At 34.8% G+C, this 115,343-nt stretch carries 102 protein-coding genes, 12 pseudogenes and 4 other annotated features (2 of these 118 running past the window's edge); of the genes and pseudogenes, 20 read left to right on the top strand and 94 right to left on the bottom strand.

The features are described from left to right. The 4 genes from MKY70_RS11460 to MKY70_RS11445 all read right to left on the bottom strand — a co-directional run. A protein-coding gene (locus tag MKY70_RS11460) for a DegV family protein (protein ID WP_060750483.1) crosses the window boundary here: on the bottom strand, positions 1-659 show its 5' portion. It extends 184 nt beyond the left edge of the window; 659 of the gene's 843 nt are visible here — the first part of the coding sequence; its start codon is at positions 657-659; its stop codon lies beyond the left edge, outside the window. Positions 660-812: 153 nt separating this feature from the next. Continuing rightward, positions 813-1,064, bottom strand: a complete 252-nt coding sequence (locus MKY70_RS11455) for a DUF2535 family protein (protein WP_002158010.1) — start codon at positions 1,062-1,064, stop codon at positions 813-815. 328 nt (positions 1,065-1,392) lie between these two features. Beyond that, entirely contained in the window at positions 1,393-2,136 is a 744-nt protein-coding gene (tatC, locus tag MKY70_RS11450; protein ID WP_088032835.1) for a twin-arginine translocase subunit TatC, read from the bottom strand. Between the two features lie 53 nt (positions 2,137-2,189). Continuing rightward, a complete protein-coding gene (locus MKY70_RS11445; RefSeq protein ID WP_002012719.1) occupies positions 2,190-2,369 on the bottom strand; it encodes a twin-arginine translocase TatA/TatE family subunit in 180 nt (59 codons plus the stop codon). A 213-nt stretch (positions 2,370-2,582) separates the two neighbouring features. On the opposite strand from MKY70_RS11445, the gene trhA reads away from it, so the two are divergent. Continuing rightward, the gene (trhA, locus tag MKY70_RS11440; RefSeq protein WP_002118985.1) at positions 2,583-3,239 is read left to right on the top strand and encodes a PAQR family membrane homeostasis protein TrhA; all 657 of its coding nucleotides are present in this window, start codon (positions 2,583-2,585) and stop codon (positions 3,237-3,239) included. Positions 3,240-3,286: 47 nt separating this feature from the next. On the opposite strand, the gene MKY70_RS11435 is transcribed toward trhA, so the two are convergent. From MKY70_RS11435 to MKY70_RS11415, 5 genes are all read right to left on the bottom strand, one after another. After that, a complete protein-coding gene (locus MKY70_RS11435) occupies positions 3,287-4,006 on the bottom strand; it encodes a lysophospholipid acyltransferase family protein (RefSeq protein ID WP_002065190.1) in 720 nt (239 codons plus the stop codon). A gap of 111 nt (positions 4,007-4,117) precedes the next feature. Further along, positions 4,118-4,753 (bottom strand): FMN-dependent NADH-azoreductase, encoded by a 636-nt coding sequence (locus MKY70_RS11430; RefSeq protein ID WP_002012622.1) that lies wholly within the window; start codon positions 4,751-4,753, stop codon positions 4,118-4,120. Positions 4,754-4,994: 241 nt separating this feature from the next. Further along, on the bottom strand, positions 4,995-6,980 hold the full coding sequence (gene pbpC, locus MKY70_RS11425) for a penicillin-binding protein 3 (protein WP_088032833.1): 1,986 nt from the start codon (positions 6,978-6,980) through the stop codon (positions 4,995-4,997). A gap of 154 nt (positions 6,981-7,134) precedes the next feature. Next, on the bottom strand, positions 7,135-7,623 hold the full coding sequence (locus MKY70_RS11420; RefSeq protein ID WP_002031690.1) for a dihydrofolate reductase: 489 nt from the start codon (positions 7,621-7,623) through the stop codon (positions 7,135-7,137). 19 nt (positions 7,624-7,642) lie between these two features. Beyond that, complete coding sequence (locus MKY70_RS11415) at positions 7,643-8,599, bottom strand: thymidylate synthase (RefSeq protein WP_002085878.1); 957 nt, start codon at positions 8,597-8,599, stop codon at positions 7,643-7,645. A 198-nt stretch (positions 8,600-8,797) separates the two neighbouring features. Here MKY70_RS11415 and MKY70_RS11410 point away from each other — a divergent pair, with 198 nt between their 5' ends. Further along, positions 8,798-10,255, top strand: coding sequence for a serine hydrolase (locus MKY70_RS11410; RefSeq protein ID WP_002031694.1), 1,458 nt, complete (start codon positions 8,798-8,800; stop codon positions 10,253-10,255). A gap of 266 nt (positions 10,256-10,521) precedes the next feature. Next, a complete protein-coding gene (gene tnpB / locus MKY70_RS11405) occupies positions 10,522-11,649 on the top strand; it encodes an IS200/IS605 family element RNA-guided endonuclease TnpB (protein WP_088032830.1) in 1,128 nt (375 codons plus the stop codon). Between the two features lie 150 nt (positions 11,650-11,799). Here the strand turns inward: tnpB and MKY70_RS11400 are convergent. The 9 genes and pseudogenes from MKY70_RS11400 to MKY70_RS11365 form a co-directional block, all read right to left on the bottom strand. Further along, positions 11,800-12,662, bottom strand: a pseudogene (locus tag MKY70_RS11400) (phosphatase PAP2 family protein). A gap of 8 nt (positions 12,663-12,670) precedes the next feature. Next, on the bottom strand, positions 12,671-13,780 hold the full coding sequence (locus tag MKY70_RS11395; protein ID WP_088032825.1) for an alpha/beta hydrolase: 1,110 nt from the start codon (positions 13,778-13,780) through the stop codon (positions 12,671-12,673). A gap of 132 nt (positions 13,781-13,912) precedes the next feature. Continuing rightward, positions 13,913-14,794: an AraC family transcriptional regulator gene (locus tag MKY70_RS11390; protein WP_341024280.1), complete on the bottom strand. Its 882-nt coding sequence runs from the start codon at positions 14,792-14,794 to the stop codon at positions 13,913-13,915. A gap of 294 nt (positions 14,795-15,088) precedes the next feature. Further along, positions 15,089-16,021, bottom strand: coding sequence for an aminoglycoside phosphotransferase family protein (locus MKY70_RS11385; RefSeq protein ID WP_088032821.1), 933 nt, complete (start codon positions 16,019-16,021; stop codon positions 15,089-15,091). Between the two features lie 11 nt (positions 16,022-16,032). Then, positions 16,033-16,181, bottom strand: a pseudogene (locus MKY70_RS30820) (VOC family protein); the annotation flags it as partial. A 43-nt stretch (positions 16,182-16,224) separates the two neighbouring features. Beyond that, positions 16,225-16,860, bottom strand: coding sequence for an HAD family hydrolase (locus MKY70_RS11380; RefSeq protein WP_176280932.1), 636 nt, complete (start codon positions 16,858-16,860; stop codon positions 16,225-16,227). A gap of 105 nt (positions 16,861-16,965) precedes the next feature. After that, positions 16,966-17,553 carry a YpjP family protein gene (locus MKY70_RS11375; protein WP_088032817.1) on the bottom strand — a complete coding sequence of 196 codons (588 nt, stop codon included), beginning with the start codon at positions 17,551-17,553 and terminating at the stop codon, positions 16,966-16,968. 283 nt (positions 17,554-17,836) lie between these two features. Next, positions 17,837-19,036, bottom strand: coding sequence for an ABC transporter permease (locus MKY70_RS11370; RefSeq protein ID WP_063219622.1), 1,200 nt, complete (start codon positions 19,034-19,036; stop codon positions 17,837-17,839). Next, complete coding sequence (locus tag MKY70_RS11365; protein WP_088032815.1) at positions 19,029-19,739, bottom strand: ABC transporter ATP-binding protein; 711 nt, start codon at positions 19,737-19,739, stop codon at positions 19,029-19,031. Before MKY70_RS11365 ends, MKY70_RS11370 begins: the two co-directional genes overlap by 8 nt. Before the next feature lie 171 nt (positions 19,740-19,910). Here MKY70_RS11365 and MKY70_RS11360 point away from each other — a divergent pair, with 171 nt between their 5' ends. Continuing rightward, positions 19,911-20,438: an HAD-IIIA family hydrolase gene (locus tag MKY70_RS11360; RefSeq protein ID WP_088032813.1), complete on the top strand. Its 528-nt coding sequence runs from the start codon at positions 19,911-19,913 to the stop codon at positions 20,436-20,438. Between the two features lie 55 nt (positions 20,439-20,493). Here the strand turns inward: MKY70_RS11360 and MKY70_RS11355 are convergent, their stop codons facing one another. The 6 genes from MKY70_RS11355 to MKY70_RS11330 all read right to left on the bottom strand — a co-directional run bounded on the left by MKY70_RS11355 (position 20,494) and on the right by MKY70_RS11330 (position 26,155). Beyond that, positions 20,494-20,934 carry a GNAT family N-acetyltransferase gene (locus tag MKY70_RS11355; protein WP_002085894.1) on the bottom strand — a complete coding sequence of 147 codons (441 nt, stop codon included), beginning with the start codon at positions 20,932-20,934 and terminating at the stop codon, positions 20,494-20,496. Beyond that, positions 20,931-21,404, bottom strand: coding sequence for an SAM-dependent methyltransferase (locus MKY70_RS11350; RefSeq protein WP_002085895.1), 474 nt, complete (start codon positions 21,402-21,404; stop codon positions 20,931-20,933). Before MKY70_RS11350 ends, MKY70_RS11355 begins: the two co-directional genes overlap by 4 nt. Positions 21,405-21,492: 88 nt before the next feature. Then, a complete protein-coding gene (locus tag MKY70_RS11345; RefSeq protein WP_002012596.1) occupies positions 21,493-22,191 on the bottom strand; it encodes an aspartate/glutamate racemase family protein in 699 nt (232 codons plus the stop codon). Between the two features lie 147 nt (positions 22,192-22,338). Continuing rightward, positions 22,339-23,541 carry an iron-containing alcohol dehydrogenase gene (locus MKY70_RS11340; protein WP_002141613.1) on the bottom strand — a complete coding sequence of 401 codons (1,203 nt, stop codon included), beginning with the start codon at positions 23,539-23,541 and terminating at the stop codon, positions 22,339-22,341. A gap of 304 nt (positions 23,542-23,845) precedes the next feature. Continuing rightward, the gene (locus MKY70_RS11335; protein ID WP_002085897.1) at positions 23,846-25,285 is read right to left on the bottom strand and encodes a GntP family permease; all 1,440 of its coding nucleotides are present in this window, start codon (positions 25,283-25,285) and stop codon (positions 23,846-23,848) included. A gap of 204 nt (positions 25,286-25,489) precedes the next feature. Next, positions 25,490-26,155, bottom strand: coding sequence for an HAD family hydrolase (locus MKY70_RS11330; protein ID WP_088032809.1), 666 nt, complete (start codon positions 26,153-26,155; stop codon positions 25,490-25,492). 191 nt (positions 26,156-26,346) lie between these two features. On the opposite strand from MKY70_RS11330, the gene MKY70_RS11325 reads away from it, so the two are divergent. Beyond that, on the top strand, positions 26,347-27,144 hold the full coding sequence (locus MKY70_RS11325; protein ID WP_033733932.1) for a lipid II flippase family protein: 798 nt from the start codon (positions 26,347-26,349) through the stop codon (positions 27,142-27,144). Positions 27,145-27,168: 24 nt separating this feature from the next. Next, complete coding sequence (locus MKY70_RS11320; RefSeq protein WP_002141609.1) at positions 27,169-27,744, top strand: nucleotidyltransferase family protein; 576 nt, start codon at positions 27,169-27,171, stop codon at positions 27,742-27,744. Between the two features lie 39 nt (positions 27,745-27,783). Here MKY70_RS11320 and MKY70_RS11315 read toward each other — a convergent pair whose 3' ends face one another. The 24 genes and pseudogenes from MKY70_RS11315 to aspS form a co-directional block, all read right to left on the bottom strand. Next, the gene (locus tag MKY70_RS11315) at positions 27,784-28,698 is read right to left on the bottom strand and encodes an alpha/beta fold hydrolase (RefSeq protein ID WP_341024273.1); all 915 of its coding nucleotides are present in this window, start codon (positions 28,696-28,698) and stop codon (positions 27,784-27,786) included. A 36-nt stretch (positions 28,699-28,734) separates the two neighbouring features. Next, positions 28,735-30,075, bottom strand: a complete 1,341-nt coding sequence (locus MKY70_RS11310) for a sodium-dependent transporter (RefSeq protein WP_341024270.1) — start codon at positions 30,073-30,075, stop codon at positions 28,735-28,737. Between the two features lie 117 nt (positions 30,076-30,192). Beyond that, positions 30,193-30,441 (bottom strand) — a binding site (T-box leader). 388 nt (positions 30,442-30,829) lie between these two features. Next, a pseudogene (locus tag MKY70_RS11305) lies at positions 30,830-31,129 on the bottom strand (WXG100 family type VII secretion target); the annotation flags it as partial. Positions 31,130-31,705: 576 nt separating this feature from the next. Then, entirely contained in the window at positions 31,706-32,155 is a 450-nt protein-coding gene (locus MKY70_RS11300; RefSeq protein WP_341024266.1) for an SMI1/KNR4 family protein, read from the bottom strand. A gap of 15 nt (positions 32,156-32,170) precedes the next feature. After that, positions 32,171-32,464: an HNH/ENDO VII family nuclease gene (locus MKY70_RS11295; protein WP_341024264.1), complete on the bottom strand. Its 294-nt coding sequence runs from the start codon at positions 32,462-32,464 to the stop codon at positions 32,171-32,173. A 168-nt stretch (positions 32,465-32,632) separates the two neighbouring features. Next, positions 32,633-32,815: pseudogene (locus tag MKY70_RS11290) on the bottom strand (IS110 family transposase); the annotation flags it as partial. Between the two features lie 552 nt (positions 32,816-33,367). Continuing rightward, on the bottom strand, positions 33,368-33,835 hold the full coding sequence (locus tag MKY70_RS11285; protein WP_193653015.1) for a DUF2004 domain-containing protein: 468 nt from the start codon (positions 33,833-33,835) through the stop codon (positions 33,368-33,370). 14 nt (positions 33,836-33,849) lie between these two features. Continuing rightward, on the bottom strand, positions 33,850-34,464 hold the full coding sequence (locus MKY70_RS11280) for an HNH endonuclease (RefSeq protein WP_341026380.1): 615 nt from the start codon (positions 34,462-34,464) through the stop codon (positions 33,850-33,852). Positions 34,465-35,332: 868 nt separating this feature from the next. Beyond that, complete coding sequence (locus MKY70_RS11275) at positions 35,333-35,770, bottom strand: SMI1/KNR4 family protein (RefSeq protein ID WP_341024260.1); 438 nt, start codon at positions 35,768-35,770, stop codon at positions 35,333-35,335. A gap of 5 nt (positions 35,771-35,775) precedes the next feature. Next, positions 35,776-36,210 (bottom strand): annotated as a pseudogene (locus MKY70_RS11270) (WXG100 family type VII secretion target); the annotation flags it as partial. A 53-nt stretch (positions 36,211-36,263) separates the two neighbouring features. Beyond that, positions 36,264-37,499 carry an IS110 family transposase gene (locus tag MKY70_RS11265; RefSeq protein ID WP_341024257.1) on the bottom strand — a complete coding sequence of 412 codons (1,236 nt, stop codon included), beginning with the start codon at positions 37,497-37,499 and terminating at the stop codon, positions 36,264-36,266. 156 nt (positions 37,500-37,655) lie between these two features. Next, positions 37,656-38,441, bottom strand: a pseudogene (locus tag MKY70_RS11260) (recombinase family protein). Between the two features lie 202 nt (positions 38,442-38,643). Beyond that, positions 38,644-38,850, bottom strand: a complete 207-nt coding sequence (locus tag MKY70_RS11255; protein WP_341026378.1) for a hypothetical protein — start codon at positions 38,848-38,850, stop codon at positions 38,644-38,646. A 289-nt stretch (positions 38,851-39,139) separates the two neighbouring features. Further along, positions 39,140-39,469, bottom strand: coding sequence for a hypothetical protein (locus MKY70_RS11250; protein WP_002171737.1), 330 nt, complete (start codon positions 39,467-39,469; stop codon positions 39,140-39,142). Between the two features lie 14 nt (positions 39,470-39,483). After that, on the bottom strand, positions 39,484-40,929 hold the full coding sequence (locus tag MKY70_RS11245; RefSeq protein WP_341024252.1) for a WXG100 family type VII secretion target: 1,446 nt from the start codon (positions 40,927-40,929) through the stop codon (positions 39,484-39,486). A gap of 56 nt (positions 40,930-40,985) precedes the next feature. Further along, positions 40,986-41,423, bottom strand: coding sequence for an SseB family protein (locus MKY70_RS11240; protein WP_012260838.1), 438 nt, complete (start codon positions 41,421-41,423; stop codon positions 40,986-40,988). 69 nt (positions 41,424-41,492) lie between these two features. Further along, positions 41,493-44,387, bottom strand: a complete 2,895-nt coding sequence (locus tag MKY70_RS11235) for a hypothetical protein (RefSeq protein ID WP_341074510.1) — start codon at positions 44,385-44,387, stop codon at positions 41,493-41,495. A 22-nt stretch (positions 44,388-44,409) separates the two neighbouring features. Beyond that, complete coding sequence (locus tag MKY70_RS11230; RefSeq protein ID WP_088032786.1) at positions 44,410-47,085, bottom strand: tetratricopeptide repeat protein; 2,676 nt, start codon at positions 47,083-47,085, stop codon at positions 44,410-44,412. 82 nt (positions 47,086-47,167) lie between these two features. Then, the gene (locus tag MKY70_RS11225) at positions 47,168-47,440 is read right to left on the bottom strand and encodes a WXG100 family type VII secretion target (RefSeq protein ID WP_002158043.1); all 273 of its coding nucleotides are present in this window, start codon (positions 47,438-47,440) and stop codon (positions 47,168-47,170) included. A 118-nt stretch (positions 47,441-47,558) separates the two neighbouring features. Beyond that, entirely contained in the window at positions 47,559-51,569 is a 4,011-nt protein-coding gene (gene essC, locus MKY70_RS11220; protein ID WP_341024243.1) for a type VII secretion protein EssC, read from the bottom strand. Between the two features lie 31 nt (positions 51,570-51,600). Next, entirely contained in the window at positions 51,601-51,963 is a 363-nt protein-coding gene (locus MKY70_RS11215) for a hypothetical protein (protein ID WP_063219638.1), read from the bottom strand. A gap of 28 nt (positions 51,964-51,991) precedes the next feature. After that, complete coding sequence (locus MKY70_RS11210; RefSeq protein ID WP_341024241.1) at positions 51,992-52,771, bottom strand: hypothetical protein; 780 nt, start codon at positions 52,769-52,771, stop codon at positions 51,992-51,994. Between the two features lie 5 nt (positions 52,772-52,776). Beyond that, entirely contained in the window at positions 52,777-53,541 is a 765-nt protein-coding gene (locus MKY70_RS11205; RefSeq protein WP_341024239.1) for a vWA domain-containing protein, read from the bottom strand. 201 nt (positions 53,542-53,742) lie between these two features. Next, positions 53,743-55,041, bottom strand: coding sequence for an aspartate--tRNA(Asn) ligase (gene aspS, locus MKY70_RS11200; protein ID WP_341024237.1), 1,299 nt, complete (start codon positions 55,039-55,041; stop codon positions 53,743-53,745). A gap of 114 nt (positions 55,042-55,155) precedes the next feature. Then, positions 55,156-55,367 (bottom strand) — a binding site (T-box leader). Between the two features lie 251 nt (positions 55,368-55,618). Between aspS and MKY70_RS11195 the strand changes: the two genes are divergently transcribed. Further along, a complete protein-coding gene (locus MKY70_RS11195; protein WP_002141587.1) occupies positions 55,619-56,098 on the top strand; it encodes a hypothetical protein in 480 nt (159 codons plus the stop codon). Between the two features lie 107 nt (positions 56,099-56,205). Here the strand turns inward: MKY70_RS11195 and MKY70_RS11190 are convergent, their stop codons facing one another. Continuing rightward, a complete protein-coding gene (locus MKY70_RS11190; protein WP_341024234.1) occupies positions 56,206-57,717 on the bottom strand; it encodes a M36 family metallopeptidase in 1,512 nt (503 codons plus the stop codon). A 218-nt stretch (positions 57,718-57,935) separates the two neighbouring features. On the opposite strand from MKY70_RS11190, the pseudogene MKY70_RS11185 reads away from it, so the two are divergent. After that, positions 57,936-58,025 (top strand): annotated as a pseudogene (locus MKY70_RS11185) (DUF418 domain-containing protein); the annotation flags it as partial. Between the two features lie 51 nt (positions 58,026-58,076). Here the strand turns inward: MKY70_RS11185 and ileS are convergent. From ileS to MKY70_RS11110, 15 genes are all read right to left on the bottom strand, one after another. Beyond that, positions 58,077-61,178 (bottom strand): isoleucine--tRNA ligase, encoded by a 3,102-nt coding sequence (ileS, locus tag MKY70_RS11180; RefSeq protein ID WP_341024231.1) that lies wholly within the window; start codon positions 61,176-61,178, stop codon positions 58,077-58,079. A 54-nt stretch (positions 61,179-61,232) separates the two neighbouring features. Further along, positions 61,233-61,471, bottom strand: a binding site (T-box leader). Positions 61,472-61,569: 98 nt separating this feature from the next. Next, complete coding sequence (locus MKY70_RS11175; RefSeq protein ID WP_341024229.1) at positions 61,570-65,772, bottom strand: tetratricopeptide repeat protein; 4,203 nt, start codon at positions 65,770-65,772, stop codon at positions 61,570-61,572. Between the two features lie 379 nt (positions 65,773-66,151). Continuing rightward, on the bottom strand, positions 66,152-67,030 hold the full coding sequence (locus MKY70_RS11170) for a class I SAM-dependent methyltransferase (protein WP_341026377.1): 879 nt from the start codon (positions 67,028-67,030) through the stop codon (positions 66,152-66,154). 121 nt (positions 67,031-67,151) lie between these two features. Beyond that, positions 67,152-67,364, bottom strand: a complete 213-nt coding sequence (locus tag MKY70_RS11165) for a hypothetical protein (RefSeq protein ID WP_256486261.1) — start codon at positions 67,362-67,364, stop codon at positions 67,152-67,154. A gap of 17 nt (positions 67,365-67,381) precedes the next feature. Further along, the gene (locus tag MKY70_RS11160; RefSeq protein WP_341024225.1) at positions 67,382-67,723 is read right to left on the bottom strand and encodes a DUF2085 domain-containing protein; all 342 of its coding nucleotides are present in this window, start codon (positions 67,721-67,723) and stop codon (positions 67,382-67,384) included. Between the two features lie 245 nt (positions 67,724-67,968). Continuing rightward, positions 67,969-69,657, bottom strand: coding sequence for an arginine--tRNA ligase (argS, locus tag MKY70_RS11155; RefSeq protein ID WP_341024223.1), 1,689 nt, complete (start codon positions 69,655-69,657; stop codon positions 67,969-67,971). A gap of 45 nt (positions 69,658-69,702) precedes the next feature. Then, positions 69,703-69,917 (bottom strand) — a binding site (T-box leader). 40 nt (positions 69,918-69,957) lie between these two features. Then, on the bottom strand, positions 69,958-70,734 hold the full coding sequence (locus tag MKY70_RS11150) for a class I SAM-dependent methyltransferase (RefSeq protein ID WP_002031642.1): 777 nt from the start codon (positions 70,732-70,734) through the stop codon (positions 69,958-69,960). Positions 70,735-70,783: 49 nt separating this feature from the next. Beyond that, positions 70,784-71,218 carry a BrxA/BrxB family bacilliredoxin gene (locus tag MKY70_RS11145; protein ID WP_002012568.1) on the bottom strand — a complete coding sequence of 145 codons (435 nt, stop codon included), beginning with the start codon at positions 71,216-71,218 and terminating at the stop codon, positions 70,784-70,786. Positions 71,219-71,300: 82 nt separating this feature from the next. Further along, a complete protein-coding gene (locus MKY70_RS11140; protein ID WP_341024220.1) occupies positions 71,301-71,684 on the bottom strand; it encodes a thiol-disulfide oxidoreductase DCC family protein in 384 nt (127 codons plus the stop codon). 3 nt (positions 71,685-71,687) lie between these two features. Next, positions 71,688-72,815, bottom strand: coding sequence for a conserved virulence factor C family protein (locus MKY70_RS11135; RefSeq protein ID WP_016094150.1), 1,128 nt, complete (start codon positions 72,813-72,815; stop codon positions 71,688-71,690). Between the two features lie 156 nt (positions 72,816-72,971). Next, positions 72,972-73,310 carry a single-stranded DNA-binding protein gene (locus tag MKY70_RS11130; protein WP_341024217.1) on the bottom strand — a complete coding sequence of 113 codons (339 nt, stop codon included), beginning with the start codon at positions 73,308-73,310 and terminating at the stop codon, positions 72,972-72,974. 161 nt (positions 73,311-73,471) lie between these two features. Further along, positions 73,472-73,726, bottom strand: coding sequence for a DUF4318 domain-containing protein (locus MKY70_RS11125; RefSeq protein WP_341024215.1), 255 nt, complete (start codon positions 73,724-73,726; stop codon positions 73,472-73,474). Between the two features lie 105 nt (positions 73,727-73,831). After that, positions 73,832-74,563 carry a Bax inhibitor-1/YccA family protein gene (locus MKY70_RS11120; RefSeq protein WP_113734561.1) on the bottom strand — a complete coding sequence of 244 codons (732 nt, stop codon included), beginning with the start codon at positions 74,561-74,563 and terminating at the stop codon, positions 73,832-73,834. Between the two features lie 75 nt (positions 74,564-74,638). Further along, a complete protein-coding gene (locus tag MKY70_RS11115; protein ID WP_341024212.1) occupies positions 74,639-76,534 on the bottom strand; it encodes an ABC-F family ATP-binding cassette domain-containing protein in 1,896 nt (631 codons plus the stop codon). Then, complete coding sequence (locus tag MKY70_RS11110) at positions 76,531-77,178, bottom strand: HD domain-containing protein (RefSeq protein WP_002065130.1); 648 nt, start codon at positions 77,176-77,178, stop codon at positions 76,531-76,533. The genes MKY70_RS11115 and MKY70_RS11110 overlap by 4 nt, the downstream gene beginning before the upstream one ends. Positions 77,179-77,287: 109 nt before the next feature. Between MKY70_RS11110 and MKY70_RS11105 the strand changes: the two genes are divergently transcribed. Next, the gene (locus MKY70_RS11105) at positions 77,288-77,965 is read left to right on the top strand and encodes a hypothetical protein (RefSeq protein WP_341024211.1); all 678 of its coding nucleotides are present in this window, start codon (positions 77,288-77,290) and stop codon (positions 77,963-77,965) included. Positions 77,966-78,533: 568 nt separating this feature from the next. On the opposite strand, the pseudogene MKY70_RS11100 reads toward MKY70_RS11105, so the two are convergent. The 4 genes and pseudogenes from MKY70_RS11100 to MKY70_RS11085 form a co-directional block, all read right to left on the bottom strand. Continuing rightward, positions 78,534-78,798 (bottom strand): annotated as a pseudogene (locus MKY70_RS11100) (hydrolase). Positions 78,799-78,860: 62 nt separating this feature from the next. Continuing rightward, on the bottom strand, positions 78,861-79,028 hold the full coding sequence (locus tag MKY70_RS11095) for a hypothetical protein (protein ID WP_084667385.1): 168 nt from the start codon (positions 79,026-79,028) through the stop codon (positions 78,861-78,863). Positions 79,029-79,119: 91 nt separating this feature from the next. Then, positions 79,120-79,254 carry a hypothetical protein gene (locus MKY70_RS11090; protein ID WP_341074509.1) on the bottom strand — a complete coding sequence of 45 codons (135 nt, stop codon included), beginning with the start codon at positions 79,252-79,254 and terminating at the stop codon, positions 79,120-79,122. Positions 79,255-79,592: 338 nt separating this feature from the next. Then, positions 79,593-80,108, bottom strand: coding sequence for a DUF3231 family protein (locus tag MKY70_RS11085; protein WP_088032745.1), 516 nt, complete (start codon positions 80,106-80,108; stop codon positions 79,593-79,595). Positions 80,109-80,454: 346 nt separating this feature from the next. Between MKY70_RS11085 and MKY70_RS11080 the strand changes: the two genes are divergently transcribed. Next, a complete protein-coding gene (locus MKY70_RS11080; RefSeq protein WP_002165182.1) occupies positions 80,455-80,784 on the top strand; it encodes a WGxxGxxG family protein in 330 nt (109 codons plus the stop codon). 365 nt (positions 80,785-81,149) lie between these two features. Here the strand turns inward: MKY70_RS11080 and MKY70_RS11075 are convergent, their stop codons facing one another. The 3 genes and pseudogenes from MKY70_RS11075 to MKY70_RS11065 form a co-directional block, all read right to left on the bottom strand. Further along, positions 81,150-81,383 (bottom strand): hemolysin XhlA family protein, encoded by a 234-nt coding sequence (locus MKY70_RS11075; RefSeq protein WP_002165181.1) that lies wholly within the window; start codon positions 81,381-81,383, stop codon positions 81,150-81,152. 500 nt (positions 81,384-81,883) lie between these two features. Further along, positions 81,884-82,426: a site-specific integrase gene (locus MKY70_RS11070; protein ID WP_088032743.1), complete on the bottom strand. Its 543-nt coding sequence runs from the start codon at positions 82,424-82,426 to the stop codon at positions 81,884-81,886. Beyond that, positions 82,423-82,893, bottom strand: a pseudogene (locus MKY70_RS11065) (ArpU family phage packaging/lysis transcriptional regulator). The gene MKY70_RS11070 and the pseudogene MKY70_RS11065 overlap by 4 nt, the downstream one beginning before the upstream one ends. Before the next feature lie 1,774 nt (positions 82,894-84,667). On the opposite strand from MKY70_RS11065, the gene MKY70_RS11060 reads away from it, so the two are divergent. Next, the gene (locus MKY70_RS11060; protein WP_328035304.1) at positions 84,668-85,201 is read left to right on the top strand and encodes a hypothetical protein; all 534 of its coding nucleotides are present in this window, start codon (positions 84,668-84,670) and stop codon (positions 85,199-85,201) included. Between the two features lie 437 nt (positions 85,202-85,638). Here MKY70_RS11060 and MKY70_RS11055 read toward each other — a convergent pair whose 3' ends face one another. The 6 genes and pseudogenes from MKY70_RS11055 to MKY70_RS11030 all read right to left on the bottom strand — a co-directional run bounded on the left by MKY70_RS11055 (position 85,639) and on the right by MKY70_RS11030 (position 87,467). Further along, positions 85,639-86,049 (bottom strand): hypothetical protein, encoded by a 411-nt coding sequence (locus tag MKY70_RS11055; RefSeq protein ID WP_088032739.1) that lies wholly within the window; start codon positions 86,047-86,049, stop codon positions 85,639-85,641. Positions 86,050-86,080: 31 nt separating this feature from the next. After that, positions 86,081-86,376: pseudogene (locus tag MKY70_RS11050) on the bottom strand (hypothetical protein). Between the two features lie 172 nt (positions 86,377-86,548). Beyond that, positions 86,549-86,674, bottom strand: coding sequence for a hypothetical protein (locus tag MKY70_RS11045; protein WP_254904960.1), 126 nt, complete (start codon positions 86,672-86,674; stop codon positions 86,549-86,551). A gap of 35 nt (positions 86,675-86,709) precedes the next feature. Then, positions 86,710-86,901, bottom strand: a complete 192-nt coding sequence (locus tag MKY70_RS11040; protein WP_044442009.1) for a DUF3954 domain-containing protein — start codon at positions 86,899-86,901, stop codon at positions 86,710-86,712. Between the two features lie 63 nt (positions 86,902-86,964). Beyond that, complete coding sequence (locus MKY70_RS11035) at positions 86,965-87,327, bottom strand: cell division protein SepF (protein ID WP_341024208.1); 363 nt, start codon at positions 87,325-87,327, stop codon at positions 86,965-86,967. Further along, positions 87,312-87,467 (bottom strand): hypothetical protein, encoded by a 156-nt coding sequence (locus tag MKY70_RS11030; RefSeq protein WP_176280928.1) that lies wholly within the window; start codon positions 87,465-87,467, stop codon positions 87,312-87,314. The genes MKY70_RS11035 and MKY70_RS11030 overlap by 16 nt, the downstream gene beginning before the upstream one ends. 1 nt (position 87,468) lies before the next feature. On the opposite strand from MKY70_RS11030, the pseudogene MKY70_RS11025 reads away from it, so the two are divergent. After that, a pseudogene (locus MKY70_RS11025) lies at positions 87,469-88,310 on the top strand (tyrosine-type recombinase/integrase); the annotation flags it as partial. A gap of 360 nt (positions 88,311-88,670) precedes the next feature. On the opposite strand, the gene MKY70_RS11020 reads toward MKY70_RS11025, so the two are convergent. The 4 genes from MKY70_RS11020 to exsG all read right to left on the bottom strand — a co-directional run bounded on the left by MKY70_RS11020 (position 88,671) and on the right by exsG (position 91,935). Continuing rightward, a complete protein-coding gene (locus tag MKY70_RS11020) occupies positions 88,671-88,946 on the bottom strand; it encodes a stage V sporulation protein S (RefSeq protein WP_002035358.1) in 276 nt (91 codons plus the stop codon). A 504-nt stretch (positions 88,947-89,450) separates the two neighbouring features. Continuing rightward, complete coding sequence (locus MKY70_RS11015; protein ID WP_370671436.1) at positions 89,451-91,061, bottom strand: lipase family alpha/beta hydrolase; 1,611 nt, start codon at positions 91,059-91,061, stop codon at positions 89,451-89,453. 262 nt (positions 91,062-91,323) lie between these two features. After that, positions 91,324-91,533 carry a hypothetical protein gene (locus MKY70_RS11010; RefSeq protein WP_002085943.1) on the bottom strand — a complete coding sequence of 70 codons (210 nt, stop codon included), beginning with the start codon at positions 91,531-91,533 and terminating at the stop codon, positions 91,324-91,326. Positions 91,534-91,782: 249 nt separating this feature from the next. Next, positions 91,783-91,935, bottom strand: a complete 153-nt coding sequence (exsG, locus tag MKY70_RS11005; protein ID WP_000395676.1) for an exosporium protein ExsG — start codon at positions 91,933-91,935, stop codon at positions 91,783-91,785. A 208-nt stretch (positions 91,936-92,143) separates the two neighbouring features. Between exsG and MKY70_RS11000 the strand changes: the two genes are divergently transcribed. The 7 genes from MKY70_RS11000 (at position 92,144) to MKY70_RS10970 (ending at position 99,599) form a co-directional block, all read left to right on the top strand. Further along, the gene (locus MKY70_RS11000; protein ID WP_341024205.1) at positions 92,144-93,058 is read left to right on the top strand and encodes an excalibur calcium-binding domain-containing protein; all 915 of its coding nucleotides are present in this window, start codon (positions 92,144-92,146) and stop codon (positions 93,056-93,058) included. Positions 93,059-93,260: 202 nt separating this feature from the next. Next, positions 93,261-93,968 (top strand): iron-sulfur cluster repair di-iron protein, encoded by a 708-nt coding sequence (gene ric / locus MKY70_RS10995; protein WP_088032731.1) that lies wholly within the window; start codon positions 93,261-93,263, stop codon positions 93,966-93,968. Between the two features lie 251 nt (positions 93,969-94,219). Then, positions 94,220-96,625 carry an NADPH-nitrite reductase large subunit gene (gene nirB, locus MKY70_RS10990; protein ID WP_341024202.1) on the top strand — a complete coding sequence of 802 codons (2,406 nt, stop codon included), beginning with the start codon at positions 94,220-94,222 and terminating at the stop codon, positions 96,623-96,625. A gap of 15 nt (positions 96,626-96,640) precedes the next feature. After that, the gene (gene nirD, locus MKY70_RS10985) at positions 96,641-96,958 is read left to right on the top strand and encodes a nitrite reductase small subunit NirD (protein ID WP_061689857.1); all 318 of its coding nucleotides are present in this window, start codon (positions 96,641-96,643) and stop codon (positions 96,956-96,958) included. A 58-nt stretch (positions 96,959-97,016) separates the two neighbouring features. Next, the gene (locus MKY70_RS10980; protein WP_088032727.1) at positions 97,017-98,441 is read left to right on the top strand and encodes a uroporphyrin-III C-methyltransferase; all 1,425 of its coding nucleotides are present in this window, start codon (positions 97,017-97,019) and stop codon (positions 98,439-98,441) included. Then, a complete protein-coding gene (locus MKY70_RS10975; protein WP_088032725.1) occupies positions 98,438-99,148 on the top strand; it encodes a sirohydrochlorin chelatase in 711 nt (236 codons plus the stop codon). Before MKY70_RS10980 ends, MKY70_RS10975 begins: the two co-directional genes overlap by 4 nt. Then, positions 99,141-99,599 carry a precorrin-2 dehydrogenase gene (locus MKY70_RS10970; protein WP_088032723.1) on the top strand — a complete coding sequence of 153 codons (459 nt, stop codon included), beginning with the start codon at positions 99,141-99,143 and terminating at the stop codon, positions 99,597-99,599. The genes MKY70_RS10975 and MKY70_RS10970 overlap by 8 nt, the downstream gene beginning before the upstream one ends. Positions 99,600-99,869: 270 nt before the next feature. On the opposite strand, the gene MKY70_RS10965 is transcribed toward MKY70_RS10970, so the two are convergent. From MKY70_RS10965 to moaA, 9 genes and pseudogenes are all read right to left on the bottom strand, one after another. After that, entirely contained in the window at positions 99,870-101,225 is a 1,356-nt protein-coding gene (locus MKY70_RS10965) for an RNA-guided endonuclease TnpB family protein (RefSeq protein ID WP_088032721.1), read from the bottom strand. Between the two features lie 587 nt (positions 101,226-101,812). Further along, positions 101,813-102,236: pseudogene (locus MKY70_RS10960) on the bottom strand (SpoIIAA family protein). A gap of 302 nt (positions 102,237-102,538) precedes the next feature. After that, positions 102,539-103,456, bottom strand: a complete 918-nt coding sequence (locus tag MKY70_RS10955) for an AEC family transporter (protein ID WP_088032716.1) — start codon at positions 103,454-103,456, stop codon at positions 102,539-102,541. Between the two features lie 378 nt (positions 103,457-103,834). Continuing rightward, on the bottom strand, positions 103,835-105,004 hold the full coding sequence (narK, locus tag MKY70_RS10950; RefSeq protein WP_002031603.1) for a nitrate transporter NarK: 1,170 nt from the start codon (positions 105,002-105,004) through the stop codon (positions 103,835-103,837). An 80-nt stretch (positions 105,005-105,084) separates the two neighbouring features. Then, a complete protein-coding gene (gene moaD / locus MKY70_RS10945; RefSeq protein WP_088032714.1) occupies positions 105,085-105,318 on the bottom strand; it encodes a molybdopterin converting factor subunit 1 in 234 nt (77 codons plus the stop codon). Continuing rightward, the gene (locus tag MKY70_RS10940) at positions 105,315-105,785 is read right to left on the bottom strand and encodes a molybdenum cofactor biosynthesis protein MoaE (protein ID WP_088032713.1); all 471 of its coding nucleotides are present in this window, start codon (positions 105,783-105,785) and stop codon (positions 105,315-105,317) included. The genes moaD and MKY70_RS10940 overlap by 4 nt, the downstream gene beginning before the upstream one ends. Positions 105,786-105,829: 44 nt before the next feature. Continuing rightward, positions 105,830-107,119: a molybdopterin molybdotransferase MoeA gene (locus MKY70_RS10935; RefSeq protein WP_341024198.1), complete on the bottom strand. Its 1,290-nt coding sequence runs from the start codon at positions 107,117-107,119 to the stop codon at positions 105,830-105,832. 42 nt (positions 107,120-107,161) lie between these two features. Continuing rightward, positions 107,162-108,175: a molybdopterin-synthase adenylyltransferase MoeB gene (locus MKY70_RS10930; RefSeq protein ID WP_341024197.1), complete on the bottom strand. Its 1,014-nt coding sequence runs from the start codon at positions 108,173-108,175 to the stop codon at positions 107,162-107,164. Between the two features lie 17 nt (positions 108,176-108,192). After that, on the bottom strand, positions 108,193-109,206 hold the full coding sequence (gene moaA, locus MKY70_RS10925; RefSeq protein ID WP_193653521.1) for a GTP 3',8-cyclase MoaA: 1,014 nt from the start codon (positions 109,204-109,206) through the stop codon (positions 108,193-108,195). Between the two features lie 395 nt (positions 109,207-109,601). Between moaA and MKY70_RS10920 the strand changes: the two genes are divergently transcribed. Next, a complete protein-coding gene (locus MKY70_RS10920; protein WP_088032707.1) occupies positions 109,602-110,294 on the top strand; it encodes a Crp/Fnr family transcriptional regulator in 693 nt (230 codons plus the stop codon). Between the two features lie 150 nt (positions 110,295-110,444). Here MKY70_RS10920 and narI read toward each other — a convergent pair whose 3' ends face one another. The 4 genes in view from narI to MKY70_RS10900 are tightly spaced (at most 19 nt apart) and all read right to left on the bottom strand, a layout consistent with a single transcriptional unit that may run on beyond the window. Then, positions 110,445-111,134, bottom strand: coding sequence for a respiratory nitrate reductase subunit gamma (gene narI, locus MKY70_RS10915; RefSeq protein WP_341024194.1), 690 nt, complete (start codon positions 111,132-111,134; stop codon positions 110,445-110,447). Between the two features lie 17 nt (positions 111,135-111,151). After that, the gene (gene narJ / locus MKY70_RS10910; RefSeq protein WP_088032703.1) at positions 111,152-111,682 is read right to left on the bottom strand and encodes a nitrate reductase molybdenum cofactor assembly chaperone; all 531 of its coding nucleotides are present in this window, start codon (positions 111,680-111,682) and stop codon (positions 111,152-111,154) included. Positions 111,683-111,701: 19 nt separating this feature from the next. Continuing rightward, positions 111,702-113,177, bottom strand: coding sequence for a nitrate reductase subunit beta (narH, locus tag MKY70_RS10905; protein WP_341024191.1), 1,476 nt, complete (start codon positions 113,175-113,177; stop codon positions 111,702-111,704). Then, a protein-coding gene (locus MKY70_RS10900; protein ID WP_341024189.1) for a nitrate reductase subunit alpha crosses the window boundary here: on the bottom strand, positions 113,167-115,343 show its 3' portion. The gene runs 1,507 nt beyond the window's last position; the window shows 2,177 of its 3,684 coding nt (coding positions 1,508-3,684); its start codon lies beyond the right edge, outside the window; it ends in the stop codon at positions 113,167-113,169. Before MKY70_RS10900 ends, narH begins: the two co-directional genes overlap by 11 nt.

Raw genomic sequence — 115,343 nt, 5'->3', positions numbered from 1 at the left:
GTATCTTCCTCGAATATTTTAGCCAATGTTTTTACAATCTGCCCTTGGCTACGTACTTTCGTTACCGGATTATATACGCCGCCTTCTAAACTTGCGATTGGTTTAATATTAAGTAAAGAACCAATAAGTGCTTTACCTTTACCAATGCGTCCACCTTTTACTAAGTTTTCTAATGTATCTACGACAACATATAAACGAGTATTCTTTCTTACTTCATCAATACGTTTTAAAATATCTTCTAGTGAGCATTCTTCTTTTGCCATTTTTGCAGCTTCAATTACTTGATATGCTAAAGCATGTGTAATGAATTGAGAATCAACAACTGTTACTTTTGTATCTGTCATTGATGCAGCGCTATTCGCTGTTGCGACAGTACCGCTCATTCCACCTGTCATATGAATGGAAAGTACTTCACTTCCATCTTCGCCTAGCTTGTCATACATTTCTACAAATGTACCCATAGCCGGTTGTGATGTTTTTGGTAATTCTTCTGATTTAATCATTTCTTCAATAAATTCATCCGGTTGCAAATCTACACGATCTAAGTATGTTTGTCCATTTACAGAAATAGATAATGGTAGAACATGAACATCATACTTCTCAATCACTTCTGGAGATAAATCTGCCGTTGAATCTGTTACAATTTTAATTTTTTGCATATTATATTCTTCCCTTTCCAATACGCTCTCCCTGTTATTATACTAGTATTCCCGATGCTTTCAACAATTTCGAATAAATTTCACCAAATTAATTATATTTTTATACCTAAAATGAAAAAGACAGAGCCTACCTAACTCTGTCCCTGCTGTGTATTATGCATTCTTTTCAAGAGTATTTGTTTTATATACATTTGAATAATCATTCCACTTCAAACAACTTTGTAAATATTCACGGAAAGAGTACGAGACTCTTGGGTTTTTATGTTTTTGAATCTTTGCAATAAACAATTGAAGACGAGACTGAATTAGAAACGCTAATGGATGCTGTGTTTGTAGGACAGGGATTTCAAATATTTTAATACAATTCCCTGTTGCATGAGTAAAATAAAAACTTTTCGTAATCACAATATCAATCCTCTTTTTCGTTGGATTTTTGAACTTCCTCCACTTTATTCTTTAACACGTTTTTTAGTGTAGGTTTCCTATGAATACTAAAATATCCTTAAGCTGCCCCGTTTAGAAGTTAATACTTCATTTATATCCACCTAATTCGAACCCTGTCCTATATATCCTTTGAGACGGGAGTCTTATTACCCATATATAGCTTGATAACTTCAGTATAAACTTATAAAAATGAAAAGTTTGTCTAAATTTTGGAGATTCTATAATTTTTTTCTTCTATATATTGTATACAATTATAGCTAGAGTATAACAAATAAATTAAAAAGTGCCTTTATAACGAGGCACTTTTCGACTGTGTATCTTCTTCTCTTTTCTGTTTTCGTTTACTAACTATCTTTGATAAAGCGATACTAATTTCATAAATACAAATAAGCGGTACCGCTACTAAACTATGTGATAAAAAATCTGGCGGCGATATACATGATGCAATTATAATCAACACGACATAAGCATATCTTCTTATTTTCTGAAGAAATTCTGCCGTCAGAAGACCTATACTCGTTAAAAACATAACAACTACAGGTAATTCAAATATAACAGCAAACGGAACTGTTAAATTTAATACGAAATGAAAATATTTTTCCGTTGTAAACATTGTATTAAACATCTCATTACCAATTGTAGTTAGGAAATGAAATAAAAATGGCATGACGATAAAATAACCGAAAGATAGGCCTGCTATAAATAATATAGACAATACCGGTATATACATTAATGTCATTTTTTGTTCATTGGGCTGTAAACCTGGTTTTACAAATAACCAAATTTGTATCGCAGCAAAAGGAATTGTACAAACGATAGCAAATACTGTAGCAATCGAGAAAAAAATCCACAACACATCACTTGGACCGAGAACAGTTAATTTCATTGGTAAATCTTTTACAAGCCAAAAATAAATATCCTTCGTAAAAGTAAATCCAATAATTAAAAATAATACAAAGGATAATACTGTATATATTACTCGTTTGCGAAGCTCAACAATATGTTCTACTACGCTCATTTCCCGATCTTCCATCTCGTTCACCACACTTTATTTATCCATTCCGAGAAAAAATTCATCAGATTCTTTTATTTATTTTTTTCCTTCTCTTGAAATGCCTCATCAGTCAATTCTTTTGTTGATTTTTTAAATTCTTTTAACGTTTCCCCTAAAGCTTTCCCAATTTCCGGTAACTTTTTTGGGCCGAATAAAATTAACACTGCTACTAAAATTAAAATTAACCCTGGAAAGCCAATATTTGAAAACATTTCCCCATCCCCTTCATAAGTAGATTCCTTGTCCTACTATTCCATAAGTTCATTTTGTCAAAAAATTTTGTAAACGTCAATGTATCCGTTGTCTTTTGTCAAAAAAATTCAAAAATAAAATCAATTATACAAATATCATTTTCTATTCCTTTTGTATATGATATGGTTAAGGAAAATATAACTTATCTCAATACAGTGAAAGGAATTAACATTATGACGCAAAAAATTACAAGAATGACCCAATTTGTAAAAGAAGAAATTGCGAATGCAATTACCCATGGTATCGGTGCCATTTTAAGCATCCCTGCCTTAATCATATTAATTATTCATGCTTCCAAACATGGTACAGCATCTGCTGTTGTTGGTTTTACCGTTTATGGCGTAAGCATGTTCCTTCTATACTTATTTTCTACACTGCTACATAGTATCCATCATCCAAAAGTAGAAAAGTTATTTACCATTTTAGATCACTCCGCCATATATTTATTAATTGCCGGCACGTATACACCATTTCTACTCATTACACTGCGTGGCCCGCTCGGTTGGACTTTACTCGCAATTATTTGGACCCTTGCGATTGGTGGAATTATTTTCAAAATCTTCTTTGTTCGTCGCTTTATTAAAACATCAACATTATGTTATATCATTATGGGTTGGCTCATCATCGTTGCCATTAAACCCCTTTATGAAAATTTAACCGGTCACGGCTTCTCACTACTATTAATAGGCGGCATTTTGTATTCTGTCGGAGCTATATTCTTCCTTTGGGAAAAGCTTCCGTTCAATCATGCCATTTGGCATCTCTTCGTACTAGGCGGTAGTACAATGATGTTTTTCTGCGTACTGTTTTATGTCTTACCCGCAGCATAAAAAAACATAAAAAAAGTTTCAGCTTGTTTAAGCTGAAACTTTTTTTATTACTTATGTAATTGAGATGCAATAATATCTTTTGTATGCTGTGTTAACTCTTTAGCATCCATACTTGCATATTCTTCAGGTGTAATTGGCTTAGAAATCGTTACTGTTGCATGAGCTGGTTTCATACGATTTCCATTCGCTTCAAACATTTTATATGTACCATCTAACGTTACAGGTAAGATTGCTACACCAGATTTTACTGCTAAGTGAAAACTACCCGCTTTAAACTCTCCAATTTCGCCACCCTTACTTCTCGTTCCTTCAGGGAAAATTACGATAGAATGTCCATTCTTTAATAGTTCAATTCCATCTTTAATTGCCTTAAGAGATTGACGGCGATCGCTGCGGTCCATGAACACACAATTCATTAGTTCCATCCATGTTGGTACAACCGGAAACTTTTTAATTTCCGCTTTTGAAACGAATCCAATTGGCTTATTTAAGTAACCTAGTAAAACAGGAATATCCATATTACTTTGATGATTACTTACAACTAGCACCGGCTTGTCTTTTGGAACATTTTCAAGTCCCTTTACTTCTACAGTCGATCCAGTTACACCCACCATTTTCTTACCAAACCAGTTTGTTGTTTTATACACAACACTATCTTTTTCTTGCGGTGACATCGCATTTGCTTTTCTTTTTATACGCCACAACCTTGGTGTAATCGCAATTACGATTAAAATTAAATAAAAGATTTTAAAAAACGTTTGAATCATACAGAACCCCCACCTATTATCATTCCGACCTTCATTATACTAGACAAACGAAGGAAAAAGAAGAAAAAATGTCCAAACAACAAGTGTTTGGACATTTTGAAGTTTTCTATATTAGAAACGTTTTGCTAATTCGCGTGCATTTACAATTGCTGCTTCTTTAATGTCTTGTGCTTTTTCAGGATTTGCATTCATTCCTTCAACTGCAATATATTCAGTGTCTGATACACCCATGAATCCTAATACCGCATTTAAGTGATTGCGACCGAAGTCCATAGATGCGTATGCTCCTTCAGAGTAAACGCCGCCTGTAGCTTGAATATGAAGTGCTTTTTTGCCTTCTAGTAAGCCAACTGGACCATTTTCAGTATATTTGAATGTTTTACCTGCGATTGATAAGTTATCTAAGTATGCTTTCACTACTGCTGGGTAGCTGAAGTTCCACATTGGAGTCACGAATACATAACGATCTGCATGCATAAATGTTTCTAAGTTATTGTTCATTGCTGCAACTTTTTGTTGCTGATTTTCACTTAAAGTTTCGAATCCTTCGCCTGCTGCAAATTTACCCCAAGCAGCGAATACGTCTGCATCGATTGCTGGTACAGTTGTATTGAATAAATCAATTGTTACAACTTCGTCTTGTGGATGTTCGTTTTTATATGCTTCGATGAAAGCTTCTCCTACTGCCATACCGAAAGAACCTTCTGCTGAATTTGGATTTGCTGTAATAAATAGTACTTTTGTCATTGTATTAGCTCCCTTTTACACATTTTATCTTTAATTTGAGATTTATAATTCAAAAGTAAATAACTTACCTTATGTAAGTATAATACAAAAAGTTATGTTTGATGTCAATAAAAAATAGCTACTTTTTTTTCGTAAGTTAATGATTTATTTTGTTTCTTTAAAATTTAGTATATAGATATTTAGAATTCCTCATGCAAAAAGGCTATCTCTATACATTATAGAGATAGCCTTTTATTACATATTATTTTTGAAAAACATGTTTCACTTTTTCAGCTGGAATGTTACTTCCGCCTCTACCTTTTACATCTTCAATCATCATTGTAATGACCATATCTGGTGAATTTAAATCAAATGCAGCGAACCAGCCTAGTTCTTTTCCTTCGGCCTCTTTGGATACTTTTAATTCCGCTGTACCTGTTTTGCCAGCAAGAGTCATACCATCAATTTTAGCAATTTTTCCAGTACCATCTGGATCGTTAATTACTTTCGTTAAAGCCGTTTTCAATATATCTTGATTTTCTTTAGAAATCACGTTCTCTTTCCAAACTTTTGGTTGTTTATCTGTTTTAATAAGATACGGTGACGGAATCTTTCCATCATTTACAATCGGTGCATACGTTAAAGCTAAATGAAGAGGAGTCATTAAGACTTGTCCTTGTCCATATCCTGTATCTGCCATTTGAATATCATTTTTTATGCCATCATTTGCGATTTTAGAAGCTGGGAATCCGTATTCAATTGGTAATTTCTCATCAAATCCGAATTTTTTCGCCTCAGCCATAAATTTATCTTTTCCAATTTTCAAAGCTTCTTGTGCGAAATAAATATTATCCGAGTATTTCATTGCCTTATCAAAATCAATCGGATTCGCATCTTTTACACGTGTTACGTAATAATTGCCCCAAGAAGAATCTTTCGTCCATTTCAGTCCTTCAATTTTCAATTCTTCTTTTGGATCGATTGTTTTTGTTTCAAGACCAATTGCACCTGTAATTGGCTTAAATACAGAACCTGGTACCGATAATTGTGTAAATCGATTCGTCATCGGTTTTTTCGGGTCATTATTCCAAGCCTCGCGTTGTGCTTTTGATGTTCCTCGTGCAATTAAATTAGGATTATAAGCTGGACTACTTACAAGAGCAATTGTTTCTCCACTTTTCGGATTAATTGCCGCACTTGAACCAGCTTCTCCCTTCATTTCATTATACGTTTTTTCTTGAACAACACTATCGATAGTTAAAGTTACATTTTCTCCATCAACAGCATCTGTTTTCGCTAAATTTTTAATTTCTTTTCCTTGTGCATCTTCCATGAAGACACGGCCACCTTTTTTCCCGCGTAGCTGTTCTTCCAATACTTGCTCTAATCCAGCTTTACCAACTGGATCATCTGCTTGATAACCTTTCTTTTGAAGCGTCTTTAAATCTTCAGCATTTACCTTTCCGATATAACCAGTTAAATGCGCTGCCGCTTCTCCTAATGGATATGTACGAACATTTACTGGTTTTGTTGAAACACCTGGTAAATCGATGTACGTATTTTGCGTTGCCCCATCAGGTAAAATTCCAATTGGTACGAGATACCCTGGTTTTACCCATTTAGCAGCTAGTTTTTGATCAATTTCTTCTACAGACATATTTAACAACTTCGCTACTGTTTCTTTCGTTTGCGGAGCAGTAGCGTCTAATTTTTCTGGAACGATTCCGATCTCAGAAGCTTTCCCATTCGTCGCAAGACCTTTTCCATTACGATCGTAAACTTCACCACGTTTTGGTTGTGTTGCCTGCATACGCACTTTACTATCTTTCGTCATGCCAGGGAAAATGAAATCAGGAGTCCAATCTATTTTCCAAGATTCTTTATCTCCATCTTTTTCTTTCACCATTTTTGCTTCATGGCCAAAAGAGATATTACCACCAACTGTATCCATACTTACTTTAAAAGGAACAGGACCTTCATCTTTTTTATCTTCTTTTACTTCTCCTGCTTCTACTTTTAAGTTTTTCACTTCAATGCCAGAATAAATTTTTTCATATTTCTCAGTGAACTCTTTCTTTGAAATATCTTTTTTTGCCTTTTCTGATAATTGATCATACATTTCTGCAAATTTTTGTTTATTCCATGCTTTTGTATATGTATCAAACGCTTCTTGTGGTTTTTCTTCTTTACCGCATCCAACTAACATGAACGTTAAGCAAAGAAAAAGAATCCCCCATATCTTTTTCAATCGATTCTCCTCCTCTTTCTATATGAATACTTTTGAAAATTTTAGCATTTTTACATGCTAGATTTCATTATAGCACTATTGAATATCATCTATAAACTTATATTAATGAATACAAATAAAAAGATTGATGTGAATTTCACATCAATCCTTCTTATTATTGTTGCTTCTCATATACATGATAATAGTACGTATAAGGATTCTTTTCATCCGTTAAACCTTTTTCAACAAAAACTTCTTTCCAATTTGTCATATCCATTTCTGGGAAGAATGTATCTCCTTCAAATGCATGATGGATTTTTGTTATATATAACTTGTCTACGTAAGGTAAAAAGAGATCATAAATTTGTGCTCCGCCGAAAATAAAGATTTCCTCTTCATTTTTGCATAGTTCAAACACTTCTTCTACAGAATGTGCTACTTCACAACCTTCAACACGATACCCTTCATTACGTGTTACAATAATATTACGTCTTCCAGGCAGTGGTCTACCAATCGCTTCGTAGTTCTTTCTGCCCATAATAAGTGAATGGCCCATCGTTGTTTTCTTTACATACTGCAATTCACTTGGTAAACGCCAAGGTAAATTATTATCTTTACCAATTACTCTATTCTCGTCCATTGCGACCATAAATGAAACAATCATTTTTTCATCTCCTCTACAATTATACTGCAACCGGTGCTTTAATTGCTGGGTGTGGATCATATCCTTCAATCGTTAAATCTTCCATTTCAAAATCAAACACAGATTTCACATCTGGATTTAATGTAAGTTTCGGGAATGGACGTGGTTCACGTGCCAATTGCTTTTCTACTTGTTCAAAATGATTCGTATAAATGTGTGCATCTCCAATTGTATGAACAAATTCTCCCACTTCAAGACCACATTCATGTGCGATTAAATGTGTTAGTAATGAGTAACTTGCAATGTTAAATGGAATTCCAAGGAATATGTCACCACTTCTTTGATATAACTGACAAGAAAGTTTGCCATCCGCTACATAAAACTGGAATAGCGTATGACAAGGTGGTAATGCCATACTTGGTACATCTTCAGGATTCCAGGCAGAAACAATTAAGCGACGGGAGTCTGGCGTTTTTTTAATCATTTCAATTACATCTTTTAATTGATCAAGCGTCTCACCAGCTGTCGTTTTCCAGGCACGCCACTGCTTTCCGTATACATCTCCTAAATAACCATATTTATTCGAGAAATCATCATCTTCTAAAACGTTCTTTTTAAACAATTCCATTTGCTCATCGTACTGCACTTTAAATTCCTCATCTTGTTGTGAGCGAAGACCGAAATCAGTCATATCAGGACCAGTATACTCATCGCTTTCTACCCAGCTCTTAAACGCCCATTCATTCCAAATATTATTATTATGTTGCAATAAATAGCGAATGTTTGTATCACCTTTCATAAACCAAAGCAGTTCACTTGCTACTAGGCGAAATGGCACTCTCTTTGTCGTTAATAAAGGAAATCCTTTACTTAGATCGAAACGCATTTGATATCCAAATACAGATACAGTACCTGTCCCTGTACGATCTTCTTTCTTCGTACCGTGCTCCATTACATGACGGCATAAATTTAAGTATTCATATTCAGCATGTTTCATATGTAAGAAAACCTTCTTTCAATCTTATATGAGATTTATCATAACATGAAAAACAGCGAATTTAATAATCCAAATTAATAAAAATTCTTTCAATATTTCTTACAAAATTATTAACTTTCAATATTAAAAAAGGTTTTCACTTTTCTATTACAGAAAGTATAGTGCGGAACATAAAAATTATATTTGGAGGTTGGAAGCATGTCTAAAATCAAAACTCCTGTTTTAAGTACGTTACAACATAAGGTTGAGAAGATGATGAAGGATTTACACGTTCCTGGAGCGGCTGTAGCTGTTATAAAAGATGGTGAGGTCATTATTTCAGAAGGTTTCGGCTATCGTAACATAGAGAAAAAAGAGGCTGTTACTCCGCAGACACGATTCGCAATCGGTTCTGCGACGAAAGCATTCGGTACGCTTTCATTAAGCTTATTAGCACAGCAAAAAAAGTTTAATTGGGATACTCCTGTCCAAACTTACGTACCTAACTTCTCTCTATCCGATATGCTCGCTAACTCGCAAGTTACAGGACGAGATTTAGCTTCTCATCGTACTGGGGTAAGTCGTCACGATGCTCTTTGGTACAGTTCTTCCTTAACTCGAAAAGATCTTGTTGAAAAAATAAAACATTTATCACTTGATGCACCGTTCCGCACAGCATTTCTTTATAACAACTTAATGTATGCGACAATTAGTTATATTGTAGAAAACATTACGAATCAAACGTGGGAGCAATACGTTGCAGAACATATTTTAGAACCTTTAAATATGAGGCATACAAACTTATCTGTTACAGACTCACAAAATACAGATGATTACGCATTACCTTACACTGAAGATAATGGTGAAATGAAAGAAATTCCATTCCGAAATATTGATACAGTTGGAGCGGCTGGATGTATTAATTCTACCATTGAAGATATGGCAAAATGGGTTTTGCTTCATTTAAACGAAGGAAAAACAGAAAATCATGATTTGATTTCTACTGAACTACTCCAAGAAATGTATACACCACACACTCCAATCCCGGATCAGCCAATGTTATCAACAAGTGAATCACCATTAAATAGCTATGGACTAGGTTGGTTTATTAGTGCTTACCGCGGTTATAAACTTATTCATCATGGTGGTAATATTGATGGATTTTCTGCACTTGCGTCATTTATGCCCAACGAAAATATCGGTATTATCGTATTAACAAATTCAGGGCAAACTGTACTCCCTACTTATATTACAAAACATATTTACGACGAACTTCTCGGACTAGAATATATCGACTGGCATGAACGCGCTGTAGAAGATAGTGAAAAAATGAAAGAAATGATGAAAGAGGCAACTACATCACTTCCCGAACCAATAAAAGGGACTACCCCTTCTCATGCATTAGATGACTACACTGGAACTTTTGAGCATCCCGCTTATGGAACACTGAAAGTATACAAACAAGATGATTTCCTACATGTACAATTTATGGATATGGAATTTCAGCTAAAACATCATCATTACAACATCTTCTCAGCATCAATTAGTTTGTTCCAAATGAAAATGGGGCTTTTATTCGCTTATGATATGAATGTAAATGGTGAATTCCCGACTCTTCAATTACACGTACCTGCAACTTTAAGTACTCAGCCTCTTACATTTACGAAAATTAAATAACAAATTAAATAGAGGGAAGATTACTCTTCCCTCTATTATTTCGGAATTAGAAATTCACCTTGCAACCAATCCTATTATTGAATTTAATAAATAAAATGAGGATAACCCAAATGCTAAATTATTTATCGTTTTCTGACAGAAGACTCCTTCCTCAAAAATGTGAAGGTGTGAAACACCAATTTTAGGTGGGAGATGAATGTCAGTAGGCGTAAGCCTACGTTTTTTTGTATACTGTAGATATACGATGAAAAAGTGAGGTGCAACCTATGTTAGTAAATAAAGCATATAAATTTCGTATCTACCCGAATAAGAAACAAGAAATATTAATTGCTAAAACAATCGGTTGCAGTCGCTTTGTATTTAACTATTTCCTTGCTCTTTGGAATGATACGTATAAAGAAGCTAGAAAAGGGTTAACCTACTTTTCTTGCTCTGCCAAGCTTACTCAATTAAAGAAGCAACAGGATACGATTTGGTTAAAAGAAGTAGATAGTATCGCTCTTCAATCCACATTAAAAAACCTCGCAGATGCTTTTTCACGTTTTTTCAAGAAACAGAATGATATGCCTCGATTCAAGTCTAAAAAGAATACAGTTCAATCCTACACAACTAAGCAAACAAACGGAAACATTGGAATTGTAGGCAACACAATAAAATTACCGAAACTTGGCCTTGTTCGCTTTGCTAAAAGTCGTGAAGTAGAAGGGCGTATCTTGCATGCAACGATTCGTCGTAACCCAAGTGGTAAATACTTTGTATCTATCTTTGTTCAAACAAGCGTACAAGAAATGCCTAAAACTGATTCCACTTATGGAATTGATGTTGGATTAAAAGATTTTGCCATTCTTTCTGATGGCACAACATACAAGAACCCTAAATTCTTCCGTACATTAGAAGAGAAGTTAGCGAAAGCACAACGTATCCTTTCTAGAAGAACAAAAGGTTCTTCGAACTGGAATAAACAACGTGTGAACGTTGCACGAATCCATGAACATATTGCAAATGCAAGAGCTGATTACTTACATAAACTTTCTACTGAAATCATCAAAAACCACGATGTTATCGGTATGGAAGACTTACAAGTCAGTAACATGCTCAAAAATAGAAAGCTTGCAAAAGCGATTAGTGAAGTATCTTGGTCACAATTTCGGACTATGTTGGAATATAAAGCAAAATGGTATGGCAAACAAGTTGTTATAGTATCTAAAACATTTGCTTCTAGTCAATTATGCTCCAATTGTGAATACAAAAACAAAGACGTTAAAAATCTAACCATTCGTGAGTGGGATTGCCCTTCTTGTGGCGCACATCACGATAGAGATCGAAATGCAGCACTCAATCTTAGAAATGAAGCAATTCGTCTCTTAACCGTAGGAACTACGGGGATAGCCTAATGAATTAGAAACCGTTAGGTTTCTGTACTTAGGAATCTCCCACTTCAAACAGTCCGTGAGAATGTTAAGTGGTGAGTAGTTCAACAAAACAGCTTAATGAACAAGCCATGCATTAATTATTATATTCCCTCAAAGGAAAAGACTTTCTTATTACCGATTCAATGAATGTGGAAGAACATCATTATTATTGGTGCGTTTATTTTTCTTATCTTTCCATATAAATTTTTTCAAACACATAAAAACAGTAACTGAAATAGCGACTCCAACTGTAACATCTGAAGCAAAATGGGCTCCTACCACAATACGACTCATTGGTACTATTATCATCCATAAAAGAATGAGAATCCAAACACCTATTTTTTTCTTTTTAACGAAGCAAAGTATTCTGGTAATAAACTAAACCAAATGACTAACGCTGCATTAGCACTATGGCCTGAAGGGAATGACATAAACTCATCACTTTTAGCAATTCCTTGAGGTATAAACCATTTTGAAAATCCTTCAAATGATCCAATAGAAATCATATGCCGATATCGTTCTCTACCCCAACCTAGTTTTATTAGATTAAATGTAATTAACACAATAACTACACTTAATAATCCAATTAATGCAATGTCTCTCAATCTTGCATCATCGTATCTACTCCATGATTTAGAAATCATATAACAAGCTACTATAAAGCAAAGCATAAAAATTGGAATTAAATATTTTGAAATGGTTAAATAATTTACTAGCATAAATGAAGCTATAAAAGCGAACAAAAGAATGATTACTCCATAGCCAATTCCAGATAGATAATACCCTCTTGAACCTTTATTCTTTCTAGTTTTAAATAAATACATACTAGAAAATAAGGCAATAAGCATAGCTGGAATTTCTCCTATAGCTTGTAAAAAAAGAGCAATCTTATTAGTTGGTTCATATAAACTATTGGATATTTGTAAGTCTGTAAATGCAAAGATACATAGTAAAATAGCGAAGCTGGAAATTAATATCACTTTTCTATTTCCCATCATTTCTCCTACTTTCCACTATGCTTTAATATAAAATTCCCCATCTCAATTGCTAAATCTTCACTTTGAGGATAAACCCCTACATTATCTCCATAAGCGTGCCCTAAACCACGATAAAGGACCGTTTCAGTATCCACTCCTTTTTTAGTCAATTTAGCTGCATACGCTAAACATTCTATCATTAAAAAATCATGCTCTCCTACCGTAATAAATGTACTTGGATAGTCTGGGGATACATCAACATATGGACTTAAATACTTCGAATGAATTTCTTTCGTACCAAGTACTTCTGACATACCTCCAACCATTGAATGCATTATATTAAGCATTTTTTCTAATCCTTTTTTATACTTAGGAGCAATTTCATATTTATCTATACTCCAAGAATAAAATTCATCTTCATAATCACACATATTAATTGTAGGATACAGAAGCAACTGTCCCTTCACGTACTTCCTACCATCTTCCATATCTTTAGTTGTACAATACTGTGTTAAGTTCCCTCCTGCACTATCACCAGCAACAAAGATATTATTCTTATCACCGCCTAGTATTTCAGCATTTTCATAAATCCACTTTAAAGTAGTGTAGCAATCTGTATGCCCAGTTGGAAAAGGATTTTCCGGAGCTAATCGATAATCCACAGAAACGGCTAGTATATCTGTTTTTTCTACTATCAATTTCACAAGTTCTTCTACTACATCTGGTGATCCTGCCATAAATCCACCACCATGAATAAAGTATAAAACTGGCGCATTCTCTTGTTTAGAAACACTGTTATAAATTCTTATCGGAATATCATATCCATCTTCCGCTTTCACTGTTTTATGCGTAATATTAACGTCTTTAGTGACAATTGGAACACTCTTAATTCCATTAAATTGTTTTCGCATATTCCTTACCGATTTTTCAGAAGCGTCCATTTTCATCATATTTTTAGGCATAAACCTCATTACATTCATTTGAACCTTCGTGTCCTTATAAAGACGTGGATCCATCGCTCCTTTTTCATCACAATCTGGTATGTTTTTTACTAAAACTTTCGCCCCCTGTACATTAATGATTTCTTGTTTTTCTTGAATTTTTTCTAATAGGTTTAAGTCATATTTTCTAGTCATCTAGTATTCATCCTCCCTTGTTTTAAACGCTTTCATTTCTTCAGATTAGATAAATCTCTATTGAATCTCACTTCATTTACTATTACTAAATAAAAAACGTTCCATGTACAAAATGTAACATGAAACGTTTTTTTATTGTTGTTCATATTTGATTCGATTATTGTCATTTTTTGATATGATATTTTTCCTATACTGTAATGGTGTATATCCGTATTTTTCTTTAAACTGTGAAATAAATGATTTTACATTTGGAAATCCGTGTTTCACTGCTATATCTTGTATAGAATTTGTACTATTAATAATATCTTCATACGCTTTATAGAGCCTGTATCTCGTTAAAAAAGTGGTGAAATTTGATCCGAACGATTTTTTGAACATACGGGAAAAATGTTCTTCACTTACAAAAAAATGTTTAGCTACATCTTTCAGTTTAAGTTCTTCATCATAATGTTTATAAATATACGTAATCATTTCTTTCTGTTTATTTCCAAGTTGATAATTATTGTCTATACTCTCTCCTTCTTTGCAATATCGCAATAGAATATAAACAATTTCATAAATTAAACTATTAATTTTTATGTAACTTAAATCATCAGAATTTGTGACTAACTCCTTTAATTCATAAAATATTTGCTGGAGGTTAGTTTTCTGAACAACTGATTCTTTTATATTAAATCTATATTTATCAAAATCTCCATTTACCTCTTTAAGAAATTCATAAGAAATAATTAACATCATTACTGCACAACTTGTATTTTCAACTTTTTCGAATTCATGAACATCGCCACTATTCACAAAAATAAATTCGCCAGCGGATACTTTCTTTTTTTGCCCATTCACATACAAGAAAACCTCTCCATATACGACTAGGCTAATTTCAATACTTCTATGCCAGTGAGGAGGAATATAATAGTGAAAACCAGTAGGTAACATCGTATCATCTATATATTCAACCATCCCTGGAATTCTACCGCGTACTTTTATTTCTTCATATTTACCTTGCCTGATTTTCAATAGTCCACCCCCTTTTTATATTATAAAGTGAAACTTTAATCAGTGGGGATTTTGTTCATCCCCACTGATTATTAGCCTTCACCAATCGAGCGTTTACGGGCAGCAGGGCTTCCACCTAACTTCTTTGCTCAAGCCGAATTTTGAGGTGGGAGTTTTACTGCCCGGCAAATAGCGGGATAAAGTAGACGTCAAGGTTTTCATTCCTTCATAAAAAAACTACATACATAGTATGTAAAGAGACCGTCTCATGAGTTATTTACAAATAGCAGGTGTGAGATTTCCCACCTGCTATCCTTATTTTTTATTCATCATTTCACTATCAAACCAGATTGGCTTTGATAATTCAAAGTTTTTATGATCCTCTAAAACTATAGTAAGACGTTCTAACGTATCATCTAACATATGCGGTGCTGCTCGTAAACTCCAGACAACTGAAGAAAAAACCGTCATGCCAACGTAAACCGCATATAATTTCCAAAACTCCTCTGGTATTCTCCCATTAAAGTATCCTTCTATTTGTCCGATTGAATACGGGATACTAATGTCTCTTGCAAATAATGCTATTTTTACGAAATCATGAAGTGGGTCGCCCCAGTCGTAGCCATTAAAATCAACAACACCTACATATTTCGCATCACGTACAATTATATTTTCTAAATGAAAATCATCGTGTTGAAATCGATTTGGGCGGTTCTTTAAATATTTTTCATTTTCATCTATAAACTTTATGATTTTATCATCATTTTTAATTTGTATTCCGCATGTTTTATATGCCTCTACATATTTTCGATGTTTTTTCATTGCTCTTTCATACCATGGGAGTATATCCTTAGGAACTTCATGTGTATGCATTTTTGCTAAGTCTTTTCCTGCTGCTATACCAATATCATATTGTTCTCTTGGCGTATATGTAGGCAATAGCTTCTTAGCATCTTCTCCTTCTAAATATGAAAAAATACTATAACATAAATCTTCTTCCTCCAATATACCGAGTTCAATTGGTCTTTGAGCCTGCACGTTACGTTTTACCATTTCATTTAAAATTTGAAACTCTATTTTTTTCCTATCATACTCTTTTATATCACCTGTCCGTAATAAATATTTTTCATCATCAGTAGTCGTAATAATATATTTTTTATCAGGAGAGAAACCTTTAGAGATTTCTTCAATATTTGCAGCATCTTTTACTATTTGTATATTGTTTTTCCACGTTGTAATTATCTTCATGTCTATTCTCCTTACATTTCTGTATTCGCTGTATACGCAACCTCTACAATAAAGCCCTTCGGGTCATAAAAGTCTATTGTATAGTAACATCCGAATAATGATTCATTTCAATTGGACCACGTATAACCTTCACCTTATTGCCAGTAAGAAACTTTGCTACCTAAAATTCAATATGATGAATACCTGCTCAAAGTTTATTTATATTAAGAATGTGCCGCCTGTACTACTTGCACAATTTCCCCTGGCGTATTAACCATATAATCTGGCGCGTCTCCTTTTACTGTCTCAATTACGTCATACCCCCAAGAAACCCAAATGACATTCACACCAGCTTTTTTACAAGCTGCAATATCACGTTGTTCATCACCGACATACAACATATCTTGTTCTGTTAGCTTTTTCGACTTTAAAAATCTTTTAATCATTTTATCTTTACCAAACAAATTTTTAGAACAATACACTTCTTGAATATTTCCTATGCCATTACTATGTAAAAATGCCCTAATATGCTCTTCTGAGTTCGAAGATATAATCGCAATCCCGTAGCCTTTTTTATGTAGTTCATCTAATACATCTTTCATCCCATCGAATAAAACGAGATCTTTTATGGTAGGTTGATATAATTTATAAAACTCTAACGCCAATATAGGAAGTTTATAAAGTGGTACATCGAGTTTTTTACATCTTTCAGAAATAGTCAATTTTCGTAAAGGCTCAATTTCTTCCTCACTCACTGTCTTATATCCATGCTTTTCAGCAAGTTGATTATAAATCGGTACAAATATATTTTGTGAATCTACTAATGTGCCATCAAAGTCAAAAACGATATATTTTTGCATCCCCATACTCCCTTTTCTTTTTTCCTAAACCTATGTTATTCAACAACATAAATGTCTTACCCTTTCATACACATAAAAAAAGAACAAGATTTTCTCTCGTTCTTTTTAAGACAACCATTTCGGCGGTACATTCGTATTCCAATAAATATTTCCTAACTCATGGTGTCCTGAATATCCATCATCAAAACGATGATAGTGGAAATTAAAATAATATCCATCTTGCGGTGGATGATCTCTCCTCACATGAAATCGCAGTAAGTCATTTCCTGATTTCGTGTCATAAACATGAAAAATCTTTTCATTATTTCCACCAGCTGGTTTTTGAGAAATCGCTAATGATTGTAACGATTCTTCTGGCACATCATTTGCAAGTTCCGCAATTGCCTCTTCAATTTTAGGTAATACAATATCTTTAAATTCATCTTCAATTACAGGCCCAATTTTAGAGCCGAATTTTTGCATAGATTGCTTCTCTGCTTCTTGCATCGCATAGTTAACAAAAGTATCGGTGGTTAACCTATCATTTGTTTCTTCATATGTATAGGACGTACTCTCCAAATTTTGTTGCCCAGCTGTGCTCGTAGGCTTGTCCGCAGCTTTGGCATTATCAAGTAATATGGAAGGAGGCGTCACTAAACCAAACGTAAATACGGTAATTAATGCGACTAAGGTTTTTCTAAACCAATTTGGCATTTATGTTCCCTCCCCTTTCACTCATTATATTTTATATAACGGTTGTTTCTTCTATTATACAAAATGATTGTAATTTTTGCACTTTACAATTTTGTTAACGTTCACATATTTTTCACTTGAATATGAAATTGTAAGATTTCATACACTATAAATACAACAACAATGAGGGGGACAATCAGATGACTTTAGATGTCGTGTACTCAGCCGCAAGCATACTCCTTTTAGTATATTTTATTTACCAGTGTGTTACAGACTAGAAAAAGAGCCGCTTCCGGCTCTTTTTCTATGGTAAAAATACAATCCAACCAATGAATACTATAAAAATAACTCCAATAATTACTGCTGGTAATAAATAAAACTGAGAAAGGATGACCGTCCCGTATATGAATACGACTGGAAGTAGCAAATAACGATCCGCCTTCCACCTTAATAATAGTAATTCTCCTTCATCACAATATAAATGTAGAAACATTTTCTTCGTAAATTCATTCCAATAATCACGCGCATAGCGAGAAATAGCAACTATAGCAAATACAAGAATAATAGCTGTTATCCACTGCGGAGTCACGATAATACCTACAGTACTTATACATACAATTTGAACATAAAACATTAAAGCACTACTTGTACGCAAAAATTCTTTTAAAAAAGCTTCTACAATACGCGAATCAGAATTTTTTCCTAATATCTTTTTAGACCGAGGGAACATCCACGGTTTTTTATTCGAACTACTTGGCTTAGCTGCATGACCACCAACTTGCATAATCCCTACAGTCCAGCGCATACTTTCTTCTTTTTCTTTCTCAACTTCTTTAAAAAAGAACTTTTTATAATTCATCTTTTCTTTTACTAAGACTACAGTAAGTACAGCTACTAGGCCGGTAAATAATATGAAATACAATGGATTTTTAAAAATAAAAAATACACTGATTCCAAAATAGACTAAACTTAAAGAAAATATAACATCTTTTATAATCAATAAAACCCATCGTTTCCCCACACGTACATTTATGAATCTCGTCAACAACGATAGCATAAATCGAAAAACAGTAAAGAACATCCAGAACAGTACGATTTGTATAATTGTCGCTCCCATACTTTTCATCAATATAGGCAGCATAATGAACACTACAATTGCGTTCGTTATTGCAATCCGAATTAACGTATATATAATGCCAAGCTTCATTAATTTTCGCATATGATTTGGGTATGAAATTAAAAATAAACTATCTGCTTGTTCAAAAAATGAGCGAACTCCTCTTGAAAATGTGACAAAATAAAACGCAAGTAAACCTAACCCAAAATAAATGGTCTCTTCCATCGATAATTCTTTCATCCATAGTGAACGATAATAGATCCCCGCAAATATAAGTGCTGGAATAATAATATATAATGCTACTGTCCAATCTGTTACAGAACGAATCGCTTTCCATTTTCTTTGCAATTCATGACGTAACCTTTTATTAAACTGTTGTTTAATCATTTTGTTCCCGCCTTACAATTGCATCGAAACAATCTAACAGTGTACTTCCTGGCATTTCTGCTAACGATTGGATCGCCTCTAAATGCCCATCTGCTACTAATGTACCTTGCGAAATGAGTAAAAATCTTTCACAAATTCTTTCAGCTGTATCCAGCACGTGCGTACAAAGTAATATACCTGCTCCTCGCTCTTTTTCTTTATATAAATAATTCAAAAAGTCTTTCGTGGCTACTGGATCTAAACCGATAAAAGGCTCATCAATAATATAAAAATCTGGCTCTGTTAAAAATGCTAATATTAGCATCGATTTTTGTTTCATACCTTTTGAAAATTTTGATATGTATTCGTGTATATGTTTTTCCATTCGAAACGTATGTAATAATTCCCTTGCTTTGTCCTCCCAATGTCCCTCTTCATTTCCACGGGCAGCCATTAACAATTCAATATGCTCCCATAAAGTTAAATAATCATAATAAGTGGGATGCTCCGGTACATATGCATATGGATTTTTCTTTTCACCAAACGAGATTTCACCATCCATATTGACAAGCAAACCGAGTATCGACTTAATTGTCGTACTCTTTCCTGCGCCATTTGCACCAATAAGAGCCACTAACTCGCCTTTTTCAATTGCAAATGCAATATCATGAACTGTCTTTTCACCAATTTCATATCCGGCTGAGCGGATATTCACCTCTAACATAATACTTACCTTCTTTCCATTTACATTACAATCAAGGAAAATGATAACATATCCCTCTTAATATAGTATTATATCACTTCTGATATATTTATTTCTGTAGCAGGAAAAAGCATATTTCAAGAGAATACTTAATGTTTGTAGATTTTAATTTAAATTGAAAGGACTATAACTATGACAAACATTGAAGCAATATTCATTGATCGTGACGGAACAATTGGCGGTGATACTACAATACATTATCCAGGTTCTTTCACATTATTTCCTTTTACAAAGGAATCTTTACAAAAGTTAAAAGCCCAAAATATTAAACTATTCTCTTTTACGAATCAACCAGGTATCGCGGATGGAAAAGCAACTGCGAATGATTTTACGAAAGAATTAAAAGAGTTTGGTTTTGATGATATTTATCTATGTCCTCATAAACATGGTGATGGATGTGAATGCCGCAAACCGAGCGCAGGTATGCTCCTGCAAGCAGTGGAAAAACATGGGCTTGATTTAACAAAATGCGCTGTAATCGGTGATCGCTGGACGGATATTGTTGCTGGGGCAAAAGTAAATGCAACGACTATATTGGTTCAAACTGGCGCTGGATATGATGCTTTACATACATTCCGAGATAAATGGGCACATATTGAACCAAACTACATCGCAGAAAACTTTGAAGATGCTACAAATTGGATTTTAAATCATCAATAAAAAAATTAAATGAGACGTCTTCACATTGAAAACGTCTCATTTAACTATATATATTTCAAAAAGTTAATTCATAATGGAAATAACGATTATCTCTCAAGTATCCATTTTCAGCGTATAATCGCTGAGCTGATAAATTATCAATCTCTGTTTGTAATTTCACACCTTTTGCGCCATTTTCTAAGGCAAATTCTTTTGCAGCTTCTAACAATTTTTTACCTGTTCCGGCTCCGCGCTTCGCCTTTTGTACAAACAGATCATTTAAAATCCATAACTCTTTCATCGAAATAGAAGAAAATGATGGATATAGTTGCGTGAATCCGATATATTCTCCATCTTCAACTGCCACGAAAATAATGGATTCTTTTCTCTCGATTCGATTTCGTAAAAACACTTTTGCTCCTTCAATATCGGAATCTTGTCGATAAAATACGCGATAGTTATTAAAAACAGATGCTAGTCCATCTAAATCTGCAATTGTTGCCTCATATATTCTCATTTTGTTTTATTCCCCTTCCAATATTGTTTCATAATATCCGTTACCCATTTAGGCTGTAGAATTTCTTCTTTCGGCATAAACTCTTTCATTATCGGCTTTATATCCAATATAGGGGTGCCATCAATAGCATCTAACCCCTCAACAATAATTGATTTACCTTCTCTTTTGATCACCTTTACAATTGTAGCTCCTATGCGATTCGGACGATTTTTCCCGCGCTGTGCAAAAATGCCTACTTTAGGATAATCATTATTATTTCTAGGATGTCTAGCAAAATATTGAATTTGTTCATCAGTTACTTTATGAAAATAAAAGACAACTTCAATATGAGAAAAATCTTCAATCCCTTGTATACTTTCCTCTGTATACATATCAGTTAAAGTAATATAGGATCTTACTTCTCCCCACTCATCATCTTTTATTTCCTTTCTTTCATTATGTACAAATGCGATTGGCTGAACTGAAAACATCCGCATTCCTCCTTAAATGTAACCACTTACATTATAAAATATTTTCTGAATGTTTTCCAGACAAATGAGTTGAGTTTACATAATATAATTACAATCTATTATCTAAAGCGAAATTGACTGCTTCAATCGCATGTATATGCGTTGTATCAAATATCGGAACTGATATGTCTTCCTGCTTTATTAATAACCCTATTTCTGTACACCCTAATATTATTCCTTGCGCCCCTTTTTGCACTAACTCTTCTATAACTCTTTTATAATACTCTCTAGATTGAGATGTTATCTTTCCTAAACATAATTCTTTGTATATTACTTCATTTATTTTTTCTCTATCTTTTCCTAATGGTACTATTACTTTTATATCATTCTCTTCTATACGTGATTTATAGAAATCTTGCTCCATCGTATATTTCGTTCCAAGCAGACCAACCGATTGAATACCTTTTCTATTTATTTCTTTTGCAGTTGCATCCGCAATATGTAATACTGGAATGTTAATATTCTCCTTTATTTTCTCAACTACTTTATGCATTGTATTTGTGCAAATGATTATAAAGTCTGCTCCTCCTTTCTGCAATGAATACGCCGTATTCCCTAATACTTCTCCTGCTCCCTCCCAATCTCCGCTAGACTGGAATCGTTCAATCTCTTCAAAATTCACACTATTAATCAGACATTTTGCTGAATGTAATCCACCTAATCTACTTTTTATTTCTTCATTTAAAATTCGATAGTATTCAGAAGTTGATTCCCAACTCATACCACCTATAAGACCTATCGTTTTCATAGTAAAACACCTACCTAAACTATTTTTATAAAACCAATAACAATATTTTATTATGTATATTATACACAATAAAACAAGACTTTAAATTTATAATATAAAGTCTTGTTTTAACTATTTCCAAGGAAATTTTATTATAATATTCTGAAATTAAAGCCCTGATGTTTTTATAGCATCTTCATATTGATAATTAAAACACTCTCGATACAACTGTTTGATTTCATCATAAGAAGGAACTCGTGGATTATTTCCTGGGCTACCACTTGCAATTGCATCTTTCGCCATTTTAGAAATAGCATTTTCAAATTCAACTTCGTCAATTCCGTATTCTCTTAAATTAGGAATACGAAGATCAAAACAAAGTTTCTTAATTTCAGCAATCGTGTAGTTCGCTACTTCTTCATCAGAATGAGAATACAAATCTTTGTTTAAGCTACGTCCTACTTCTGCTAACCTTTTTATTGCACTCATTTTTGTAAACTCTAAAACTGTAGGTAATAGTATTGCATTCGATATTCCATGTGGTACATGGAATAATGCTCCCACTGGACGGGACATACCATGCACTAATGTAACAGATGCATTTGAAAAAGCAATCCCAGCTTGTAATGAAGCAATCATCATTGCTTCCCTTGCTTCCATATTATCTCCATCTTCATATGCGATACGTAAATATTTCATAATGCTTTCAATAGCTGAAAGAGCAAGAACATCTGTAAGAGGTTGTGAAACTTTAGAAATATAAGCTTCAATTGCATGGCATAATGCATCTACTCCCGTTGCTGCAGTAATATGAGGTGGTACCGAACTTGTAAAAATCGGGTCTATTATAGCAACATGAGGGATAAAGCTTGGATGTTTTATCATCATTTTCACATCTGTTTTTTTATTTGTAATTACTGCTACACTTGTTACTTCCGATCCAGTACCAGAAGTCGTAGGGATTGCGATTAGCGGTAGTGGATTGTATTCTATTTCTATATCCTTTTGGACGTAATCTTCAATTTCTCCACCATTTGTATATAACACTGCTACTGCTTTCGCAGCATCAATACAGCTTCCTCCTCCAATACCTATGATAAAATCGCATTTTCCTTCTTTACAAATAGATAACGCTTCCAATACGTGTAAATTTGTAGGCTCAGTGTTTACTTCATTGTACGTAATAACAGTAATCCCTTTCGCATTTAAGTGATCCACACATCTTTCAACATAACCGAAACTCTCCATAATTGTATCACTGACAATAAAAGCCCTTTTCCCTAACTTTCTTGATTGATCCCCTAGTTTTTCAAACGAATTTCTTCCATATAATACAGACTTCGGCATACGAAACTCAGCAACTTCTTGCAAGTACTCCACCCCTTCTATCTATAATAAATATTTGCAACTACTCAGCCATGCATTTCATTCAGAAGTTTGATAAAGTCTATTATTCCAGTTAAAATAAGCCCCCTTATTAACTATACTTTGTTTTAAAACTTTGTGCGTGGCAGGAAAGGCCCTGACCGCTCCTATAAATAGCCAGGTCCTCTCTCGACCAACTTAAAAAACTTTTCTGCCGATTTTTCATAGAGTGACTGAGTAGTTACAATAAATATTTTATTATGTAAAATATCAATCTAATAAATATTTTCTTTTCGTATATTAACTAGTATTAATAGATCCCTGTTAAAGTATAGAATGCGATGACTGCAAATACAGCAATCGTTTTCAAAATTGTAATAGCAAATATATCTTTATATGACTGTTTATGTGTTAATCCTGTTACCGTTAGAATAGTAATAATTGCACCATTATGTGGTAATGTATCCATTCCACCTGATGCCATTGATACAATGCGGTGCATAACTTCTAATGGAATATCATATTGATTGGCCGCTGCAATAAATTTATCCCCCATCGCACTTAAAACAATCCCCATTCCTCCTGATGCTGATCCAGTAATACCAGCCAAAATATTCGTTGTTACTGCCCCATTTACTAATGGATTCGTAAAAGTTGCAGAGATGCTATCTCTCATAATTGCAAAGCCTGGAAGTGCTGCAATAACACCACCAAATCCAAACTCCGCGCCTGTATTCATTGTTGCAAGTAGCGCTCCACCAATACTTGTATTCAATCCAGCTTGAAATCCAGTTACTACTCGTTTCCAATATAATAAAAGCGTTGATAAAATCCCTATAATAAGTGCCAATTCTACAGACCAAATCCCAACTACCGCACTTAATTCAACTTTTCCAAATGCTTTCATACCAATAGCTGAGAAATCAAAACCATCTGGATACCACTTTGGTATCATGATTGTGAAAACTTTATTCATTACACCTACTAAAATAAGTGGTACAAACGCAATTACTTGCTGTACTCTTGTAATTTCAATACTGCTTAATATCGGCATATCTTTTTGTTCTAATTGCAAAGATGCTGCCATTTCAGAATTCCCATCGTTAAAACCAAAATACCCTTCTCCTGCTGCTTTTGCCTTCTTACGCTTACTCTCTAAATAAAGTAAACCTAACGTTAAAACAAAAATTGCTCCTAAAATACCAAGTATCGGTGCTGCATAAATATCAGTTTTAAAAAAAGTTGTAGGTATTACATTTTGAATTTGTGGTGATCCAGGAAGCGCATCCATTGTAAATGTCGCTGCTCCAAGAACGATTGTGCCAGGGATTAAACGTTTTGGAATATCCGCTTGTCGAAACAACTTAGCCGCAAACGGAAATATAGCGAACACTACTACATATACGCTAACACCGCTATACGTTAAAATAGCTCCCATTAGAACGATCGCTAAAATTGTACGTTTTTCTCCAACTAACTCTACAATCGTCTTTGCGATAGAATCAGCGATCCCTGACATTTCTACTACTTTCCCAAATATCGCTCCAAGTAAAAACACAGGGAAATATAATTTAATAAATCCTACCATTTTCTCCATGAAAATATTTGAAAAGAAAGGTAATACAAAACTAGGCTCTGTCAAAAATACCGCAAATAATGCAAAAATCGGTGCGAATAATATTACAGAAAATCCTTTATATGCTACAAACATGAGTAAGCTAAGTGCTAATAATATAATAACTAGCTCCAATTATACCCCTCCTTTAGACTGAAAATTCAATCTTTTATTGATAAACTTCTACTAATCTTTCGTTTCTGACATCCCTCCTCTAATTCATACAAATTTTTCATACTAAAATGTCTAATTATACATATTCGATTACATATGAAAAATCCCTTTAAACAAAAACGATTTCATCGTCATATGTTATAAAGGGATTTCTATGTTCTATTTCTATAATTTTATCGTACTATTCTCTATACAAAAGCTTTGTAACTCTTCGACATCTTTCACTATATGAATCGCCCTAGCATCACTTAATTCATTCTCATTACCATATCCATACAATACACCTATTGAAGCAATTCCGTTACTGCTCGCACCGATTACGTCATGCTTTCTATCACCAATCATCACCATTTCTTCTTTTTGAAGTTCTTCATTTGTTTGTAAAATATGAGCAATTATTTCTTCCTTCTTTATTCTTGTCCCATCTAAATTACTCCCAACAATCTCTTCAAAAAAAGATGTTAACTGAAAGTGCTCTATTACTTGTTTCGCAAATATAGTAGGCTTTGAAGTTGCTACAAACAAACGATTGCCAGCATCCTTTAATTCTTGCAATAGGGCTCCAATTCCATCGTATACTTTATTCTCTAATAAACCACTTTGCTTTAAATATTCCCGAAAATAAAACACTGCTCGTTCTACTTCTATTTCATTCATATTATATCTATCTACAAAAGATTGTTGGATTGGTGGACCGATAAATGAATCTAACTCACTTATATTCACTTCTTCAATCCCCATTTTTTCTAACGCGTATAGAACAGAATTTATTATCCCTTCTTTCGGATCAGTTAATGTTCCATCCAAATCAAATAGAAATGTTGTATACATATTTCATTCCCCCACTGATTTTATATGTACCCCATTAAGGCCATTATCCTACTTACACCTTTACTATACTATCACCATTTAACTTTTCGGAAAATTGTTCTTTCTAACCCTTATACTTTCAGTTACAAAATCACAAAAGATATGATAAAGTGAAAAAGTTATAATTAATTTAATAGAAACTGGTGAAACACATGTCAATTACGTTAATTTTTATAATGGCTTTCACAATTGTTATCCATGCAGTTGAAACTAGCTCTTATAGTATTCGATTAGCTGGTGTTCGTTTAAAAAAGATTGTCGTTGCCTTATCTGTCGTGGGAATGGTATTACTTATTTCAAGAACGTCAAATTTACTACAAGCCTTTTTAATTGGCGGGATTGTCGATGAAGCAAAGCGAGATGCTTCTATTAATTTAGAGCATACTATACGACTTGTACTATTATCTGCTTCCATCGGTACATTACTTGCGATTATTCTGTATCCAACTTTGACCAAACTATTTGGATATGTCATTCAAAACTTTGAAACAGATGGTTCTTTCATTCGAATGATGAAAACAAATAACATTCAAAAATTAAAGTACACAAAAAAATATGTGCGCTTTCCAAGATTTGAAATGATTCATAGATTGCGTATCGGTGGTATCCCAAAGCGTATTATGCTTATTAACATGTTTGCTACTGCAATTTATACAGCAGGTGTTCTTTCTGCCCTTTATGCTTCTTTTCTAAATCCAGATTACGCAACAAATGCAAGTACAGCTTCTGGCCTTGTGAATGGTTTTGCTACAATTTTATTAACAGTGTTACTCGATCCACGTATAGCACTTTTGACAGAACGTGCTTTACAATCAGAAAATGGCGCTGAATCTATGAGTAAAATGTATGGTTGGCTAATGATTTCTAGACTTCTCGGCACCTTATTAGCACAACTTTTATTTGTACCAGGTGCTCACTGGATTTTATGGATTATTGAGCTGATGCATTAATCTACTAGGAAGGTGTATTTATCGATGAATATAAAAACAGAGCAAGATTTAATTCACTTAATAGAAAACGACGAATGGATGATGAATGTATTACAATTGGCAAAATCACTAGAGCTACCTGATTGGTGGATTTGCGCTGGGTTTGTCCGTTCTAAAATTTGGGATACTTTACATAACTACGAAGTAAGAACGGCTACGCCAGATGTCGATGTCATTTATTATGATCCATTACATAAAGATGAGGTGTACGAACAATCATTAGAACAGAAACTAATGAATATGGATGCTACTATCCCTTGGTCAGTAAAAAATCAAACTCGCATGCATGTAGTGAATGGAATGCCGCCATACTCTTCTTCTGTTGATGCTATTTCTAAATTTCCTGAAACAGCAACCGCTCTTGGTGTTTCTTTGGACGAACAAAACAAAGTCATATTAACATCCCCATGCGGAATAGAAGATGTACTTTCATTACAAGTGAAACCTACACCTCATTTTCTTGAAACGAAAGAACGAATACATATGTACAACAAAAGAGTTAATCAAAAGAAATGGCAAAGCAAGTGGCCTAATATTACAATTACTTATCCAGAAATTTAAAATAGAGCGCTTCGCATTATACGAAGCGCTCTTTCTTTTTTAGTTCAAAAAATGAATGACTGTTTCAGCAAATCGATCAGCTTCCTCATAATGTGGTGTATGGCCACTTTCTTCGAATATGATATACTTTCCATTTAGAGCATCTCGATTGAATATTTCAATTTGCTTTTCACACGTTACTACATCATGTTTTCCTACAATTAATAACATTGGATTTTGTATATCTTTTATTTTAGATAATAATGACGTATGACATGCTCCCTGTGATTTTAATCTATCAAAATGAATTTTGGAGCGATTTGAAAATACTTCCCACTCTTCATCACTATATAAACTATCGTCTGTCTCATCTTTTTTATAATTGTAAATCTCCATTCTTTTTTCTTCTAATTCAGCGCTTAATCTTATATAAGCCTCTAATAACTCTTCTGGATTAGCATTACTTTCTGAAAAATCTAGGCATTCTTTCGCCTCTTTTTCTTTTCCATACTTCTTCAATAGCTGTGCTGTCTTTTGCAATAAAGCCTTACTTGTTAATGCAAAATCAAAAGTCGGACCTTCAAATATTATCTTCTCTATTGAATTTGGATATATCGACGCATATAACAATGCTAAATAGCCACCGAAAGTGTGCCCGATTACCGACCATTTCTCAATTTGTAATAGTTTTCTTATCGCCTCACAGTCTTCAACTAAATCATTTAATCCAAAAGGTTCTTCCTCAGTAATTACTTCCGAACGACAAACTCCTCTTTGATCTATCATAATTACATATAAGGAATCTTTTAATCGTTCCGCTTGATGAAATGAAAAATCATAACAGCTCTCTCCTGGACCGCCGTGCAAGTATAATACAGGCTTACTTTTAGGGTTTCCATGTGCTTCAACATATAACTTCTTCCCTCTAATGTCCATATGTTTCTTTTCTTCAATCAAGTTCGTTTTTATGATCATCACCTCTTTTTTTACTGAATATTATAACATTTATCTTTATATAATCCCTATTACATTTAAAAAGACGATGATTATTGCAAGTGGTGCTACAAACCGAAGTAAAAATGCCCAGATAGTAAATACTTTCTTTCCGTAATTTCCACCTACAAAAAATTCAGCTTCTAACACTTTCTTTTCCATCTTGAATGATACGAAAATACTAATGAATAGCGCTCCAAGCGGCATTAATATATTACTAGATAAGAAGTCTACTGCATCAAAAATATTCTTCCCAAAAATCGTAATATCACTCCATACTCCAAATGATAAGGCAGATGGTATACCTACTAGGAAGATGCAGAAACCGATGATCCATGAAAGTTTAGCTCTTCTTTCTTGTTCACCATTTGCTAATGCTGAAACGACCGTCTCTAGTAGAGAAAATGCCGATGTTAATGTCGCAAATGTAAATAGCGCAAGAAATACCGTTAAGAAAACTCCACCGAATGGAATTTGACTAAATACTGATGGTAATACGATAAATAGTAATCCAGGTCCTTCAGTTGGCTCCATTCCTAATGAAAATACTGCTGGGAAAATAGCAAGACCTGCGAATAAAGAAACGAATAAATTCAATCCGACAATCGTAACTGCTGATTTTGGTAAACTTTCTTTTTTATTTAAATACGAACTATACGTAACCATAATTGAAATTCCGATACTAATCGCAAAGAATGATTGCCCCATTGCGAACAAAATACTTTCTGAAGTAATCTTCGAGAAATCTGGTTGTAAGAAAAACTTCACACCTTCCATCGCATTATCCAGTGTTAATGAACGAATAATAAGAGCGACAAATAAAACGAACAATGCTGGTAGCATATATTTACTTGCTTTTTCAATTCCATTTTGTACACCTTTTGATACAACCCATATCGTAATGAACATAAAAGCGAAATGTCCAGTAATAGCCCAAGCGGGATTTCCAATTGTTTCAGTAAATAACGAACCGTAATTTTGTCCCGGAGTAATAAGTTGTCCAGTTACTCCTCTGAATAAATAAATTAATACCCATCCACCTACAACACTATAAAACGAAAGTAATATAAAACAAGTTCCAACGCCAAGACGTCCAATCCAGTGCCATCCTGTATTTGGTGCGATACTTTTAAATGCTCCGACTGCTTGTTTCTGTGTACTGCGTCCAATCATAAATTCAGCTATAAGTAGAGGTAGTCCAATTAATACAGTAAATAATATAAAGATTAAAAAGAATGCTCCTCCTCCGCTCTTCCCAGCGATATAAGGAAATTTCCATATTGCGCCAAGTCCAATTGCTGATCCTGCTGCTGCCATTATAAAACCTAATTTCGAAGTCCATTGCTCCGTCTGTTTCATCTTATTTTCCTCCTAATTAAATCCTTTTATATAAATAAACAAATTTTATATACCTATCCGAATAAACCCTCCATTTCTTTTTCTATAAAATAAAAAATGGCCCAGCATCTCTTTATATAAAGAGACGCTAAGCCATTCACTTAACGCGGTACCACCCTTATTGATTCCATTATGAATCCACCTTAGTAGTAATCGTTTGATTACAAACCTAATATCGAAGGTTAACCGTTAAGATTTACTAAGAATGTGATTCCGTTCCACCTTACTGCTCCTAGGCGAGTTCAGGATGTCATTTGACTATGTCGCACCAACCCATAGCTCTCTGTACAAATACATGACCTTACTACTCCTATTCAATGCATTTTAATATTTAGAATATATTTTCTTTTGAAATTAATATGAAGTATATCGGTTATATTTATAACTGTCAAGGGCTATGTTAATTTTTTGTCGAAAAGGATTTTCATAAACCTATATAGAAAATATTTACAAATAAAATATAAGGAGAAAAATATGTTATGTCACTTCTATCTTCACGGCCTGCTGCCACTTGCATTCCTTTGTTTCGTTTTCCTTTTTGAAGTATTAATTCTCCTGCCTCAACATCTACTATTCTACCAAGCTCATCTGTTGTATATTTATAACCATCCTCGGTAATATAACGCACGTTTGGTGCCAGTTCTTTTCTTCCATTTTTCCCTTTAATAATGTGCTTCCCAAGGTCCCCCTCTTGTATTTCCGTTATCTTAGGAGGATTACCCGTACCCTTAACACCCTTACTTGTCATATACTGATAAGCATCTTTCAGAGAATGCTGTCCCATCTCTCGGACCATTCCTACTCCAGGCATGACGTAGGCTTTTCCCACACCTGGAATCCATTTGTACTCCAGTAATGTTTTTACTGCGTGCTGGATTTGTTGATTTCCTTGTAGGAAGGTTGTTTTTACGGTTGTGGCACCTTTGTTCCATAAACTCCCGATTTTGTCGGCAAATCCTTTTGCTGTGGAGGCTACAAAGTTTACACCCTCTTTTACTTTGTGGGTGGCTGTTTTTTAGTCCCTATTTTTTACTTTTTATGATCTCAATCTAACAAAATATTTACTTTTTCTTTATTATATCTCATTTCTATACTGAGACGAAAAAAGCACTTGTTGCCTTTTAGTGGGCAAGCAAGTGCTTTAAGTTCATTTGTTTTTAAGTAACATAAATTTGTAAGTTTTGTAGCACAAGTATGACACCTTTTACATGTCGCGACAGGTGTTACGTTAAAACTTATGAGTTCGTTAGTTTAATATACATTCCAGTTTATATTCATCACCCATTAAAATGTTATCTCGCCTAAGCTCGTACTTCGTATTCTATCATTGCACACAGTACCCCCATGATGGTACAACCATCATGGGGTACTTACTTTCAAATAACATATATTTTTTCTATCCACATCAAAAACAAATTCGTTTTCCTTCTCTTTTCTTGTCTATCCATATATAAAACTTTAACTATTCTTATATATAAAGTGGAGAAAATACTAATAATACTTATAACTTCTATTCATCATAAACAATTAATCTTCTTATAATAAAAATGACCTTATTCAGCTTTAAGCTAAACAAGGTCATTTATCTATATTAAAACTCTTCTTCCCATGCTTCTTTTGCATCCAATAACCTTTGTGATAAAAACTCATAAAAATTCTTTGCTGTATTGTAGTCATCAAGTCCACCTTGTCTATCCCATGCTATTACTGGGCACTCATTGTTTTCCATATTACTAGTGTCTAGACAATAAGCATATTCCCCAATATCTTCAATAACTACTAAATTCTCATTCATTCCTAAATCCCTATAACTCTCTGTTTCAATAACAACAGAAGCTATATTAGACTTAGCAACCCCTAAAATATCAACACCAAATAACCCACCAGAGCCATAATTAGTTAAAAACCACTTATAACTTTCGGGCAATTTTAACTGTAGGGTATCTTGAACATAATCAACTTGTTTTTTATCAACTCCACCAGTAAAGTCATCTGATTCCATATTTATCTTAATAAAATTGGTTAATTCCTCTTTATTCATTCAAAATTCCTCCTTTTATAATTCAGCTTTATCTATTTGTTTAGCTCTCCATCTCCAAAATTTCAACCTGAAATTTTCATATTGCTTTTTTAGCACAGGGTCGTTTCTAAAGCTTCCACCATTCTCCACTAAGCCATGCAATATTTTATAATATTCCTTATGCATACTACCAGGGAGCTCTACCATTGATCCGGGCTCTCTTTGAATTAAATGATGAAGTTCTATAGCAGTTCCATCTTGCCAAATTGGTGCTCTTCCTTTTTTCATCAATTGGAGATTTGTCATACCAGCGTTAGGGTCAATTCTCATATAATCAATATCTAACCTTTGAAAAACCCGCCTGCTAATATCCCTTACTTCTCCATTAACTTTAGTTGTTCCAGTATATTCTACATCCTTATAGTTTTTATATTCTTTACCCGTACCCTATGTTGTAATCTTAAACTCTCACAATAAAAAAACAAACCATATAAAACCTTACCAAACTACTTCCTTCTCTTGTACTACCGGCAATTCATATGCTGTTTTATATTTCATCATTCCATATACAAGGTTTACAAGCCTTCTCATAATACATAACAATGCTTGTCCCTTTGTTTTTCCTTCTTTTAGTTTCTTTTGACAGTATGCATGAAATACTGGATTCCGTGGCGTCTTACTTCCTTCTCTTCCATATCAAACTCCCTCTCGTTACAACAATTAAAGTCCCTGTAACGTTTACCCGTTTTTTGCGGATAACGTGTGCATAACGTCCATCCGTTAAAACGTACTTTACGATGACTTCAAAACATAACACAACCCTTTATTTTGCCCTCTACTATCGTCATACACTGTTCACAGCCATTACAATCTATAAAAATTAACACTTAGCGCACTTATAAAATTATAGTGCCCTTTTAATTTTTCACGTTAAAACACAAAAAAGCACTTGTTGCCTATCGTAGACAATCAAGTGCTTTAAGTTCATATGTTTTAAGTAGCATAAATTTGTAAGTTTTATAGTAACAATATGACACCTTTTGTACATCCTGACAAATATTATGTTAAAACTTACGAGTTCGTTAGTTTAATGCCCATTCCATGTGTTTATATTCATCGCCCAATAAAATGTCATCTCGCCTAAGCTCGTACTTCGTTTTTCTATCCTAGAATTGCACACATGACTCCATGGTGGTACAACCATCATGAGTCTTAACTCTTTAACAACCTATTTTAAATTGCAACGTCTTGATAACCTACTTCAGTTACTTTTTCATTTAACAAACGAATCCCTAGCCCATTTTCTGTATCCCATGTACAATTAAATGTAATTCCAATATCCCGACCGTCAAAAATACCTGCATAGGGAACAACAATCCCATCTAAACTTATCATTTCTAATATTTCATTAGCTGTTTCAACTAATGGATAGCTTTCATTTACTTCAATATCATAACCTAGTTCCTTAAGCTCTTGTTTGTAATAGTCTAATATTGATTGCAAAAAGCTTTGTTGTAATTGTTCCCAATTTTGCATAAGTGCAGTATATGCTACATATTGTTTTTCATCAAACTTACCATCCTCATCACCTTTTACTATTAGCGCTATCTCGACTTCATGTCCAAAAAAGTTAATGCTAGTATCCTTAGACCACACAAAATCATATTCAAGCTCACCAAAAATCGCATCATTTATTTTCATCTTACTACTCCTTTTTATTTATTAGCAAATCCTCCCGGCTCAAATGCACCTGCGTTTATCTCACCTACTCCACCAAGATGCCCAAATCTTTTATTTATCTCTGTCGGTACAAGTTGAATTATTTTCACATCATTTACTTCATGCCATGTTAATTGATTTTTTGTTCGATATTTGTCTATGTCTTTCGCGGTAATCCCACCAGGTTCCATTCCAAATTGGCGAGCTAGTTCAACTGAGTCATTTAGCTTATCTGCTAACTTTTGATCTGCTTGAGCAAAATTGTATGTCCTAGCTTTTGTACCATAATTCCCTTTTCCTCCAAGCATATAGTCAATTTCAATTTGAGCCTTTGATACTGGCGAAAAATCAGGAACTCCATTTTTATATTGAATACCTTTAACGCCAGCTTCATCTAATATACGTTTCAATTTAGGGTCTGGTGGTGGTTTAAGCGTACTTAAAGATTCTCCTCTGATTCCTTCAAATTCAACCTTTGAGTTAACTGGTGAAGGTGTCTGATTATACCTTGCTTCATAAGAACTAGCAAAATCAGTTTGTCTAAAAGCAGGTGGAACTTCAGCCTCTCTATTACCCGTACCCTTAACACCCTTCTCCCCAACACTTTTCATATACTGATAAGCATCTTTCAGAGAATGCTGTCCCGTTTCTCGGACCATTCCTACTCCAGGCATGACGTAGGCTTTTCCCACACCTGGGATCCACTTGTACTCCAATAATGTTTTTACTGCGTGCTGAATCTTCTCATTTCCCTGCAAGAAAGTTGTTTTTACGGTTGTGGCACCTTTGTTCCATAAGCTTCCGATTTTGTCGGCAAAGCCTTTTGCTGTGGAGGCTACAAGGTTTACACTCTCTTTTACTTTGTGGGTGGCTGTTTTTATGCCATCCACAGCTGCTTTTTAGTGGATACTTTTTATTTTCTCAATCTAACAAAATATTAACTTTTTTATTATATCTTATTTCTATACTGAGACGAAAAAAGCACTTGTTGCCTTTCATAGACAATCAAGTGCTTTAAGTTCATATGTTTTTAAGTAGCATGTATTTGTAAGTTTTGTAGTAACAGTATGACACCTTTTGTATATCACGACAACTACTACGTTAAAACTTACGAGTTTGTTAGTTTTATGTCTATTTCATGTGTTTATATTAATGACTCAGTAAAATGTCATCTCGCCTAAGCTCGTACTTCGTTTTCTGTTCTATCATTGCACATAACACTCTATGATGGTACAACTATCATGGGGTATATGCTTTTTAACAGCCTATTCTTTTTCTGTCCACTTCAAAAATAAGTGCTTTTTCGTTTGCTTGTCTTATGTGCCAGTGTATATTTAACTTTAATAACATCACGAACTTTGTCATTCTCGTGTGTAAAGTATACATTGAGTAGTAAGGTGACTATAATACTTATAAAGTGACTATAACCAATCTCGTTTGTTTACTTATTACTGAAGACTTTTAATCTATACTAGAATATTAATCAACCATATCCACAAAATATTCAGCATCCTGATTAATTTTTCGTATAAATTCCTCCAATGAATCAGCTATTTGGGTCTCAAAAAAATATACAGGAGTTTGTTGAGGAGTATTCAAATCAAGTGTTAAATATACACCCTCGTTTACTTCATAAAAAACCAATTTATCTTCTTCCTCGTATATTCCCTCTAAATCTGGATCAAACTCGTAAATACCTTCTCTCAATGTAATATCTGCTATAGTATCTGGATCCATTATTCTATTTATTGCATCCACATTATTTCCTTTTATAAAACCATAGCCAACTTCTAAGTAAAAATTTCTAAGTTCATTAGGAAATGCAAATCCAAGTCTCTCTTCTGCCACTATAAGTTCATTTTCTTGTAATTTTAAAAACTTATGATGACTATTTTTTATAAAATCAAATGTAGCCATTAAAACTACCTCCTTGGAAATAATTTATTTGATGGTGACCCTTTACCATGAATTCCTGCCTGATGTTCATCAGGAAATTTAGCTGGATGTATATTCCACCATTCATGAGGCCCACCAAAATTATTCTCTATAATATGATGCGCATCATAGGGTTGCCCAATATCCCTTGCTACTCTACCTTTTTTATCATAAACTTCCTCAGTATATCTTGGCCATGTTTGCCCTGTTTTTTCTTCCCATTCACTTATCAATTTGTTTTTCACACTGTTAAATTTATTTCTGTGTTTTAACGTTTCCAATGGCGTCATTTTTTCATACTTATGTTCCCTTAGAGCAGCCTTTAATTTTTCTATTTGGTTTTTATGAAGCTTCAATCCTGTTTTTGACTCTACATCTCTAATATAAACTTTAGCTAAATCGTAATCAATTTTAACTGTACCCTATGTTGTAATCTTAAACCCTCACAATAAAAAAGCAAACCATGTAAACCTTATTAAACTACTTCTTTTTCTTCTACTACCGGCAACTCATAAGCTGTTTTATATTTCATCATGCCATATATAATATTTACAAGCCTTCTCATAATACATACCAATGCTTGTCCCTTTGTTTTTCCTTCTTTTAGTTTCTTTTGATAGTATGCATGAAATACTGGATTCCGTGGCGTCTTACTTCCTTTCGCTACTTGCACTTGCTGTACTGCTAAATTATAAAATAAAGCGTGTAGCGCCCTGTTTCCTTGTTTGCTTTTATATGTCTTACCTTTCCCACCAGAACCAAAGTAAACAGGCGCAATCCCCGCAAATCTTGCTAATTTGTTGGCATTTGGAAATCGTCTTACATCTCCAATTTCTGCAATTAATGCTGATGCCGTCACAAGTTCTATTCCCGGCATCGTCTCTAATTGATAATCTAGTAGATTTACTAGCTGTTTTAATTCTCTTTCGATGTATTTCATTTCCTTCTTTTTAAACTCAATCTCCCGTACAATACTTCTTACTAAAAAGTTTCGCATTTCTTGATACTCTTTCATTGTTTGTCCATCTTCTTTCACAAGCCTTAATATTTCACTTGCTTTCTTTACTGAACATGTATTGTTGCTAACATCTAATAAAAAAGTTGTTAATCGCTTTATATTCGTCCCCTCTAAACAAGAGGGTGACGGATATTGCTCCCAAAATGCTAATGCTGTTTTTCCATCTAACTCTGAGAAAAACTTTTTATAGCTTGGATAATGATGGTTTAATTGAATATGTAATTGGTTCTTTAATGCACTTTGTGCTTTTACTAATGCATTCCTTCTTGAAACCAGTTGTTGTATTGACCATAATAAATCGTTTGGCTTTGCATCTGGTAATTGATTAAATTTGTTTATCAATATGCGTGCCACACATTCCGCATCCCAACTATCATTTTTTTGTATCATCACTTGGCTTTTTCGTTCTAAAAATGATAAAGCTGGATTTACTTCTTTTACTACCTGTTCGTGATCTACTAAATATTTCGCTAACGCTCTTCCATAACCACCAACATCTTCTAAACCAAATACAACAGTTATCCCATCACACACATATGTCTCTACTTCTAATAAGAACTTCGAAAATGCAGATGGTTTATTCTCAAATTGTATTTCTCCTAGTTTCTCTTGCCAACAATTAATAATAACAGCCGTATGCTGTTCTTTATGTAAATCTACTCCTACATACAAATAGTTCTGCCTATGATGCATAACTCATCCCTCTATTCAATGATTTAGTCATATATAAAAATGTCGGCAACCTTAGTTCGAGCGTTCATCTTCCGATGCGCATAGGTACGCAAGCCTATCCATTTTTCATCTCTTTAGTAGTATGTATAGTAAAATGAGCTAATTTTTTAAGTGAGTTTATAAAATAATTGCTGCATGTTGTCCTTTTGTTTGTATTTTCCCGTATTTATACATGCCACGATAAAAATTTTCTCTATCTAACATGCGTTTCACTTGTACTTTCGCAAATTGTTTACCTTTCGCTGTGCAGTAGCCTTCTACATTCAATTGTTCTGCCAATTGGGTAAGTGACCAATGTTTAAAAATGTGTCTTAACTCAAATAGTCTACGTACAACTACTGCTTTCCCAGCATCTACTTCTAACACCTTTTGTCCTTTTTTGGCCTTGTAGCCAAAAAGTACGCCACCACCTGCATATCCACCTCATTCAGCCTTCTTCTTTCTACCTCTACTTAACTTCAACGCAATTTCAAGTCGTTGATATTGGTCTAATAGTTCTAACATGCCATTCACCAAAAAGTCATTTGGATCATGTGTGTAAATACTATAGCTTGATTGTTCAATTGCCTTCACATCTACTTCATGTTTCTTTAGTTCTCGTTGTATTAATACTTTCGCCATATCAGAGCGCCACAATCGTGATGTATTCAACACAACAACATAGCTTACTTGTTTATACGCCATATCCGACAATAGCTCTTGTAGTCCATCACGTTCAACTGTTAATCCCTCTTCATCAACAGTCGCTCCGCTTAATCCTCTATCTTCATACACACGAAGTAGTTCTAAATTATTTTCGTTACAGTAACGTTCAATCTCTTCTACTTGATACGCTAAACTATACCCATCACGTACTTGTCCTTCCGTTGAAACTCGTATGTAACCAACTACTTTCTTTCCCATCATAAATTCCCTCCCGTTACAGTAATTTGAGTCCCTGTAACGTTTACCCGTTTTTTGCGGATAACGTGTTCATAACGTAAATCCGTTAAAATGTACTTTACGATGACTTCAAAACATAATACAACCCTTTATTTTTTCCTCTACTATCGTCATACACTGTACAAGGCCATTACAATCTATAAAAATTTAATACTTCGTGCACTTATAAAATTATAATGTGTCTACCTATTTCTATCCTAAAACGTAAAAAAGCACTTGTTGCCTTTAGTGGACAATCAAGTGCTTTAAGTTCATATGTTTTTAAGTAGCATAAATTTGTAAGTTTTGTAGTAACAGTATGACACCTTTTGTACATCATGACAAATACTATGTTAAAACTTACGAGTTTGTACGAGTTCGTTAGTTTAATATACATTCCATGTGTTTATATTTATCGCCCGGTAAAATGTCATCTCGCCTAAGCTCGTACTTTGTTTTCTATTCTATCATTGCACATTGTACTCCATGATGGTACAACCATCATGGAGTATGCACTTTTAAACCACTTATTCTTTTTCTTTCCACTACAAATATACTTTATCTTTATTCATCTACATATACGTTTATGCGTGTTTATCTTCCACACCATAATTGCTATTATTTTCTTCACTATTCAATACATAAAGTTGATAATGTATATTTCAATACCCTAATCTCTCTTAATCATCACCTAAAATTCTATCATCTAGCTTTTCTCTGTCTTCAGCAATTTGTTCATATGAACTAATAAGGTTACTTATATAATCAATTTGAACCTCTCGATTATCTTGAAACAAATGTACAGTAGCCCCCTTACTTATTAAAGCCTCCATTGTTTTTTTGAAGTCTTTTAATTCATCTGTATCAAAATAATCACATTCTAGTACCACATTATTATCTTCTATATTTCTTTTAATATCTTGAATACTTGCTCCATTATTCTGTCTGATAATCGATACATACTTTAATTTATTTGAATCATCATCAATTTTCAGTCTCATCTTCACCATAAATTCTTACCTCCTTAAAAGTCTTTAATTGGTATTATAGGCTCACCTGGAATACTATTCCTCCACTTTCTTCCATGCCATCCGTAAAAATGCTCACGAAAAGTTGCTGGATAGATTATTTCTCCCTTATCAGCGAGATGCGGATATTTTGCAGCACTATAACTATGATGCCCTGCAATTGATTTACCATCAAATTTAGGAGTTTTACCAGCAAGAATATCTTTTAACTGTTCTTGAGACCACTCTCGAGTAAGCGGTTCATTATTTAATATTCTTTGTTGTTCTTGGTACCAAAATTCTTTAACTCCTTTATCCCGTCTTTTAGCAAATTTCTTATTCCAGATGTAGTCTGCATACTCTTGTTTTGTAATAGTTCTATTATCAATCTTATCTCTTAATGCTTTCATTTTCTTAGAACTCATTTGCTTTGTCGTAGTTGGATGCTGATTTAAATCTAATCCTTTTGTTCTCTCTGCTATAATATCTCTTGCTTCTTTTACATGAGGAACATCAGAGATTTTCTTACTACCTTCACCCGTACCCTTAACACCCCTATTTGCCATATACTGATAAGCATCTTTCAGAGAATGCTGTCCCATCTCTCGGACCATTCCTACTCCAGGCATGACGTAGGCTTTTCCCACACCCGGAATCCATTTGTACTCCAGTAATGTTTTTACTGCGTGCTGGATTTGTTGATTTCCTTGTAGGAAGGTTGTTTTTACGGTTGTAGCACCTTTGTTCCATAAGCTTCCGATTTTGTCGGCAAAGCCTTTTGCTGTGGAGGCTACGAAGTTTACACCCTCTTTTACTTTGTGGGTGGCTGTTTTTATGCCATCGACAGCTGCTTTTCCAGCTTTTCCGGCCACCATCGTTATGCCTTCGCCTAGTCCTTTTCCTGCTTTTACAATTGTCTTCCCGAAGCTAGAAGCGACATACTTTATTCCTTTTCCAGCAAGACTCGCGACTTTTCCAACAGGAACAAAGTTTAGGAGTGTCCATCCTGCAGCGATGAGTCTTTCTTTTGTTGATAATTCTTTTCCTGTAATTGGGTCTTTACCGGTAACTGCACGAATTGCATCATTCACTCCGATGAATTCAGCTGCTCCTTCTATTCCTTTTTCCCACCACGATTTTTCATGTTTCTTTTCTTTTTTATGGGTTTCTTTCAATTTTTCAGTTTGTTTCTTTTGATATTCTTCATCTGCTTGACGAAACTTTTGAGCGATACGCCGTAATTCTTTTTCTGTAACCTGTAAGTTACGTATGTAAGATTCCATGAGTCTCATTGATCTCATATATTCCCCATAAAAATGCTGACTCGTCGCTCCTTGCCATTGCATTTGAATACTAAACATGGATTGATTGAGATTTTGTTGTATATTCTGGCTGTGTGTTTGCATCTCTGATATATTTTTGGCAATTTGTTCGAGTTGTTCAGGTTTGACTTTAATCTCCAAACCTTCTCCCACCTTCCTCTATTTTATACCAAAAAGAAATAGAACTGCATCAATTTTTACTTATTCTCTTTAGAGAAAACATCAAAAATACTGTTATCACAAATCGCTTCAATTTCTTCCTTTACAAATAATTTTTGAAATTTTGTTCCTGGGTTCAATATGACATTTGCCTCTAAATCTATCGTTTTCAATAATTCAACTGCATTCATAGAGACATACGGACATTCTTCTGGAATAACCATTTCTAGATGCTTTAAATCAGAATACAGTGGTAACATTAATCCTTCTTCCATTTCAAAATAATGAATTTGTAATTGTGTATTATTAGTAGAAATCAAATTTCCTTCTTCATCTACACTTGTATCCCCTTTGACAGAAGCAACAACGAATAAATTTGATTTCTGTAATATCTCATAAAAATAGCCTCTTTTTTCTTCGTTTTGTAACGCTTCCACTAACGCCTCATCTAATGGACTAATTTCTAGTAAACTCATTAACTTTCACTCCTTATTTGGAATAAATTTCGCCATCTTACCTAGGGTAAGATGGCGAAATTTATTACTTTATTTTTTAGTAGCATTTTTTATCGCTTGTAGTCCATCATTTGCTTGGCTACGAACATCCTGCGGAACATGTTTATAATCTGCACGGCTTACAAATTCGAAATACTGATATGCAGCATTTAAATCATTTCCATTTAATGCATTTTGTCCCACTTTAACCATTTCCCCTGCAATTTGTCTTATTTTTGCTTTACTTTGCTCATTCACATATCCCTTTTCAATAGCTGTATTTGCATAAGCTAGAGCTGTTGCAATATCTTTCACATTTGAGCTATTACCATATTTCGTGAACGATTGACTTGCTACATTGAAATCATTCAAATAATCAATAGAATTTCTAATTACGTCTTGGAAAGTAACATCCTTTGCACCAGGCGTCGTATACATTAATCGATATAAATTCATAGCTCTCGCTGGGTCTGATACTTCGAATCCACGTGCTTTATTTAATAGCTTATTAAAAATGTTACTCATATCTCCTGCGTCAGCTATACCACGTTCATAAGCTTGTCCGTAATAATATAACGCATTTAACTGACTTGCTTCGTCATTTTTACTATCCTCATAAATTGCTAAATTCAACAGTTGAATGCCTTCTAGTTTCTTCGTTGCTTCCTTTATTTTCTCATTGAATCTTGTATCATCCACTATAGCTGGTGAAATATCTTTTAAATATACAATTAATTCAAGGGATGGTTGAACAGATTTTTTAACTTCACTTTGCCATCCAGAATTACCCTTTAAATTATTCCATTGCTCCATAGTTTGATTCCAAAGGAAGTTTGTATTAGTTTGTAATTTTTCAAATGCACGAGCATGTTTATTTCCATTACGAATAGAGTTTGCCATATATAATACAGCGTCATAATAATTTTTCTCTGCAAACACTTCATCTGCCTTTACCTCTAGCATTACAGGTAAAGATAACGATTTTGCCTGTTCTTTCTGTACGGCAACTACATTTTTAATATTTAAGATAAAGTGATAATTTTGCAATGCTATTTCTGCAGATGTCTCTTCTGCTTTTGATTGTGTTAATAAGTTCTCAACTGTATTTTTCAATTGATCCTGCAATGTGTTTTTTTCTTCACCTTTTGTCTGATCAATGTATTGATCTGCTAGTACAATTGCTTCTTTCCACTTCGCTTCGTTCATATACGCTGTTACCTGTTCAATCGCCCATTGTCCAGGTGTTTTTACTTCATCTTGCTTTGTACCATCTTTATTATCTTTTTGTTCCTCATTCTTTTTATCTTCTTTATTATTTTGCGATTCTTCTTGTTTTGCATTTTCTTTATTCGTTTGTACTTCTTCTTGTTTTACATCTTCTTTATTTGTTTTCGATTCTTCTGGCTTCGAATTTTCTTTATTCCCTTGTTTTTCTTCACCTTTTGATTGTTGTACTTCCTTTTCAGTCGTTGCTTTTTCTTCTACATTTTTATTTTGTTCTTTTCCTTGATTTAAAACTGGCACAGTTGGAACTTCAACTTTTCCCTGCACCATTTGTTTCAATTCATTTTCAAGCATTTGATTAAAAATAGCTTGTACTCGATCGGAAGCTTGTTTTTGTAAGTCTTCATCAACTCCTTGTAATACGGAAGTTAATAAATAATATTTACTTAAAGCTGCATTTACATCTCGTTCTTCTTCTCTAAGCGCCGCGTTAAAAATGTCTTTAGACAACTTTTCTATAACATATTTCTTATTTTCTTTAAAGCGTTCAAATTCTTGGTCATTAAAAGCTGGATCTTGATATAAAGTTAATTGATTTCGAATATAAAATAGTTGCTCATATTTTGAACTAGCTACTTTTTCAAATTGAGCAGAATCTTGTGCTGCTAACAATAATGCTGCTTTATTGGCTTTGGCTGTCGAGGAGCTCTGAGAAATAAGCTGTAAATCATCACGTTCCGCCATTGTATTTGTCATACCATCAATTAATTTCAAATGATTTTGCGCCTTATAAAACTCCCCAAAAAATACTGCACTAGATTTCTCTCCATTGGCTGTATACCATTCTACAAGAATATCACCCGTTTTTGGTGATACTGTAATTGTTGGGTATGTTGGTTCTGGATCTGGTTTTTCTGTTCCAGTTCCCCCTGTTCCAGTTCCTCCTGTTCCAGTTCCTCCTGTTCCAGTTCCTCCTGTTCCAGTTCCCCCTGTTCCAGTTCCTCCTGTTCCAGTTCCTCCTGTTCCAGTTCCTCCTGTTCCAGTTCCTCCTGTTCCAGTTCCTTCTGTTCCAGTTCCTTCTGTTCCAGTTCCTCCTGTTCCAGTTCCTCCTGTTCCAGTTCCTCCTGTTCCAGTTCCTCCTGTTCCAGTTCCTCCTGTTCCAGTTCCTCCTGTTCCAGTTCCTCCTGTTCCAGTTCCTCCTGTTCCAGTTCCTTCTGTTCCAGTTCCTCCTGTTCCAGTATTAGTTTTTGGCGGTTCTACAGTAGGTGTAGGTAATTGAACATTATCATTATTTTTAACTGGCTCCACCACAGGCCCCCCCATATTCGTTGGCAACTCTGGCTTTTGTGACATTGGTGCGCCTGACAATTTAATCTGTGGATCTTTCTTTTCCACCAACACATCATCTGGCTTATACGTCATTGGTGTAATTGGTGATTTATTATTTCCGATTAGGTCTGCTAAATTAACAGTTGGTTTTTCGCCAGGTTTTTCATCTTTTTTTGCAGGATCAGCAACTAAATTTGGGAACATAGACTGTAAGTTGCTTCCTGTAATACGATCATCTTTTTTCTCTTCTGTATTACTTGCTAGTTTTACAGTTTCTCTTCCCGCTGTGCTAAAGCCTTTGTCATACACAAGATATCCTGACGTTCCAAATAAAGCTACCGACATTACTGATATAGCAACTTTTTTACCTAAATTATTATTATTCTCTTCCATGCGTGTTCCCCTTTTCCCATCTTTATTGAATCCAGCCGTTTGTTTTCATTTCTGCTAGTTTTTCTTGTGCTGCTCTTACTTCAGCTTCATTTTCATTTGCTTGTACTGTTTTTCTTAAGAAGCGGCTCGCTTCTTCATATTTTTTCTGTTTAATTTTGAACATTCCAAATGCAAAGTTCACATGTGGATCTTCATCATTTTGTGAGTATGCTTCTATAAAAAATTTCTCTGCTTCATTTCCTTGTCCCACTTTATCGTATAAAATCCCTATATTTACAAGCGTATTTATGTCGCGAGTCCCACTGTTGACAACTCTATTGTAAGCGTCCAATGCTTGTTGATACGCAGCATTACTCTTTGCACCATCTCGCGTTTCGTAAAATTGACCAGCTTCATAATACACAATTCCAAGTTGATTTAATAATTCTATATTTTTCATATCTTTTTGAATCGCAGCCTGTAATACTTGAGATGCCTGTTGATAATTCATTTCTTTTTTCGCACTATCAATTAGGTTTGTTTTATTCCAAAGCACATATAAATTTGAAAGTTCAATTGTATATATGGCATTCTTTGAATCTTGTATAATAGCTTCTTTAAAGAAAGACTCCGCTTTGTCTAACTGCACAGTTGCTGTTGATAGTTGCCCTTTTAAATACGAAACAATTGCCTTATCCTCATTTGTTTTCGTACTCATTTTGACAATAACATCTTCTGCTTTTTCAAATTCTTTCATCTTCATATGACTTACAGCTAAATCTCGCATAGCATCTTTTTTATACGGTTCAATTCCTTTTGCATTATTCGCTAATGCTTGTTCAAAATTCAACACTGCTTCTTGATATTTTCCGATGCGGAAATTTGCTGAAGCTAATAAATAGGCAGCTTCATTATTTTCTTTATCAATTTCTCTATCCTTTATTAATTTGGTAATATAATCGATTGCAATTTTATTCTTTCCTTCAGCAACGTAAATTGTTGCTAATTGGAGATGTGCCTCGTCTTTGCCTTTCACTGCAATTGCATGCCCAACAGCTTCTTCTGCTTTTGTATATTTTTTATCATGATAAGCTTGTCGTGCTTGTTCCATATATTTTTGATATTTAGCGTTTGTTGTATAGAAATAAAATAACGTTGAACCACCTATAACAACTACTACTATTGAGCCAATAATCAAAATCCGTTTTTCATTCTTTTTCCACCATTTAGAAAAAGCAGACGGTTCACTTTGTTCATGCGCTACTGTAAGTGGTTGATTCGATGCTTTTGCATTTAAAATTTCATCATCTATATCATATTCAACTTGTTTTTTTGTTTGTTTCCGACTCTGTAGAATGCTAGTAGGAACTGTAATTGTGGCTGCTATTTCTTGCTGCGGCTGTGTTCCTTGTTCTTCTTTTATCTCTTCAATAATGCTTTCAATTTCCTTTTTTAACGCATGATCAATGTTTGGAAATTGTACGATTCGTGAATAGACGAAACAAGCAAATTCTGCATTGTTTTCTCGTTCCAATTCAGTAGCTAGTTCCAAATAACTTTGTAGTACCTTTTTTTGATTTATTTCAGGCTCTTGACTCTCCATAGTTTGAATGATATATGCGAGTTCTTGTTTTAGAGCTGTTGATGGATTAAGTGAATTGAAAATTATTTTATATTCATATAATGCCGCTTGTTTAAGTCCTCTCTCTTCAAATAATCTTGCAATTTCCAAACATTTCGATACAAAAAGAGAATGTTCTTGCGCTGACTGCCTTTCCGCATCAATTTTTATTATTTCTCTTGCGCTATTAAATGCATCGTACCATTGTTCAAAGCTTGGACATTCTGCAAAAGTTTTACTATTCCATGCCTGCTTAAATAACTGTGCAATTTCCCCATTCCATTGATTCTGCAATACTTGCTGAAGTAACGTATATCTTTCGCATTCGGTCTGCATTTCTTCCGTTTTAAAGTAACTTGCATCCGTCCATTTTGTATTTCGAACTTCTTCACTACACCAGCTTAATATTTCTCCTAATAAAATAGCACCAGCAAATCGATCGGCTTCTTTTTTCCATACCCCGCTTTTTAAATACATTGGCGCATAACCCGCTGAACCTGCTGGCAATAACGAAGGTCTTTTACTTTTCGGCCCATACATTTGCTCAACATCAACAAGCTCAATACGGTGTTGACCTTCAATAGGATTTTCACTTAAAAAAGGTATTAGTATGTTACTAGATGACAAGTCATTATGAGCAATCTCATTTTCTTCCATTGTTTTAAGTGTTGTTAGAAATGCTTCTGCAATAAAAAAACATTGCTGTTTTGATAGCATTCGTTGCTCTTGTAAAATATCAGCCCAAGTTGGCCCTTCAATCCAAGGCATCACAATACTATTCGCAAGATCTTCTGACTTTTCAATTACAGATGTATGTTCTTCTTTTGTAACAATGTAACGTGAACATACTTTAAGACCCGCTATAGAAGAAAGTGGTTTTAAAAATACTAATTGATGTTTTTCATCACGATAGCGTTCCTTAAAAACTTTTAATGCGATTCGCTCTACACTATTTTCATGTTGTAGCTGATATACCGTTCCTTGTCTACCTTCTTGCCCATATGGCATATCAATCCCAATAACTGCTGGATGCTTTGCAAAATGATAAGCATCTTTATTAAAAACAATTTTTTCTCCCACTTCTGGTCTGAATCCCATTTTATCCCCTTACTCTCATATGACAATTTTTAAAGAAAAGGCCAGGAACAATAGCTCCTGGCCTTTTGCAATTGCTCTGCTATTAATATGAGTTATCTGCGTTACGGAAGTTAGTAGCAATGTTTTTCAAATCGGCAGAAATGTGTTCTAGAATCGGAATGTATTTTAGCATTTCTTGTCTAGCATCACTAAAGTTCGCTCTGAACTTATCTTGTGTTGCCCCAGACCATTGCCCATTTAAACTTTCAATGTCATTTCCAAGGTTATTGATTTGTTGTTGAGCTTCAGCTGCTGCGTTTGTAAAGCGTCCAGCAATTTGATCAAGTTGTTCAGGTGTAATTTTAATTTGTGTCATCCTGTATTTCCCCTTTCAATCTACTAATATTATAACAATTAGATTATAAACTATATTCACACTATTTTTAAAGGGGTAATTTACAAAAAAATAGTATTTTTTTGTAAATCACCTAATTTTATACTCTTTTTTTAGATTCTAACCATTTCCTAGCAACCTTTTTTGTTAAATCATGTAGTAAATGTAGCGGTGTAAAAGCACATTTTACTTTCATAGGTTGTCTGCGTATAAAATATCCTTCCCCGCTTTGGAATTCTTGATCCATTTCTGTATGCTTAAGCTTTATATTAAAGAAATACACATCATTATTTTGTGTGGTGCCTAATAAATAACTAAAGCTTCGTTTTCTGATTTCCGCAAACCATTTTTCATGTGAATAATTAGTTACACTTGAAGTTGTAGCAGCTGCAACAAAATGGATCCCTTTATTTCTTCCATTTTGAACAATTTGCTCTATTTTATTCTTCGCATCAAAATCAGTAGATAATAACGCCAGCATTTGATCAATATCATCAATAACAATAATAATCCTCGAATATGGAAACTTCATTTTTTCATTTGGATTTAAAGACGGCATGACTACTTCTCTGTTATTTATTACTTCTAGCAACTCATCTAACATTTCTTTTAATTGTATTCCATCTGTAATTCGCTTTTTAACATGAGGTAATTCTCCAAGAGCTAAAATACCAGTTGTTTTTTCGCTTAAATCAATCATGAGTAATTCAATTTCTTCAGGTGCATGTTGATAGGTAAGAGAAAAAATCAGTGTTTGTAGTAAAGATGTCTTACCACCTTCAATTCTTCCGCCAATGAAAATATTTGTCATTTCTTCCAATGAAAAGTTTTGCAAGCGAATATCTTCTGTTTCGATACCTACACAAATTCGCGATGATTCTGATTGTTCTAGCATATCTTCAGCAAACAACTGTTTTGGAACCATTGGAATTGATTTCGCTTTCTCTCCAGTCCATGCCCCATTCATTTTTTGAATAATTGTTTTTAATTGCTGAGAATATTCCAATTCATTTTCTCCGATAAAAGGCAATGCTGCTTGGAATAGTTCTGGGGGCTGCCCTTTCACTAAACCACGTCCAGATGGTACATCAATTAATGGGAATTTTGGTCTTCCAAGTAAACTATAGTATTCTGTTCTATCTTGCAATTCAAACGAAATCGCCATCGGAATATTGTTACGAACACGGTCAAACATATCATTTGTTTGGTTGAGTGAAAAATGAAAATGAATACCGTACGTACTTGACTCACGTAATAATAGCTCTAAAATTTCATTTTCCTTCTCATACTCACTTCGGAACCTAATATAACCATCTATCATTACGACAATAACTGGAATCTTTCTTTCTACCATTCGGTTATACATCGCGAAAGATTTTGCTCCCACATCAGAAAAACATTCTTTCCGATATGTGACTTCCTTTTTCAAAGAGCTAAACAATCGTTTCATTTTTTCAATTTCGTCTTCTTGTACAATTCCACCCATATGTGGTAAATCTTTAAAGTCTAAAAACATGCGACCAAAATCAACCACATAAAAGTTTACTTCCTCTGGCGTATGAGACAGTGCCAGAGACATAATAATTGTTTGTAAGAAAGTCGTTTTCCCTGTACCTGGCATACCGTAAATATTTAAATGCCCCTCTTGTACATCTAATTTCAAAGGATACTGCGCTTGATTTGCCACATCGTCGATTAATCCTACCGTTAACTGCAATTCATCTTCTCTTTGCTTCCATACATCCGCATTCCAATTCTCTATTTCATAGAATTGATTTAATAATAGTTTCTCTGGTAAAGGTGCTAACCAAGGTCCTGGTAATGCTTTAATATTTTCTTTTTCTGATACGCTCTGTACATATTGAATAAAAGCTTGTAATTGCTTTGGACTATTTGTCATTGGTTTTGGACGCTTCTTCACTTTTATTCTTTCACCTGAAAGCTTAACTTCTGTAAAGTCAACAATATCAAGAACTTTTTCTTCATCTGGATTATAAGGTGCTCCGCTCCATGCAGATTGAAACAATTCTAACACTTCATTACTGCCGACTTGTAGGTATCCCCGTCCTGGTACATTGATTTTAGATGCGTCTGGAATCTTTAACATTTCACGACTATCCGCGTCATCTTGTACACGTAAACAAATTCGAAAACGCGAGTTACTCCAAATCTTGTCATTTACAACCCCAGAAGGTTTTTGAGTTGCTAATAATAAGTGAACTCCTAATGTCCTTCCTATTGCAGCGACACTAATTAGCTCGTCCATAAATTCAGGTTGTTCCTTTTTCATTTGAGCAAACTCATCAATGACAATAAATAAATGTGGTAAAGGTTCTTTTTCACGCCAACGTGTTTCATAATATTCATCTAGATGCTGGACATTTCCAGCCTGAATGAATAATTTTTGTCTCCGCTCTAATTCTGCCTTTAATGAAATTCTAGCACGCTCAATTAAGTTTGGATCTTCTAAGTTCGTAATAGATGCAATAATATGCGGTAATCCCGTAAATGTGTTTGACATTCCGCCACCCTTATAATCAATAAGCATAAATGCCATCTCATGAGGATGATAGGTTGCTGCTAACGCTGCTATTATAGACTGAATAACTTCACTTTTTCCTGATCCTGTTGTACCAGCCATTAGACCATGTGGACCATGCCCTTTTTTCTCTATTTTATCGTGAATATTTAGAAAAACAGGCTTACTTCCTTCTCTTACACCAATTGGAACCGGTAATGAAGTCGGATATCGATTTTCTTTCCATCTCTCTAGCACTTGTAACTCTTCCATTTTCTTAGCTTGAAACAAATCTAAAAATGTTAATACTTTCGGAATGTTGGCTGCTGTAGAACTTTTCATCCGAATCGGAGCAATTCTTCGCGCTCCTAATTCACATCGTTCGAATGAAAGTCGATCTACTTTAAAACTAACACGTGTTGTCCCACTATTTTCAGCTGAACTTGAAAACGTTTCTACTAACTCACCATTTTCTCCATTTAAGCTTATAACAAGATCACATTCCATCGGTAATCTTTCTCTTTGTTCTGCAAATATAAACGTAGATGCTCCGACACTTTCCCCTTCTCTAAGTAACATTGGAATTAGAGGATCATCTTCTAAAAATTCTCGCGCGGATAAGAAAAAGACATACATTGGGATTAAAGGTATTTTCGCATCTGCCTGTGCAGAGGAATTATAAATTCTACGCATATTAAGTGGTGTGAACAACGCTTCAGCTAATTTCTGAGCGTCTTGTTGATTTGCAGATAGAAAACGCATACTTCTCTGCTCATCCCATACGTGAGGAAGCCATCTCATCCAATCCCACTGTTTTTTCTCCTTCTCATGATAAAAAGCTGCTATTTTCACTTCATTTGGCGCATGATGTGTCATAATTTGCGTCGTTACAATTTGAATAAAGTTCAACCTATCTTCTTTATTTCCAACTACACCAATCACATCATTTTTTTTCAAAGAAATTGAAATATGCCCATTAGGAATTGTAGTAAAATCTCTTTTCACATTTTGTGCTTCTGTAACTAATGGATTTTCTTCGTAACCTTTCTGCTCAGGCACTTTCAACTCTACAAGGAATGGCCTTTCCCCCGTTCCAATACGAATATCTAAAAAATCCGGACTTTCGGGTGTTCGCTCCCATAAGTTACTTTCTTGATTTTCGATTCTTTGCACACTTTTTAAAGGACTTGGATTTTGTGTAATTAAATACTTTGCTTGTTCAACCTTTAACGTATCTAATTCCACTCGGTGCTTTTGAATTTGCTCTAAGTATCTTGTTTGCAATTGTTCAACCAATTGACGGTGTTCTTTCTTTCTACGTAAATGCCCCATCGATGTAAATATATATGACCCTAACATAGGAATACTAGAAACCATCATTAGCGGCATATAGCTTGAATTCATTTTCATAACCTTCATCATCACAAAGTATAATACTAGAGTCAAAATTGTCATCGCCGCTGGCAATATCATCGTTTCAATTGAAAATTTCGGCTCCTCCGGTATATTCGGCGGATCATGAATAATAACATCCCCTGTGGGTATATCTACTTTCACACGCGGAGAGCGTTGAAAATATGGTGATTTTTGCACAAAACATTTCTCCTTCCCCATTCAAAAACTATTACTCAATGATTTTCCATACATAATCTTCTTCACTAGAAGATATATCGGGTTTAACAGGTTCATTATAAACTTCTTCTGCCGATAACATTTCAAAAGAAGGAATAATAGCCCCCTTTTTATATAGCATTACATATTGTCCATCCCAAACATCATTATCTCGCAAAGTTTCATCATTCCGAATAGAATGCCACTCTTCTTTATCTTTTGCCACTTTAATTTCATAGATACTGCTTAATGCTTCATCTATTTTTTCATGATGTAAAATCGCTTCAATAATTTGCACTACTTTTATATCATTAGGAATCGCAATATCTATTTCTTCATTTGATTGTTTTATGTACGTCACAATAATCTCTTCCACGTTTTATTCACCTTTTTCCATCGTGTTGTTACCAAGAAATATCTAAAAATGAAATATCATCGCTTGTCGGCGAGCACTGCGCCCTCTCGATTTCTGTTAAGACTTCCTCAAAATTATACTGCATAAGCGACATAATTCCGTCTGAATGAATAACCATCCGATTAGCTTCTTCTCTGGATAATGTCTTTGAAAAAACCTCCAATTCGCCACCAATAATGCCACGATGTGTAGACCATCTTTTCTCTATATTTCTCTCAAACTTCATTACATTCAAACAATTCTTCTGCTTTTGAAACAATTGTACAAATGAATCACCATGTGTAACTATTGTTACATATACTTTATCTTCATTTGGAATGAGTTCTATTCTCCCGCCAATAAACATAGCTTCACTACCCTGTTTTCTCTTTTCTTCCAATACATCGCGAAGTAGCCACGGTGTTTCTTCCGGCAATTGAAATGCCCTCACTTCCTCTAATCCTTCTTCTTTCCACTTTTCCAGCTCTTCATTTAATAGGGCTGAAATATCCTGTTCTTTTCCCTGAAATGTTTCAAATAAATGTAATAATTTCATACCAAGAAAGTTCGCAGCGATTTCGCCATGAAAAGACATTCCTACTCCATCACATAATACGAACATGAAACGAGTTCCATTATCTTGAAATGCGAGGAAGTCTTGTCCACTTTCATTTAAGTCCTGTGTTTCTTTAGCTCTTACATAACTATATCGATATGTAAAATGTTCACTTTTCTTCTCCTGTAATACCGTTTCTTTTTCTTGTGACAGGATATAATTCACTTTATTCATCTCCCCTATCGAACAGGCGTCGCAGCGGACATTTGAAATCCAAGTGACACTAAATCCGCATTTGTACCAGGAAACATCATCACTGCACCCTCCCCAATATGAAAACCATACTCAGTCATCATCTCACGGTAGCTTTGAGGGATAGGTGATGAAAGTCGTTGCAACTTTGCTCCGTACTCATCCGTAATTTCTGTATTTGGCATAATACCTTGCCACTTCTTTATATTAGTAATTTGGTCTTGCATAATTTCATCTGAAATAAAAATATTTTCAATTAACACATTTCCATCAGGTACAGACATATCCATAATTCTTCGCACAATTAATTCTGAATCTTCACCAGTTGAAGCACCGTCTGTCATATGACAGACCACAGGAGCTGGCCCATCTTGTAAATTTGGTAATTCCATTTGCAATAACTTCTCCACTACAGAGAAAGCTTTTGCTGTATCAGTTAAGCGATGCGTTTGGATTTTTTCTAGTGGGCGCAGTCTTGCTACTTCGTCTATTGTTTTCACCCCACCCAATAGATCAAAAACATGATCGCTATAGGCTAAAATAGATAACTTATACCTCGGGAGCAAACGACTACCTTTTGTTGAACGAAATACCATTTGGCGAATCGCTAAAGAAAGAGCATCCGTTACAATATCAATTCTTCTTTTTTCTTCTCCGCCTGCATCCATCATTTGATTCATTGATGCGCTTACATCCAGAAGATAGATTATATAAGCTGGTGTTTGTTGTGTTGCTTGAGTTTGATATAACATGTTTCATACCCTTCCATACATTATTATGTGAACTATTTTTATATTCATATTTTATTATAACTTATGAATTTTCTATTTCTCAATTCATTATCAAATTTTCTTGATATAATTTACATATTTTCACACGAAAATCCATTATTATCTCCTTTAACTTATGTTGAAATGCATAAAACCCTTCTATAATATAGAAGGGTTTTAATGTTATGGCATAAGACGTGTACAATCTCTCGGAAAAGCGCTCGCCTCTCGTACGTTTGTTAATTCTAAAAGTTTATATACAACCCTTTCTAATCCAATTCCAAAACCGCCATGCGGTGGACAACCATATCGGAATGTATTTAAATAAGATTGAAATTTCTCTGGATGTAATCCTTTTTCTTTAAAAGATGCGAGTAACATTTCATGATTATGAATACGCTGTGCACCTGACGTTATTTCTAATCCTTTATATAATAGATCAAATGAATCCGTTATGGCTTCGTTCTCCTTATTCGGCATTGTATACATCGGTCGCGCTTCTTTCGGATAATGTGTAATAAAGACAAATTCACTATTATATGTTTCCTTCACATATTTCCCTAATAACTTTTCACCTTCTGTATCTAAATCCCCAATCGGCGATTCTTTCCGGTATTTATTTTTCAAAATATCTTGTGCTTCTAACAATGTGATTTTAGGAATTTCTCCAATGACGGGTACTGCTATTTGTAATAGTTGTAATTCTTTTTCACAGTTTTTTTCTACTTGTTGAAACATATATCGTAATGCATCTGCCTCTAATTGCATCACTTCATGAAAATCATGAATAAATCCAAGTTCTACGTCTAACGATATATATTCATTTAAATGTCGTGAAGAGTTATGATGTTCCGCCCGGTACACAGGAGCAATTTCAAAAACACGTTCGAGTCCTCCCGCTACCATCATTTGTTTATAAAACTGTGGTGATTGCGCTAAGTAAGCTTCTTTTTGGAAGTATGGAAGCTTAAAAACATTTGCTCCCCCTTCTGCCCCTTGCGAGACAATTTTCGGAGTAAATACACGTGTGAAATCGTTCTCTATTAGGAACTCACCAAAGCTTTGAACGAGTGTCGATTTCACTTTAAAAATCGCCGCGGTTCGCTCATGTCTTAAAGATAATACCCGCTCATTCAATAATTGATCTAAGCCAACTTGTAACTTCTTTTTATTTATTTCAAACGGAAGTGGTTCTGCACCATTTAATACTTTCACTTCATGAGCGAGTACTTCAACCCCTAATTCTGTTTTCGAAGTCTCTACAATTTCACCAATTACTTGGACGACACTTTCAACATCAACTTTATATCCAGCTAACTCGTTTTCTAATACACATTGAACAACTCCGGTACGATCCCTTAATAATAAAAAACTAACATTGCCTAGATGACGAATCTTTTTTACCCATCCTTGTAGTAATACAACCTTTCCGCTATGCTCCGTACATTCTCGTGTGAGTGAACGCTTCATTATTTGATCCATTATATTTCCCTCCATTAATTTTATTTTTATTTACGTTATTGTTATTGTTGTTGTCGTCGTCATCATCCACGTTCACTCACCTCCTTTCAAAGAATACAAAAATCCGCCCCTATAAATAGGGACGGATTTTTCCGCGGTACCACCCAAATTGTCATAATGACCATCTTAGTCCTGATAACGGTAGGTACCGTTTGCTTTTACTAATAATCACGTTCAAAGCAACACTCACAGGTGTCTTTCCATCATGCGGTATCGCAATCTTCCCAGCAACCGATTGCTCTCTGTAGACCCTTGCATCATGTACTTTTCCTAATCATCACTTTTTATATTTACAGAGTATTCTATCTCTTTGTTTTATAAAACGCAAGCCCTTTTAGAAAAATATTGAAATTCCTTACTAAACAGACCCCTTCTAAAGATATGTAATATGAACATTGAACTCTATACAATTATCATTTGACAGCTTAGAAATATTTTATCTTTCTCAAATTCATTCAATTGCGCTTTTTCCATTTTATTACATAAAATCTGCATTTCCCACGCATATTATTATTAAAGTTTTATTGGAGGTGTACATATGAAAAAAACAATTAGTTTCTTTCTCCTATTATTATGCTTAGTTGTAGTTAATGAAACATACGCCTATTCACCAAAATCTTTACCAATCTCTCAAAACTCTGATCAATGGCAAGTGAATATTGATGAACCGAAAAAAACAAGTGAAAATATGCTTCAAGCTAAAAAAGATAAATTTCAAACATATCAATTTTCAGTAAAGAATGTTGGAGAAAACGAAGTATATAACGTACAAGTTGAAGTCTTCCGCAATGAACCAAATATGAAAACAAAATACGAACTCTTTTCCCTAAAAGAAGGTCGTCTAGCAAGTGGGAAAACTGGATTTAGACATGCTAACTTCCCTGTTTCTACAAAATCAGATGAGGTTGACGTTATAATCACTTGGCAAGAACACCCTTTCCGCTCGATGCGAAACGGTCAAAAAGTCGAGTCTAGAAAATTTAAAGAGCATTTTGTTTTTAAAGACGCAAAAAAATAAATGGAATGCGTATAAATTCACACTATCATTGATATAGCTTAATTTACTAGTACCAGTTCTTAAGCAAATAAAAAAGTCGTGGCTTATAAATGCCACGACGTTTTATATTAATTCGTACTAATTCCTCTTGCTGTCCAAATTCGATCAATTTCAGCTGCGTGTTGTCCGCCGTATAAAAGAGCATCTGCTTGCTTAATCGCTTTCGCTCCATCACGGAATTTTGCATTTGGCGTTAATGACCAATGTGATTGTAAAATAATTTTTGTTGCTACATCACGTCCAAAAACTTGCGCCATTTCATATTGACCTTGAGCCCATATTTCCCCGTCATTATGCACTTCATTCGTTATATCTTTCGGATATACTTTATTCGTATCTAATCGGCGTAAGCACGTCGGATCTGAACTAGAATACGCAGCCGCATCCCATTCTCCAATACATGCTTTCCCGTATCCTGTTGTCGATACTGCATCTTCATAAGTAGCACCTAAGAAGTCTCCAAATCCTTCTCCCATCGCTCCACCTTCTGGTGAACTTCCGAAGCCTGGTACTTGATTATCTTGAATAGAATGTCCATATTCATGCGCGATAATGCCCGCATCTTCTGCATCATCTACTCCGCCAGTACCGAAAGTTAAAGCTTTCGTTGATGGTGAATAAAATGAGTTATCATCAGTTGTACCATTTACATTCACTTTAATAGAACGATTATTAATATTGTTAATGCCTAATCCTTGAATGTAACGCTGTAATGTATCAATATGATAATATGACATAACATCTTCAAAACTATCATTTGCACGTGTAAAATTAAATTGTAAGTTTGTAGATTTCGTCTTCGCTTTTGAAGAAATTGTTACATACTCACCAATTAAAAATCCTGTACCATCTAAACCTTTTAACGTAACAGTTTTCAATTGATTCGTTAATGCTGTTGAATCTGCGTCATTATTGTCTTTTAATCCTGTTTTACTACCACTAGATACGACAGGATTAGGTAAAAATACTTTCCCTGTTCCTTCTGCTTTTCGGTTTATATCAACCTTTTTAATTAACTTTCCATTTTCCGCGTCAATAAATGTTTCCCATGCTCCGAAAGGTTTATTCGAATGGACTAAAACTTTGTATACTGGGATAGCTACTCCATCCTCAATAATATATCCAAATTCTTTCTCTGTAGGAGCCCATAGATTTTGCTCACTTTCTCCTCCAACATACGCCATTGATTTTTGTTCAGCATCTTTTTCACTAATCTTATTTGCTATTTCTTTCACACTTTGAACTGCCTGGTAATCAGACACAGCAAGTATTCCTTGTCCCTGTCCATTAAGAGTAACTGTAATTTGTTTTGAAAATACAGGAGCACCATTAACTACTTGTTGGAACCTAACATATGAAGCTACTGATGTTTCTGTTGTAGAAATATATTGTAAGTCTGAAAGGTCCGCCTTCAATCCATATTCCGTAGCATGTCCTTTTAAATATTCAATTGCTTTTTTCTGTGGTGAATAAGCTTCTAGCTTTACTTGCTGTTGTTTTTCCAGTGCTGAAACAGTAGAAATTGTCCCCATTACTAATGGTACAGTCATTGCCATTGCCACCATTTTTTTGTTTAACATAAAACCACTCCCCCTAATAAATTGAACCCTTTACCCCATTCCTATAAGGCTATTACTGTCCACAAGTAACGAAATAAAGTGAATCTACGAGTAATTCTATACAAACAATTCTATTACCTTTACATTTTGGGTAAGTGAAATTTTCTCAATATTTATGTGTAAAACTAGAAAAATACTGTAGAAATATATTACTCTTTAATTTCATGTCATGGTGATAATTCATTTTCAGTGTTTTATTTAGCGTGTTATGGAGAAAGAAATTTTCTAGAGGTCCTATCGAATGGATTATGAGAAAATTAGCCGGATAATTTCTCTTCATACAAAAAGGAAGTTGGAATGATTCCAACTTCCTTTTTTCTTTAATTAGCCGCGTTTAATTTAATTCGGACCTTTGTCTCACCTAAAGAAAGTTCATCGTCCTCATTCGTTAAGTGACCAAATGTAAATTGCTTGACGAGTAAGTTTTCTTCCAATAAATCTTTATGATTCGTTAACGTTTGCTGTAGTTCTTCTTCTGTATCAAGAATTACATCCACTCGTAAATTAACTGGTAAATTCAACTGCTTACGATATTCTTGAACTGCACGAATAAATTCACGTGCTACTCCTTCTTGTAACAATTCTTCCGTTACATTCGTATCTAACATTACCGTATATTGACCGTTAGTCGTATTTGAAAATCCTGATTTCGCAACTTTCTCTACTAATACATCTTCAGCTGTTACAACTACTTCTTCTCCTGGTGCTACTTCGTAAACTGCTCTTTCTGTAGATACAAAGTGTTGTACTTCTTCTTTTGATAATTGTTTTAGCCAGCCATTTACTGCATTCACACTTTTACCAAACTTCGGCCCAGCCGTTTTAAAATTCAGCTTTAATTGATAGGACGTGTATTTCGTTTCATCGAGTTCAACATGGAACGCTTTTACATTTAGCTCATCCATGATGATATCACGATAAGATTCCCAATCCATATCATTTTCATTATGCGCTAGTAATACAAGTTCTGCTAACGGCTGTTTTACTTTTAATGAATGTTGATTACGGTTACTTCTTCCAAGTTCAACAACTTGTAAAACAGCATCCATTTCTGCTTCTAACTGGGGCTGGATAAGTGATTCGTTTACAACCGGATAATCTGCTAAATGAACGCTTCTTCCTTCTAAATTCAGATGAATATCCTCAGCGACAAACGGTGTAAATGGTGCGATTAATTTACTAATTGTTACAAGCACTTCATGAAGCGTTTCATACGCAGCTGCTTTTTCAGGATTCATACCAGATTCCCAGAAACGATTACGTGATCGTCTTACGTACCAGTTACTGACTTCATCTACAAGCGCCGCGATTTCACGAGCTGCATTCGTAAATTGATAATCATCAAGTGCTGTTCTCACTTTTTTCGTTGTGCTATGCAATCTTGATAATACCCATTCATCTAATTTCGTACGTTTAACTTCATACTTTTCTTTCGGATTATACTCATCTAAATTTGCATATAAAACGTAGAAGCTATATACATTGACTAACGTATCTACAAATTTAGATTTTGCTTCCAGTACTGTTCTTTCAGAAAAACGCTTTGCATTCCACGGAGCACTGTCAACAAGTAGAGCCCATCTTAAAGCATCTGCACCAAACTGATTTACTAAATCAACTGGATCTAGTGCATTTCCTTTACTTTTAGACATTTTCTGTCCTTCCTCGTCTAGAACATGCCCTAGTGATAACACTCGTTTATAAGGTACTTTTCCTGTATATAGTGCGGATACTGCTAATAAACTATAAAACCAGCCGCGTGTTTGATCAATTCCCTCTGCAATTACATCTGCTGGAAACTGTTCTTCAAATAACTCTTTATTTTCAAATGGATAATGATATTGTGCAAACGGCATGGAACCACTATCAAACCAAACATCAATTACTTCTGGTGTACGATTCATTGTACTTCCGCATTTTTCGCAGCAAACTTGCACTTCATCTACATACGGCTTATGCAATTCTAAATCTTCAGGTGTTTCTTTCGTACTATGCTTTCTTAATTCGGCGATGCTTTTCGGTGAGAATTGATGATCGCAGCTTTCACATTCCCATACGTTTAACGGTGTTCCCCAATATCTATTCCGGCTAATATTCCAGTCCACCATGTTTTCTAAAAACTTACCAAACCGTCCATGCTTCATATGGTCTGGATACCACTTAACAGAATCATTATTTCGTAAAAATGTTTCTTTAATCTCAGTTGTTCGGATTAACCAGCTTTCTCCTGCATAATAAAGTAATGGTGAATCACAGCGCCAGCAATGCGGATAGCTATGTTCATATTTTTCTTTATGATATAGCAAACCTTCTTTAGCTAAATAACGAACGATATCAACGTCACAATCTTTTACAAACTTACCTTTAAGAAATGGTACTGCATCCGTATACTCACCTTTCTCATCTACAACATGTAAGAACGACAATCCTTCACTTTGAACGACTTTATAATCGTCCTCCCCATATGCTGGAGCGATATGAACGAGTCCTGTACCACTATCTGCTGTTACAAAATCTGCTGCAATTACGTGGTACCCATTTGTAACTTCCTTCATCGGAAACGGTGCTGTATAAGATGTGTTTACTAATTCTTCGCCTTTGTGAACAGATAATACTTCATAGTTTTCTTTTAATACTTCTTGTACACGCTCTTTCGCAACAATGTATACATACCCTTCTTGTTTCGCTTTAACGTATTCCATATTTGGATGTACGGCAAGTGCAACATTCGCTGGAAGTGTCCACGGCGTTGTCGTCCATCCAAGGAAATATTCATTTTCACTATCTTTTACTTTAAACTTAACCGTTGCGCTTAAATCTTTCACTGTTTTATATCCTTGTGCAACTTCATGTGAACTAAGCGATGTTTGACAGCTTGGACAGTATGGAGAAACTCTATGTCCTTTATATAACAAACCTTTTTCATGAATCGTCCCTAAAATATTCCATACACTTTCGATATATGGATTCTCTAGAGTAACGTATGGATCATCCATATCTACCCAATATCCAATGCTCTCCGTAAATTCACGCCACTGCTTCTCATACGTGAATACACTCTCTTTACACTTTTGAATAAATGGCTCAATGCCGTACTCTTCAATCTCATGCTTACCTGAAATACCAAGTTGTTTTTCGACGCCTAATTCTACAGGTAATCCATGTGTATCCCAGCCAGCTTTTCTTAACACTTTATATCCAGCCATCGTTTTATATCTTGCTACTAAATCTTTAATTGCCCGACCAAGTGCATGGCCGACGTGTGGTAAACCGTTCGCCGTTGGTGGTCCTTCATAAAACACAAACGATTGTGCGCCTTCTCTATTCTGAATTGATTGTTCAAAAATGCCCTGTTCGTTCCACTGCTTACGAATACGTGTTTCTCTCCCTACAGCCGACTCTTTTACATCTACTTTCTTCATCTACAATCACTCCTTTGAATGTTTTAAAAGCACACAAAAAACCCGCCCCTATGAAGTAGGGACGGGTTTACCCGCGTTACCACCCTAATTCTATTAGCTTTTCACTAATAGCACTTAGCAACGTACTAATATACGCGTTCTTTGTAACGGTAGACATCCGTCCGAGCTTACTTTATTCAGCCACGGCTCCTCGGAGATGATTTTCAAATAACGTCTGCACACCGGCTTTCAGCAATACACCGGCTCTCTGGAGAACAGCTCACTATTTTACTCTTTCTCGTCTTCAGATTTGTATACTTTATTAAAAGTTATTTTATGCCATTAAACAATTAATTGTCAACTAATTCGAAATATATTTTTATTTATACCCTTTTTCTCTATTCTTATACAATTACTTTTCAAATTCTCGCAATCCTGCTAAATCTTCATCTTCCTCTGCAAGTTCAGCGAAAAATCCTGTTTCATCTTCACGAAGCACAATTTCAAGTTCATCTCTTGCCTCTTCATTTCTGTTTAATGATGTTAAATAACAAGCATGATCGTATCTTGCTAACAAGTCAGTAGCATCAATTGCTAATATTTCACTTGTTATTTTTTCTGCCTTTGTCGTTTGCCCAGCTCTATGATACGAAGATGCTAAAGCAAGAAGAATTGCCGTTTCATTCGGATGATATACAGAAGCGTCTTCTAATAACTGAATCGCGTCCTCAATTCTCTCTTGACTTTGATATATTTCTGCTAAAGCAAGGAATCCTCTACTTACAAATGGTGTTTTCTCAATTAATTGCAAGTGAATTTTTTCGGCTTTTCTTTCTTCGCCTAGCTTACATAATACATTCGCTTGTAAAAGAAGAGTATCATAATCATCCGGTAGCTCTCGAACCATTTGTTTCGTTAATTCAAAAGCATCTCGTAACATATCTTCTTCTTCACACTCAATGAAAAGATTTACAAGTTGCTTCGCTACATCATAATCCCACTTATTTTCTAACGATGTTTGTAAAACCTCTATAGCTTCTTTATTCATCGCCGCATTCTCATAAAATATTGCGAAACGCTGCGCTGCCATACTATTTTTCGGATTTAACTTTAAAGAGATTTCAAATAACTCGATAACAACTGTAACCATTGAAATTTCCTTCGCACGATTTTTCATGCGATAAAATGCTCTTGTAAATATAGATTTTTTCGGTTGCTCATTTTGCTGTCTTTCTACTAATCTTTCGGCAACCGCAGTAGCTGCATACATAAACGCTGTACTTCTTTCTGCTTTTTTCACCTTTAGCGTATGAAGTACGTCTCGTATTTGGGATAATTTTTTATGTTGCTCCATTGCTTTTACGTACACACCAAAAATACGTTCACTTTCCAAATCTTTATGCATTACTTTCAGCGCAACTTCGATTGCTTCTGCACTCTGCTTTTTAACTAGCAATTTCGCATAATGATATAGTACTTCCACATGCGCTTCATCTATTTTCATTGCGCATTCGATATATTCTTTTTCTTTATCTATGTCATTCATCGCGCCAAACACGTATGCAATCGCATCTAAACGCCATGTTTCAGGAACTTCTTCCTCCAATTTCTCTAGTTCAACTAGCAATTCTTCCTGAAGATTCATTTCTACTGAAAGCTGCGCTAAATATTCCATATTTATATGCATTGGTTCTTCTTTCATCGCCTGGACCATATGCTTTTGTTCTTTGGAACGATTCTCTTCTTTTTCGTATATTTCAGCAAGCTGCAAATGTACACCTAAGAAGTTCTTATCCATTTCTAAACATGTTTCATACGCATGCTTTGCTTCTTGAAATTGCCCTAACGCCATGAATGTTTCACCGATTCGAAAATACGGCAATGAATCTTGTTTTTTCTTAAGTGCATCATTATATCGTTTTATCGCCTGATCATACTGTCCAATAGATTCATATAAAACACCAGCGTAACAACCGTATTCAATTACATCCTCTTTTTCTTTTTCTAATGTTCTTAAAAATGCTATACCTCGTTGCACAAAAGCTGTGTCTTTTATTCGATTTACATACTCATCCAACACGCTCGCTATATTAGCGTATACACTTCGTATACCGTTCTCTAATTTAGAAAGTGCAAGTTTTAACTCTTTTTCATCCTCACCTAATGCCATTTCAGCATCCCATAGCACCATACCAGCATTCATAAGGAAATCTTGATTGTCTTCAAATTGCTTATTAATACTGACAATATAGTTTTTTGCATCCTTATATTGTTCCTTTGCCATATAAACTTGAATTAAACCGAAATGAGAATATACATCTTCATTATTTTCTTCTAAAGAACGCTTATATATAGTTTCCGCTTCTTCAAGTTCATCATTTTGAAAATGAAAATCTCCTAAACGAACATATAAAGACGCCTGATCTTCACAATTTTGAATTCCTTGTAATAGAATTTCCTTCGTATTTTTCTCATCATCCAAATCCGATTCATAGATTTCCGAAAGCTTCGTATATAAATAGGCTGCTGTTTTATCTAATTGAATCGCCACTTTAAGTCCTTTTACCGCCAAATACACTTTCCCTAAATACTGAGCACATCTTGCACGTTCATACCATATGTGCGCTTCATATTTATATTCTTTTAATAAATCATTAAAGAATCCATATGCTTCTTCATATCGTTCTAAATCTATTAAAATTAAACCGTGATTTACAAGTGTAAACCTTTCTGGACTACGTTCTATAGCTGTTAGAGAATACTCTAGCCCCTTTTCGGATTGATCCATATACATGTATGATAATGCTAAGAAACTCCATGCAACTGGTTGATCTGCATCCAATTGTAATGATGAACGAAAACTAGCAATCGATTCTGCATAATTATCTTGCTCAAAAGAATAACGTCCATTTATAAAATGATACAACGCTTGATTGCTTTTCTTCTCCACACTTTGAAGCATCTGTCCTGCTTTTTCCATATCCTGCAGACGAATAAAACACTGTGCACTATGCAATTTCACAAAGTCAGAGCTCGGAAACTTTTTCATTAATTTTCCTATACAAAACTGAATAAAATCTTTATCTACTTCAGCATCTAAATGTTTAATCGTATATAACCAAGTGTTTGGATTTTCACTTGTTTCTTTTAAAAATAGTACTAACTTTTCAATTCCCTCTTTATCTTGCTCACCTAAATGATCTGTAAGAGAAAAGATTGTTTTATAATAAGTGTGTTCTTCCTCATTTAAAAATGAAAGTTGTTCCATTCTATCTTTTGGTATAAACGTAATAGCTAAACAATCTGTATAACGATATTTTTCTTGCAACTTATCATATTCCACAAGAATCGGTTCCAAGAAATTCGGATCTTGAATATAAAAAGCTTGTAGTACATCGTCATAACCAGAAAGCACTTGTACATGGGAAGCGTGCTCAATATCTATACTTAATAAAACGGGAATACCTTGATTGAGTAATCTCTTATAATTTTCCTCATTCCCTTGAAAATAACGATATTCGTAACCTTGCTCTTCTATATATGTAACTGTATCTGAAAACTTAGAACCTGTTACATCAAAAATATGTTGTGCAATTTCATCTTGCGTACGTTTTTCTCCCCATACCCCTAACATCATTTCCAAACTTGTCGGAACGCAATAGTTATCCTTTTGTACAACCGGAACTATCGGTAAACGAACCTTTTTTCCATCAGGATTTTTTTCTATATGATGATATAGAGAATTTTTCAAACTCTTTTCATTTTTCAATAGTGCTTGCAAATCGTGAATATTATTCATTTTATAAAATGCTTCTGCACGTAAATGTATAAAATAAGTTGTATATGCATGATGCGGAAGCATATGATTAATTTTATCTATTACCGCTAACATTTCTTCATAGCGCTCTAAATCTAATAAATATTTTACTTTTTCAAAATAGAAATATGGTACTTGAGGAAACTTTGCAATCGCATCATTAATGAGTTGTAACGCTCGCTGCTGTTCACCTTTATATGCATATAATTGCGCCAATAAGTACGTAGCTAACTCTTCACAATCTTTATGCTGCTGACCGGATAAAAGTTGTTCCTCTGCCTTCTCCCACTCACCAGTCTGTATATATAAGTAACCCCATTTATCAAAAACTGCACGCGTACTATGCTTTTCCGCCTTTTGCATATAGGCATAGGCCTCTTCATTTCGCTTCATATCTAGCAAACATCTAACTAACGTAAAGTATGCTTTCGTTAAAACATCCGCATCAGTTTCCTCTTCATTTACCTTTTCCAAAGAAGCTTTTAACAATTGTTCAGCATCAAGGATTTTACGCTCATCAATTAATTCATCACAATATAAAGAGAGCGTTCTCATATTTGGGAATTTTTTATAAGTATAACGGATTAAAAAGGAGCTATATTGATGCATCAAACCTTCATCAGCAAGACGAATTAATGTATCAAACTCCTTAGGTGACGAGACGTTAGAAAGCCAGTTCTTCACGTATGATAACTTATTCGTTTCTTTTATATGCGCAATTTCATTATTTATCTCATGTAATCCATCTAGGAATCTCTTTTCTTTCAAACAAATCTCTAATTGCTTAAAATCTAGCATGCATTCACCTCAAATTATTATTTATACTGCCATTTGCAAGCAGTATTCTAACCTACTTGCTTAGATTTTACACATCATATAGTATGCATTCAACTAAAACCTCATATAATGAACGATATTATTTAATATTATTCAAATTTATAACTAAATATCTTAAAAACGATACTTTTTCTCGTTATTTTGTTTAATTTGATGAAATAACATGTATTATTCGAAGATGGGTTTTATCTTCTTTTTTGAGCCTTCATTCAGTGGATGAAATTATATTAACGATTTGATAAGATATATCGATTCACCGAAAAATCTTGATAATAATGATAACCTATCCATATTAGAAATGTAGCAATTCTCCTTCTCCCTTACTTTTCTAATATGATATTTACTTCTTTATTTCACCAAATGTAATTTTCATATTCGGAGCATATACTAAAGATGCATGTATATGAAACATTTCAAAAAATCGTAGTTCTGCTTCATATTGAGCGAGTGCACCAGCAAATGTTAAGCCCCGACTCATTAAACGGTCTATAAATTGCTGTTTATCACCTGGACTGCCCGCAATTCCCTCTTCTTTTAATGAATGATACAAACTATATTTATCATTATGGTGCATATTAGAGTCTAAAAAGTTCACCTTATCACTTACTCTACATTCGATATTTCCCACACCCAATTCACTTAAATACATAGGTATTTTGATACCGATATTTCCATCTTTATCGTTTCTCTGTGTGTCCCTTTCAAATAATTTCTGCAAAATACCTATCTGGATAATTTCCGATTGATTCTCTCCATCTAATACGTATGAAGACATATTTGACATCCAATGTGGTTCAAAACAGATTATTTTACCACCTTGTTTAATTGAATGTATCATCTTCTCTAGCATCGTTTTTGGGGAACTCATATGTAATAGGAAAGCCTGACAGATTGCTATATCATATTTATTTTCCAATTCAATTTCTGTAGCATCTCCTTCAATAAATTCTGATTCATATGGAAGCGAACGAAACAACTCTCTCGCTTCAGCTATTAATGCTTCCCCGCTATCAATGCCTGTATACTTTGATCCCTTTGGAAGCAATGGCAACAAAACTAAACCTAAATAACCATATCCACAACCATAATCAACAATATGTACCGGTTCAGAAATCTTCCAAACTGTATTTACTAAAAAACTTAAATAATCGTCATTGTAATATAAGTCTCTCGTATTTTTTAAATATGTTAGTTTGCTGTTCCAATCATACTCTTTCAGGTCCAACACCTCCTTTTATATACAAAACTAAAGTTCTCCATTTAATAGTCACATTCCTACACTTCTAATAAAAAAAGCTAGTATACCTTAAATGATACACTAACTTTTCCACTCGCATAATTTAACAATTACAATCAGTATAATCGGTACAAGCTAATGTACTGCAATCACAGTTTCTATGTTCGTCATTTCTTTTTAGGTGAAAATAGAGTAACACAATAAATATTGTACAAATAACAAAAGCAATTATTGCTTCTATATTTCTTTCATAAATGAAAAAACTAATCCCGCTTCCTCCTGAAATAAGAATTAAAACTAAGTAGATCCAAAACATGTAAAGTTCTCCTTCCGTTAATATATGCTTTTAGATGTTATCCATATAATGCTAGAGGCAATAAATAGCCCCATACCATTACCGCTTAATAAACCAGTCGTTACTCTTAGTAAATTTGTGCTGCTTCTCCATTTCCATTTTTGGGTGAATCCATCAATAAGTAACGGAATTTGAGCGGAAAATGATAGTATTATTGCAGGCAGAAACGAAGGTGTCATATAAAAATAAATTGGAAACATTAAAATACCGATAAACATGCCTGTACAACGCGCACATAAAGGTATGTATTTTTGTAGTTTAAGAAAACTTCTTTCCGATAGTCTATGACAAGGAATATGTAAAATGAAAGCTCGAATCAATACGGACCATCCTCTCTACAAATATTTTAATTGATTTCACAACATAATTATAGAGTTCTTACACTTCGCAGCGTATAACTCTTTATAGATAAGAGTTTATTTAAGAAAATACAAAAAGACAAGACAGGCTAATAATCGCCTGTTTTGTCTTTTTGTTACTCTATATTACGCTTTAATTTGATCTGTAGTTTATTAGTAAAGTAATGTGAATATTTCTCTCGGCGCATAAGCACAAAATTTTTATTTTACATCTCCTCAGGTGCCCCCACCCCAAGTAAACGTAATCCCTCTTTTAATACAACCGTCACAGCGTACACTAATGCGAGTCTACTGTCTTTCTCTTCGCTCTCTTCTAATATACGAACATTTCCATAATATTTATTGAACGCTTGCGCTACATCTAATACGTATTTTGAAATAGTAGATGGCTCATTTTTGTTGAAGGCCGCTTCAATTACTTGCGGGAATTTATTAAGTAATTTTACGACACTCCAGCTATAATCATCTTTTAATGCAAACGTACAAGTTTCAAATTCTACACTTTCTTTTCTTAAAATTGAACAAGCACGCGCATGTGTGTACTGTACATATGGTCCTGTTTCTCCTTCAAATTTCAACATATTTTCTAATGAGAATTCGATATTATGCATACGCTCATTTTTTAAATCGTGGAAGATAACTGCTCCAATACCGACTTGTTTTGCCACTTCTTCTTTTTGTTTTAAATTCGGATTTTTCTCTTCAATATTTTGTTCCGCAAGCGCAACAGCTTCTTCTAACACTTCTTCCAATAAAATAATTCTGCCCTTACGTGTCGACATTTTCTTACCATCTTTTAATATGAACCCGAACGGTACATGTTCCATACCATCGACCCAGTCATAACCAAGCTTTTTTAATACAGTGAAAAATTGATTGAAATGTAAGCTTTGTTCTGGGCCTACAACATATAACGCTTTATCAAATTCGTATGTGTTTTGACGATACAATGCCGCTGTTAAATCACGCGTTGCGTAAATAGTTGCACCATCTGATTTTCTAATTAAACATGGCGGCATACCTTCTTCTTCTAAATTAACGACTAATGCCCCTTCTGATTCTTCCAGTAAGTCGTACTCTTCTAAAATCCCAATAAAGTCTTCCATTTTATCGTTATAGAAAGCTTCTCCTTGAAAGTTTGTAAATTCCACACCGAGAAGTTCATAAATACGAGAAAATTCTTTTAAAGACTCATGACGGAACCAATTCCAAAGTTCGACTGCTTCTTCATTTCCTTCTTCTAGTTTTTTAAACCATGATCGTCCTTCTTCTTCTAGTTCTTTGTTCTCTTTTGCTTCTTCATGAAACTGAACATATAACTTAAATAACTCACGAATTGGATCCTCTTTAACAACTTCTTCATTTCCCCATTTTTTATATGCGGTAATTAACTTTCCAAACTGCGTGCCCCAATCGCCAATATAATTGATTCCGACAACTTCATACCCACATTTTTCGGCGATATGTTTCAGCGAATTACCAATCATTGTAGAACGTAAATGCCCCATTGAAAAAGGTTTCGCGATATTAGGAGAGGAATAATCGATAACTACCGTTTTTTCACATCCAAAGTGATTTTGACCGTACTCTTCTTTCTCCGCTAAAATTATTTTTAATACTTCATCACTTACTGTTTCACGATTAAAAAATACATTTACATAAGGACCAACAGCCTCTACTTTCGTAAAGAATGGATCATTTAATTTCTCCGCCAATTCCTTCGCTATAATAGCTGGTGATTTTTTATATTGCTTCGCTAGTGAAAAGCATGGGAACGCTGCATCTCCGAATTCATCTTGTTTTGGTGTTTCGATTAAATCTAAAATTTGATTTTGTGTTAATTCATTCGTAAAAATATTCGATAAACTTTTCGCAAACTGCGTTTTATAATTCATACTATAACCTCCTTATTTTTTAAAACACAAAAAACTCGTCTCTAAAAAAGAGACGAGTTTTAACCCGTGGTACCACCCTTGTTGTTCATTTCGAACCACTTTCCCGTTTATAACGAGGACAGGGGGCCTCGGCTTACTCTACTATTCGTTCAAGAAGCGTCTCCGAAGTGCGCTTCATCTTTTTCTTCTGCACTAGGCTCACACCATCCCTAGCTCGCTTTCCTTCTGAAAAAGATTACTCTCTTCATCACAGACAGTATATTTAATTAATTATTGCTTATTATACATCTTTTCAAACAATTAGCAAGGGTCAATTACACCAAAGTGAAACTTAGCACTTTTTCTTTTGTATACTTGAAAATTATGTTTTTCAAATCTAGAACTACGGAAATGATCTTTCAGAACGACACGCTTTCTCGCCACACGCTTCGCTTCCGCAATTGTTTCGTCAGTAATATCATGATACAAAGCGAAGTGTTTTAATCCTTTTATTCCATCTGATTCTATAACAGTTTCTTCAAACATCGGATCAAGGTAAACGACATCATAACTATTATCTTCACATTGTTTTAAAAATGAGTAATGCTCCGTTTGCTTCACATCGATTCGTTGCATTGCCTCATCAATTTCAGAAACAGATGAAGACCATGTTTTTAAACCATTTCCCATAATATAAGCCATATATTCATTGCCTTCAAGTCCCGTTACTTTTCCGCTTTCACCAACAATATAACTAGCTACAATACTATCTGATGCCATACCGAGCGTACAATCTAATACTGTCATTCCGCTCTCTAATTTAGCAGCTTGTACAAACGGATCGTGCTCTCCGCGCATTAACCTTTTCACACGAAACATCGCTGAGTTTGGATGAAAGAAAAACGACTCTTCCGTACCTTTTGGATAAATGGCTAATCGATTTTTCCCTACGACAAGTACATCTTGTTCATACTGCTCATGCAGTTTATGTACTGGTATGTCATTACGTTTAACGAAAGAAAGATTTAATTCTGCTGCTACCTTGTTTGCATAATCTTTCATTTCTTTATTTGTTCTTCCTGCTGTTGTTACTATCATTTTTTCACCTCTATATAAAGAAAAGAGGGAGATTCACTCTCCCCCTACTTTAGCAATTCTTTTCGAAAGCTTGTTCTAAGTTTGTAATAATTTCATCCATTGTTGCGCCTTCAATTTCATGACGGTGAATGAAGTGCACAACTTCTTTTCCTTTTAGTAATGCCATAGATGGTGAAGATGGAGGAATTTCTCCGAAGTATTCACGCATTTTTACAGTAGCATCTTTATCTTGACCTGCAAATACAGTTACAAGATGATCAGGTTGTTTTTCAGCACGTACAACCGCTTGACCTGCTGATGGGCGTGCTAAACCAGCTGCACAACCACAAACAGAGTTTACAACTACTAAAGTTGTACCTGATGCATTCTCCATAAATTCTGTTACAGCTTCTTCTGTAGTTAACTCTTCAAATCCAGAACGCACTAACTCTTGGCGCATTGGAATTACCATTTGACGCATGTATTCTTCATATGCATTTGACATCTTGTATCTCTCCTTCAACTTTCATTCCAAATTTATCATATCACGCTCTATTAATAGGTGCAAAAGAAAGATAACGATGATTTCATTTTTTTGTAGGGATTTCACAAACCCCTTCACGACAGTGTCCAACTGGGACAAGTTTTCTATTGTTGGCAATATAATCGTATACTTTACTTCCAAATCCAAGTACGATAGATAGTTTTATAAAAGGTACTGCAAACCAATAAGATGGAACGGCCTTTGCTAATACGTTAATGCTATGAATTCCGTCATACCACTTATTATTTTTTAAAATATACAATCTTTGTTCCATCTTACTTTGTAATTCTTGAGAAAGTTCATACCTCTCAACTACATCTTCATCTCGAAATGAAACAAATTTCATCTTACCCTTTTTATCTAATCTTTTCGTACGTTCTGCAACCGCCGTACACATCGGGCACCAATTATCATAGAAAACAATCATAAACTATTCCCCTTTACGAGACTCCGTCATTTGCTTCCATACTGATCCTTTTGCTTCTTCGCCGCCTTCAATACGTTCTAAAGCTAAACGTGCTTGCATCGCCACTTCAAACTCCGGATCATCTTCTGCTGCTTTTAGTGCCGGAATTGCACTTTCATCACCAAGTTCAAATAAGAACATTGCTGCACGCCAGCGTACTAATTTACTTGAATCTTTCAGAGATTTAATCATAACGAACATCGCTGCTGGATCACCTACGTCCGATAAGCAATCTCCTGCTGTACGACGAACACTTACTGAACGATCTAATAACGCTTTATATAATAACGGCAATACTCCATCACCTTTTACCATACCTAAATAAGCTGTTGCTAAACGGCGGATAGATACTTTCTCATCATCTAATGCCATTTTCAATACCATCATATCTTCTTCCGTTGGATCCATTTGTTCTAAAGCTGCAAAACGGTTTTTCCAGTCAGAATCTTTCATCATCTCTTCTGTTACTTTATATGGCTCACGCTTTTGAATCGTTACTTCAACAGCACCTGCTTGATCTAATAATTCTTTAACCGTTTCATTTACACGTTCTTCTGAATAAGCAGCAATAATTTCTTCTACTACTTCTTTCCCGATTTCTTCAAAATTACCGTAACGTGTACTTTGCTCTACCCACTTACGCTCTTTCACAACGTTAGGTGCAGACATTTGCACTTTCATAATCGATTCTTTAAAACGATCAGGTAAACCAACACGCTCTTCTGAGGTCCCATCTGTTAGCTTCACTTGCATCGGAATTGTAAAGAACATTTGAACAAACACTTTCACTTCTCCAAAATGAGAAAGTTGTTGTTCTTCGCTTTCTTCCACTATTTCTTCACCGAAAACAGCACGAACTTGTTGTAATAAAACTTTCCAGTCATACTTCGCATTTCGCTCCACTGCTAAAAAGTCTGCAACATGATACACACCTTTAATGCCTTCAATCTTCAAAATTTCTTGCACTTGCACTGGTGCTTGTTCTTTATTTTCATTTGTATAATTATTACGCGCTCCTGATGGTAATACTTCATTCAAAATAACTTTCATTGTATTCGGACTTGGCGTCGGTTCAATTGCTTTAATTTTCACGTAAAAATACTCTCCTTTATTGCGTGTTCTTAGCTGTATTGTAACATGTTACCCCTTTATACTCCTACTCGGATGCTTAATTTTATTGATTTCTTCCCATCATCATACTTTCTCTTTCCACCTAATTAATCCGAAACTATCGTTAAAAGTCTAATATTATTGCGATGCACCCTCCCGCCTTCTCTCTAAAAATGTAATATTCTCAATCAGAACTTCAGTTCTATATACTCTCTTTCCTTGTTCATCATCGTAATTACTCGTATGAATACGCCCTGTAATCCCAACAAGTGAACCCTTCGTACAATATTCTGTTACATTTTCAGCTGATTTTCGCCATACGACACAATTTATAAAATCTACTTGTTGTTCACCTAAACTATTTCGAAAACCTCTATTCACCGCAACACATATTCGTGCATAAGCGACACCTTGTTTTGTGTAGTATAATTCTGGCTCCTTTGTCAATCTACCGATTAATACAACTCGATTCATCATAAGTTATACCACCTCACATATTTTTCTTCATTGTAAAGAAAAATGTTGGAAGGGTAAAAAGCGCAAAATGATATGTTTGTAAGCAAAAATTATTACTTTATATCTTACAAAACTAAAAAAGAAACCCTACACAGTTTAAACATGTAAGGTTTCCAAAAATATTATACTTCACTGCAAGATATGTAATATCCTCCGCGAGCCATCTTTATTTCAGCGCGGTACATTACATTTTCTAAGTAAAAAGTAATCGGTTTAACTTTACTCTCAAATTTCAATTGTTCATTACATTCTGTCGCATATCCTTCAATAGCTGAACGAATGACTTCTGCTGATGGATATGTTAAAGCATCATCTAGTTCTATGAAAAAACTTTTAAAAAATAATTTTTTCATAATCCCTTTCTTCTCTTTCATCATATTCCATCCCCTTCAATTCAAACTTTTTACATCCATATTATACCATGTATTCAATTTATCTTTGAAAGTAAAAAAATCCTGCACATTCCATGCAGGATTTTTTTATTAGTCATTTTTCGTAAAGTAAGAAACGAAACGAAGAATTTCTAAGTATAGCCATACTAGAGTCATCATTAGACCCATTGCACTGTACCACTCCATATATTTTGGAGCTTGGCTACGTGCACCGCTTTCGATTAAATCGAAATCTAGTAATAAGTTTAACGCAGCAACTACGATAACAACTGCACTAATGATAATACCAATTGTACCACCTTGGTGAATATACGGAACAGAAACACCGAACATGTTTAGTAAGAATACGATTAAATACATTACCGCAATTCCCATTGTCGCCGCAATTACACCTGTACGGAATTTATCAGTTACTTTTACTACGCGCGTTGCATATAAAACTAACATCGCAAATAGAATAGAAATTGTTAGTAATACAGCGTTTAAAACGATAGTATCGCCAAATTTCATTGTATAAACCGCTGAAATACTTCCTAACACTACCCCTTCTACCGCTGCATAGATTGGCGCACCGATAGGTGATATGCGTGGGAAGAATATAGACGCAAACGCAACGATTGCCGCAATAACTAAAGCACCAATTAATACTGGCATCTTCATCGTACCTTGCGTCATTTGTATGTATGAATAGACAGACGTTGCAAGCAGCAAGATAAGCATGATAAACGTTTTGCCTACTGTTCCGCCAATAGTCATCGCAGAAGTATTTGCTCCCTCTTTACGGAATGCCTCTTTTTTCAACATTGGATTAGATGTTCTCATTTTTTCCCTCCTAAAATAGGTTCTACCAATAGTGTAAAGTTTTTCTCTTTACTTTTCAATATATGCAGCTTGTTTTTATTTTAATCCTTCAACGATGTCGGATAGTTCACTCCATCGTTCCATCGTTTTTTCTAGCTCTTCTTCTATCTTCTGCCCTGCTTCAGATAATTCTTGGGCCTTTGTGAAGTCAGATCCAACATTCGTAAGTTCTTCTCCAATTGATTCAAGTTTCTCTTCTAGTTGTGCAATTGTATCTTCAATTGTTTCCCATTCACGCTGCTCATTGTAAGAAAGTTTACGTTTACGTTGTTGTTTCGGAGCCTCTTCTACTACTTTTTTCTCCTTTTGAACTTCTGCTTTCTCAATGAGTTCTCTCGTTTTTTCCATTTCTAAATACTCTGTATAACTACCTAGGAATTCACGCACTTCGCCTTCGCCAGTAAAGATGAACAATTCATCTACTACTTTATCTAAGAAGTAACGGTCATGCGATACAGTTAAAACGACACCTGGGAAATCTTCTAAATAATCTTCTAGCACTGTTAATGTTTGTGTGTCTAAATCATTCGTAGGCTCATCAAGTAATAGTACGTTTGGTTCTCCCATTAAAATACGCAATAAATATAACCGTCTTCTTTCGCCACCAGATAGTTTACCAAGCGTTGTTCCATGTGAATGCGGTAGGAATAAGAAACGTTCTAGCATTTGAGATGCGCCAATTACTTTTCCGTCTGTCGTATGAATAACTTCCGCAATTTCTTTAATGTATTCAATCATACGCTGGTTTAAATTCATCTCTTCATTTTCTTGCGTATAATAGGCAACTTTTACAGTTTGTCCTACTTCAATTTCACCACTATCAGGAGAGAATTTTCCTGCAAGCATATTTAATAGTGATGATTTTCCGCTTCCATTTGCTCCGATGATTCCGATACGATCACCAGGCTTCACAATATGATTAAAGTTATGTAATACTGTTTTATCACCAAATTTTTTCGTTACATCTTTTAATTCAAGTACTTTCTTTCCTAAACGACTTCCACTTAGTGCAATATCAACTGATTGCTTCGCTGTTGGTCCTTCTTGTCCCTTCAGCTCATCAAAACGCTGAATACGCGCCTTTTGTTTCGTAGAACGGGCTTTTGCACCACGGCGAATCCAAGCAAGTTCACGACGATATAAATTTTGGCGTTTTGATTCTTGTGCCGATTCTTGCTCTTCACGAAGTGCTTTCGCTTCTAAAAATGTACTGTAGTTTCCTTCGTAGCTATACAGTTTACCGTTATCTAATTCAAAAATACGGTTTGTCACACGATCTAAGAAATAACGATCATGGGTTACAAGTAATACCGCACCTGTATATCTTGCTAAATATTCTTCTAACCATTCAACTGTCTCATGGTCAAGATGGTTCGTAGGCTCATCCAAAATTAATAAATCAGGTGTTTCAATAAAACATTGCGCCATTGCAATACGCTTTTTTTGTCCACCAGATAGGTTTCCAACAGTTGCTGTAAAATCAGTAATTCCTAATTTCGTTAATAACGATTTTGCATTCGCATTTGCTTCCCATGCACTCATCGCATCCATACGTTGCTGCACTGCAAATAATTGTTCCTGTACTTTTTCATTACTTGGATCTTTTTCGATATTTAATAACGATTGTTCATAATCACGAAGAAGACGAATTAAAGGTGTATCACCATGGAACACTTGCTCTAATACTGTTAGTTTTTCATCAAACTCTGGTTGCTGTGATAAATAACTAATTGTATATCCGCGTGAATGCGTCATATCACCTGTATCAGGAGTTTCTAATCCTGCAATAATTTTTAATAACGTTGATTTACCAGTACCGTTTACACCGATAATTCCGACACGTTGTCCTTCTGTAATACTACATGATAATCCATCAAATAACGGTTTTTCTCCGTATGATTTCGATAAGTTCTCCACAGTTAACATTTTCATATTTGTGCATTCCACTCTTTCATAAATTGTTCAATAAACTGTTCCATATAACGATGACGAACTTCAGCCTCTTGTTTTGCTGCGTTCGTGTTCATTAAATCTTTTAGTTTTAAAAGCTTTTCATAAAAATGATTTAAAGATGGATCATTATTTTTTCTATATTCATCTTTCGTCATCACTTCTCGAGGAGGGATAGTTGGATCATACATTAATCTCCCTTTCGCTCCTCCGTATGCAAACGTTCGAGCTATTCCAATTGCACCAAGAGCATCTAAACGATCCGCATCTTGAACAATTCTACCTTCAAGTGACTCAACTGTGCCACCATGACCGCCCTTATAAGACATATTGGCGATGATATGAAGAACATGCTTACTTTCCTCTTCTTCAACACGTAACTCTTCTAACCAATCAGAAACTTTTTTCATTCCTGCTTCTTCACTCTCATTTAACTTCTCATCTGCTACATCGTGAAGTAATGCTGCCATTTCAATTATAAAACGATTTCCCCCTTCTTGCTCGGATAAAGAAATCGCCAATTTATGTACGCGTTCAATATGATACCAATCATGCCCACTCGCATCTTTTTCTAAAATATGCTTTACGAAAGTTATTGTTTTTTGTATTTTTTCTTGTTTTATCATTTTATCTTCACCCAGTTACTTATTGTAACACGCCCGCATTTTTTCATCACATATTTTCTTGTCCGCCCATACACTAGGTGGTAGGCATCATTATGAAGGAGGAATAAAAATGTTCTATAATAACCAACCACCTTACCCACAACAACCTCTTTATCCTCAACATCAGGAACAAAGATATGCTGAACAATATGAGGAGCAAGAGACACAACATCAAGAGCCACAATACGAACAAAATCCATACGCAACACCGCAAAATCAAGAAACTGAACATCCTCAAAACCCTTATGACACACGTCCAAATTATGAATATCCTCAAAATCCATACGTAGCACAACCTAGACAAGAACCTCAATTTCAAGGTAATCCATACGAGACGCAACCACAATATCAACAAAATCCATACCAACAACAAATGTATCAACCAAACTATGACGCACGTGTCTCACCACCTAAACCACCAACAATTGATCCGACGCAACCACAAATTTTACCACCTGGGCCGATTTTAGATATTACACAACCACAAATTTTACCACCTGGACCTATTACAGAACCAACGCAACAACAAATCCAACAAGTTGTCGGTACACAGTTTTTACCTTTAAAGAAACCTGTACTTGATTTCGTAAAACCTTGGGTAGATTACGGTTTGAATGAAGCGAAACATACATCACACAAACATGCTTTAACAGAAGTTGCTGCGATTATGTTCTTAGTTGGTAAAGGATTCAACCCAACGATTGCTCATTATATTGTAGAATCTTGGGAGAAGAATGAGCAGTTTTAGGGGTGTTTATTTTATTTTTGACAAAAATACAAAAGTGTCACAAATGCCTGTTTTATAAGCATTTGTGACACTTTTTATTTGTTATATTTTATTTTAAAAGTGAATTTCATATTTTCCTAAGTGTTTTCATATCATTTGTGAGCAGAATGTAGCGATTTTATTAAATTATATTATTTAATTTTCGCTTTAAAAACAATTAATTTAACATTAATTTCTATAGTGAATCTACTTTACAACTACTTCAGTAAATTAATATTACTGTCCCAACGATGAACTTGTGTGCGGAACAAATTTTAGGATATCAATTCAAATCAAATTTCTTACGAAATGTTAATTTATCAGCCTTTTGTATATTCGATAAATCAAAACAACCCTAAATGCACTAGTAAAATCGGGCATTTATCGGGCATTTTCAATTCTAAAACAAAAGAGCACAACGTGTATATAAAGTGCGACCAACACTCCGCCTACTCACGATAGGCAAACACTTGCTGTACTCTTACGGACTATTTTACAGTACGTAAGGGCTCCTTAGCATTCATAGTTGTTACGCTTCTGTTGTTTGGTTTTATATTCTTTCATTATCCTTTACCTATCAATATTGCATTAGCTTTATCAGCTTTTAATAACTCTTCTAATGGAGTTCGTTCAATATATTCAACAGAATAAAGCATGTGTTCCTGACCATATAGTTTGTAATATTTAATACGATTGATATCTATCTTCGCTCGCTTGTATGTTTCCTAATAAGGTTTTAGATATTTGTTATAAGCTGTTTCATCCACAGCCTGAAGACTGAGTACATCAATCTTATTTTGTAAATCGTTATCCATCTATCCTCACCCCTTATCTTTCTACATAATAAAAAGCACCCGAATGGATGCTTAGATTAAACTTATTCATTATTACTTTCTCTACTTTCATCATTATCTGATTTCGGGTCTAACATGCTTCCTATATCAGGCGGCAAAGTTAACTCTATACCAGCTACTGGTTGATTATCCTCATTAAAATAATACTTCTTCACCTTATTCAATTCTTCATTTTTCTTATTTTCACTCATATTACCCCGCCTTTTATGTATGATATTAAACACTTTACTTAATATGTACATTGAGAAAGATAATATACTATTTTTCCAATTCTCACACTACTTATACAATTTTTGCATAATGAAAGGGCAACCGTGCACCAGTTGCCCTTTCGTCAAAATCTTTTGTTATTACTATATAAATACGGTATTTATTCTTCTTCCAATCACTTAATACCGTTACATTCATTCGCTCCAACAATATTAAGTAACTGGAAGAAGAGCAAAAGCCCTTCTCCTTCTACACAACGTGAATTGCAATTGAATGTGAAAACAAGAAACAACTGTTCATACAATTTACAACCACCGCCACCAGTTATGACGATCCATTTTCAGTTATCAGGAATCTTGTGAGCATTGTTTTCCGCCACTACTCACAATACAAATATAACATGCTAATTCCAAAACAACCGGCACATTTACTGCCAAAAAGCGGTCATGACTCTGCCACTTATTTTAATTCGCTAATAACCTTTATTTTCCTAAACTACCTCACTGCAACAGCCATAAAGAATAGATTGAATTTTCATTTAGTTATTATGCTTGATCTGATTGCAGAACATGTAATGGAGGAGGAATAATCCAACCTTTTTTCTTATTCAGACGAAGTAATATAGCACCAGCTTGTGCTTTTTTCATATGAAATTGACCAAACATCATTCCAACATCTTCTCGAAGAGATTGTCCCATAGCTTGACTACATGCTACCAAACCTGCTGCAAGACCTGCAGAAACCGTTGCTGCAATTTCTGCATCATTAATACGAGCACCAGGAGGAATCGTTTCAATAGATGCAACTGGTCTTTCTGGAGGTGCTGGTGGTAATGCAACACCATTCAATTTTAAGATATTTTTTAATTCTTCAACTTCTGATTGGATATCATTCTCTACAAGGTTCTCTAAAAATTTCTTTAAATCCTCGTCTCCTGTATGGTTAATAAGAACTTGATATCCAGCAATTGCGCCTTGTGCCGCTGCAAGATAACTCCAAATCCCAAAGACTTCTCCGTAGTGCATTGGTTCATTTTGTGGATTTCCACTTAAAATACCCATAAAAATATTCCTCCTTAAAGAAATTAGACTTTCAGCGACAATACTTACTATTGAAAAAATTTTCCCAACCATGCTCTGGATTAAAGAAAATAAGTTCTTATAACTCATAAGGAACACCTTACCCAAATATAGTAATTAACTCTCATAGAATGTACCGTTACCAAAAATTTATTCTTATAAAGAATAAATACATTTCAATTAACTTAATCCATTATTATTAAGTACTTTTAATAATGAAAATTAAAGATGTTTATCATAATTTCAATTCAAATGGTTTTATATATTTTCAACCGAATATTGTCTAAAAGAACTGGAGACATTACTAAATACGAAAGGAGGGAAAAACATGAAGAAAAAACTTTCATCTATTTTAGGTGCCCTATTACTAACTATTATGGTTTTTGGTACAAGCGTCCATGCTGAATACGATGGATATAATACGAATAGAGTTAACAATAATAATATTACAACTCGAGTTAATGACCATAACATGAATAGAGTTAATGACTATAACATGAATAGAGTTAATAATGATGTGAGAACTCGAAATGTAAATACGACAAATGATTTAAATGCTAATCGTCATAAAAATAATAATTGGGCTTGGCTTGGTTTATTGGGACTAGTAGGATTATTTGGTCTTAGAAAAAAAGACAAAGATCCAGAAACACGTTAATGTAGAACATTACGTTTAATTTTAAAAGATATTTATTTTTTAAAAATCAATATCAATTGTGATTTGAACCATAATTTTGCCGCTTGGGCAGGCTTATGGTTCTTTTGGTTTGTGGCGATCCTCCTATAACCTCAATGTTTTCCTATACTGTCCAAGACTGTTTCACCTATTGCTTGTTAAGAACAGGAGGTAATTTCTATGACTGTCAAAATATATGTAAACCACATCCACAGTAAAGAGTGCACCCTATGGAGAACTGTCCCTTTGAGCCCCTCAATCCTTGAAGGGCTCCCACGCTAGTTAATCAAATCAAATAATCTCTTTGCTTCGCTAAATCCGTTTTGATTGACCAACATCCTTTTTTCCTATAACAGGGTTCTTGCTACTACACCAAGTACTCCTGTTAACAATCCGCTTATGATTAATCGTAAAATCCATGTAGTATTTGCACTAATTTTATCTAATTGTTTATTAATAGTTAAAACATCCTTTTCAGCTACTAGTATTCTTGTTTCTAAATTTTTCATATCATGTTGTATAGCTTTTAAATCTAGTTTCATTTGATTAAAATCTTTTTCTAGTTCCTCCAATTTTGTCATATAACATATTTCTCCTTTAAAATTTAATTTTAATACTTTATATGTATATGATAATTAAAGGATAGTGATACAAAGAGAGGTCCCAAATCTATTAGGGTTGCACCACCTGCCCATCAAGCTACATTAATAAAAAACACGGCAACTTTATGCTTTATATTAAAACTTCTGGCAAGTTTATGAGTAAAAAAAGATTTATGGCAATATTATGGTTCAAATTGTGGCGGACTTATGATTCAAATCACAACAATCACAAAAAAACGGATGCAATTAATCGGAAATAATGAATTTCTTAACTTAAAAGTAATAGAGCATTACATCTATTTGACGAACTACGCTCCTTTTTTATGCCTTTTCTTCACTTACCCATATCTTATATTTTGTGTAACTACGCCAAACGCTGCAACCCTTGATATTCATAGCTTCATAACAATTTCACTTTTGAGTTACACAACACAGAAAAAATGGATAATTATAAAAAACAAAAAATAAAAAGGGTGTCGCTATATTTTAAATCGAGTCATAGCCTTATCCATTGCATCTTGGTTCACACCTATGTATCTTAATGTAACGCTTTCGGATGAATGATTGAATATCTCCATTAACAAGGCTATATTCTTTGTTTGCATGTACATATGATATCCAAATGTCTTACGTAATGTATGTGTACCTATCTCATCTAATCCGAACTCTGCCGCTGTACTTCTAAGTATCTTATAAGCCATGCTGCGCCCAATTGGTTTATTCTTTCCTTCACGACTCTTAATTAAATACTCATCGTCATCTCTTTCTTCAATGTACCAACGTAATTCTCTTTTTAATGCTGGAGTCAATTGAATACGTTTCTGTTTGCCCGTCTTCTTTTCTCTCATTGAAATATGACTTCCTTTTAAATCGCCAACTCTTAACTTTAAAATATCACTAATCCTTAAACCTGTATTAATACCCATTACAAACAAAATATAATTACGTTCATTGTTTTCCTTCAGATATTCTTTAATCTGTTGTATTTGCTCTGGATCACGGATAGGTTGAACAAAGTTCATAGGTCATCCCCTCCATTCTGTTCTTCTATCTCATATACTTCTAATCTAAGAGCAAAAGCTAGTTTATAAAAAGCATTAGATTTATTTCGTCTATATGTACGTTCACTCATACCAATCTCGTTATAAACCATGTAATCAAAAACTTCTTCATCTTCCAAATATCGTTTTACAACAATGTCCCTTTGACTTTTGCTAAAATGCCTTAATGCCTTATCGATTTGAAAAGATAAACGTTGTAATTTCACTTCTCTTTCACTCATAGCAACATTTGCTAAAGCGATATCTTCAGCTGGCTTTCCTACTATATTTGTTGGACCGTGATATCTTACTTCGCTAGATGCTGTAACCTTCATCTAATTTCTAATCATCCCGAATTGTCTATAAATACGAACATTTTCAAGAAGCTCTTCTAAACGAACCTGTGTTGCTTTGCGATTAATTTTAGGTAAGAAAGTTAATTGCGCCATATATAAAAAACACCCCTTATCTATTTGGTTAATAACAACAAAAAAAAGCGGACATCAAACTATAGAGCAATGTCACTAATGCTCTTTATAGTTTGATGTCCGCTGGTTCTTCCAGTAGGACTATATGTGCAATTGGTATTATTATATTATTTTCCCATATTTTAGTAACTTTTTTATTAGGAAAGGATTATTTTGTTCGGATTCTAGAAAAGTGTTAATATTCTTAACAAAGGAGGTTTACTGATGAAAAAGACTTTTTTAATTATTTTCATAGCAATTTTCCTTTTAATAATTTTATATTTTGTTGGCATGTCACTTTTTTGGAACCAACCCTAAATCACTTTCAAAAAACAAGCCCCTTGAATAGATCTTAATCTCCTGTCAATACTATAGATACACCAGTCTCCAATTCCCCTGGAGATGAGCAGTTAGCTTTTGCTATCTGCTTTTTTTATGTTCTCAATTTCATTACATATACTGCTTACATTCCAGCTAAAAGGGGCATTTCACCTTCTAAACTCATGGACAAGTGAAATTTCTTGTCTTTTGTTATTATTATACAAACTCGGCTTTATTCCACACTCCTTAAACATATCTTAGTATCGCAAGACCCTCGCTCAAAAAGTTACCTCCTTATCGATGGGCGCTTGTTTACAGTGCTCTTTTTTTCACAATTCGATTTAATTTGACATATGTTAATAATGGTTATGATTAGTATTTTGCCTACCTTTCAAAGAGCGCTTGTTTACTGTGCTCTTTTTTTACATGTTGATTTTATTTTCAAATATTTTTTTGTTTAGTTCACTTTACCCACTGAATAAACTTTTAAGTTTTCACCTATACTACCCATGAGCTATTACAGATGTAGCTTATTCTTTCCAAATCACAGCTGTTCATTCATTTGGCAGGCAGTTTTCACTTACCAACTGTCTGCCATATTATTTTCATTGGTTCTTTATTATAAAATCCAAGAATAAATCCCTAAAAATTTTCCATACTATAGGTAGGCTAACAGCCATAATTGTTTTCCCATGAAATTGTGCCAAATCACACATCCTTTAGAGACAGTACTGAGAACATCGCAGTTAGCTTAATTAGCTAGCTGCTTTGTTGTATTAAATTTCAACATAAGTACATACTATTTATGAAATGCTTGATTGATTGTCATTTGAGATGCGCTTCAAATTCAGTATTCCCGCTCCTTAGGAGAACAGCCTATGTATCTGTTCTCCTATTTTACGTTTAATTTTTACCTTAAAATAAGAAAATCATCAATTCTATTGAATTGATCTCTTGTTATTATTGAAGCTCGTCTTTCAAGAGCACTTACAAATAGCGCTCTTTTTTGTTATAAAATAAATTCTTTATCTTCTATTACATATCTTTTAGCTAAACTGCACACGATACTTATAAGCCATTCGAACTAGTGGCTTCACTCTTCTTATAAAAGAATGGGAAGGCAATTTATCGCAATTAGCTAACTCATTCAACCCACAAGCAGGCAAAGCAACTTTGCCTGCTATTTTTGTATAACTTTCTTAATTTGAATCATACTATCCAGGAACCTGTTTACCAATACAAGTCATTTTGGTGTTCTGAAGCATCTCCTCCTTCTAGGACAAGCAATTTTGCTTGTTCTATTTTCGATTAAAGTACTATTTATATACCTCTCTTCCCTAGTCTCTAAATTTTATTTTTTAGTATCAAAAATAAGAATTTGTACATTATAAAAATGTTCCACACTATTATGTGGCTACATAAGGAGGAGTTAAAAATGGACAAACGTACTGAGAAAAAAGTTGAAGCTGTGGCACGTAAAGCTGCTGATTTAGAAGTTTCACAAGAATTAACTAGTATTAAAAATCAAATTCAACAGTTACATCAATCTTTATCACAAGCATCTCAAGGTCAACAGCAAGGATTACAACAAAATCAACAAATGGGTGGCCAACAAGGATTACAACAAGCTAATCAATTAATGCAACAACTTCAACAATTTAGTAATCAATCTCAACAACAAATGCAACAAGCTGATCAACAATTACAGCAAACAATTCAACAAGCTATTCAAACATTAAACCAAGGATTACAGTATCTACAATCTAATCAAACGTTAAGTCAAATAAATCAAGCTATTTCTCAGGCTCAATCACAAGTTGATCAAGTGAGCCAACAAATGGGTGGCCAACAAAGTCAACAAATGGGTAACCAACAAGGTCAACAAATGGGTAACCAACAAGGTCAACAAATGGGTAACCAACAAGGTCAACAAATGGGTAACCAACAAGGTCAACAACAATTTCACTAAGAATATTCACAGTAATTCCAGCCGTAATAAATTTTCCGCAACTTATATCACAGTAAGCAAACTCCAATTTCTTTTTGTTAGTTATTATTAAAATTAAGTAAATAACAATACTTTTTTGAAGGAGCACTTTTTATAGTGCTCTTTTAAAGTGAATAATTTTAGTACCAAATAATGTTTTTGTTAAAAACTTTTCACACTTAAACTGGACAAGCATATGCTATTGTATGGAGACTCTCCACTCATAGAAATCAACTTTTCTTGTTTAAGAGCATACTTATATGTGTGCTCTTTTTATTTGTTATTCAATGAAGATTAAGCTTTAAAATCACACCATTCTAAAACATCATGCATATAATGTCATGTTTCCTCTTTCAATATACATCTTGGTGCAGGGCGCTTTTCTTAAGCGCTCTTTAGCTTTAAAATAACGCTTTTGTTTAATCTTCTAGACCTACCACCAAATATGTTGTGTCATCCGACCAACCTGCTTCTTTCTCCATATGAATTTCCTCTAACGTTTTATAAACAGGGAGTCCAATACACTCCCACTCGACTTTTTCAGCCGGGTCCATTTCCTCAATGACAACATCATGAATATCTCCGAAGCCTATAACATCCATTAGGTAATACCCAACCGCTTCATATCGACTCTTCGCCCTAATGACTTTTATATTTTCACCAAAACCAAACATCACTTTATAGAATTTCATTTGGACCTTATTTGTTTTTTCAACACATTCTGCAATCCAATCATAATAACTCTCTTCAACTAGAAGCACCTCACCTACACCTTCAAGATGCTTCTTCTCCCAAATCGATTTATCTTCTCTTATATCCTGGTATTTCATTTACATACCTCTTTTCTACAAGATAACTATTTTATGAAGCTTTTAAGTATCCAATTTCCCTTGCATAATCACGCATCTTTTTCATTTCTTCCTCTGACCAACCCCAATGAGTACAGTACAGACCGCCATATCCATTTCTACCGTTTGGATTGTCATACGCATAGAAACATTTGAATAGTGATCTACAAACCAAAGATTTCTACCATCATGTTTAAAATGAGCTGTTCTATTTTCATCTTCATAACGAAAGAAATCCTTTTCGTGATCTGCTAAGTAACTAAGAAGTGAATTCACAATTTCTATGCGTTGATTTCTATCTTTCTTCATCTCTCATTCCCCTTTGTTCATGATTTTGTAACAGATGTATACAAGTTTGTGTGTTACACTAAATTCATTCGAAGATATCATTCGTTATTTATAGAATCAATAATTCTTAATACCCCGTCCCCTGCCCTAGCTCCCCTGCTAGGGCTTTTTGTTGTTAAAATAACGTTTTTGTTTAGTTTTCCTCTACCATGTTTTCTAACGCTTCTAACACATGATTCAATGTTATTTCATCACCCAAAACCGTTCTATTCATCTTAATGTGCCAGATAATGTTTTCCAGATTCTTTTTCTTATCCATATTTCCACGCCTTTCTATACAAAATTCAAACTCTATTAAATTAATTGCGTTTTCCGCTCATCCATACGAGTTACTTTTCCGTTTTTATATACAAAGGACTGTTCACCGTGGCCACTAGTTGGTGGTTCAATCAGATGAACTTTTCCATCTTTCACAACGTAAATCATATTCTGATTTAATGAAATTTCAGCTGTCATTTCTGCAATGTTTTCTTTAATAATTCCCAACGAGACCACTCCCGAATTACTTTGTCGAAGTAATTCGGGAGTGGTCTCGGCTTTTTTATTTGTCTACAAATATTGCACAACTTTTTCTGGAATGAATGCTTGTTCAAGTGATAAATGAAGCCGTATTGGAATCGGCTCTTTTTCATCTCTTGCTCGCTTACACATTTCTTCAGGTTCTTCCCATACAAGTTGTTTATCCTCCGCTCGTTTGTAACGCCAAATCCCAATTGCGTAATCTTCAAATAATTCGTAACTCTCATCAGGTGCTGTCGTTGGTTTCAACTCATCAATCGCTTTTGCTTGACGTGGTATTTGTACAATCACATCTGCATACCGTAATTTTGAATTCAAACGGTGAATATGAGCTTTTTTAGGATCAAATGATACAACTCGTTCCACATCAAAAATTGTTAATTGCTTTGGCATTGTTTTTTCCCTCCAATACCTGCAAGCTGCGTTAACGTTAGTTGATCTAATGATTGCCCGTTAATTTCAGCTAATCCTAATCGCAATAATTTACGAATGATTGCTAGTTTCCTACGTTCTACTTCATGATGTAACAACATGATTATGCCTCCATTTAGTTATAAAAAAATTAAAAATATTAAGCCCGTAATGATTCAAAGCTACTATGCCGAACTTAAGGAAAAAGGATTATCAAATGGTACAATCAGTAATATCCATCGCTGTTTTAGGTGTATTTTCAAACACGCTGTAGAATGGGAAATCATACATGATAATATAATGAATAAGGTTAAAAAACCACGTGAAGAGCAAGGTGAGATGAAAACATGGTCTAGCGAAGAATGTAATCGATTCCTCCAGTATCTAAAAGAAAAAAATATTAAGTACCATATGTTCTTCTTACTTGCAATCTATACAGGTATGAGACGTGGAGAATTACTTGCGCTAACATGGAAAGATATTGAATTTGATAATAAACGTATCTTGGTTAATAAATCGCTTGTAAAAACAGAAAAAGGACTATTTAAAGCTGCTACAAAAACTAAGTCTTCAAATAGAAGCATTAGTATCTCTTCTTTTGTTATAGAAAAGTTACAATCCTACTACTCCTATAAAAAGAAAGAATTTTTCCGCTGGGGTATACACTTAAATGAAGAAGCTTTTATTTTCACCGGCAATACGATACATTCGCCCTTACATATAGATGCTCCTCATCGCTTTTTGAATGATCACTATAAAAAAGCTGGTGTTCCTCGAATTCGTATACACGACTTACGACATACTCACGCTACACTCATGCTTCAGGCTGGAGAACACCCTAAAATCGTACAAGATCGCTTAGGGCATTCATCTATTCAAATGACTTTAGACAAGTATAGTCATATCACACAGAACATGCAGCAGAAAACTTCGAGAGCATAATAAAATCTAATAAAAACACCTGATAAAAAATGAACAGATTTAATGTGAGCAAAATGTGAGCATCGAGGAAAATCACCACTTAGAAACCTTGATATAATAAGGTTTTTCATACTATCTCGTAGAATCTTGGGAGAAGAATGAGCAGTTTTAGAATTGTTGATTTAAAAAAACATAAAAACCTCAAAAATGCCAAATCCCTTATGTCACAAAGGATTTGGCATTTTTAAGTTTCTAGAAAAACCCGCTAAATATAAAGAGGAATTAAAAGTCATAAATCCGGTACAATACTGTATTCACGTCCAAGGAACTGTCAAATGAAATAACGTGTCTAACTTTTTGGAGTCTATTGACCTTTTCAAATCCCCTTATATTAATGCTCGCTATTAAGACCTTCTCCTTCTAGGACCTACAATTAATTTGATTGCTGTTCTTTCTTGATTATCGATAGTAACCTCTTGAAACGCTGGAACAAGAACCAAGTCAATGCCACTTGGAGCTACAAAACCTCTTGCAATCGCAATTGCTTTAATCGCTTGATTTAAAGAACCAGCTCCAATCACTTGGATTTCTACTTTGCCACTTGCTCTTAGTACGCCCGCTATTGCACCTGCCACTGAATTCGGACTTGATTTTGAGGATACCTTTAATATATTTTCCATGTAAGTTGCTCCCTCTATTATTTAATCTCTCTTTTCTTACTGTTTGAAATATAACTAACGTATCTTTAACTACTATTCGAAATAAATACAAACAATTCTGTATAATTACATTCATTCGATATTTTTTGCCTTCTTCCTGCACAACTACATAAATAAAAAGCGACGACTAAGTTAAAAACTTAATCATCGCTTTATCCATTTCTCTGTTTCACTAAAATGCTGTCCTTTAAATACTTCTCTTCTTTACTTTGGCGATATTTGTGATAATGGTATAAATTCAGTTGAATTAACAGTTACAAAACTAAGTTAATACTATTCCCTCACATTCAGATGCTAATTCAGCATCTTTTTTATTGCATAACGTTTTTTTGATTCCTATCGTCCTCTTATAGAACATAAACTCCTATTTCACTTTTCTATTCATCTAATAAACATGAAAAAGTGCCGAAATCCTTCTGCCAAAAGAATTCGGCACTTTTTTTATTAAAACCGATTCATTCTTTCCTACTTCTCCACATAAACCGATTTAACTATCGTACGATTATAAGGTTGTCCTTCCTTATTCATTCCTTTCATATCAATTGTAACGTTATATACACCTGGCTGTTCTATATTTTTCAAAGCACCTGTAAATGTAGTTGTATTAATGTTTTTCGATTCATTTGATTCAGAAACTAATTTTCCATCTTTATTAATTACTCGTACTGTTACTGAAAGATCGCCTTTCATTTCTGGAGCTACAGGTGATTTTTTGAGTTTATACTCTGCTTTATTTACTTTAACCTTTGCCGGCATTTGAAGGACGAACGGAGCATCTTTTTTGTAATCGGTCACGATTAAATATGCATCTTTCGGCTGCTTCGCCATCATTTTAACTTGCCATTCTCCTGCTTCCATTTTATCAAATTTAAATGTTCTTATAGTGGCTCCTTTAAAGAGAGATTCACCTTCACCAGTAGATACAGCACTATCTTTATTTGTATAAACTTTTCCTTTTGGAGATATTAGTTGTATTTCTACATCTGAAGAAGCTGTTAAAATAGAAACTACCCCTTCTGCTTTTTTATCAACTGCGACAGTTTGTCCTACCCACTCATTTTGTGACAACTCTCCTCCTAAAATAGCTTGATTAGAAGTTGTGTTTAATTGTTCTACCTTATCCTCTGAACTATTGCTCGGGGCTAATAAAGCTGGTACTGGTACATTTACTGTCCGTAAATATGGTTCAATTCGTGCGAAAACGGCTGAACCTTTTCGTATATTATCATGATCAAATCGTGAATCTGTAAATAAATGTGTTCCATATGGTAACTTAGCACTCCATTCGTTCACCAATCCATCATTAGAACCGTATGATGACAAATACAACCCGCCCATAGATAGTGCTGAAAAAACAGGTCCCCAGCTTGTCCCAGTAGCCGTATAGTAACGGTTTAATTTAGCTGCAGGATTATTATCTATTGTAGAACGAAACTTTGCCATTTCACCTATTTGCAATGAATATGTCCCATCATCTTTTTGACCTAATATAGAGGCAAGCCATCCTGCCCACCAACTATATGATAAATCCGCTAAATTGGATCCGTAATGCGGAGTGGCAAGCGTAATAACATTTCCAACAAATCGATTCGCTCCATATCCAACTAACGCAGCTTGTGTATCAATACCACCTTTACTGTGAGCTACAATATTTACTTTTTTGCCAAAATGATTATAAATCTCTTCAAGCTTTTGTGCTAACAATTTTCCATTGTCCCATTGGCTAGCTGATCCTTTCCCCGCGGCATCATATAATTGAATAAATACAGTTTGATAGCCTGCTTTCAAAGCATAATCGTACATATCATTCATCTCATGATATACTGTCTTTCCATACCAACTATCCGCATTACCATTTCTTCCTTGTACAAAGAGAATTGGTGTTTTATTCTCATCATAATTAGCAGGTTTCTGACCTAAAAACCATTCTCCAGGAGTAAATACTTCTTGATCTGGAAAGCCAGTCTTAAGCTCTGTTACAACCTCCGCGTGTACATTTGCACTAAAAACCAGCGGACTCATAAAACAAAGTACAATAAATAATGCGATACTCCTTTTCATAATTCCCATTAACATCCCCCTTTTTCTCCTGAAAGAAAACGCTACCATTCCGTTGAACAACAATTGTTTTAAATTCCATTTAATCAATTACTTTTACGTTACAATATAATAAGAAATTAATAGCCGCATTCCTTTCTTATCAAACGTTATTCTCTCAACATTTCTTCATTCCTTTTTACAATAAGCGTTTTGAATATTTCTCAATAAAGCTTTCTCTTTACAAAAAAACTGCGTATAAAAGGTCTCTTTAATAACCTTTTATACGCAGCTTCTTTGTTTAAAACTCGATGATGTACTCATCATCATATTTATCGTATTGCAAACCCGCTCCTATTTTAAATTCTGTAACTTGATCTCTTAGAAATGGTGCATCTTCTATTTTACTAGTTGCTATTTCAATCCCATATTTTTTTGTTAAATGCGCTAATTCTATTAAAAACCATTCTCTTCGTAATACGACCGGAATATCATACGTTCGTCTTTTCATATATACTAGCACCTCTTCTATTTTCATTATTGAAAAGAATATCACTTCTACTTTCGATACACTTTTTAAAACTATCGTTCATCATCAAAGGCCAATGAAACATTATAGTATATGCATGTCCGTTTTAAACGTGCTATGGCAAAAATAATATTAAAAAACTTAAAAAGCCTTATTTAGTTTACATAAAAAAATTATGTAATAGTAAAAGGGGAAGGCTTGTCCCTCATCCTTTTACTATCAAAAGCTAAATTAAGAACATCTTGGTACACCTAAAGCTAAGAATAAACCTGCTACTCCTGCTGTAATTGGCACTTTCAACGTAATAACATCGTCTACTTTTGTTACTAAAAAGTAAGCATTCCCTTCTTGTAACACGCAATTCACTAATAATTGAAATTCCATTCAAATCTCCTCCTTTCAATCGATATACTATAATTTATGAAATCTCTTTTAAAATGTAATAGTAAATATATCTATTTTTCCTTATATACGAAATAAACGTTTATACATCTATTAAAAATATTAATTTTCTAAATTAATATAAAACGTGTAATATCCAATAAATCCCTATATAATCAATAGAGAAAATCTTACAAATGGAGGTATGAAAATGGCAGTTTTGAGTAATATTGGTGTAGCTTTATTTTTTATAGCTTTTATTCTTTTAATCTTATGTATCATTTCATTCTTTAAGAAAAATGGAAAAGCAAAACAATATGGGCGTCCTACTGTTATTCTTTTTATGATTTCAATCGTCTTAATAATAACTGGCGCAGAGACTTCTAATCACCCAATCGTTGAATTCTTTTCTATTTTAAGCTTTGTTTTATTTATTTTCTTCCTCGTACTAGCAATATTATCTGTAATTAAAAAGACAGGTGTTGCAAAAAAACAATTTATCATTACAGCTATTTTATTTGTCATTTTTGTTGTGCTATTAGGTATTTCAGGTCCTTCTTCTGAAAAAACGACAGCAACTAATAAACAAGTCGCTTCTAATAGTGAAGAGAAAAAAGATGACGAAAAGAAAAAGGAAGTAGAAAAGAAAGAATCGGACGAAAAAACTCGTAAACAACAAGAAGATGAAAAACGCCAAGCCGAAGAGCAAGCTCTTAAGCAAGAAGATGAAAAGCGTCTAGCTGATGAACAAGCTCGTAAACAACAAGAAGAGCAGCAACGCCAGGCTGATGAACAGGCTCGTAAACAACAAGAAGAGCAAAAACGCCAGGCTGATGAACAGGCTCGTAAACAACAAGAAGAGCAAAAACGCCAGGCTGATGAACAAGCTCGTAAACAACAAGAAGAGCAAAAACGCCAGGCTGATGAACAAGCTCGCAAACAACAAGAGGATCAGCAAAAAGTACAGCAAGCTCAAACACAACCAGCTGCAAGTAACAATAGTAATGTAACTTACAAAAATTGTACTGAAGTTAAAAATGCTGGAAAAGCTCCATTATATAGAGATCAACCAGGTTATAGCTCTAAACTTGATCGTGATGGCGATGGAGTTGCATGTGAAAAATAGTAGTAAAAAGAAGCTTCTAGTAAGCTTCTTTTTTTATTATCAGAAACTATTGCGACAAATTACCCTCCCTCTCCCTTTTATAAAACTCATTTTATTATTCTCAAAAATGACACATAATAAGTGATTTAAATCACCACATTGATTTTAATTTAACGCTATTCTTAATTTAGATATTACATTTAAACTTTATGGAGGCATTCATATGAAACATACATTTACTGAAACTTCAATTATCGGTGAGATTGTTACACAATTCCCGAAAGCTAGTGACTTTTTTAAATCATATAGAATAGACTTTTGTTGTGGTGGTAGTAGACCACTTATTGACGCAATTAATGAAAGAAATTTATCGGCAACAGAGGTAATTACAGAGTTAAATACACTTTATAATAATACGAAACTATTAAATGAATCTGAAATTGATTGGAAAAATGCTTCATATCGTGAATTGATTGATTATGTGATTAATAAGCATCATCGCTATTTAAATGAAGAGTTGCCACAGCTAAGTCCATATGTGACGAAAGTATTACGCGTTCATGGAGCAAATCAGCCTCATTTAGCTCAAATTCATAAACTATTTCATGAACTTAAAATGGAATTAGAACAACATTTAATTAAAGAAGAAACGGAAGATTTCCCGTTAATTTTAGAATTCGAACAAAATCCAACTGATCAAAACTATGCAAAGTTACGTAAAGTAGTAGATGAGCTCGAAAATGAACATAACCACGCTGGCAATATTATTAAAGAACTTCGTAAGGTTACAAATGACTTTACTCCACCAGAAGGAGCTTGCGGCACTTATCGCCTTGTTTACCAGCGCCTTGAAGCCATTGAATCTGATTTATTTGAGCATATTCATTTAGAAAATAATATTTTATTTCCGCGTGCAATTTCAAAAGCATAAATAAAGTGCAGGACATGAGTATAAATGCTCATGTCCTGCTTTTTCATTGTATAAAAAATATTTATACTCCCCCTTCCCCTCTATCCATATAGCCATATTCCCTTTCGCTTCTCCCTTCACATAAATCCGAATTTTAACAATTTGTGAATCATTATAAAAATGTGATAAATATCACATCTTCCCCTTTTTTGATTTTCTATAATGAGAATATAATATTTTGTTCAGCATTTCACATAAAAGGGGAAATGAATATGAAAAAACATTTAGTTATGATCGGAAATGGTATGGCTGGCATACGCTGTATGGAAGAAATATTAAAACATGATAGTGATTCATATGAGATTACTATTTTTGGAGATGAACCACATCCAAACTACAATCGCATTATGCTCTCTCATGTTCTACAAGGCAAAACAAATATGCAAGATATCATTATGAACGAATATAGTTGGTACGAAGAAAACGAAATAACTTTATATACAAACGAGAGAGTTCAAAGTATTAACCGCGAGGAAAAGGTCATTGTCACAGAAAAAAATCGTACTCTTACATACGACAAACTCATTATCGCAACAGGTTCTAGTGCTTTTATTTTACCAGTTGAAGGTTCCACCCTTCCTGGTGTAACAGGATTTCGAACAATTGAAGATACACAATTTATGATGGATACCGCTAAAGAAAAGAAAAAGGCCGTTGTCATTGGTGGTGGATTACTCGGTTTAGAAGCCGCAAGAGGTCTTATTGACTTAGGAATGGACGTACATGTTGTTCATTTAATGCCTAGCTTAATGGAGCAACAACTAGATACGAAAGCAGCTTCCCTATTGCGTGAAGATTTAGAAGCGCAAGGCATGAAGTTTCTAATGGAAAAGAAAACTGTAAAGATTCTTGGTACAGACCATGTTGAGGGCATTCAATTTGAAGATGGTGAAGTTGTAGATTGTAATTTAATCGTGATGGCTGTTGGAATACGCCCGAATACCCATTTAGCAAAAGATGCTAGTTTAATTGTAAATCGCGGCATTGTAGTTAACGACTATATGCAAACAAATGATGCATCCATTTATGCTGTTGGAGAATGTGCGGAACATGACGGTATCGCATATGGACTTGTTGCCCCTCTTTATGAACAAGGCGCAATATTAGCAAAACATATAACGAATTTACAAACTAATGGATATACGGGCAGCATCGTCGGTACACAGTTAAAAGTTGCAGGTTGTGATTTATTCTCTGCTGGTCAAATTTATGAAGATGATCAAACGAAAGCAATTTCAATCTTTGATGAATGTAAACGTTCCTATAAAAAAGTATTAATTCGTGACAATAAAGTCGTCGGTATCGTTTTATATGGTGATGCAACTGATGGTACACGCCTCTTTAGCATGTTAAAGAAAGAAGAAGATATACAAGAATATACAGCCGCTTCCCTTCTTCACAAAGCTGGTGAAGAAAGTGAACTTGACGTTGCTACAATGAGTGCGGATGACACAATTTGTGGATGTAATGGCGTTACGAAAGGTACAATCGTTCATGCCATTTTAGAACAAGAGTTAACTACTTTTGAAGAAGTTAAAGGATGCACGAAAGCCGCAGGGTCTTGTGGTAAATGTCGTCCGCTTGTGGAACAAGTTCTAGCTCATACACTCGGAGATGCTTTTGATGCTTCTGCGCAGTCTGCTGGTATGTGCGGATGTACAACTTTATCACGTGACGAAGTCGTAGCCACCATTCACCAGAAAGGTTTAAAATCGCCAAAAGAAGTACGAAATGTACTCGGTTTTGCACATGAAGACGGCTGTTCGAAATGTCGTCCTGCTTTAAATTACTATTTACGTATGGCGATTCCGGAAGAATATGTAGATGATAAATCATCCCGTTACGTTAATGAAAGAATGAATGGTAACATCCAGCACGATGGTACATTCTCTGTTATTCCACGTATGTACGGAGGCGTTACAACCGCAGATGATTTAATGAAAATTGCTGAAGTCGCAAAAAAATATGACGTTCCTCTTGTGAAAATTACAGGTGCGAGCCGAATCGGCTTATATGGTGTTAAGAAACAAGATTTACCTAACGTATGGGCTGACTTAAATATGACTTCTGGATATGCGTACTCAAAATCGCTTCGTAATGTAAAATCATGTGTTGGTTCTCGCTTCTGTCGTTTCGGTACGAAAGATTCATTAGGACTTGGTATGCTCCTTGAACAGTCATTAGAAATGGTAGATACACCTCATAAAATGAAAATGGGTGTAACAGGTTGTCCACGTAACTGTGCGGAAGTACTTACGAAAGATTTCGGCGTTGTGTGTGTTGAAAATGGATTCCAACTGTATATCGGTGGAAATGGTGGTACGGAAGTACGCGAGGCTGATTTTGTAATGATCGTCCCTACTGAAGACGATGTCCTTCGCATCGCTACAGCTTACATGCAATATTATCGTGAAACTGGTATTTACGGGGAGCGTACTGCCTATTGGACAGAACGATTAGGCTTCGATCACATAAAAGAAATACTACAAGATACAAGTATGGTCACGATGTTAAATGATCGTTTCCAAACAGCTCGTAGCACATATACGGAAGCTTGGGGACAAGCACTAGAAACGAAGTCTTTAAAAGCGATGTATGAAGTAGAAACTGTGAAATAAGGAGCTGTGATCTATATGATACAAACGAAAGAAAAAATAAAAGTTATGCGTGCAGAAGATCTTCCTATTCAAATCGGTAAAGAGGTACAAATGAAAGGTATGTCTATCGCCCTATTCCGCCTTTCAAATGGCGATATTCGAGCTGTAGAAAATCGTTGTCCTCATAAAAACGGACCATTAGCCGAAGGAATTGTATCTGGTGAATTCGTTTTTTGTCCACTACATGATTGGAAAATTTCATTACTAACAGGTGAAGTTCAAAAACCTGATGACGGCTGTATCCAAACGTACGAAGTAGAAGTTATTGATGGTGACATTTATATAAACATGTAATTTACGAAAGGAAGCCTCCTCTGGCTTCCTTTTAAATAAAAAATTATGAGGTGCGATTATGAACGGATATGTATATTTAGTTGGTGCAGGACCAGGTGATGAAGGGCTTATTACAAAGAAAGCGATAGATTGCTTAAAGCGTGCAGATATTGTCTTATATGACCGCTTATTGAACCCTAACTTTCTTAGCTATACAAAGCCAACTTGTGAACTTATTTATTGCGGTAAAATGCCACAGAATCATACTATGCGTCAAGAAATGATTAACGCCCACCTCCTTCAATTTGCGAAAGAAGGAAAAATCGTTGTCCGCTTAAAGGGCGGAGATCCATCTATTTTTGGCCGTGTTGGTGAAGAAGCAGAAACTTTAGCAGCAGCGGACATTCCATACGAGATTGTGCCAGGTATTACAGCTAGCATCGCCGCTAGTAGTTATGCAGGTATCCCCCTCACCCACCGTGACTATAGTAATAGTGTAACTTTACTAACTGGACATTCGAAAGGTCCTTTAACCGATCATGGAAAATATAATTCATCCCACAATAGCGACACAATTGCCTACTACATGGGTATAAAAAACTTACCTACAATTTGTGAAAACTTACTACAAGCAGGAAAACAAGAAAATACACCCGTAGCAGTCATTGAGTGGGGTACAACTGGAAAGCAACGCGTTGTCACAGGAACACTTTCAACCATTGTTCCTATCGTCAAAAACGAAAATATTTCTAACCCTTCCATGACAATTGTTGGTGATGTCGTTTCCTTACGGGATCAAATCGCTTGGAAAGAACGTAAACCATTGCATGGTAAAAAAGTTTTATTTGCATCCGCAACAAATAAAACCAGTTTCATGAAGCAAAAGTTACAAGAATGCGGTGCAGAAACATATCAAATTCCAACTTTCAAAAGGGAAGAATACACATTAACATCTGAACAAATCAATGAAATTTTTAACGTTGATCGCCTTGTATTTTGTTCTGCTGAAAGTGTAGAAATCTTGATGCGATCATGTAGTAAACACCAGAAAGATATTCGTTCCTTACAGGCGAAACTGCAGTATATGAACGTTGCCACTCAAGAAAAACTTATGCAATATGGGCTACTAAGTAAACAAGCAGAGTTCTCTTCCGATACAACTGCTTATTTAGGCAGAAATATTAATCGAATTGGTTTTATTCAAGAAAAAATTGGTGCTGGGTCTTATATGATGACTCATGAGTATACAATTGATCATCGCTTCGATGAAATTCATTCTCGTATGCTTTCTGAATTCTCATGGGATAGCATTGTATTTGAAGGGCGTGCCTCAATTGATACATTTTTATCAGAAGTAAAACGCCTTGGCTTTATCGATATCGTTACTCTTCCATTCTCGTATACCGACGTTCCAACTTTACACTATGCGAATAAAGTTGGATTTCATAATATAGATCAGCAATTACAAAACATTATTATGAAGAAAGACATGGTGAGACGATGAAAGGAATCGTATATGTTGGACACGGTAGTCGCCTGCAAGAAGGTAATGAACAATTCATTCACTTTATTCAATCTGTTATGAAAGAACGTAACGAAAGGATTCAAAAAATAGCGTTTCTGGAACTAACAACACCTACCATTTCGGATGTAGTCACAGAAACAATACTAGAGGGAGCGACTGAAATAATGATTGTACCTGTATTATTATTTGCAGCAGCTCACTATAAACGTGATATTCCTTTTGAAATAGAGCAACTACAAAAGAAATATCCACAAATAACATTTTCAGTTGTACCACCCTTTAGTACGCATCCACATATGGTGGAACTTGTAGTGAAAAGAATACGTGAAACTATGCCAATGCAAGATAGTAGTATTTTACTCGTAGGAAGAGGTAGCAGTGATCCACAGCCGATACATGAGTTACAACAAATCGGAGCAGCTGTCGAACGAAAACTCGGTATGCCAGTATCGTGCTCCTTTTTAACGAAAGGAGAACCCTCTTTTACTGCTGAGCTCAAGGCTATAACATCTACTGCGTCCCATGTATATGTCATGCCGTATCTTCTCTTTACCGGATTGTTGCTTCAAAAAATTAAGTTGCATACAAAAAAATACGATCACGTTACAACTTGCAATTGCCTTCAGTTTGATACATATATGAAATTAACATTATTAGAACGAATGGAGGAATGTGTGTATGTATAACATGTACCCTCTTATGTTTAATCTACATAATAAAGTGGTCGTTATCATTGGTGGAGGTAAAATCGCATATCGAAAAGCGTCTGGATTAAAAGATACAGGCGCGTTTGTCACCGTTGTCAGCCCAGAAATTTGCAAGGAAATGAAAGAACTACCTTATATTACTTGGAAGCAAAAAACTTTTAGTAATGACGATATTAAAGATGCTCATCTTATTTATGCAGCTACAAATCAACATGCTGTCAATATGATGGTCAAACAAGCCGCCCATGATTTCCAGTGGGTTAACGTTGTAAGTGATGGTACAGAATCATCATTTCACACACCTGGTGTCATCCGACATAATGAATATGTTGTCACTATTTCAACTTCAGGTAAAAATCCATCGTTTACGAAGCGTTTGAAGCAAGAATTAACATCTATACTTCCTAAACTTGTCAACTACCCCCACTGAGATGAAGCGTTTCAGTGGGGGCTTGAGTTCAAACGCTAGGTCTTTTCGTCTATCACTAGACAGTTTGACGCTCTAGCCTTCATGCCACCTTATGGTAACACCCCAAGTAAGTTTTTGGTTGGTACTGGCAACGAACGATTGTTTTCCCACTTGCACCACCCTTTCGAAAAAGAGCAGTTCTTCCTTGTGGAAGAAGCCACCACTCAGATGAATCTAGTGTGTGCTACAAGCCCCGACAAGTCGAGTACACATGGATGGTTGACGCACCCACTAAGCTATGCACGAAGCAACAGCCTTACGTTTTTGCACTTCTAATAGAATCGGCGTTTTCACTTTAAAATTGTCATCCCATTCTACAACTTTTGATTTTTGCAATGTATTCAGCGCACCATTAATATCAGCATGGATACATGCTCCTGCTTTACTTTGGTACAGACCACGAGTGATTCGTTTGCCACTAAAGCCATACTGAGTCCTATCATCCTTAGACCAAACTGGAATCGGATCTTTATCAAGAAAACTAGCTTTTGAAGTATAGCTTTCTTCTTGTTTCAAAAATCGGATGCCTTCTTTTATACATTTATTCTCAATTGCTGCAATCAGTTTATGAAATGGGATTTGAACAAATGTTTGATTATTCTTTTTTCCCATATCAGATTTTTGTTTCCAATCAGTGTTATACCCTACGACAATCGTATCTATGTTGTATGCTTTTACTTTTTTAAACAACAAGCCTATCGTTTGTGAAATGTAACCATTTATTTGTCGTTCTCGTTTATGCCAAAGTGCAGCGATTTTGTTCGTTACAACACGTTTGGAAATTCCATTCTCCATATTTTTCTGTTGGAGATTACGTATCGTTTTATTGAAGTACTGGTTAATAGATTTTATTTTTTTTCCATCAATTAAAAATGCATCACCTGTATTTGTCACGCAACTTACTAATCTATCTACACCTAAATCGCAACTCAAAGCGTTACTCGTAGTCGTGGATGGTTTCTTCATTTGAGAAACGTGCATTTCATATGTGTAATGCACCTCAAAGAACCGACCTTTTTGCTTCGGTACAATCTCAATATAGGAGATTTTTTTATTTCTCAAGTTTTTAGGTATACGTATTTTAATGGAACCGAATTTTTTTCTGAATGCCACATTCATCGGAATGATCCAATACCCGTTATCATCCACTTTTGGCACTTGATAGATTTCAATGATTCGTTTGTCAGTTGAACGAGAATAATTTGGAAACTTCGGACGACCTGTGAACTTCTCAGGATTTTTCTTCCACTGTTCCAGCGCTTTAAAAAAGCTCTTCACTTCTGTAAATAAGGCTCTACGAATCGCTTGAACAGAGTTTGATTGAACACCCCAGTAGTTCATATCAGCCTGCATGGCATTGTCCACTTCTTTTACAGTAGCCATTTTATTATCGTTCAAATAACTTTGCTTCATCGTGTACAACCCAACATTTCGCAACGCTTTTGAACTATGCGACATACGCTGAAGTAAACGAAATTTTTTAGCTGTGAGGCAAGCTCGTCCGATATGCTGTTTCTGCGTGAATCGTTGCATGGTTTCTCTTTTCTTTTGTTTCCGTAATACTTTCACTGCTTTCTTTCTAGCCATTGTTTTCACCACCTTTCTCAGAGAGTTCATTACAATTATTCCTTTCCTAAGATAGTGTTTTTTTAGGAAAGAAATATTTTCGTAACTGTTAATTACTGTTAATTACTTTTAACAAATCAATATTTGGAACGGAACAAAATATGAACATGGTCTTCATCGTAATTCCTTTTGGTTCAAGCAACCAAATGATTATAATTATCCAATTTCGTTGTCCACGATATATTCCCTCCTTATCTAGGGCAGATTATATCGTAAGACAAAAGAAACAAAATTGTTTCGTCTACCTGCTGACGGCAATCATCTCCACCTGAATTGTTGGGCTTCACCCGTAACACAAATCAGATGGAGTCTTCTTGCCGAAAAGGATAAAAAAGATTTCTCGTACACACAAATTGTAATCTATTTCTTAGCTAAAATAGTAATTACCTTTGGACAAACGTTTTTTAGGGACGTTTGTTCTTTTTGTTGTAGTTCCGTTTTTTTATTCCACAGGTAACCTGTGGAGAAAATGAATGCTGTTAGCAACTTGTAAACAAGTAAATGTTATGACAAGTGCAATATTACGAGCAACTCGTTCAATTGAATTTTTATATTGGGTATTCATTCAACCAAATTAACGCTTCTTCATATTCATCAAAAAATTTTACGGATTCTTTCGTATTAGACTGTTGCAAATAAGTCAGTATCTCCCCTTCTTCAAGAAGAAATGCAATTGCCTTACTATGATTCAAAATGGTTTCATTGAAGAACTTATCTTTCCATACTTTTTGAACAGAAAAATGATTCGGTTTGTATCCTTTTCTATCTACCAATAATTTGTATTTCCGACCCTCAGAAATAAATTGCTGACAAACCTGCTCAAAGCCATTAAACCATTCATACACATCCTCTGTATTAATCTGGCCAATTAGATGGGTAACAATCAAATCTCCCGAAACCGTTGTGCTAATATTCTGTTTACTCAACTTAGAATCATCTCCCCTTAGTTACAATTATGCGGAAAAACCGCATAAAATCAATAAAAATAAAATTCTTACTTGACACTCCCACCCTATCGCTAACAACCTAAGCTCATGTAACATCAATTATAAGCGAGATTGTGTCTTTTTTCGCAACTCTATATGTAGATGATTTAAAGATTTGCATACGAAATAACCCCTAATGAGTTTCCTTGTTTGAATTAAGTCGCTTGATTATCAAACATGATACAATTGTAAACGACACCCAATATATGAAAGACTGTTTTCTTCTCATATCGATAGGATTTCCGTCCATCATTTACCGCCTCAAATCTATTCGTTTTGCGCGTATATTCAAAACAAAATATATGACAAATAAATAACGACAGTTACTGTAATAATGCTGAAAAGTGTTGAAAATAAAACGATTTGCGCATGTAGTTCAGGCTCTATTTGATACTCCATAGCAATGGTTGATGTATTTCTTGAAGTAGGAAAAGAACTTGCAATAAATAATGAGTGTGCAACAATACCATCAATGTTTAGTAGGTAGATTATGGCAAGTGCTAATAATGGTCCCATCAATAACCTTCCAATTAAAGCCCATGTTATGACTCGATGGAAAAAATTAAGCTTAATGTTAGATAATTGCGCTCCTAGCAATATGAGTGCTATTGCAACAAAACTATTCGCAAGCTGATTAAGAGGTAGAAAGATAGAATTAGGTATTTTAATTGTAAAAGATTGAAAGAGAATCCCTAATATGAGTGCATGAAATACAGGCAGTCTTAGAAATGATTGAATAATACTTCCGATTGTTTTTGTTGCTGATAGTAAGTTATATATCCCATATGAATAAGTTAAAAGATTCTGGAAAATTACAATAAAAATCTGAATGGAAACTCCCACTGGATTGTGACTGAAAATCAATTGACTTACTGGTAATCCATAATTACCGGAATTCATTAACGAAATACTATTTTTTAGAGCTGCACTTTCTCCTTTTTCTAACTTTAATGTTTTTGAAATGAAATGACTTACTATCATCACACTCAGACTGTAAAGCATTAAATAGTATATTATCTGGAGCAACAAACCTGTTTCTATACGAATATCATATATATTCACAAATACAGCCGCTGGCATCAAGCAATAAGTAATAAGTGTAGATAGCTGCTTTAAGTTAAATTGGAACTTTCTTTGTAAGATTGCACCAATTAGCATCAATATTAATATTGGTAATATCACGTCTAATATAATAAAAACAAACATTGAAAACCTCATTCTAAATATATTTTAGTTGGATTAAACGCTTTACTACATATGGATCACATTTAATTCATCGGAAAACACCATTAGTTCTCAATAATCAGAAATTTTAAATCAATAATATGAAAATGTGCATCAAAAATTCTCATTTCCCTCCCCGCTCTTTTCTTTAACATAACAAATATGACTCATAAAGAAAATTATGGATTATTTATAGAAATTTATAATTTTATCTTATCGACCTAAACTGTATTATTTAGTTTAAGTGTACCATTTCACAATATCCATTAGCCTACTAAAGAATCTGGTCCTAAAAAATATAGCGAAGCCTGTTACTAAAAGAACCGTCCCAAAATACTTTGGAACGGTTCTTTTTCCTTATTAATGATTCTTTAACATCACTAACAGCTTCTCTTGGCTATACATCCATACTGTAATGATTAAACAAGCAAGAGCGACTTCTGATAACGCCATAAATCCAATTGCATAATGACCTGTTAGTTGGAATAGTAACGTTAAAATTAATGGTGGGAAGAACCCTCCTAATCCACCTAAAGCTGACACAACCCCATTTACAATCCCTGCTTGCTCAGAGAAGTACATTGGAACAAGCTTAAAGATTGTTCCATTTCCAATACCTGCACAGAATGCAACTAGTAAGCAACCAAACGTATACACGTTCATACTAGGCATAAATGATAAAACAATACCAGATAGTGTTAAGCCGATAAATACGAAGATTAATATTTTAAATGGATTAAATTTATCACCGAGCCAACCACCAATCGGGCGCATCATTGTTGCTAATACGATGAATCCAGCTGTCCGCATGCCTGCATCTACTTTCTCTAATCCGAAGTGAGATACTAAAAAGTTTGGTAAATATACTGTAAATGCAACAAATGATCCAAATGTTAAAAAGTAAAAGATACATAGAAACCAAAGTTTTTCATTTTTATATACACCTTTTATTTGTTCCATTAATGGTGTATTCACCTTTTTTTCCTTACGATCGCCTAATAAAAAGTTCATAAGTGCAAATGCTGCAAGTAAAACTAAATAACACTGTACTGTTGTTCTCCAGCCAACTGATGTCGCAATTACAGGTGCTAAAAATGAAGTAATTGCTGTTCCAGCGTTACCCACACCGTAAATACCATTTACAAAACCGTGACTCTCTTTCGGGAAGTATTTCGGTAGAGAAGTTACTCCTACAGAGAATACAGCACCACCAATCCCTACAAATAATCCACCAATAATTAAATCCATCATAGAATTGGCAACACTAATGTAAAAGACAGGGAATAATAAAAGTATAAAACTAATAAAGAACAATTTTCTTGCTCCGTAACGATTTGTCCAATAACCAATTGGAATGCGAAGAATAGAACCTAAAATAACCGGTACTGCTGTGACCATAGAAATTTGTCCCGCAGTTAATGGAATATCCGCTTTAATATATGGCATTAATGATGATAAGATAACCCATACCATAAAACCGATAACTAGATTAGAAGTTTGTAAACTTAATTGAAAATTAGGACTTTTCATCCTGTTCCCTCCTATGTATGCATAGTTATATTCATTCTCTCCAGCCTAATCACGTCCTAACATGATTAGGCTGAAAAGAATCAACCACCACTTACTGGTGGAATCATTGCTACTACATCGCCAGTTTGAATAATGTCATCCTCATTTGCATACTCTTCATTTACGGCAACCATTATCTCGTTTGAAATCGCTACGCTGTATTTCTTAATGAGAACTTCCTTTAGTTCAGCAACCGTAATATTTTCACAATCTATGTACAAGGCCGACTTACTTGCTTCTTCTTGCAAATGTGCAAATAATAGTACTTCAATCATGTTTTCATCTCCCTTTCAGGCTCACCATTTGCATATGCTATTTTCTCTAACTGATCACCTATCCATGACTCACCATCGTCCCAAAACTCTTTCTTCCAAATCGGAACAATTTGTTTTATACGCTCCATAATATATTCGTTCGCCTCATAGGCTGCTTTCCGGTGTGGTGTTGAAACAGCGACAACAACAGCAAAATCAGAAATTTCCAATGTACCAATGCGATGTGTAATTGCTACATATGTCCCAGGCCACTTCTCTTCTACTTCATTACCAATTTTCTCAAGCTGTTTTTCCGCCATTGTTTTATATGCTACATACTCTAAATATAGCGTACGACGTCCTTTCGTAAATTCTCTGACGGTACCAATGAAAGTAGTAACCGCACCACACTCACACCGAATTACTTTGTTTGTAACTTCTTCAATTGAAATAGGTGTATCAATTACTTCATAATACGTATGTGTCATTTTGCACCTCTTACCTTTGTATAAGTTAGCAATCTATTTTTCTATTACTTATATGATCGAAGTGGTTCTTTCCACGGCCACTCACTTCCTATGTTCGATTCCAATAATAATACCGAAACAATTATTCCTGCTTCAAATCCTCTCGTTCCTCCCGGCAGGACGATAAATGCATTCGCCTCTGCAAGTGAAGAAATTGCACTAGATTTATCTAAACCAACTGGTGTAGCTTGCAATTGGCCATCTACAATTTCTACTCTCCCTCTTACAAAACGAGTAAATGGGTTTGCTTTCGGAAAATCTTTCTGTAAAATCGCTTCTGCACGATATACATGCGGATCTTTTCTTTGCAAATATGTTCGAATAACTGGTCTAACATATAATTCACATCCGACATAACAAGCTGAAGGATTACCAGATAGACCAAATAATAGTTTTCCTTCTAGCTCAGCTACAGTTGTCACGCTTCCTGGTCGCATCGCTATTTTATTGAAAAGTACATTAGCTTGTAATCTCTCATAAATAGCAGGTAAATAATCATAGTCTCCTACTGAAACGCCACCAGTTGTAATTAAAATATCGACTTCTTTCATCGCCTTTTTTACAGTGTTATAACACGTCTCTAAATCATCAACGAATTGCCCATAATACCGTACAACTCCGCCCGCTCTTTCAATTTGAGCAGCAATCATATAAGAGTTACTGTTTCGAATCTTCCCTTGTTTTAGTGGTTCATGTACTTCTAAAAGTTCACTTCCTGTTGTTACAACCCCAATAATCGGCTGCTTAACAACATTTACTGAATTATAACCAAACGTAGCAAGAAGCGCTGCTACTCCAGGGTTAATAAAAGTTCCTTTTTTCACAAGGGTGGCATTTTGTTTTACATCTTCCCCTTTAAAAGAAATGTTATCACCAGAAGCGAAAGAGCGTTTTAATTTCATATAAGTCTTTTCGTTTTCCTCAAACCCTTCCGTTAGTTCTAACATAACAACAGCATTACACCCCGCTGGAATCGCGGCTCCTGTCATAATACGTACAGCTTGAAATGGTTTCACTTCTTCTGTAAAAACAAAACCTGCTCCGATTTCACCAATCACTTCGAACTGAATTGGGTTACTGCTACTTGCTTCTTTCGTATCTTCCGCTCTAATTGCAAACCCGTCGTATGGAGATCGATCAAAATGCGGAACATCATGATCTGCAACAACATCTTCTCCAAGAGTTCTTCCATAGCTTTCTATAAGAGAAACTTTTTCCATTTCACCTTGATAGGCATATTCCATTACACGTGCAACTGCTTCTGCCACTGAGATTGGTATACGTTTTTCTAACATTCTTTTTCACCTCGTTTTGATAAGAGGAAACTCTCTTTCTGTTCATCCTATATATTTTGCGTATAACCGTTTTGCCATTTTCCTATCATTAGTCCCATGAATAAACGCTCTGCCGTCTGTAAATAAAACAAAACGATATTCATCTACTAGAAACGATAGTAAATATGGAGTTTTTTTGACACTCACGCTTTTTTGTAAGCGCTTTTTAATTTCTTCTAAATTAAGAACTCGCTTTATCCCTGGACGGATTTGAATTGTATTCCGCCCGCATAACACTTCAGTTTTTAACTGTGCTTCAAATGTTAAACTTGGATACGTGCGTACATTGCCACAAGATGGACATGTACTTTTTTTCTGTCTATTTACTTTTAACGATATATATTGATTGTTCCAAATATCAAACGATAACATTGTTCCTCGCAGCGCCTTATAATCGTCCACCAATATTTTCATCGCTTCTGTTACTTGATGAGCAACTACCATTTGTACAGCTGGCTGAATAATTCCTGCTGTATCGCATGTTGCACCGCCCATAGGATGATCCATTAGACAGCGAAAACATGGTGTTTCCCCCGGAAGAATTGTATACGTTACACCGTAACTCCCAATACATCCACCATATATCCAAGGTATATTTTCTTTTTGTGACATGTCATTTATAAGTAGGCGCGTATCGAAATTATCAGTCGCATCTAAAATGAGATCCACTTCTTTTACTAACTCTTCCATTTCTTGCATTGTAACATCCGTTACAACCGGTACAATTTCCACTTCAGAATTAATCTTTCTTAAATGTTCTGCCGCTGCAATTGCTTTTGGTTTACACTGCTGTGCATCTTTTTCTCTATATAACTGTTGCCTTTGTAAATTACTCCATTCAACGTAGTCACGGTCAGCAATTGTCAATTTCCCAATTCCCATCCTAACGAGCGCTTCCGCATTTGCAGCCCCTAGTGCACCCGCACCGATTAGAAGCACATGCTTTTCTCGTATTTTCTTTTGTCCCATTTCACCAATTCCAGAAAATAATACTTGCCTTGAATAACGCTCCTGCATATGGAATCCTCCTTTCATTATCCACCAATGTAGGACATTTCAATTTTTGGACGTTTATTTGTACTTTCTGCCGTTCGTTCATCTGAATACCTATCTTTTCTATACGCCCATGTATGTTGTAAAATTTTTAATAGTGATGCATCAGAAATATCTTCTCTAAGAAGCGTTCGTAAATCCATTCCTTTTGTTCCAAATAGGCATGTGAAAAATTTACCGTCTGCCGAAATACGAGCCCTCGTACAAGAAGAACAAAAAGACTCAGAGACTGAAGTAATAAATCCAACTTCTGCGTTGCTCCCTACATATCGATATAATTTTGCAACTTCTCCAAAGTAACGAGGTGTAACAGGCTCAAGCGGATATACACGATTAATTTTCTCTATTACTTGTTCCTTCGTAATGACTTGTTCAAAGTTCCAGCCATTCGTACTCCCCACATCCATAAACTCGATAAAACGGAGCTGAATTTCTTGTTCTTTAAAATACCGAGCCATAAGAAGAATTTGACTATCATTCATCCCTTTTTTTACGACCATATTTACCTTTACTTCTAATCCAGCTGCTTTTGCTGCTTCAATTCCTTTCAATACAGGTTTTGTACTTACATTTCGTCCATTAATTTTTTGGAAGACGTGATCCTCTATCGCATCTAAACTAATATTTACACGTTTTAATCCCGCTTCTTTTAATGCCTTTGCTTGTTTTGCTAAATGAATACCGTTTGTTGTGAGACCAATATCCGTTAAACCTTCTAGCTTTGCAAGCCTTGCGATTAACTTTGGTAAGTCTTTACGTAATAAAGGTTCTCCACCAGTAAGTCTAATTTTATTGACTCCCATACTTATAAATAATCTAGCTAATCTTTCTATTTCATCGAATGTTAATAAAAACTCTTCCTGTAAAAAAGCATAATCAGGTCCGAACACTTCCGCCGGCATACAGTATGTGCACCTAAAATTACAACGGTCAATAACTGAAATACGTAAATCTTGAAGTGGCCGCTCTAAAGAATCTCTCATCTTCTCGTGCATCTATATCCCTTCTTTTCTACTGCAATCATTAGTAAGCTTTCAAATTTTTTATTTGCCTTCATTATAAAAAAGAAGCTACATATTCAATGTGACTTTTCTCACATTACCTTCCCCATTCAAAAATTCTTCACAAATCCGTTCGAATTTTGTTCACATCTCTAGTCCCATTCTCTTTACATATTGAAATTCCTTATTGTGTTTCTTTTTCTCTTTTCTTAAACTAAAAAATTTATAGTCATATAATCCTTTACTTCAAGTAGCTTTTTAGAAATTTAATGTTGGTTTCCCCTACGGTCATTGAAATTTTTCTTTATTTTCAAAATAGCTCTTGCATTTTCATCATACTTACACTCAAAATAGGAAATGTATTGCTTATAAGAAGAAAGGTGATCGCTGTGGCAAACAGTATGACATTATCTCAAGATTTAAAAGAATTACTTGCATCTGTTGAATATAAAATGCAGATTAAAAAAGGAAGTTTTATTTTTCAAGAAGGTATGGAAGCAACAGATCTCTATATCATCCACTCAGGAAAAGTACAAATTAGTAAACTAAGTGCTGACGGGCAAGAATTAACACTCCGTATTTGTTCGCAATATGACATTATTGGAGAACTAACATTGTTCACGGACAATGCGAAGTATTTATTAAATTCAAAATGCCTTGAAGATGTTGAAGTAGGCGTTATAAAGCGTGAAGCCTTAGAAAAAGCATTACTCCAAAAACCCGCTCTTGTATTTGAATTTATGAAATGGATTAGTGAACATTTAAGAAGAATGCAAACGAAGTTCCGAGATTTAGTATTACACGGCAAAAAAGGTGCCCTATATTCTACTCTCATTCGAATGACAAATAGTTATGGTGTTTTAAAAGAAAATGGGATTCTCATCGATTTACCTTTAACGAATCAAGAACTTGCGAATTTCTGTGCAACTTCCCGTGAAAGCGTAAATCGAATGTTAAATGATTTGAAAAAAAAAGGTACGATTTCTATTCATAAAGGAAAGATTACAATCCATGATTTACAATTTTTAAAATGTGAAATTGCTTGTGAAGATTGTTCTGCCTCTGTTTGTAGCATAGAGTAGCATCTTATTTAGATGCTACTCTTTTTTTCATATTAAGCTACTTATTAATTTTCACGTACACGGTTATCCCCCTATATAAACAAAGACGAGACCTTCCATATTAGGCCTCGCTTCATTTTAGCCGCTAGCTCTTATCCGTTTACAGCGGCATTATTTTTTCAATTCATTAGGAATACGTCTTCTGTAAATCACATAACTACGGCTTAAGTATTTAATTGGGGCACTAAATACATGGACAAGTCTAGTAAATGGCCATACTGCGAATAGACCCATACCTGCAATTATATGAATTTTAAACCATACTGGTACTTCCATCATATATTCAACTTTCGGTTGGAAAATAAAGAGACTTCGGAACCACGGACCGATTGTTGTACGATAATCAAACCCTTTTGAGTCGATATTTAAAAAGGTTGAAGAAAGTCCTGCTAGCATAACGATAAGTAATAAAATAAGCGCAATATAATCTCCCGTTGTACTCGTTGCAATGATGCGTTTTACTGTTACACGGCGATACGTTAGTATAATTAAACCGATGATAGAAGCAACACCTGCCGGAAGTCCGAAACTAATTGCTACTATATGATACATATGCTCAGAAATACCTATTGAACGGTATAAGGACTCTGGAATTAAAATCCCCATAACATGACCGCCAATTACGAGCATTATCCCAAAGTGGAATAATAGACTTCCGATCCGGAGCATTTTCTTCTCTAATAGTTCACTAGATTTAGATGTCCATCCAAATTGATCATAGTTGTATCTGAAAATATGCCCACCGATAAAGATTGCAAAAATGATATAGGGAACCAACACCCATAAAAATTGATCCATCATTTTGACAACACTCCTTTCTAATTCGTCTGTACTCCCCATGCATCGATAGCTAGGAGAACAGCGGCGAGAATTGGTTCGTGCATACAGTTTGCTTCTTTTAATTGCCCGTGCAGTGCTTGTATATTTTCTGTGTATTTACTCATAATTGGTTCGCTATCTTTTTCGTTTGCATTTGCAAGAAACTCAAGTAAAAGTGGTAAATAATCAGGTAGTTCTTTATCTGTTACGTTAAATCCAGATTTTTTATAATGCTGTTTTAACTCTAACAATTCAATTCCACGCTCTCTTTGTTCACCTGTTTTCATGTAGGTAAGATACATATTTGTCTTCTTTCCAAAGTCGAATGTATATACGTAAGAATCAATGAGTTGATTGTCTGTTTTATCTAGCGCTCGTTTTATAAATGTTGTAAGTGCTGCTTTAACGTCTTCCTGTTCAATTGCTTCAATCTCTTCTTGTAATTCAGTTAAAGCTTCTCTCCACCCTAGTTCCGGGTAGGAGAGAAGAAAAGAAGAACAAGAAAAAGCAGTTTGTAAACTTTGTTTCATAATTTTCTGCCCCCTTTATTTAAGAAATTGTCATACAAGAGCCTGGGCCACCTGTGAAGGATAAACCACAGCTTCCTTGTTCACTATATAAATCAGCAACTTGTTCACGGTGAGATGTCGGGATGACGAAGCGATCTTTATATTTCGCGATAGCAAGAAGACGATACATATCTTCTACATCCTGTTTCGTTAAACCAATTTCTTTTAATACAGCTTCATTTGGTTCTTTATTAATTTGCAATGCTCTCATATGCGTTCGCATGACAGCCATTTTTTTCAATGTAAGACGAATGTGTGATTCATCTCCTGCAGTGAGTAGATTCGCTAAATATTGAATTGGGATACGCATATTATCGATAGCAGGGAAAATCTCTTCTGCTTGCCAGTTACTTCCTTTCCCCTCCACCATATTCATAATTGGGCTAAGAGGCGGGATATACCAAACCATCGGCATTGTACGGTACTCTGGATGAAGAGGAAGAGCAATTTTCCAATCAATAATCATTTTATAAATAGGTGACTCTTGAGCAGCTTTCATCCATTCATCAGGAATCCCTTGTTTTTTCGCTTCAGCTATTACTTCTGGATCATTTGGGTCTAGGAAAACAGTAAGCTGAGATTCATATAAATCTTTTTCATTTTCAACAGAAGCAGCTTCTTTTACTTTGTCAGCGTCATATAGCATTACCCCAATATAGCGAATACGTCCTACACATGTTTCAGAGCAAATTGTTGGCATACCAGCTTCAATACGTGGGAAGCACATTGTGCATTTTTCTGCTTTATTTGTTTGCCAGTTAAAATATACTTTTTTATACGGACAAGACGATACACAAAATCTCCATGCACGACATGCATTTTGATCCACAAGAACAATCCCATCTTCTTCACGTTTATACATCGCACCAGATGGACAAGAAGAAACGCAAGATGGATTCATACAATGTTCGCAAATACGTGGTAAATACATCATAAAGACATTTTCAAAATCCGTTTTAATTCCTTCTTCCATTTTCTTGACGTTCGGATCTTGTAACCCTGTTATATGTCCGCCTGCTAAATCATCTTCCCAGTTTGGACCCCATTCAATTTTGTCGATAAATTCACCCGTAATTGCTGATTTCGGACGAGCAACTGGTTGATGCTTACGCTGCGGGCTATTTGTTAATGTTTCATAATCATAATTCCAAGGTTCAAAGTAATCATCAATTGTTGGCTGATCTGGATTGTGGAAAATATTCATAAGACGCTTCATTTTCGAACCGGATTTCAGCTGAATTTCACCATTTTTCAATTCCCAGCCGCCTTTGTATTTCTCCTGATTTTCCCATTGTTTCGGATAACCAATTCCAGGTTTCGTTTCTACGTTATTGAAGTACATATATTCAGCACCTGGACGATTCGTCCAGGTGTTTTTGCATGTTACGCTACAAGTGTGGCAGCCGATGCATTTATCTAAGTTCATTACCATTCCGACTTGCGCTTTAATCTTCAAGCCAATCTACCTCCTTCAGTTTACGGATTACAACGTTTAAGTCACGCTGGTTCCCAGTCGGACCATAATAGTTAAATCCATAGCTTAATTGGCCATATCCACCAATCATATGTGTTGGTTTAACGTGAATACGAGTTGGACTATTATGTGTTCCCCCGCGGGTGCTTGTTAATTTCGTACCAGGCACGTTAATGTGACGATCTTGCGCATGGTGCATAAATGCCATCCCCCTCGGTATACGGTGTGTTACAACAGCACGTGCTACGACTACGCCGTTACGGTTAAAGCATTCAATCCAATCATTATCAGCAACACCAGCTTCAGTCGCATCATCTTTATTCATCCAAACAGTTGGACCACCTCTAAACAGCGTTAACATTGGCAATGAATCGAAGTACATACTATGAATCGACCACTTATTATGCGGTGTTAAATAGTTTAGTGTAATTTCTTTCCCTTCTACTTCAGGGCGTGATTTACGGAATGGTTTATGTTGCAGTATTGGTTTAAATGTTGCCATCGTTTCGCCAAATTCTTTCATCATGTCGTGATCTAAGTAGAAAGATTGTCGACCAGTTATCGTTCTCCAAGGGATGAGACGTTCAACATTTGTTGTAAATGGTGAGTAACGGCGTCCACCTTTTTCAGAACCCGTAAAGGCCGGAGAAGTAATTACTGTTTTAGGCTGCGCTGTAATTTGTTCAAATGTGAAGCATTCTTCTTCACGTTCTTCTGCTAAGTCACGTAGTTTTAAATCGGTTTGTTTTTCAAGCGCTTCCCATGCTTTTACCGCCATATGACCGTTTGTTGTAGAAGAAAGTGTTAATACCGCCTCAGCAGCATTAATTGCTTCTTTTATGTCTGGGCACCCCTTCGCAATAGAATCCGTTCGAACAACTCCTAATCGACTCTTTAATTGCTCATATTCTTTTTCTGCCGACCAAGAAATCCCTTTCGTACCAATCGGTTGTTTTCCGGTATTTGGTCCAAGCGCTGTCATCTTGTCATAAATCGTTTTATAATCCCTTTCGACAACATGAATTTGCGGCATTGTTTTACCTGGGATCGGTTCACACTCACCTTTGCTCCAGTCTTTAATCTTACCAAGTGGTTGTGCTAATTCTTGCGGTGTATCGTGAAGAAGTGGTGTTGCAACGACTTCTTTCATTGGTTCAAGATCGATTTTCTTCGCTAAATCTGACACAACTTTAGAAAGAGAGGTGAAAATATCCCAGTCAGAACGTGCTTCCCACGGTGAACCGATTGCTGGATTAAATGGATGTACAAATGGATGCATATCCGTACTGCTTAAATCATGCTTTTCATACCAAGTTGAAGCAGGTAAGACGATATCAGAATAAAGCGCCGTTCCAGCCATACGGAAATCTAAATTAATGAGTAAATCTAACTTCCCTTCAGGTGCATCTTCATGCCACTTAATTTCTTCTGGTCTTAATGAGTCACTATCGTCATTCATTAATCCGTTTGTTGTACCTAATAAATGTTTTAAGAAATATTCGTGTCCTTTACCGGAACTTGAAATTAAGTTTGCACGCCATACGAATAAGTTACGCGGGAAGTTGTTTTTATTATCTGGGTCTTCAATCGCAAATTTCAGTTCTTTTTCTTTTAGTTTTTGTGCAACGTATTTTCCGATTTCTTCTTGTGTTGTTGCACCAGCAGCAACAGCTTCTTTATATAATTCAATCCCATTCTTCTCGAATGTTGGATAAGAAGGTAACCAGCCAAGTCGTGCTGCTAATACGTTGTAATCACCGTGATGTTGATAACGAGAGTTGCCCTCAACTGGTGATGCTAAATGTCCAACAGGTGTATCTTCATAACGCCATTGATCTGTTACGAAATAGAAGAAAGATGTACCGTTTTGTAATTTCGGTGGCCCTTGCCAATCTTTCGCCATCGCGATTGTTTGCCATCCTTCTGCTGGTCGTAATTTTTCTTGACCAACATAATGTGCCCAACCGCCGCCGTTTACACCTTGTGCCCCAACGAGAAGAACAAGATTTAAAACTGCGCGATAAATCGTATCAGAGTTAAACCAATGGTTAATACCAGCTCCCATAATAATCATCGAGCGGCCATTCGTATCAACTGCATTTTGCGCGAACTCACGAGCAATTTGAATAATAAGCTCTCGCTTTACTC

The organism is Bacillus sp. FSL R9-9492 (assembly GCF_038007365.1).
Taxonomy (GTDB): domain Bacteria; phylum Bacillota; class Bacilli; order Bacillales; family Bacillaceae_G; genus Bacillus_A; species Bacillus_A mycoides.
The sequence above is the reverse complement of the archived record's forward strand: the minus strand, read 5'-3'. Positions and strand labels throughout refer to the sequence as shown.

What these genes read in the sequence shown, in the direction of transcription:
- aspS (WP_341024237.1), bottom strand. Translation starts at nt 55,041, where the DNA reads ATGGATCAAATAATGAAGCGTTCACTCACACGAGAATGTACGGAGCAT.
- moaD (WP_088032714.1), bottom strand. Translation starts at nt 105,318, where the DNA reads ATGATTGAAGTACTATTATTTGCACATTTGCAAGAAGAAGCAAGTAAG.
- MKY70_RS11370 (WP_063219622.1), bottom strand. Translation starts at nt 19,036, where the DNA reads ATGATTAAACAACAGTTTAATAAAAGGTTACGTCATGAATTGCAAAGA.
- trhA (WP_002118985.1), top strand. Translation starts at nt 2,583, where the DNA reads ATGACGCAAAAAATTACAAGAATGACCCAATTTGTAAAAGAAGAAATT.
- MKY70_RS11295 (WP_341024264.1), bottom strand. Translation starts at nt 32,464, where the DNA reads ATGAGAATTGACCCTAACGCTGGTATGACAAATCTCCAATTGATGAAA.
- tnpB (WP_088032830.1), top strand. Translation starts at nt 10,522, where the DNA reads ATGTTAGTAAATAAAGCATATAAATTTCGTATCTACCCGAATAAGAAA.
- MKY70_RS10975 (WP_088032725.1), top strand. Translation starts at nt 98,438, where the DNA reads ATGAAAGGAATCGTATATGTTGGACACGGTAGTCGCCTGCAAGAAGGT.
- MKY70_RS11395 (WP_088032825.1), bottom strand. Translation starts at nt 13,780, where the DNA reads ATGACTAGAAAATATGACTTAAACCTATTAGAAAAAATTCAAGAAAAA.
- MKY70_RS11380 (WP_176280932.1), bottom strand. Translation starts at nt 16,860, where the DNA reads ATGCAAAAATATATCGTTTTTGACTTTGATGGCACATTAGTAGATTCA.
- MKY70_RS11105 (WP_341024211.1), top strand. Translation starts at nt 77,288, where the DNA reads ATGTTCTATAATAACCAACCACCTTACCCACAACAACCTCTTTATCCT.
- MKY70_RS11365 (WP_088032815.1), bottom strand. Translation starts at nt 19,739, where the DNA reads ATGTTAGAGGTGAATATCCGCTCAGCCGGATATGAAATTGGTGAAAAG.
- MKY70_RS11120 (WP_113734561.1), bottom strand. Translation starts at nt 74,563, where the DNA reads ATGAGAACATCTAATCCAATGTTGAAAAAAGAGGCATTCCGTAAAGAG.
- nirB (WP_341024202.1), top strand. Translation starts at nt 94,220, where the DNA reads ATGAAAAAACATTTAGTTATGATCGGAAATGGTATGGCTGGCATACGC.
- MKY70_RS11285 (WP_193653015.1), bottom strand. Translation starts at nt 33,835, where the DNA reads ATGAAAATAAATGATGCGATTTTTGGTGAGCTTGAATATGATTTTGTG.
- MKY70_RS11140 (WP_341024220.1), bottom strand. Translation starts at nt 71,684, where the DNA reads ATGATTGTTTTCTATGATAATTGGTGCCCGATGTGTACGGCGGTTGCA.
- narK (WP_002031603.1), bottom strand. Translation starts at nt 105,004, where the DNA reads ATGAAAAGTCCTAATTTTCAATTAAGTTTACAAACTTCTAATCTAGTT.
- MKY70_RS11420 (WP_002031690.1), bottom strand. Translation starts at nt 7,623, where the DNA reads ATGATTGTTTCATTTATGGTCGCAATGGACGAGAATAGAGTAATTGGT.
- MKY70_RS10965 (WP_088032721.1), bottom strand. Translation starts at nt 101,225, where the DNA reads ATGGCTAGAAAGAAAGCAGTGAAAGTATTACGGAAACAAAAGAAAAGA.
- MKY70_RS11225 (WP_002158043.1), bottom strand. Translation starts at nt 47,440, where the DNA reads ATGACACAAATTAAAATTACACCTGAACAACTTGATCAAATTGCTGGA.
- MKY70_RS11130 (WP_341024217.1), bottom strand. Translation starts at nt 73,310, where the DNA reads ATGATGAATCGAGTTGTATTAATCGGTAGATTGACAAAGGAGCCAGAA.
- MKY70_RS10955 (WP_088032716.1), bottom strand. Translation starts at nt 103,456, where the DNA reads ATGTTTGTTTTTATTATATTAGACGTGATATTACCAATATTAATATTG.
- MKY70_RS11350 (WP_002085895.1), bottom strand. Translation starts at nt 21,404, where the DNA reads ATGTTTTCAGTTCAGCCAATCGCATTTGTACATAATGAAAGAAAGGAA.
- MKY70_RS11125 (WP_341024215.1), bottom strand. Translation starts at nt 73,726, where the DNA reads ATGATGAAAGAGAAGAAAGGGATTATGAAAAAATTATTTTTTAAAAGT.
- MKY70_RS11060 (WP_328035304.1), top strand. Translation starts at nt 84,668, where the DNA reads ATGGACAAACGTACTGAGAAAAAAGTTGAAGCTGTGGCACGTAAAGCT.
- MKY70_RS11310 (WP_341024270.1), bottom strand. Translation starts at nt 30,075, where the DNA reads ATGAAACAGACGGAGCAATGGACTTCGAAATTAGGTTTTATAATGGCA.
- MKY70_RS11375 (WP_088032817.1), bottom strand. Translation starts at nt 17,553, where the DNA reads ATGCCAAATTGGTTTAGAAAAACCTTAGTCGCATTAATTACCGTATTT.
- MKY70_RS11010 (WP_002085943.1), bottom strand. Translation starts at nt 91,533, where the DNA reads ATGAAAAGACGAACGTATGATATTCCGGTCGTATTACGAAGAGAATGG.
- MKY70_RS11265 (WP_341024257.1), bottom strand. Translation starts at nt 37,499, where the DNA reads ATGCATCATAGGCAGAACTATTTGTATGTAGGAGTAGATTTACATAAA.
- MKY70_RS11045 (WP_254904960.1), bottom strand. Translation starts at nt 86,674, where the DNA reads ATGGATAAGAAAAAGAATCTGGAAAACATTATCTGGCACATTAAGATG.
- MKY70_RS11165 (WP_256486261.1), bottom strand. Translation starts at nt 67,364, where the DNA reads ATGTTTTGGATCTACTTAGTTTTAATTCTTATTTCAGGAGGAAGCGGG.
- MKY70_RS11430 (WP_002012622.1), bottom strand. Translation starts at nt 4,753, where the DNA reads ATGACAAAAGTACTATTTATTACAGCAAATCCAAATTCAGCAGAAGGT.
- MKY70_RS11070 (WP_088032743.1), bottom strand. Translation starts at nt 82,426, where the DNA reads ATGAACTTTGTTCAACCTATCCGTGATCCAGAGCAAATACAACAGATT.
- argS (WP_341024223.1), bottom strand. Translation starts at nt 69,657, where the DNA reads ATGAATTATAAAACGCAGTTTGCGAAAAGTTTATCGAATATTTTTACG.
- MKY70_RS11385 (WP_088032821.1), bottom strand. Translation starts at nt 16,021, where the DNA reads ATGAAGATAATTACAACGTGGAAAAACAATATACAAATAGTAAAAGAT.
- moaA (WP_193653521.1), bottom strand. Translation starts at nt 109,206, where the DNA reads ATGCACGAGAAGATGAGAGATTCTTTAGAGCGGCCACTTCAAGATTTA.
- MKY70_RS11240 (WP_012260838.1), bottom strand. Translation starts at nt 41,423, where the DNA reads ATGAGTTTACTAGAAATTAGTCCATTAGATGAGGCGTTAGTGGAAGCG.
- MKY70_RS11280 (WP_341026380.1), bottom strand. Translation starts at nt 34,464, where the DNA reads ATGAAAAGTGTTGGGGAGAAGGGTGTTAAGGGTACGGGTAATAGAGAG.
- MKY70_RS11355 (WP_002085894.1), bottom strand. Translation starts at nt 20,934, where the DNA reads ATGAGAATATATGAGGCAACAATTGCAGATTTAGATGGACTAGCATCT.
- MKY70_RS11085 (WP_088032745.1), bottom strand. Translation starts at nt 80,108, where the DNA reads ATGGGTATTTTAAGTGGAAATCCACAAAATGAACCAATGCACTACGGA.
- MKY70_RS11110 (WP_002065130.1), bottom strand. Translation starts at nt 77,178, where the DNA reads ATGATAAAACAAGAAAAAATACAAAAAACAATAACTTTCGTAAAGCAT.
- MKY70_RS11435 (WP_002065190.1), bottom strand. Translation starts at nt 4,006, where the DNA reads ATGATTCAAACGTTTTTTAAAATCTTTTATTTAATTTTAATCGTAATT.
- MKY70_RS11075 (WP_002165181.1), bottom strand. Translation starts at nt 81,383, where the DNA reads ATGACAAAATTGGAGGAACTAGAAAAAGATTTTAATCAAATGAAACTA.
- MKY70_RS11360 (WP_088032813.1), top strand. Translation starts at nt 19,911, where the DNA reads ATGACAAACATTGAAGCAATATTCATTGATCGTGACGGAACAATTGGC.
- MKY70_RS11205 (WP_341024239.1), bottom strand. Translation starts at nt 53,541, where the DNA reads ATGTTATATCAAACTCAAGCAACACAACAAACACCAGCTTATATAATC.
- exsG (WP_000395676.1), bottom strand. Translation starts at nt 91,935, where the DNA reads ATGGAATTTCAATTATTAGTGAATTGCGTGTTACAAGAAGGGAATGCT.
- MKY70_RS11320 (WP_002141609.1), top strand. Translation starts at nt 27,169, where the DNA reads ATGAATATAAAAACAGAGCAAGATTTAATTCACTTAATAGAAAACGAC.
- MKY70_RS10970 (WP_088032723.1), top strand. Translation starts at nt 99,141, where the DNA reads ATGTATAACATGTACCCTCTTATGTTTAATCTACATAATAAAGTGGTC.
- MKY70_RS11275 (WP_341024260.1), bottom strand. Translation starts at nt 35,770, where the DNA reads ATGGCTACATTTGATTTTATAAAAAATAGTCATCATAAGTTTTTAAAA.
- narI (WP_341024194.1), bottom strand. Translation starts at nt 111,134, where the DNA reads ATGATGGATCAATTTTTATGGGTGTTGGTTCCCTATATCATTTTTGCA.
- MKY70_RS11020 (WP_002035358.1), bottom strand. Translation starts at nt 88,946, where the DNA reads ATGGAAAATATATTAAAGGTATCCTCAAAATCAAGTCCGAATTCAGTG.
- MKY70_RS10930 (WP_341024197.1), bottom strand. Translation starts at nt 108,175, where the DNA reads ATGCAGGAGCGTTATTCAAGGCAAGTATTATTTTCTGGAATTGGTGAA.
- MKY70_RS11030 (WP_176280928.1), bottom strand. Translation starts at nt 87,467, where the DNA reads ATGTTGTTACATCATGAAGTAGAACGTAGGAAACTAGCAATCATTCGT.
- ileS (WP_341024231.1), bottom strand. Translation starts at nt 61,178, where the DNA reads ATGAAGAAAGTAGATGTAAAAGAGTCGGCTGTAGGGAGAGAAACACGT.
- MKY70_RS11315 (WP_341024273.1), bottom strand. Translation starts at nt 28,698, where the DNA reads ATGATCATAAAAACGAACTTGATTGAAGAAAAGAAACATATGGACATT.
- MKY70_RS11250 (WP_002171737.1), bottom strand. Translation starts at nt 39,469, where the DNA reads ATGGTGAAGATGAGACTGAAAATTGATGATGATTCAAATAAATTAAAG.
- ric (WP_088032731.1), top strand. Translation starts at nt 93,261, where the DNA reads ATGAAACATACATTTACTGAAACTTCAATTATCGGTGAGATTGTTACA.
- MKY70_RS11190 (WP_341024234.1), bottom strand. Translation starts at nt 57,717, where the DNA reads ATGTTAAACAAAAAAATGGTGGCAATGGCAATGACTGTACCATTAGTA.
- MKY70_RS11115 (WP_341024212.1), bottom strand. Translation starts at nt 76,534, where the DNA reads ATGAAAATGTTAACTGTGGAGAACTTATCGAAATCATACGGAGAAAAA.
- MKY70_RS11095 (WP_084667385.1), bottom strand. Translation starts at nt 79,028, where the DNA reads ATGAGTGAAAATAAGAAAAATGAAGAATTGAATAAGGTGAAGAAGTAT.
- MKY70_RS11145 (WP_002012568.1), bottom strand. Translation starts at nt 71,218, where the DNA reads ATGTCAAATGCATATGAAGAATACATGCGTCAAATGGTAATTCCAATG.
- MKY70_RS10935 (WP_341024198.1), bottom strand. Translation starts at nt 107,119, where the DNA reads ATGTTAGAAAAACGTATACCAATCTCAGTGGCAGAAGCAGTTGCACGT.
- MKY70_RS11000 (WP_341024205.1), top strand. Translation starts at nt 92,144, where the DNA reads ATGGCAGTTTTGAGTAATATTGGTGTAGCTTTATTTTTTATAGCTTTT.
- MKY70_RS11055 (WP_088032739.1), bottom strand. Translation starts at nt 86,049, where the DNA reads ATGAAATACCAGGATATAAGAGAAGATAAATCGATTTGGGAGAAGAAG.
- MKY70_RS11175 (WP_341024229.1), bottom strand. Translation starts at nt 65,772, where the DNA reads ATGCTAGATTTTAAGCAATTAGAGATTTGTTTGAAAGAAAAGAGATTC.
- narJ (WP_088032703.1), bottom strand. Translation starts at nt 111,682, where the DNA reads ATGAAACAAAGTTTACAAACTGCTTTTTCTTGTTCTTCTTTTCTTCTC.
- MKY70_RS11330 (WP_088032809.1), bottom strand. Translation starts at nt 26,155, where the DNA reads ATGTATACAACATTTCTATTTGATTTGGATGGAACATTAACTGATCCG.
- MKY70_RS11080 (WP_002165182.1), top strand. Translation starts at nt 80,455, where the DNA reads ATGAAGAAAAAACTTTCATCTATTTTAGGTGCCCTATTACTAACTATT.
- MKY70_RS11325 (WP_033733932.1), top strand. Translation starts at nt 26,347, where the DNA reads ATGTCAATTACGTTAATTTTTATAATGGCTTTCACAATTGTTATCCAT.
- MKY70_RS11410 (WP_002031694.1), top strand. Translation starts at nt 8,798, where the DNA reads ATGTCTAAAATCAAAACTCCTGTTTTAAGTACGTTACAACATAAGGTT.
- MKY70_RS11300 (WP_341024266.1), bottom strand. Translation starts at nt 32,155, where the DNA reads ATGAATAAAGAGGAATTAACCAATTTTATTAAGATAAATATGGAATCA.
- MKY70_RS11235 (WP_341074510.1), bottom strand. Translation starts at nt 44,387, where the DNA reads ATGGAAGAGAATAATAATAATTTAGGTAAAAAAGTTGCTATATCAGTA.
- MKY70_RS11230 (WP_088032786.1), bottom strand. Translation starts at nt 47,085, where the DNA reads ATGGGATTCAGACCAGAAGTGGGAGAAAAAATTGTTTTTAATAAAGAT.
- MKY70_RS11345 (WP_002012596.1), bottom strand. Translation starts at nt 22,191, where the DNA reads ATGAAAACGATAGGTCTTATAGGTGGTATGAGTTGGGAATCAACTTCT.
- MKY70_RS11195 (WP_002141587.1), top strand. Translation starts at nt 55,619, where the DNA reads ATGAAAAAAACAATTAGTTTCTTTCTCCTATTATTATGCTTAGTTGTA.
- MKY70_RS10980 (WP_088032727.1), top strand. Translation starts at nt 97,017, where the DNA reads ATGAACGGATATGTATATTTAGTTGGTGCAGGACCAGGTGATGAAGGG.
- MKY70_RS10940 (WP_088032713.1), bottom strand. Translation starts at nt 105,785, where the DNA reads ATGACACATACGTATTATGAAGTAATTGATACACCTATTTCAATTGAA.
- MKY70_RS11445 (WP_002012719.1), bottom strand. Translation starts at nt 2,369, where the DNA reads ATGTTTTCAAATATTGGCTTTCCAGGGTTAATTTTAATTTTAGTAGCA.
- MKY70_RS11415 (WP_002085878.1), bottom strand. Translation starts at nt 8,599, where the DNA reads ATGAAACATGCTGAATATGAATACTTAAATTTATGCCGTCATGTAATG.
- MKY70_RS11015 (WP_370671436.1), bottom strand. Translation starts at nt 91,061, where the DNA reads ATGTTAATGGGAATTATGAAAAGGAGTATCGCATTATTTATTGTACTT.
- MKY70_RS11035 (WP_341024208.1), bottom strand. Translation starts at nt 87,327, where the DNA reads ATGCCAAAGCAATTAACAATTTTTGATGTGGAACGAGTTGTATCATTT.
- MKY70_RS11210 (WP_341024241.1), bottom strand. Translation starts at nt 52,771, where the DNA reads ATGAATAAAGTGAATTATATCCTGTCACAAGAAAAAGAAACGGTATTA.
- nirD (WP_061689857.1), top strand. Translation starts at nt 96,641, where the DNA reads ATGATACAAACGAAAGAAAAAATAAAAGTTATGCGTGCAGAAGATCTT.
- tatC (WP_088032835.1), bottom strand. Translation starts at nt 2,136, where the DNA reads ATGGAAGATCGGGAAATGAGCGTAGTAGAACATATTGTTGAGCTTCGC.
- MKY70_RS11150 (WP_002031642.1), bottom strand. Translation starts at nt 70,734, where the DNA reads ATGATAGTAACAACAGCAGGAAGAACAAATAAAGAAATGAAAGATTAT.